Annotated in this window: 93 protein-coding genes and 2 pseudogenes (2 of these 95 cut by a window edge); 44 read left to right on the top strand and 51 right to left on the bottom strand. The window is 63.2% G+C overall.

Annotated elements, in window-relative coordinates; all coding sequences use genetic code 11:
• The 3 genes in view from ACZ1II_RS06830 to ACZ1II_RS06820 are tightly spaced (at most 37 nt apart) and all read right to left on the bottom strand, a layout consistent with a single transcriptional unit that may run on beyond the window.
• Positions 1-1,258, bottom strand: partial view of an alpha-L-rhamnosidase gene (locus ACZ1II_RS06830; protein ID WP_465143664.1) — the 5' portion only. Its footprint begins 1,823 nt before the window's first position; only the first 1,258 of its 3,081 coding nucleotides appear in the window; the start codon lies at positions 1,256-1,258; its stop codon lies off the left edge, out of view.
• Positions 1,259-1,295: 37 nt separating this feature from the next.
• Positions 1,296-2,606: a glycoside hydrolase family 1 protein gene (locus ACZ1II_RS06825; RefSeq protein ID WP_465143663.1), complete on the bottom strand. Its 1,311-nt coding sequence runs from the start codon at positions 2,604-2,606 to the stop codon at positions 1,296-1,298.
• 10 nt (positions 2,607-2,616) lie between these two features.
• Positions 2,617-4,935 (bottom strand): TonB-dependent receptor, encoded by a 2,319-nt coding sequence (locus tag ACZ1II_RS06820; RefSeq protein ID WP_465143662.1) that lies wholly within the window; start codon positions 4,933-4,935, stop codon positions 2,617-2,619.
• Positions 4,936-5,104: 169 nt separating this feature from the next.
• Between ACZ1II_RS06820 and ACZ1II_RS06815 the strand changes: the two genes are divergently transcribed.
• Positions 5,105-5,743 carry a TetR/AcrR family transcriptional regulator gene (locus ACZ1II_RS06815; RefSeq protein WP_465143661.1) on the top strand — a complete coding sequence of 213 codons (639 nt, stop codon included), beginning with the start codon at positions 5,105-5,107 and terminating at the stop codon, positions 5,741-5,743.
• An 11-nt stretch (positions 5,744-5,754) separates the two neighbouring features.
• Here the strand turns inward: ACZ1II_RS06815 and ACZ1II_RS06810 are convergent, their stop codons facing one another.
• Entirely contained in the window at positions 5,755-6,645 is an 891-nt protein-coding gene (locus ACZ1II_RS06810; RefSeq protein WP_465143660.1) for a LysR family transcriptional regulator, read from the bottom strand.
• A 127-nt stretch (positions 6,646-6,772) separates the two neighbouring features.
• On the opposite strand from ACZ1II_RS06810, the gene ACZ1II_RS06805 reads away from it, so the two are divergent.
• From ACZ1II_RS06805 to ACZ1II_RS06765, 9 genes are all read left to right on the top strand, one after another.
• On the top strand, positions 6,773-9,145 hold the full coding sequence (locus ACZ1II_RS06805) for a TonB-dependent receptor (RefSeq protein WP_465143659.1): 2,373 nt from the start codon (positions 6,773-6,775) through the stop codon (positions 9,143-9,145).
• Complete coding sequence (locus tag ACZ1II_RS06800) at positions 9,145-9,588, top strand: DoxX family protein (protein ID WP_465143658.1); 444 nt, start codon at positions 9,145-9,147, stop codon at positions 9,586-9,588. Before ACZ1II_RS06805 ends, ACZ1II_RS06800 begins: the two co-directional genes overlap by 1 nt.
• 196 nt (positions 9,589-9,784) lie before the next feature.
• Complete coding sequence (locus ACZ1II_RS06795; protein WP_465143657.1) at positions 9,785-10,648, top strand: MBL fold metallo-hydrolase; 864 nt, start codon at positions 9,785-9,787, stop codon at positions 10,646-10,648.
• A gap of 16 nt (positions 10,649-10,664) precedes the next feature.
• The gene (locus ACZ1II_RS06790; RefSeq protein ID WP_465143656.1) at positions 10,665-11,780 is read left to right on the top strand and encodes an FAD-dependent oxidoreductase; all 1,116 of its coding nucleotides are present in this window, start codon (positions 10,665-10,667) and stop codon (positions 11,778-11,780) included.
• A 25-nt stretch (positions 11,781-11,805) separates the two neighbouring features.
• Positions 11,806-12,708, top strand: coding sequence for a VOC family protein (locus tag ACZ1II_RS06785; protein ID WP_465143655.1), 903 nt, complete (start codon positions 11,806-11,808; stop codon positions 12,706-12,708).
• A gap of 3 nt (positions 12,709-12,711) precedes the next feature.
• Entirely contained in the window at positions 12,712-13,869 is a 1,158-nt protein-coding gene (locus tag ACZ1II_RS06780; RefSeq protein WP_465143654.1) for an alpha/beta hydrolase family protein, read from the top strand.
• Complete coding sequence (locus ACZ1II_RS06775) at positions 13,866-14,294, top strand: hypothetical protein (protein WP_465143653.1); 429 nt, start codon at positions 13,866-13,868, stop codon at positions 14,292-14,294. Before ACZ1II_RS06780 ends, ACZ1II_RS06775 begins: the two co-directional genes overlap by 4 nt.
• The gene (locus ACZ1II_RS06770) at positions 14,291-15,082 is read left to right on the top strand and encodes a cyclase family protein (RefSeq protein WP_465143652.1); all 792 of its coding nucleotides are present in this window, start codon (positions 14,291-14,293) and stop codon (positions 15,080-15,082) included. Before ACZ1II_RS06775 ends, ACZ1II_RS06770 begins: the two co-directional genes overlap by 4 nt.
• Positions 15,083-15,089: 7 nt before the next feature.
• Positions 15,090-16,064, top strand: a complete 975-nt coding sequence (locus ACZ1II_RS06765) for a fumarylacetoacetate hydrolase family protein (RefSeq protein ID WP_465143651.1) — start codon at positions 15,090-15,092, stop codon at positions 16,062-16,064.
• Between the two features lie 329 nt (positions 16,065-16,393).
• Here ACZ1II_RS06765 and ACZ1II_RS06760 read toward each other — a convergent pair whose 3' ends face one another.
• The 6 genes from ACZ1II_RS06760 to rhmD form a co-directional block, all read right to left on the bottom strand.
• The gene (locus ACZ1II_RS06760) at positions 16,394-17,497 is read right to left on the bottom strand and encodes a glycosyl hydrolase (RefSeq protein WP_465143650.1); all 1,104 of its coding nucleotides are present in this window, start codon (positions 17,495-17,497) and stop codon (positions 16,394-16,396) included.
• Between the two features lie 45 nt (positions 17,498-17,542).
• Positions 17,543-18,607 (bottom strand): L-rhamnose/proton symporter RhaT, encoded by a 1,065-nt coding sequence (gene rhaT, locus ACZ1II_RS06755; protein ID WP_465143649.1) that lies wholly within the window; start codon positions 18,605-18,607, stop codon positions 17,543-17,545.
• Positions 18,604-19,506, bottom strand: a complete 903-nt coding sequence (locus tag ACZ1II_RS06750) for an amidohydrolase family protein (RefSeq protein WP_465144541.1) — start codon at positions 19,504-19,506, stop codon at positions 18,604-18,606. The genes rhaT and ACZ1II_RS06750 overlap by 4 nt, the downstream gene beginning before the upstream one ends.
• Before the next feature lie 199 nt (positions 19,507-19,705).
• Positions 19,706-20,455, bottom strand: a complete 750-nt coding sequence (locus ACZ1II_RS06745; RefSeq protein ID WP_465143648.1) for an SDR family NAD(P)-dependent oxidoreductase — start codon at positions 20,453-20,455, stop codon at positions 19,706-19,708.
• Positions 20,452-21,309 (bottom strand): 2,4-didehydro-3-deoxy-L-rhamnonate hydrolase, encoded by an 858-nt coding sequence (locus ACZ1II_RS06740; protein WP_465143647.1) that lies wholly within the window; start codon positions 21,307-21,309, stop codon positions 20,452-20,454. Before ACZ1II_RS06740 ends, ACZ1II_RS06745 begins: the two co-directional genes overlap by 4 nt.
• Before the next feature lie 25 nt (positions 21,310-21,334).
• Positions 21,335-22,519 (bottom strand): L-rhamnonate dehydratase, encoded by a 1,185-nt coding sequence (gene rhmD / locus ACZ1II_RS06735; RefSeq protein WP_465144540.1) that lies wholly within the window; start codon positions 22,517-22,519, stop codon positions 21,335-21,337.
• 190 nt (positions 22,520-22,709) lie between these two features.
• Between rhmD and ACZ1II_RS06730 the strand changes: the two genes are divergently transcribed.
• Genes ACZ1II_RS06730 through ACZ1II_RS06710 form a run of 5 tightly spaced genes read left to right on the top strand, consistent with a single transcriptional unit; the run spans position 22,710 to position 27,097 of the window.
• On the top strand, positions 22,710-23,537 hold the full coding sequence (locus ACZ1II_RS06730) for an IclR family transcriptional regulator (protein WP_465143646.1): 828 nt from the start codon (positions 22,710-22,712) through the stop codon (positions 23,535-23,537).
• A gap of 20 nt (positions 23,538-23,557) precedes the next feature.
• On the top strand, positions 23,558-24,322 hold the full coding sequence (locus ACZ1II_RS06725; RefSeq protein ID WP_465143645.1) for an SDR family NAD(P)-dependent oxidoreductase: 765 nt from the start codon (positions 23,558-23,560) through the stop codon (positions 24,320-24,322).
• The gene (locus ACZ1II_RS06720; protein ID WP_465143644.1) at positions 24,322-25,077 is read left to right on the top strand and encodes a (Fe-S)-binding protein; all 756 of its coding nucleotides are present in this window, start codon (positions 24,322-24,324) and stop codon (positions 25,075-25,077) included. Before ACZ1II_RS06725 ends, ACZ1II_RS06720 begins: the two co-directional genes overlap by 1 nt.
• A complete protein-coding gene (locus tag ACZ1II_RS06715; protein ID WP_465143643.1) occupies positions 25,074-26,489 on the top strand; it encodes a lactate utilization protein B in 1,416 nt (471 codons plus the stop codon). Before ACZ1II_RS06720 ends, ACZ1II_RS06715 begins: the two co-directional genes overlap by 4 nt.
• Positions 26,486-27,097 carry a LutC/YkgG family protein gene (locus ACZ1II_RS06710; protein WP_465143642.1) on the top strand — a complete coding sequence of 204 codons (612 nt, stop codon included), beginning with the start codon at positions 26,486-26,488 and terminating at the stop codon, positions 27,095-27,097. The genes ACZ1II_RS06715 and ACZ1II_RS06710 overlap by 4 nt, the downstream gene beginning before the upstream one ends.
• A 60-nt stretch (positions 27,098-27,157) precedes the next feature.
• Here ACZ1II_RS06710 and ACZ1II_RS06705 read toward each other — a convergent pair whose 3' ends face one another.
• The 6 genes from ACZ1II_RS06705 to ACZ1II_RS06680 form a co-directional block, all read right to left on the bottom strand.
• Positions 27,158-28,354 carry an IS256 family transposase gene (locus tag ACZ1II_RS06705; RefSeq protein WP_465143641.1) on the bottom strand — a complete coding sequence of 399 codons (1,197 nt, stop codon included), beginning with the start codon at positions 28,352-28,354 and terminating at the stop codon, positions 27,158-27,160.
• Positions 28,355-28,606: 252 nt separating this feature from the next.
• Positions 28,607-28,768, bottom strand: a complete 162-nt coding sequence (locus ACZ1II_RS06700; RefSeq protein ID WP_465143640.1) for a hypothetical protein — start codon at positions 28,766-28,768, stop codon at positions 28,607-28,609.
• Complete coding sequence (locus tag ACZ1II_RS06695; protein WP_465143639.1) at positions 28,761-29,138, bottom strand: IS3 family transposase; 378 nt, start codon at positions 29,136-29,138, stop codon at positions 28,761-28,763. Before ACZ1II_RS06695 ends, ACZ1II_RS06700 begins: the two co-directional genes overlap by 8 nt.
• Positions 29,122-29,358: a transposase gene (locus tag ACZ1II_RS06690; RefSeq protein WP_465143638.1), complete on the bottom strand. Its 237-nt coding sequence runs from the start codon at positions 29,356-29,358 to the stop codon at positions 29,122-29,124. The genes ACZ1II_RS06695 and ACZ1II_RS06690 overlap by 17 nt, the downstream gene beginning before the upstream one ends.
• Positions 29,359-29,377: 19 nt before the next feature.
• Positions 29,378-29,593 carry a M14 family zinc carboxypeptidase gene (locus tag ACZ1II_RS06685; RefSeq protein WP_465143637.1) on the bottom strand — a complete coding sequence of 72 codons (216 nt, stop codon included), beginning with the start codon at positions 29,591-29,593 and terminating at the stop codon, positions 29,378-29,380.
• Between the two features lie 151 nt (positions 29,594-29,744).
• The gene (locus ACZ1II_RS06680) at positions 29,745-29,954 is read right to left on the bottom strand and encodes a hypothetical protein (protein ID WP_465143636.1); all 210 of its coding nucleotides are present in this window, start codon (positions 29,952-29,954) and stop codon (positions 29,745-29,747) included.
• Positions 29,955-30,095: 141 nt separating this feature from the next.
• Between ACZ1II_RS06680 and ACZ1II_RS06675 the strand changes: the two genes are divergently transcribed.
• From ACZ1II_RS06675 to ACZ1II_RS06660, 4 genes are all read left to right on the top strand, one after another.
• A complete protein-coding gene (locus ACZ1II_RS06675; protein WP_465143635.1) occupies positions 30,096-30,830 on the top strand; it encodes an acid phosphatase in 735 nt (244 codons plus the stop codon).
• Positions 30,831-30,914: 84 nt separating this feature from the next.
• Positions 30,915-33,677, top strand: a complete 2,763-nt coding sequence (locus ACZ1II_RS06670; RefSeq protein WP_465143634.1) for a TonB-dependent receptor — start codon at positions 30,915-30,917, stop codon at positions 33,675-33,677.
• A 271-nt stretch (positions 33,678-33,948) separates the two neighbouring features.
• Positions 33,949-35,058: an IS110 family RNA-guided transposase gene (locus ACZ1II_RS06665; RefSeq protein ID WP_465127108.1), complete on the top strand. Its 1,110-nt coding sequence runs from the start codon at positions 33,949-33,951 to the stop codon at positions 35,056-35,058.
• Positions 35,059-35,407: 349 nt separating this feature from the next.
• Positions 35,408-36,535, top strand: a complete 1,128-nt coding sequence (locus ACZ1II_RS06660) for an IS5 family transposase (protein WP_465143633.1) — start codon at positions 35,408-35,410, stop codon at positions 36,533-36,535.
• 328 nt (positions 36,536-36,863) lie between these two features.
• Here the strand turns inward: ACZ1II_RS06660 and ACZ1II_RS06655 are convergent, their stop codons facing one another.
• Positions 36,864-38,447, bottom strand: a complete 1,584-nt coding sequence (locus tag ACZ1II_RS06655; RefSeq protein WP_465143632.1) for an alkaline phosphatase D family protein — start codon at positions 38,445-38,447, stop codon at positions 36,864-36,866.
• 188 nt (positions 38,448-38,635) lie between these two features.
• Here ACZ1II_RS06655 and ACZ1II_RS06650 point away from each other — a divergent pair, with 188 nt between their 5' ends.
• Complete coding sequence (locus ACZ1II_RS06650; RefSeq protein ID WP_465143631.1) at positions 38,636-39,613, top strand: GGDEF domain-containing protein; 978 nt, start codon at positions 38,636-38,638, stop codon at positions 39,611-39,613.
• Positions 39,614-39,784: 171 nt separating this feature from the next.
• Here ACZ1II_RS06650 and ACZ1II_RS06645 read toward each other — a convergent pair whose 3' ends face one another.
• Positions 39,785-41,839, bottom strand: coding sequence for a TonB-dependent receptor plug domain-containing protein (locus tag ACZ1II_RS06645; RefSeq protein ID WP_465143630.1), 2,055 nt, complete (start codon positions 41,837-41,839; stop codon positions 39,785-39,787).
• 117 nt (positions 41,840-41,956) lie between these two features.
• On the opposite strand from ACZ1II_RS06645, the gene ACZ1II_RS06640 reads away from it, so the two are divergent.
• Both ACZ1II_RS06640 and ACZ1II_RS06635 read left to right on the top strand, forming a co-directional pair.
• Entirely contained in the window at positions 41,957-42,529 is a 573-nt protein-coding gene (locus ACZ1II_RS06640) for a homogentisate 1,2-dioxygenase (protein ID WP_465143629.1), read from the top strand.
• A gap of 20 nt (positions 42,530-42,549) precedes the next feature.
• On the top strand, positions 42,550-43,449 hold the full coding sequence (locus ACZ1II_RS06635) for a cytochrome-c peroxidase (RefSeq protein WP_465143628.1): 900 nt from the start codon (positions 42,550-42,552) through the stop codon (positions 43,447-43,449).
• A gap of 291 nt (positions 43,450-43,740) precedes the next feature.
• Here ACZ1II_RS06635 and ACZ1II_RS06630 read toward each other — a convergent pair whose 3' ends face one another.
• The 8 genes from ACZ1II_RS06630 to ACZ1II_RS06595 all read right to left on the bottom strand — a co-directional run bounded on the left by ACZ1II_RS06630 (position 43,741) and on the right by ACZ1II_RS06595 (position 52,955).
• Entirely contained in the window at positions 43,741-44,481 is a 741-nt protein-coding gene (locus ACZ1II_RS06630; RefSeq protein ID WP_465143627.1) for an energy transducer TonB family protein, read from the bottom strand.
• An 88-nt stretch (positions 44,482-44,569) separates the two neighbouring features.
• Complete coding sequence (locus ACZ1II_RS06625; protein WP_465143626.1) at positions 44,570-45,481, bottom strand: TonB-dependent siderophore receptor; 912 nt, start codon at positions 45,479-45,481, stop codon at positions 44,570-44,572.
• 3 nt (positions 45,482-45,484) lie between these two features.
• Positions 45,485-47,035 carry a TonB-dependent siderophore receptor gene (locus tag ACZ1II_RS06620; RefSeq protein WP_465143625.1) on the bottom strand — a complete coding sequence of 517 codons (1,551 nt, stop codon included), beginning with the start codon at positions 47,033-47,035 and terminating at the stop codon, positions 45,485-45,487.
• A 150-nt stretch (positions 47,036-47,185) separates the two neighbouring features.
• Complete coding sequence (locus ACZ1II_RS06615; protein ID WP_465143624.1) at positions 47,186-48,142, bottom strand: FecR family protein; 957 nt, start codon at positions 48,140-48,142, stop codon at positions 47,186-47,188.
• A 93-nt stretch (positions 48,143-48,235) separates the two neighbouring features.
• Complete coding sequence (locus ACZ1II_RS06610; protein WP_465143623.1) at positions 48,236-48,766, bottom strand: sigma-70 family RNA polymerase sigma factor; 531 nt, start codon at positions 48,764-48,766, stop codon at positions 48,236-48,238.
• 132 nt (positions 48,767-48,898) lie between these two features.
• Positions 48,899-51,151 carry a xanthine dehydrogenase family protein molybdopterin-binding subunit gene (locus ACZ1II_RS06605; RefSeq protein ID WP_465143622.1) on the bottom strand — a complete coding sequence of 751 codons (2,253 nt, stop codon included), beginning with the start codon at positions 51,149-51,151 and terminating at the stop codon, positions 48,899-48,901.
• Positions 51,148-51,624 carry a (2Fe-2S)-binding protein gene (locus tag ACZ1II_RS06600; RefSeq protein WP_465143621.1) on the bottom strand — a complete coding sequence of 159 codons (477 nt, stop codon included), beginning with the start codon at positions 51,622-51,624 and terminating at the stop codon, positions 51,148-51,150. Before ACZ1II_RS06600 ends, ACZ1II_RS06605 begins: the two co-directional genes overlap by 4 nt.
• A complete protein-coding gene (locus ACZ1II_RS06595; RefSeq protein WP_465143620.1) occupies positions 51,621-52,955 on the bottom strand; it encodes a c-type cytochrome in 1,335 nt (444 codons plus the stop codon). The genes ACZ1II_RS06600 and ACZ1II_RS06595 overlap by 4 nt, the downstream gene beginning before the upstream one ends.
• A gap of 374 nt (positions 52,956-53,329) precedes the next feature.
• Between ACZ1II_RS06595 and ACZ1II_RS06590 the strand changes: the two genes are divergently transcribed.
• From ACZ1II_RS06590 to ACZ1II_RS06570, 5 genes are all read left to right on the top strand, one after another.
• Complete coding sequence (locus ACZ1II_RS06590) at positions 53,330-53,845, top strand: RNA polymerase sigma factor (RefSeq protein WP_465143619.1); 516 nt, start codon at positions 53,330-53,332, stop codon at positions 53,843-53,845.
• A gap of 100 nt (positions 53,846-53,945) precedes the next feature.
• Positions 53,946-54,938 carry a FecR family protein gene (locus ACZ1II_RS06585; RefSeq protein ID WP_465143618.1) on the top strand — a complete coding sequence of 331 codons (993 nt, stop codon included), beginning with the start codon at positions 53,946-53,948 and terminating at the stop codon, positions 54,936-54,938.
• A 137-nt stretch (positions 54,939-55,075) separates the two neighbouring features.
• Complete coding sequence (locus ACZ1II_RS06580) at positions 55,076-57,547, top strand: TonB-dependent siderophore receptor (protein ID WP_465143617.1); 2,472 nt, start codon at positions 55,076-55,078, stop codon at positions 57,545-57,547.
• Positions 57,548-58,366: an energy transducer TonB family protein gene (locus tag ACZ1II_RS06575; RefSeq protein ID WP_465143616.1), complete on the top strand. Its 819-nt coding sequence runs from the start codon at positions 57,548-57,550 to the stop codon at positions 58,364-58,366.
• A gap of 13 nt (positions 58,367-58,379) precedes the next feature.
• Positions 58,380-58,751: a hypothetical protein gene (locus tag ACZ1II_RS06570; RefSeq protein ID WP_465143615.1), complete on the top strand. Its 372-nt coding sequence runs from the start codon at positions 58,380-58,382 to the stop codon at positions 58,749-58,751.
• Between the two features lie 369 nt (positions 58,752-59,120).
• Here the strand turns inward: ACZ1II_RS06570 and ACZ1II_RS06565 are convergent, their stop codons facing one another.
• From ACZ1II_RS06565 to ACZ1II_RS06555, 3 genes are all read right to left on the bottom strand, one after another.
• A complete protein-coding gene (locus ACZ1II_RS06565; protein ID WP_465143614.1) occupies positions 59,121-61,871 on the bottom strand; it encodes a TonB-dependent receptor in 2,751 nt (916 codons plus the stop codon).
• Positions 61,872-62,445: 574 nt separating this feature from the next.
• Positions 62,446-64,149 (bottom strand): M61 family metallopeptidase, encoded by a 1,704-nt coding sequence (locus ACZ1II_RS06560; RefSeq protein WP_465143613.1) that lies wholly within the window; start codon positions 64,147-64,149, stop codon positions 62,446-62,448.
• Between the two features lie 89 nt (positions 64,150-64,238).
• A complete protein-coding gene (locus ACZ1II_RS06555; protein WP_465143612.1) occupies positions 64,239-64,733 on the bottom strand; it encodes an Lrp/AsnC family transcriptional regulator in 495 nt (164 codons plus the stop codon).
• Between the two features lie 143 nt (positions 64,734-64,876).
• Here ACZ1II_RS06555 and ACZ1II_RS06550 point away from each other — a divergent pair, with 143 nt between their 5' ends.
• The gene (locus tag ACZ1II_RS06550) at positions 64,877-65,794 is read left to right on the top strand and encodes a DMT family transporter (RefSeq protein ID WP_465143611.1); all 918 of its coding nucleotides are present in this window, start codon (positions 64,877-64,879) and stop codon (positions 65,792-65,794) included.
• Here ACZ1II_RS06550 and ACZ1II_RS06545 read toward each other — a convergent pair.
• Positions 65,777-66,253 (bottom strand): Lrp/AsnC family transcriptional regulator, encoded by a 477-nt coding sequence (locus ACZ1II_RS06545; protein ID WP_465143610.1) that lies wholly within the window; start codon positions 66,251-66,253, stop codon positions 65,777-65,779. The two genes, ACZ1II_RS06550 and ACZ1II_RS06545, sit on opposite strands and share 18 nt — an antisense overlap.
• 128 nt (positions 66,254-66,381) lie before the next feature.
• On the opposite strand from ACZ1II_RS06545, the gene ACZ1II_RS06540 reads away from it, so the two are divergent.
• Positions 66,382-67,335, top strand: coding sequence for an ornithine cyclodeaminase family protein (locus tag ACZ1II_RS06540; protein WP_465143609.1), 954 nt, complete (start codon positions 66,382-66,384; stop codon positions 67,333-67,335).
• Positions 67,332-69,410 (top strand): amidohydrolase family protein, encoded by a 2,079-nt coding sequence (locus ACZ1II_RS06535; protein WP_465143608.1) that lies wholly within the window; start codon positions 67,332-67,334, stop codon positions 69,408-69,410. Before ACZ1II_RS06540 ends, ACZ1II_RS06535 begins: the two co-directional genes overlap by 4 nt.
• Before the next feature lie 294 nt (positions 69,411-69,704).
• Here ACZ1II_RS06535 and ACZ1II_RS06530 read toward each other — a convergent pair whose 3' ends face one another.
• From ACZ1II_RS06530 to ACZ1II_RS06510, 5 genes are all read right to left on the bottom strand, one after another.
• Complete coding sequence (locus ACZ1II_RS06530) at positions 69,705-71,003, bottom strand: APC family permease (RefSeq protein ID WP_465143607.1); 1,299 nt, start codon at positions 71,001-71,003, stop codon at positions 69,705-69,707.
• Positions 71,000-72,481, bottom strand: coding sequence for a S10 family peptidase (locus ACZ1II_RS06525; RefSeq protein ID WP_465143606.1), 1,482 nt, complete (start codon positions 72,479-72,481; stop codon positions 71,000-71,002). Before ACZ1II_RS06525 ends, ACZ1II_RS06530 begins: the two co-directional genes overlap by 4 nt.
• Positions 72,482-72,483: 2 nt before the next feature.
• Complete coding sequence (locus tag ACZ1II_RS06520; RefSeq protein ID WP_465143605.1) at positions 72,484-73,662, bottom strand: pyridoxal phosphate-dependent aminotransferase; 1,179 nt, start codon at positions 73,660-73,662, stop codon at positions 72,484-72,486.
• A gap of 91 nt (positions 73,663-73,753) precedes the next feature.
• Positions 73,754-76,801 (bottom strand): TonB-dependent receptor domain-containing protein, encoded by a 3,048-nt coding sequence (locus ACZ1II_RS06515; protein WP_465143604.1) that lies wholly within the window; start codon positions 76,799-76,801, stop codon positions 73,754-73,756.
• A gap of 161 nt (positions 76,802-76,962) precedes the next feature.
• On the bottom strand, positions 76,963-78,375 hold the full coding sequence (locus tag ACZ1II_RS06510) for a S10 family serine carboxypeptidase-like protein (protein WP_465143603.1): 1,413 nt from the start codon (positions 78,373-78,375) through the stop codon (positions 76,963-76,965).
• Positions 78,376-78,553: 178 nt separating this feature from the next.
• Here ACZ1II_RS06510 and ACZ1II_RS06505 point away from each other — a divergent pair, with 178 nt between their 5' ends.
• The 4 genes from ACZ1II_RS06505 to ACZ1II_RS06490 all read left to right on the top strand — a co-directional run bounded on the left by ACZ1II_RS06505 (position 78,554) and on the right by ACZ1II_RS06490 (position 82,072).
• Positions 78,554-79,786: an aminotransferase class V-fold PLP-dependent enzyme gene (locus ACZ1II_RS06505; protein ID WP_465143602.1), complete on the top strand. Its 1,233-nt coding sequence runs from the start codon at positions 78,554-78,556 to the stop codon at positions 79,784-79,786.
• Positions 79,787-79,822: 36 nt separating this feature from the next.
• Positions 79,823-81,319 (top strand): S10 family serine carboxypeptidase-like protein, encoded by a 1,497-nt coding sequence (locus ACZ1II_RS06500; RefSeq protein WP_465143601.1) that lies wholly within the window; start codon positions 79,823-79,825, stop codon positions 81,317-81,319.
• A gap of 72 nt (positions 81,320-81,391) precedes the next feature.
• Entirely contained in the window at positions 81,392-81,811 is a 420-nt protein-coding gene (locus ACZ1II_RS06495) for a hypothetical protein (protein ID WP_465143600.1), read from the top strand.
• 9 nt (positions 81,812-81,820) lie between these two features.
• Positions 81,821-82,072 (top strand): hypothetical protein, encoded by a 252-nt coding sequence (locus ACZ1II_RS06490; RefSeq protein ID WP_465143599.1) that lies wholly within the window; start codon positions 81,821-81,823, stop codon positions 82,070-82,072.
• A gap of 10 nt (positions 82,073-82,082) precedes the next feature.
• Here ACZ1II_RS06490 and ACZ1II_RS06485 read toward each other — a convergent pair whose 3' ends face one another.
• The gene (locus tag ACZ1II_RS06485) at positions 82,083-82,994 is read right to left on the bottom strand and encodes a histone deacetylase family protein (protein WP_465143598.1); all 912 of its coding nucleotides are present in this window, start codon (positions 82,992-82,994) and stop codon (positions 82,083-82,085) included.
• A gap of 101 nt (positions 82,995-83,095) precedes the next feature.
• On the opposite strand from ACZ1II_RS06485, the gene ACZ1II_RS06480 reads away from it, so the two are divergent.
• Entirely contained in the window at positions 83,096-83,398 is a 303-nt protein-coding gene (locus ACZ1II_RS06480) for a helix-turn-helix domain-containing protein (RefSeq protein ID WP_465144539.1), read from the top strand.
• Between the two features lie 190 nt (positions 83,399-83,588).
• On the opposite strand, the pseudogene ACZ1II_RS06475 reads toward ACZ1II_RS06480, so the two are convergent.
• Together ACZ1II_RS06475 and ACZ1II_RS06470 are read right to left on the bottom strand one after the other, a co-directional pair.
• Positions 83,589-85,829 (bottom strand): annotated as a pseudogene (locus tag ACZ1II_RS06475) (TonB-dependent siderophore receptor).
• 304 nt (positions 85,830-86,133) lie between these two features.
• Entirely contained in the window at positions 86,134-86,421 is a 288-nt protein-coding gene (locus ACZ1II_RS06470; protein WP_465143597.1) for a hypothetical protein, read from the bottom strand.
• On the opposite strand from ACZ1II_RS06470, the pseudogene ACZ1II_RS06465 reads away from it, so the two are divergent.
• Positions 86,408-86,845: pseudogene (locus ACZ1II_RS06465) on the top strand (oxidoreductase C-terminal domain-containing protein); the annotation flags it as partial. The gene ACZ1II_RS06470 and the pseudogene ACZ1II_RS06465 sit on opposite strands and share 14 nt — an antisense overlap.
• A 290-nt stretch (positions 86,846-87,135) precedes the next feature.
• Here the strand turns inward: ACZ1II_RS06465 and ACZ1II_RS06460 are convergent.
• The 5 genes from ACZ1II_RS06460 to ACZ1II_RS06440 are packed head-to-tail and all read right to left on the bottom strand — an operon-like array spanning position 87,136 to position 94,843.
• On the bottom strand, positions 87,136-88,008 hold the full coding sequence (locus ACZ1II_RS06460; RefSeq protein ID WP_465143596.1) for an NAD(P)-dependent oxidoreductase: 873 nt from the start codon (positions 88,006-88,008) through the stop codon (positions 87,136-87,138).
• The gene (locus tag ACZ1II_RS06455) at positions 88,005-89,183 is read right to left on the bottom strand and encodes an L-rhamnonate dehydratase (RefSeq protein ID WP_465143595.1); all 1,179 of its coding nucleotides are present in this window, start codon (positions 89,181-89,183) and stop codon (positions 88,005-88,007) included. The genes ACZ1II_RS06460 and ACZ1II_RS06455 overlap by 4 nt, the downstream gene beginning before the upstream one ends.
• On the bottom strand, positions 89,180-90,457 hold the full coding sequence (locus ACZ1II_RS06450; protein WP_465143594.1) for an MFS transporter: 1,278 nt from the start codon (positions 90,455-90,457) through the stop codon (positions 89,180-89,182). The genes ACZ1II_RS06455 and ACZ1II_RS06450 overlap by 4 nt, the downstream gene beginning before the upstream one ends.
• 11 nt (positions 90,458-90,468) lie before the next feature.
• Positions 90,469-92,154 carry a GH39 family glycosyl hydrolase gene (locus ACZ1II_RS06445; protein WP_465143593.1) on the bottom strand — a complete coding sequence of 562 codons (1,686 nt, stop codon included), beginning with the start codon at positions 92,152-92,154 and terminating at the stop codon, positions 90,469-90,471.
• Between the two features lie 37 nt (positions 92,155-92,191).
• A complete protein-coding gene (locus tag ACZ1II_RS06440; protein WP_465143592.1) occupies positions 92,192-94,843 on the bottom strand; it encodes a TonB-dependent receptor in 2,652 nt (883 codons plus the stop codon).
• A gap of 284 nt (positions 94,844-95,127) precedes the next feature.
• Here ACZ1II_RS06440 and ACZ1II_RS06435 point away from each other — a divergent pair, with 284 nt between their 5' ends.
• Both ACZ1II_RS06435 and ACZ1II_RS06430 read left to right on the top strand, forming a co-directional pair.
• Positions 95,128-95,871 carry a FadR/GntR family transcriptional regulator gene (locus tag ACZ1II_RS06435; protein ID WP_465143591.1) on the top strand — a complete coding sequence of 248 codons (744 nt, stop codon included), beginning with the start codon at positions 95,128-95,130 and terminating at the stop codon, positions 95,869-95,871.
• A gap of 322 nt (positions 95,872-96,193) precedes the next feature.
• Positions 96,194-97,651, top strand: coding sequence for a PQQ-dependent sugar dehydrogenase (locus ACZ1II_RS06430; RefSeq protein WP_465143590.1), 1,458 nt, complete (start codon positions 96,194-96,196; stop codon positions 97,649-97,651).
• Positions 97,652-97,754: 103 nt separating this feature from the next.
• Here ACZ1II_RS06430 and ACZ1II_RS06425 read toward each other — a convergent pair whose 3' ends face one another.
• Both ACZ1II_RS06425 and ACZ1II_RS06420 read right to left on the bottom strand, forming a co-directional pair.
• Complete coding sequence (locus tag ACZ1II_RS06425) at positions 97,755-98,750, bottom strand: threonine ammonia-lyase (protein WP_465143589.1); 996 nt, start codon at positions 98,748-98,750, stop codon at positions 97,755-97,757.
• Between the two features lie 16 nt (positions 98,751-98,766).
• Positions 98,767-99,687, bottom strand: coding sequence for an ornithine cyclodeaminase family protein (locus ACZ1II_RS06420; protein WP_465143588.1), 921 nt, complete (start codon positions 99,685-99,687; stop codon positions 98,767-98,769).
• 145 nt (positions 99,688-99,832) lie between these two features.
• On the opposite strand from ACZ1II_RS06420, the gene ACZ1II_RS06415 reads away from it, so the two are divergent.
• The 3 genes from ACZ1II_RS06415 (at position 99,833) to ACZ1II_RS06405 (ending at position 102,429) form a co-directional block, all read left to right on the top strand.
• On the top strand, positions 99,833-100,558 hold the full coding sequence (locus tag ACZ1II_RS06415; RefSeq protein ID WP_465143587.1) for a UTRA domain-containing protein: 726 nt from the start codon (positions 99,833-99,835) through the stop codon (positions 100,556-100,558).
• Between the two features lie 69 nt (positions 100,559-100,627).
• On the top strand, positions 100,628-101,335 hold the full coding sequence (locus ACZ1II_RS06410) for a hypothetical protein (RefSeq protein WP_465143586.1): 708 nt from the start codon (positions 100,628-100,630) through the stop codon (positions 101,333-101,335).
• The gene (locus ACZ1II_RS06405; protein ID WP_465143585.1) at positions 101,332-102,429 is read left to right on the top strand and encodes a GGDEF domain-containing protein; all 1,098 of its coding nucleotides are present in this window, start codon (positions 101,332-101,334) and stop codon (positions 102,427-102,429) included. Before ACZ1II_RS06410 ends, ACZ1II_RS06405 begins: the two co-directional genes overlap by 4 nt.
• A 36-nt stretch (positions 102,430-102,465) precedes the next feature.
• Here the strand turns inward: ACZ1II_RS06405 and ACZ1II_RS06400 are convergent, their stop codons facing one another.
• The 3 genes from ACZ1II_RS06400 to ACZ1II_RS06390 all read right to left on the bottom strand — a co-directional run bounded on the left by ACZ1II_RS06400 (position 102,466) and on the right by ACZ1II_RS06390 (position 105,154).
• Positions 102,466-103,095 carry a pyridoxamine 5'-phosphate oxidase family protein gene (locus tag ACZ1II_RS06400; protein ID WP_465143584.1) on the bottom strand — a complete coding sequence of 210 codons (630 nt, stop codon included), beginning with the start codon at positions 103,093-103,095 and terminating at the stop codon, positions 102,466-102,468.
• A gap of 74 nt (positions 103,096-103,169) precedes the next feature.
• A complete protein-coding gene (locus tag ACZ1II_RS06395) occupies positions 103,170-104,147 on the bottom strand; it encodes an alpha/beta fold hydrolase (RefSeq protein WP_465143583.1) in 978 nt (325 codons plus the stop codon).
• A gap of 128 nt (positions 104,148-104,275) precedes the next feature.
• Positions 104,276-105,154: a LysR family transcriptional regulator gene (locus ACZ1II_RS06390; protein WP_465143582.1), complete on the bottom strand. Its 879-nt coding sequence runs from the start codon at positions 105,152-105,154 to the stop codon at positions 104,276-104,278.
• A 267-nt stretch (positions 105,155-105,421) separates the two neighbouring features.
• Here ACZ1II_RS06390 and ACZ1II_RS06385 point away from each other — a divergent pair, with 267 nt between their 5' ends.
• Entirely contained in the window at positions 105,422-108,103 is a 2,682-nt protein-coding gene (locus ACZ1II_RS06385; RefSeq protein WP_465143581.1) for a TonB-dependent receptor domain-containing protein, read from the top strand.
• Between the two features lie 543 nt (positions 108,104-108,646).
• On the opposite strand, the gene ACZ1II_RS06380 is transcribed toward ACZ1II_RS06385, so the two are convergent.
• Positions 108,647-109,048, bottom strand: coding sequence for a hypothetical protein (locus ACZ1II_RS06380; RefSeq protein ID WP_465143580.1), 402 nt, complete (start codon positions 109,046-109,048; stop codon positions 108,647-108,649).
• A gap of 118 nt (positions 109,049-109,166) precedes the next feature.
• Between ACZ1II_RS06380 and ACZ1II_RS06375 the strand changes: the two genes are divergently transcribed.
• Positions 109,167-110,540, top strand: a complete 1,374-nt coding sequence (locus ACZ1II_RS06375; RefSeq protein WP_465143579.1) for a transposase — start codon at positions 109,167-109,169, stop codon at positions 110,538-110,540.
• 280 nt (positions 110,541-110,820) lie between these two features.
• Here ACZ1II_RS06375 and ACZ1II_RS06370 read toward each other — a convergent pair whose 3' ends face one another.
• Entirely contained in the window at positions 110,821-114,102 is a 3,282-nt protein-coding gene (locus ACZ1II_RS06370; protein ID WP_465143578.1) for an amidohydrolase family protein, read from the bottom strand.
• A gap of 112 nt (positions 114,103-114,214) precedes the next feature.
• On the bottom strand, positions 114,215-114,655 hold the full coding sequence (locus ACZ1II_RS06365) for an Lrp/AsnC family transcriptional regulator (RefSeq protein WP_465143577.1): 441 nt from the start codon (positions 114,653-114,655) through the stop codon (positions 114,215-114,217).
• Positions 114,656-114,800: 145 nt separating this feature from the next.
• Here ACZ1II_RS06365 and ACZ1II_RS06360 point away from each other — a divergent pair, with 145 nt between their 5' ends.
• Positions 114,801-115,343 carry the 5' portion of an ornithine cyclodeaminase gene (locus ACZ1II_RS06360; RefSeq protein WP_465143576.1) on the top strand. Its footprint extends 504 nt past the window's final position, so 543 of the gene's 1,047 nt are visible here — the first part of the coding sequence; its start codon is at positions 114,801-114,803; its stop codon lies beyond the right edge, outside the window.

Below are 115,343 nucleotides of genomic sequence, written 5' to 3'. Positions count from 1 at the left end.
GGATTTCACCACCGACACTCTCGATATCGAGGACCATGTGGATGCGGCGCGGCGCGGAGCCATAGGCAAAACGTCCTTCGGGAGCTTGGTAGCTTGCGAAAAAGCCGTCTCCCACAAGTGCGCCCAGGACGTTGTCTCCTTCACGCAGTAGATGGGTGACATCGTAGCAGCGGCTGGGTATCCGCCGGCTGTAATCGGCTGGCTCGGACTGGAGTTCGTCGTCGCCGATGCGCTTGCCGTTCAGCCATAGCCGATATCCTCCCAGCGAAGCGACGTGAAGGCGCGCGCGACGGACCGCCCCATGGCGGACGAAGCCGCGCCGCAGCAGCCGACCGGGGGTGGCCGGCCAAGGGAATACCGGCTGTCGCTCAGCTGCCATTGCCTTCACCCACTGCGCATCTGCGCCGAGCCTCGTCTCCCATCCGTCCGAGATGCGCCGCACCGCCGCCGTTTCCGACAGACGGAGTTGCGCGGCGAGCGCGACCGTCGGCTTGGTGAAGAAACCGGCGATGGGCGCGACGTCAAGTGCCAGCACATGCTCGCCCGGCTTCAGCTGCAACTCAAAGCGGGCTGCCGGTGCCCCCCCGAAGGCGTTGGGATCGCGCGCCGGAAGCTTCAAAGGCTCGCCGTCCAACCTGAGGGCGACAATCGCGCCATCCGCGACAAGAGTCAGCAGCCCTTGTCCCGCATCGCTCTGGAAAGACAACCGGAATGAGCGCGGCTGGCTGGGGGACGGTGACGACCCTTCGACCCATTGAGGTTCCGCCAGCCTGTCGCCGCGCTCTGCCTCGTTTTCGACGGCAAGCCACAGTCCGCTCCAGTCTGACGGCTGGAGGAGACCCATCTCCCACTGCGAAGGTTCGCTCCAGACGGAATGCCCATCGGCATCGATGACCTGGACTTTCCAGTAAAGCTGCTCGCCAGAGCGCAACTTACGGCCGGCAAAGGGCATGGAGGAGGATGGGCCGTCGATCCTGCCGCTGTCCCAGACGTCTCCTTGGTTCCGCTCTAGCATCCGCGGGTTCGACGAAACGAGGATGCGGCATGCGGACTGGTGTATCCGGGCTGCGCCTTCGATGCGCCAGGAGAGGGTCGGAGCGGCATCCCCCAGACCGATTGGTTCGTGGCGCCCGGCCGCCTTGAGGCTCACCACGGTAGCCTTGTTCGTTGCCGCTGCCGCGGCGGGCAAGATGTGCCCCACGCTCGCGCCCAAAACACCCGCGCCCGCGACAAATCCGCGCCGATCGACCTCTGGCAAATTCTTCCTCCCCTGGTTTTCCGCTGTTCAAAGACGGCTACAGGCTGTTTCGGCTTGCGTAGCGTCCAAGGTGAAGCCCGCTGGGCTTTATGGTGCGCGAGAACGTCTTGCGGTCGACCGCGACAAGCCCGAAAGGCGCTGTGTAGGCACGGTTCCACTCGAAATTGTCCAGCAGCGCCCAATGAATATATCCGCGCACATCAACGTCATCGATGATAGCGCGTCCCAGTCCGGCGAGCGCTCGGTCCATGTAGGCGATCCTGCGCCGGTCATCGGCCACTGCAACGCCGTTCTCGGTGACGATCACCGGCCGGCCAGTCGCCTTTGCAGCCCAGCGGACCGTCGCCTCAAGCGCTTCGGGATAGAACTCCATCTGCGTCAGGGTCTGTTCGGCGCCGATGGGTGGGGGCAAATCCGCGTCAGGCCCGACTATGGCACGGCCGTAGGTCTGGACCCCGACAAAGTCATCCTTGCGGACAGCCTCGAACCAGGGCGCGTAGACTTGCGCGATCTTGCGGTCCAGCGCGCTTTCGCCAGGCGCGGCCTGCTCGTCGGCCATGGACAGGCTAAGACCCAATTGAAGGTCTGGACGCACCGCTTTGATCGCCGCGACGGCGCGGTGATGGGCCGCGATCTGGTTGGGCACGGTTTTCGTGGTGTCCGAAGTCAGCGTGGCTGCAAAACGATCGGCCCCGATCAGGCGAGCGGCCGCCTTGTTGCCCAGAGCGAACATCGGCATCGCCTTACGGAAGTCCGGTTGCCAGGAAAGCTGCGGCGCAAGGTTGGGTTCGTTGAAGGTCAGGCCGTGAGTATAGTCCGGGCCCAGCCCACGGGCCGCCACTTCGCAGAAGCGCACGAAATGGTCGATGTTCGCCGCCTCCTCCCAGCCTCCGATTCCCGCGAACCACCGAGGGACGGTGAAATGGGAATAAGTGATGAAAGGCTGCAGACCGCAGGCATGGCAATAGTCGATCATCGCCCGATAGTGATCTAGCGCCGCCCGGGAATACTCGCCGGGCTCGGGTTCAATCCGGGACCACTCGATGCCGAAGCGATAGGTGTTGAGCCCGAGCCGGTGGACGATGTCGATGTCTTCACGCCAGCGGTTCCAGCTGTCGCATGCGTCTCCGGAAGGTTCAGCGAAGGCGCTCGGTCGCAGATGCTCGCTCACCCAGCTGTCGGAATTGACGTTTCCGCCCTCGACTTGGTGCCCGGCTGTTGCTGCGCCCCATAGAAAGTCGGAACGCAGCTTGCGGGGGGCAGTCGCGAGGAGCGGTGCGGCACTCGCCATCACCAGGCTCGCGGCGGTGCCGCGAAGAATCCCACGGCGTGAAACAGGATGTATCATAATGCTGCCCTTAGAACCGGAACTGGACGTTAGCGCCGATCGTGCGTGCTGAACCGAAGCCGAACTGCTGCTGGTAGCTCGCAATCCCGTTAGAGGCGTCGCCGGCGTCGAGGCCGATGAAGTTGGGGTTGTACTCGTTCGTGCAGTTCTTGCAGTAGATCGCGATCCGTATTCCGTTGTCGAACCGGACGCCTGCGCTTGCGCCTATGAGATCCGTCGTCGGCACGCGGGCGCCGGGCGCCCGGTTGATCAGGTAATTGATCGGGCTGCGGTGATACCAGTTCGCCTCGATGAAGGGGTGCGCGTTCTCCCCCACGTCGAGTTCGTACATCGCCTGCAACGACGAGGCGAATTTAGGCGCCGTCGGAGTGCGCAGCCCGCGGGCGTTAAACGATCCGTTTGTACAGCCCACTTGGCCTGGATAGCACTCGGCACCCTCGAAATTGCCGAATTTGGAATCGAGGAACGTCGCTGAGCCATTGATGGAGAAACCATGGAGCGGCGTGGCGCCGATGGTGATCTCGATACCCTTGCTCTTCACTGACGCTGCATTCTGCACGACGAAGGCCTGGAGCGCGGTGTCGAGCGACTGAGTCTGATAATTTGCGAACTTCGTGTGGAAGGCGGAGACGTTGAATATCAGCTTTCGATTGAACCAGCTTGTTTTCAGCCCGATCTCGGCTGTGTCGGACTTTTCGGCACGAACGAGCAGGTCCGCGTCGGCACTCGCTGCGGTGTCATTGAAGCCCGGTCCTTTGTAGCCTCGGCCATAGGAACCGTAGAACATCGCGTCCGGAGTGATCTGGTACTGGCCGCCGACCCGCCAGCTGAAATCCGTGTGACCGTAAGACTGCGCGAAGGTTCCCGGCACGCCGAGGGGAAGGAAATAGGCGTCCTCGATCTGCGTGAGGTCGATCGTTATCTCGTCCCGCGTGACGCGCCCGCCGCCGAAGATCTTGAGCGCGTCGGTCACCGCATAAGTCAGCTGACCGAAAGCGGCATAGCTGTCGGTCTTCATGCGATAGTCATTGTCCCGGCCCAGGAAGTAGCTGTTGCTGGTTGAGCATGCAGGCGGCGGAGCGCCGGGCGTCGCCACCGCGCCTACGCAGAAGGGGAAGTTCGGCAGCAGGAAACCGGGCAGATAATTGTTCCCCGCGATCTGGCCGGACTGGTCGATCGTCGAGTGGAAGTAATAGAGGCCGGCTTGTCCGGACAGACGGTTCTCCGAAGGCAGGGAAACCCTGAATTCGTTGGAGAACTGGTCATAATTGGCATGCGAGCGATTGATGTTCGCGCCGTTGCTGTTCGTGAAATCGACGTCCAGCTGGGAGTCGAAATTGTAGAACTTCCAGGCGGCGATGTTGCTGATCACCACGCCGCCAGGGCTCGTCCAGGCGAGCGAGGCCTGCGCGCCGCCCAGCTTCAGATCACGCCAGAAGCCGCCGTCGCCAGCATAAGTGAAATTGTCGTCGCCGGCTTCGATATTGGAAGATGCCAAGGGTGCAGCGTTAACGCTGCCCGCGCCGAGCTGGCGATAGGTGCGATCATAGATCCCTGCGACGCCGTGCGATTCGGCATATTCGCCGATCACGTAGAGCTCTAGAGAAGGCGTGAGGCGTTGCAGATACTTGGCGCGGACGCCGTATTGCTCGCGATCGAGATCGTTACGGACATCCCGGCGGCCGACGAAACTCGTCGAAGGCTCTTCATAGGAATAGGCGCCGTTCACGCGCAGCGCCCCATCCTCGCCAATAGGGATGTTGACTGTCGCACGGCCTATCATCGACCAGCTCTGGGCATCGCTTCCAGGCGTATCCCGGTTGCTGAGTTCCAGATTGCCTTCGATGCCGAAAACCCCAAGCTTGGGCCGCGTGGAGATGACGTTCAGCAGGCCGGCCGATGCGTTCTTGCCGAACAGGAGGCCTTGCGGACCATTGAGAACCTCCACCCGCTCGACGTCATTGAAAAGGCCCTGCGCAAGAAATGGCCGGCCCAGATTCACCTCGTCGAGCGAGGTGGCAACGCTGGAATCGATCGTCGTTGCGAAGGCCTGGGTGCCTACGCCGCGTACGGCAAATGTATTGTCGTTACCGACCTGAAGGCTCGGCGCCGCCAACGCCACCTGCGACAGATCGCTCACATTGCGCGATCGCAGCGTGTCTCCGCCCAGTGCAGTGACGCTCACCGGAACGTCCTGGAGGCGTTCCGTGCGGCGCTGGGCCGTGACCACGATTTCCGAAACCGCGTCCTCACGAGCGCTTTCCTGCGCATTCGCTGGATCGGCCATGGCAAGCAGGCTCACGCCTAGGAACAGTGCAACCCTCGTCATCTTTCAAGATCCTCCCCGCACCGATCAGTCGGTGTCACCAGGATCGAATAAGGTTGCTGAAAACATTCGGTCAAGCATGAATGTTAGTTGTTGATGGCTATCGATTCGGTCGCTACCTGAGTTTGGGCGGGGCGAGGTCCCTCATAGTAATGAGCTACGACGACAGGCCATGACCCAGAAACGACAGCGTCCAACCCAAGAAGAACGAACCGCCCGCACCCGACTTGCCCTCATCGAAGGCGCGATCTCTGCGATCAACGAGCGGGGTTATGCCGGTTCCAATACAGCTTTGATCTCCGAGCGCGCCGGCGTCTCACGCGGTGCCCTGCTTCATCAGTTCGGCACTCGCGCGGCGCTCATGGCCGAGGTGGTAAGGCACGTTTTCGAAGGGGAGATGGCGGAGTACGAGAAGGTTCGCCTGGCAACCGGCTTGGGCGATCAACTGTATGACTGGCCCCATCAGCTCTGGGCAGTACTGTCGCGGCCGGCAGGACTTGCCGTGCTGGAAATCCTTCAGGCGACGCGTAGCGACCCCGAGCTGGCCGAATTCGTGGTTCCGATGCAGGAGGAGGTCGAACGATCGGCGTTGGTCGTAATGCAACGTGCTTTCGGCGGTGACGAAGTGCTTGCGCGAACCGTCATGCGGCTGATGGTATGGTCCGTCCGCGGGCTATCGATTGCCGAACGCTACCTTCCCCATAGCGAGGAGAACACGGCGGCAGTCCGATTGCTCTCGCAGCTCCTCAAGGCAGCCGTTCCGGATGGAAAGATCACAGGATTTGCCAAGTTTGCGACAGGCGAAGTCTAAAGAGGCTCGCCTTACGCGGCGGACAGCAAGCGCTGCTTGAACCAGATTAGGCCGGCATCGGACGTCCGAGCCGTGTGATACTGTATCATCTCGCGCATCGCAGGCATCGGAAAAGGCACGTCGCGGATTTCCAGACCCAGCAAAGGCGAATAAGTGCGGGCCAGGCGTTCGTGCATCAAGGCAAGCAATCCTGTACCTGGCAAGAGCCATGGCACGAGGGAAAACGAGATCGTCGTGACCTCTATCCGCCGCTCGTCGCCTTGCTGGGCCATATGACGTTCCGCGAAAGAGGGAACGCCGCCGATCCGCACCGCGACATGGCCGCATCCGTGGAATGCCCTGCTGGTCATCTCGTTCCTGAAGACCGGGTTGGATCGGCAGCCGACAACAACGTGTCGTTCCTCGAAAAGGAGTTCGCTGGGATGGCCGGGACTTAGAAATTCTTCGGGCGTCACCTGGAAATCGAGCTTGCCGTCATCGAGAAGCAGAGCCGTATCGTGCGTGGGCAGTACCATGTTGATTTTGATATGCGGCGCTTCCTGCTTCAGCTTGGGCAGCAAGGGGCTAAGCAGGACCGTCGAGACGTAATCGGACGCGGCGATGTCGAAACGGCGATCGGACGTTGCCGGGTCGAAAGCGGTGGCGCCCGAAATCAGCGCGCGCAGATTGCCGATCGCCTCGGTTACCAGGGGGGCAAGCGCCAAGGCATGTGGGGTCGCCACCATCTTGCGGCCATGCGGCACCAGTAGTTCATCGTTGAGCGCAATCCGCAACCGTCCCAGCGCTGCACTCATTGCCGATTGCGTCAGATAGGCGCGCTGGGCAGCCCGGGTGACGTTCTTCTCCTCCAGCAGCAGCTCTAGCGCGATGAGCAGATTGAGGTCGAATTTGTCGAGCCGCATGATCTATCGATTCCGTTTGTGCTTAATCACAAAAACAAAAAGTTTGATCGTTGGCAAGCCGTCGCGCACTCCTCTTCCCAGAAGCTCATAGAAGCATCGGGGAGAGAAGAACGTGCGTACATCGTGGATGATCGGCAGCGCGGGGGCGCTGGCATTGGCAACGGGAACTGCTCACGCACAGGATGAAACGGGACAGGCAGGGGCCGGCGAACCGCCGGCGGGCCTCACCGAAATCGTGGTGACAGCGCAGCGCAAGGTGGAGAGCGCACAGCGGGCTGGTCTTGCAATCGACGTCGTCGGCGCAGACGAACTTGCGAGAGCCGGCGTCACCAGTTCCGCAGACATCGGTAAGCTGGTGCCGGCTCTGACTGTTCAGCAGAATGGCGGCGCGAACGCCGTGTTCTTCTTGCGCGGCGTCGGCAACTTCACGGTGAATGGATACAGCGATCCTGCGATCGCCTTCAACTATGACGGCGTCTATCTCGGACGACCGACCTCGACTTCAGGCATGTTCTACGACCTCGACCGCATCGAGGTTCTCAAAGGGCCGCAGGGAACTCTTTATGGCCGCAACGCCACTGGTGGCGCCATCAACGTCTTGCCCGCAAAGCCAAAGATCGGTGAATTTTCGGGCTTTGTCGATGCGAGCTATGGCAATTACGACGCGATAAGCCTCCAAGGCGCCGTCAACGTCCCGATTGGCGAAACCGGCGCCTTACGCGTCTCGGGCAACCTGACGCAGCACGACGGGTATCTCTCCGATGGGACTTCGGACGACCGCAGCCGCGCCTTCCGCGTTCAATACCTGGCGGAACTCACGCCCGATCTGACGATCCGGGTAAGCGGAGACTATTCGCAGACCGGCGGCAAGGGCGCCGGATCGACTTATCAGGGCCGTTATGTACCGAACGGTGCAGGCGGGCTTTCTTTCATACCGTCGGGCCTAGATGCCTCTGTCGGTCTGCTCGACCCTGCCTCGCAAGCATACCGTCAGACCCTGTTTCTTGGTCTTTCGGGACGCACAGCCGCGCCCCTCGATCCAGATGTTTATCTCAACAACAAATTCTACGGAACGAGCGCCGAGATCACCTGGAAAACCGGCGCGGGAACTCTGACAATTTTGCCAGCCTGGCGTTACTCGGACCTGGGCAATAAATTTGCAGCGCCCGGGTTCATTGGCTACATTCAGGAAAAAGATGAACAGTTCAGCCTCGAAGCGCGGTTTGCCGGCGAGCGTATCGGAATATTCGAATATATTCTTGGCGCCTACATGTTCGACGAGAACGTTGACGGCAACTACACCTTCGCGCAGCAGGCACTCAACGCTTACCAGGAATTCCAGTCCGACACTCGCTCTTATGCTGTATTCGGGCGCCTGACCGCTAATCTGAGCGACAGGTTGCGTCTGATCGGCGGCCTGCGCTGGACCCGCGATGAAAAGCAGTTCGACGGTCGGGCCGACGTCTTCCTCGTGCGCTGCACCAGGACGGTCAATTTCGTGCCGAGCTGTCCGACCACTCCGCTCCTTCCCGTGGGCGACAACTACACGCAGTTGCAGCCCCCCTTCATCGTCCCGCCCGTCGGCGGCGTCACGCCCATCGGCTCCAGCGGCGCGATCCTGATCCGGGCGGTGACGCCGGCTCAATCCGAACTTACTCGTTCCAAACTCACCTGGAGGGCGGGTTTAGAATTCGACGTCGCACCGCGCTCGCTCTTCTATGCCAGCGTCGAGACCGGCTATCGGTCGGGCGGCTTCTCGCTTTCCGCCGGTTACGAGACTTTCGATCCGGAATACATTACGGCCTATACCGTTGGGCTGAAGAACCGCTTCTTGGACAATCGCTTGCAGCTCAATTTGGAAGCGTTCCTGTGGAAGTACCGCGACCAGCAGATCAATCACACCGGGGTTGATGCGGCCGGCAACCAGGGCCAGTTCACCGAGAATGCAGGGCGCTCGACCAACAAGGGGTTCGAGGTCGAGGCGCAATTCCTGCTTACGCCTACGACGCTACTCAGCGCCCAGGTCCAGTATCTTGATGCCAAGTTCAAGGACTTCATCTACCGTGAGCCGATCGGCGCAACGCCGCCGCTCACGGGCTGCCCTTACGCACCGAGCGCAACCGCCGCTGGGCAGTACGATATCAACTGCTCGGGGAACCAAGCTTACCAGTCACCAAAGTGGACCGTCAATCTCGGCGCCCAGCAGACGCTTGAACTGGGCGACTACAAACTGATCTTTGCAGCCGACACGCAATATCGCACGAGCCGCTATGTTGCCTTCCAATATCTCTCTCAGCAACGGGTCGGAGACACCTGGGTCACCAATGCGAATCTCACCTTCACACCAGAAGGCGAAAGATGGTCGATCGGCGCGTTCGTGCGCAACATCGAGAACAATCGCGTGCCGGTTGCGGGTCTTACCTACAACGCCGCAAATGCTGCGACCATGGTGACTTCTCCGCCCCGGACCTATGGCCTGCGTGCCGGGGTAAAGTTCTGATGCAAGGCGATATCGTTGAACCGCTTACATGGCACGAACGCTGGGCGCCGACGATGCTGTCTTTGCTGCGTGTGGTCGCGGGCTTGCTTTTCCTCACACACGGTACTCAGAAGCTGTTCGGTTATCCCGTCCCTTCAGAATTTGGGATCGTGACGCACTTTGGCCTGATGGGATTCGCTGGGATCCTTGAACTCGTTGGCGGCATTTTGCTGACCGTGGGACTGTTCACCCGATCGGTGGCCTTCGTCCTCTCGGGGATGATGGCGGTCGCCTACTTCATGGTTCACGCGCCGATGAGTTTCTATCCGATCCTCAATCACGGCGAACTCGCGGTCCTCTTCTGCTTCGTTTTTCTGCTGCTCAGCGTCGTTGGTGCAGGAAAATGGAGCGTTGATCACTTCGTACTCGGCAGGCTCAAGCAGCAGGCGACCCGTCATGCATGATGCGGATCTAATCATTCACCGTGATGAAGCGGGAGCCAGTTCCACCTCGGCAAAGGTGAAGCGTTGGATGTGTCCGGGTCGGCTATCCCTGTCGGCCATCATGCTTGTCTGTGCAGCCGAGACTTTCGCAGCGCCAGTCCAGCAGCCTCTTGCTGGAACTCAGTCAAGCACAATGCGATGGTCGACGCTGGGTACGATGGGCGGGCCGATCGCTTCGGCTGATCGGAGCCAGCCCGCCAATGTTCTGGTCTTCGGATCGGATGCCTATCTCGTGGACTGCGGCGACGGTGCGGTGGAGCAACTGGCGAAAGCCGACATTCGCCTGCCCCAAGTGCGGGGTGTCGTGCTTAGCCATCTTCACTTCGACCATACTGCCGGGCTAGCTGCCGTGCTGGGTCTGCGGTTCCAGACCAGCGTCACCGACAAGCTGCTCGTCTATGGTCCTCCGGGAACGAAGCAACTCGTAGCGGGCTTGCTGGCGTCTATGAAACCGGCGGTCGAGGCTGGCTATGGTTTACCGGCAGAACAGTCTGGCGATCCAGTGAACAGTGTAGAGATTGTGGAACTCGACGATGGCGCAACATTCCAATTGGGTGCGGTTAAGGTTTCTTCGGTTCGGAACACCCATTACTCGTTCATTCCGGGTAGTGAGGCGGAAAGACGGTTCCAATCTTTTGCCTTTCGTTTCGAAGGTGCGGGTCGGACGATTGTCTATACGGGGGATACCGGCCCAAGCCCGGCAGTGGAGCGACTGGCACGGAACGCCGATCTGCTCGTCTCGGAAATGATTGATGTGCCGCGCACAGTCGCGAATGTGGAGCGCAATACCCCGCGAATGCCTAAGGCCGCTCTGGCTGGTCTCACGGATCATCTGACCCGTCATCACTTGGCGCCCGAGCAGGTTGGCGAGCTCGCCGCACATGCCAATGTGAAGGCGGTGGCGATCACCCACATAGTCGCGCCGGCCGCGAGTGCAGAAGAGCTTCAGGGCTATGTCGCGCGGATCAGAGCGGTCTTTCAGGGGACGGCGACAATCGCAGCCGATCTCGATACTTTTTAGAGGAACGTGAAGAGCGATGAAGGACCGCAATATTCTTATCATCGGCGGCGGTATCGGCGGTTTGTCCGCCGCGATAGCGCTGTGTCGCCAAGGCCACCGCGTCGCTGTGATCGAGCGTGATCCGACATGGTCGGTCTATGGCGTCGGCATCATCCAGCAGTCGAACGTGATCCGCGCGATGGACCAGTTGGGCGTGCTCGATACCTTCCTCGATGCCGCCTGCGGGTTCGACGCGGTGGAGATCTATATCCCCGACGGCACTCGCGTCGCGCGGATTCCCACGTCCGCGCTGGTGGAAGGCAAGCCCTCCAACGTCGGCATCGGCCGCCGCGCGCTTCAGAAGGTGCTGGGAGACAGCGCCAAGGCGCTCGGGGCCGAAATCCGTCTGGGTGTCACTGCAGAGACGCTCGACCAGGACGATACCGGCGTCTCCGCGCGCTTCTCCGACGGATCCGAGGGGCGGTACGACATCGTCATCGGCGCGGACGGCGTCTATTCGCAGACCCGCCGCGCGATCCTTCCGGACGCGGAAACGCCCGAGTTCACCGGGCAGGCGGTCTGGCGGTACAACTTCCCCCGGCCGGAAGAGCTGGATGCCCTCCACGTCTACAACGGCCCGACCGGCGTGGGGCTGGTGCCGATTTCCGCGGACACGATGTACATGTACGCGACGACGCCGGAACCGGACAATCCGCGCTATCCGTTGCAGGGGCTTGCCGCGACGATGCGCGCGAAGCTCTCCGCCACGGCGCCCGCGATCCGCGAACTGGCCGAGCAGATCACCGAGGATGCGGAGGTGGTCTATCGCCCGCTGGAAGGCATGATGGTCCACGGGCCGTGGCACAAGGGCCGGGTCGTGCTGCTGGGCGATGCCGTCCACGCCACCACGCCGCATCTGGGGCAGGGCGCGGGCATGGCGATCGAAGACGCCCTGGTGCTGGCCGAGGAGCTTTGCGCCCAAGCTGAGCCCGAAGCCGCTTTCGAGGCCTATCGCGCTCGCCGCTACGAGCGCTGCCGTTACATCGTCGAGGCCTCGCTGGCGATTTGCCACGGCCAGATCGGCAGGGGCCCGCCGGTCGACAACCACAAGGCCACCGCGGAGATGTTCGCGGTCGTCAGCCAGCCCATTTGATCTTTTCTTTCAAGGAATTGCCGTGATGACCCGAGTGACCGAGATCCGCTATGTCGGATATGGCGTCGAAGATTTCGACGCCGAGTGCAAGTTCTACGCCGAGGACTGGGGCCTTGTCGAAGTGGCGTCGCAGGACGGACTGGCGTGGTTCAAGACCCATGGCCATGACGAGCATCACGTCGTGCGTCTTCACAAGTCGGACGCCAACCATGTCGAGGTGATCGCTTTCGCCGCCGATACGCGCGAGGATGTGGACGGCCTGCATGACAAGGTCGTTGCGGCCGGTTGCAAGGTGATCTTCGGTCCCCGCGATCTCGATGCGCCGGGCGGCGGCTACGGCTTCCGCTTCTTCTCGCCCGATGGCCTGCCCTTCGAAATCTCCGCGGATGTGGAGAAGCTCGACAAGCGGGAGATGGCGCGCTGGGAAGGCGTGCCGGTGAAGATCAGCCATATCGTCATGCATTCGCCGAACCATCAGGCGCTGGTGACGTTCTTTACCGATGTGCTGGGCTTCAAGGTCAGCGACTGGCTGGGCGATTTCATGTGCTTCCTGCGCTGCAACGAGGCGCATCACCGCGTCGCCATCCTGCCCGGGCCGCCGTGCCTCAACCACGTCGCCTACGACATGCTGACGGTGGATGACATGATGCGCGGCGTGTATCGCCTCAAGCAGCGCGGCACCGACATCCGCTGGGGGCCGGGGCGCCACACGGCGGGCAACAACACCTTCAGCTACTTCACGACGCCGGGCGGCTTCGCGGTGGAATATACCTCGGAGCTGGAAGAGGTCGATTTCGAGACGCACCAGCACCAGATCCACATTCCCGGCCCGCAGGTAATGGACCAGTGGGGCACCGGCGTCGGCGGCCCGCAGACGATGCCGCATCCCGCTCCCGACGCGCGCCTGTTCCAGGCATCGGAGATCTGATCGATGGCCCTTTTCGAATACTTCCCGAACTACATCTGGAACCTCTCCGTTTCGATCGCGATGGAATCGGGCGCGCAGCTCGGTGAGATCATCGATATGTGCCAGCCGATCCGCGACGCGGCGGCGAACGGCGCCGATGCCGGCACGCCGCAGTTCATGATGGCCTGGGCCGCGATGGGCGACAAGCTGCTGGACCTCGCCGCCGAGGACGAGGCGAAGGGCCGCAAGTTCTCCGCCTCGAACAAGCTGGAGCGCGCCGCGCTCTACCTGATCACGGCAGAGCGAATGCAGGGCCACGGTCATCCCGGCCGTACCGAGACCTATGCCCGGGCGCGCGAGGCCTTCGACCGCTCGACCGAACTGGGCAAGCTCAACCGCGAACGGGTGGAAATCCCGCTGGAAGTGGGCACCATGCCCGTGCTGTTCACCCGCGCACCCGGTGAAGGGCGCAAGCCGGTGGTGGTGTTCTGCAACGGTCTCGATAGCTGCAAGGAACTGCTCTACTGGACGCGGCTGCCGCAGGAACTTGCGCGCCGGGGTATTTCCACGCTCTGCGTCGATCAGCCCGGATCGGGTGAGGCGCTGCGCTTGCAGGGCCTGCCGGTCGATCCACGCTCGGAAAACTGGGCGAGCAAGGCGGTGGACTGGCTGGAGCAGCAGCCGGGGGTCGACCCCAAGCGCATCGGCATGACCGGCATCTCGCTCGGCGGCCACTTCGCGCCGCGCGCGGTGGCCTATGAGCCGCGCTTTGCAAGCGGCGCGGTCTGGGGCGCCAACCACAACTGGCGCGAAGTGCAGGACAAGCGCATGGCCCGCGAGGGCGAGAACCCGGTGCCGCACTACTGGGCGCATGTCCACTGGGCCTTCGGTGCCAAGGACCAGAACGATTTCCTGGCGAAGTCCGAGGCGATGAACCTCAACGGCCACATGGACCGCATCCAGGTGCCGTTCCTCGTCACCCACGGCGCCGAGGATCGCCAGATCGGCGTCGGATACGCCGACGATCTCTACGACCAGCTTATCAACTCGCCGCGCCGCGAAAAGGTGATCTTTACTCCCCGCGAAGGCGGCGTCGAGCATGTCGGCGCGGACAACATGGCTTATGGCCGCGACCTCATCAGCGACTGGTTCGCGGAGACACTCGGAGGACGGGCTTCGTGAGCTCCGAAGCCATCATCCTGAGGGAGACAGCCCTCAGCGCTGTCATCAACGGCGTGCTGTCGGTCGTTTTCTTCCTTGCCGTCTTCGGCGTAAAGGAACCCGTAACGCTAGCCGCCTTGGCGCCGGACTTCTTTCCGCAGTCCTTCATGGTGGTGCTGATGGGGAGCTTGGTTCCATCGCTTCTCCTGCGACGCAGAGTCGGCGGCCCAGCAGCACCGATCGTTGGCCGCTGTATGACATTGGCTCTCGCGGCGTCAGTTCTCGGAGGAGGAAGTGCGTTTGCGCTCTGCGAAGTCGATCCGCTAGTAGCGCTACCCGCTTTCTTAGCGCTCGCGATCAAGGCCGCATACGGCGTATTCTTATCCGCCATCTTCACGCCGATCGCGATCGGCGCTCTCCTCAAGGGAAGGAGCACCCCGCAATGACTCGCCGCTTCGTCGATCTTTCCATCACGCTTTGCAACGACGTGGTGAGCGATCCACCCTTCCTGCGGCCAGAGATCACGTACCAGACGCATGCCGAGACGGTTAGCGAACTCGACATGTTCTTCCCGGGGGTTACCGCCGAGGACACCCCGGACGGCGCCGGTTTCGCGGCTGCGGAATGGGTGCGGCTGACCACGCACAACGGCACGCACCTCGATGCTCCCTATCACTATCATCCGACGATGGACGCGAAGGACGGCGAACCGAAGCGCGCGATCACCATCGACGAAGTGCCGCTGGAATGGTGCTTCCAGCCCGGCGTGAAGCTGGACTTCCGTCACTTTCCCGATGGCTATGTGGTAACCGCGAGGGACGTTGAGGACGAATTGGCACGCATCGGCCACGACTTGCAGCCGCTCGACATCGTCCTCGTCAACACGGCGGCGGGCAAGGCGCTGGGGCGGCCGGATTTCGTGAACGTGGGCTGCGGCATGGGCTATGAGGCGACCATGTACCTTACCGAGCGCGGCGTGCGCGTGACCGGCACCGATGCCTGGTCGTGGGATGCGCCGTTCAGCTATACCGCCGAGAAGGTCAAGGAAACCGGCGATACCTCGCTGATCTGGGAAGGTCACAAGGCAGGCCGGGACATCGGCTATTGCCACCTCGAAAAGCTGCATAATCTCGAAGTGCTGCCCGGCCACGGCTTCACGGTCTCGTGCTTCCCGCACAAGATCAAGGGCGCTTCCGCGGGCTGGACCCGCGCTGTCGCGATCATCGAGGCCTAAGCGCGAGATGCGGCTGGCTACGCTTGCGAACGGGAGCCCCGATGGTCGGCTCGTGGTCGTCTCGGCGGATGGAACGCGCGCGCTCGATGCAGACATCCCGAACCTGCTGACGGCGGTGACGGACTGGCGCGCGGCCGAGCCGCTGCTGAGGGCCGGGGCCGAGCGCGTGGCGGCAGGGCAGGGGCAGGTGCTCGATCCGGCCCTTCTGCTGGCGCCGCTGCCGCGCTCCTGGCAATGGCTCGATGGTTCCGCGTTCGGCAGCCACGGCGAACTGATGCAGATTGCCTTCAACCTGCCCCCGGTCGAAAGCGATCGCCCGCTCATGTACCAGGGAATGTCGGACCGTTTCCTGGCCCCGCGCGAGCTTGCGCTCTTTCCAAGCGAAGCGGACGGTATCGATTTTGAAGGCGAATTCGGCGTGATAGTCGATGCCGTGCCCATGGGCGTCACCCCCGAGCAGGCACTGAACCACATCAAACTGGTCGTGCAGATCAATGACTGGTCACTGCGTGCCATCGCCCCCGTCGAGATGAAGACAGGGTTCGGGTGGGTACAGGCCAAGCCCGCCTGTGCGATGGCGCCATTCGCCGTGTCCCCCGATGTTCTCGGCGATGCATGGCGCGACGGCCGGGTTTTCATGGATCTGCTGGTCGAATGGAACGGGCGATCGTTCGGCCGTGCTAGTGCCGCAGAGATGGACTTCGGCTTCCACGATCTGGTGGCCCACGCCGCGCGCACCCGCGATCTGGTCGCTGGCACGATCATCGGTTCGGGGACGGTTTCGAACTGGAACCATGCTGAGGTGGGCTCCAGCTGCATTTCCGAGGTACGTGCGGTGGAGATAATCCGCGATGGCAAGCCGAAGACGTCTTTCATGGCATTCGGCGATATGGTTCGGATGGAAGGGCGTATGACGTCCGGTTACGCTCCCTTCGGCGCGATCGAGCAGAGTGTCGCGCAGGCCACGGCTTCTTGGGCCTGAGACGAAAACTGCGCGCATCGTTGTGGTGACGATCAGCCAAGAAAATGCCTCAAGGTGTTCCATGGGGATGTGTGCTTGCGGGTTCGGGAGATCATCAGGCAGGTCTGGGCCAAGATGTGCGTGACGATAGTCAACAGGGTGCTGTCCAGCGATCATGTCTACATATTCATCGAAATCCCTCTGCATGGGCCATTCAGTAATTCAGCTGGCCGAGCTATGAATTTGGCAATTCCATTTTCGATTTGACGCCCGGGGAGAACGGCTGGGCGCAATTAATGGCAGGTGGGGGTATTTTTGGAGGTGTTCAAAATAAATAAATTCAAAATAAATCACGAAATCAGATGGATGCTTTGAAAGAAATATCCTACCCCCGCAACCATAGCAAATTGCAGAATATCGGCTGATTTTGAAGCCTTTGCAGAACCCGCCTTCCTGGCGGGCTTTGTGCGTTGGGCTGCGATCGTGAGAATCCCGGCCAAGTCGCCCTGCACATCGACCACGAGATCGCTACCCTCAGGCGTCAGAACGATCCGCTCGATCAAAGAACGGATGATCTCTGTCGCTTTGAGACGATTGCACTCGTCGCCGGCAGACAGTGCGAGGGTGAGGTTGTCCAACTGTTCTCGATAATGGTGGGCCATGCTCGGATGAAGCGTCGGTGGCGGCTCCTTTGCGACTGCAAGCTCCGCTTCCAGATCGCGCTTTCTCGCGCGCACCACGATTGATCGAAGAGTGAAGGGTGCTTCAAAACTGTAGAGAATCCAGCCAGCTTCGTCGATTTCAATGACATTGGCTGATTGCTCTCGATCAAGCAGCTTTTCTGGGTCCGTTATCGCCCAGCTAGTCGATATTTGAGCGGCTAATGAAGTCGCGCTCCAATGTTCCGGCGCTGGAAAAGCAAAGGTGGCGATGTCGCGATAATCGTCGAGATTTGTGGAGGGGCGTTCGAGACGCCCTACCAGCTGCAATGGACCGACTATCCGTTCCGAAGCCGTGAGGATTTGCGCGGATCGTTCCGGCGTCACCCAGGCGCCTCCTGCCGTTCCCCATCCGTCGCACATATTCATGGCGAGTTTCATGGCGAAGCCATCAGCCACGGCCGCCGCGAGCCTGATCATGTTCCACCATTCAGGACTTTGCGATTCGACCGGCGGATCGACGATCGTTGCCTCGTTTACACCTTTGATATTGAATATTATCGCACCGGCTATCCCTGCACTGTGCATGGCCGCAAGATCGGCCCTGATCCCTACGGCGGTGATGTTGGCGTCCATCCAATACCAATAGACCCATGGAGCATCTCCCTGATCACCACCACCAGACGATACTGGTGCAGGAATGGACCATGCCGTGCCCATGATGGTCAGGCTGGCCGCCAACAATGCCCCACCTGACATCACGGAGCGTCGGTCGAGCGGGAGGACGCTCTTCATAATGTCTCTACGCTTTCTTGCAGGGCATGACGGTAATGGTCCGCCTCATCCCGCGAGCCGATTGCCGTAGCCGATGATAATAGTGGCAAAGATGAGCAGACCGACACCGATCCAGACCAGACGGCGGACGGCGGGCGCTGCATCCTTCCATTCGCGAAAAGCGAAACCCCAGAGCGTGCCGAAGATGATGATGGAGGCCATGTGAAGGGTCCAGCTTGAGAAGCCGAACTGCCCCATCTGGCTTTCTCCCATGGTGTAGAAGAAGAACTGGAAATACCAAGCGGTGCCTGCGAGTGCACAAAGCAGAAAATTGGGGAGCAGTTTCGGGGCCTGCCCCGATGCATCGGGCGCGCCGATCCACTGTCCCGCCGATCTGTTCTTCACGATCAGCCAGGTGCACCACAGCGCGTTGGTGATCAGGCCGCCGAACATGACAAGGCACAAGGTTGGGAGGCCAACCCATAGCGGTCCGGTTCCTGCGGCGCGGCTGAGTTCATTCACTGGCTGGCCTGCAGCCAGGCCGAAGGCGAAGCACGATGACATTACGCCGGAAAAAATGGCGACCGCGATACCTTTTTTGAAATTGAACTCCGAAACAGCAGCAGCCTTCTGCTCTGCCGATAACGCCTGATCCTTGAGCGAGCCGGCACGAGCGACGACGACAATTCCCAGCACGGTCACTGCTAGCCCGAGCAGCACGATTTGCCCGTGAACCGTACCGGCGATGTCGGTCATGAACGTGCCATCGAAGATAGGAGGGATCAAAGTGCCGAACACCGTACACAGCCCCAGCACTATCGCCATGCCGAGAGATAGGCCCAGATAGCGCATGGTGAGGCCATAGGTCAGTCCGCCAAAGCCCCACAGGACTCCGAAGAAAACGCACCAGCCTACAATAGTGGATGGTACCTGCTGCATCACACCCATCAGATCGTTGGTTCGCAGCGATGCGAAAAACCAAGGAGCGATCACCCAGGAAAAGATGCCACCGGTCAGCCAGAAGATTTCCCAGTTCCACCGTTTAACGCCGCGGAAGGGCACATAGAAGCTGGCCGAGGCGAAACCGCCCAGCCAATGGAAGAGGACGCCAAGCAGTGGATTGGGGGTCATAGCTTCAGTCCCAGGCGATAGAGGCGGTTGGCGTTTCCGCCAAACAGGGCGCGACGGTCAGCTTCGGGAAAGTCAGCAACAATCCCGTGATAGGCTTCCATATATCGATCGATCGTGCCGAACAGCTTGTCTGTCGGCGTATCGCTGGCAAAGGCGCAGCGCTCGATGCCAAACCAGTCGATCGTGTCACGGATCAGAGGTTCGACATCCGCGCGCGTCCAGTCACGCCGGATGAAGCCCATGCCGGATAGCTTGACCGCGACATGAGGAATGGCTGCCAATGCCTTCATGCCGGCCCGCCAATCCTCCAAGCCATGCGGATCGGTAAGCACCGGCATGCCCATGTGGTTGATGATAACTGGAATGTCGGGATGCCGCTCGATCAAGGTGACAAGGCCCGGTACTTGTCCCGGATAGCACTGCAGGTCGAAGGAAAGGCCGTACTTGGCCAACAAGGCGTAGCCTTCCTGCCACTTCGGATCGAGGGTCAGGTCGACCGGACCATACGTGCGTTTGGGGCTGGGATGCCAGTTGACGATATGGCGAATGCCTTTGACGCGGGGGTGGGCCGCCTGTGCAGCAAGCACGACTTCAACATCGGGATCGTTGAGCGCAGCGAAGCCTACAAAGCCCGTTGGGAGACCATCGGCTTCAGCCAGATCGTCCAGCCATTGGGTTTCTCGCAGGGCGCTATCCGCCGCAGCACCGGCGTCGATATGGACGGCCCCTACGACATTCCATCGTGCCAGGTCCGCACGATATTGGGCGAGCCCGTAATCATGGGCAATTGCCTCGACGCTTCCGTTCGGCCCTTCGTTCGAAAAGGGAGGGCTGAGCCAGTCGTAGCGAATATGTTTGAGATCCCATAAATGGATATGGGCATCGACAAAAGGTATCATCGGCCTCTCCGGCAGAGCGCCCGTGGCGCTTATATTCTGGCTATTGGCCTTTGGAACGCCACCCATGAACCACGCGCAAGCCAGCCCGGAAAATCCGGTCAACAAAGTGCGGCGATCATGATTGCGCATCACCGGTATCGCTCTCCAGAAACAAACGGCGCTCCAGCTCTTGAATGGCCAGTCGCGCCGCGACAGGTTGTTAGAAGGTTGTGCGCCCTCCCGAGGTGTCGAAGGTCGACGCCGTAGTAAAGCTGCATTCGTCGCTGGCCATGAAGCACACCATCGCCACCGATTCCTCGACTAAGCCAAGGCGTCCCATCGGTATTTTGGATCGCATGTAGTCAACTTGGCTTTGAGGCAACTGCTCCAGGATCGGGCTTTCGAAAGTCGCCGGGGTTAGCGCATTGACGATGATCCCCTTGCCCGCCAGTTCCTTACCAAGAGACTTGGTGAAACCGATGACGCCGGCCTTACTAGCCGAATAGGCGCTAGCGTTCGGGTTGCCCTCTTTCCCAGCAACGGAGGCAAGATTGACGATCCGGCCATACCCATTTTCCAGCATGAATGGCACGACTTCACGGTTGCAGTAGAAGAGGCCATTGAGGTTGATGTCGATCACCTTTTCAAAGCTGTCGACCGGATAGTCCCAAGCCGGCGCCGTCGCGCCGGTGATTCCGGCAGAGCAGACAAGCACATCGACTTTCCCCAGTGCCTCTGCGCTTTCCTTTGCGGCAGCAGCGACTGCGTTATAGTCAGACACGTCGAGCGCAACCACATGGGTAGCGCCGACGTCCTGCTTGGCTGTCTCCAGCGTTTTGGCGTTCAGGTCCCAAAGCACCGCTTTGCCACCTTCGGCGACAATACGAGCGGCGACCTGTTTGCCCAGGCCAGATGCGCCACCAGTGATGATGGCGCAACGCCCTTCATAGCGTCCGGCAAAGACGCTCATCTGAGCACCTCATCGCCGAGATGGCGCCATTCCACGACATTCTGCTTCTGGGTGCCGAGCTTGGCGATGCCCAGTTCCATAATGTCGCCAGCCTTGAGGTAGATCGCTTCGGGCTTTTTGCCCTCACCCACGCCCGGGGGAGTGCCAGTGATCATCAGGTCGCCTGGATAGAGCGTGATGTATTCGCTGACATAGGAGATGAGCTGAGCGACGTTGAAGATCATCGTCTTCGTGTTGCCGGTCTGCATTCGCGCGCCATTGACGTCGAGATACATGTCGAGATCTTGCGGATTTCCGACCTCGTCGGAGGTCACCAGCCAAGGGCCGACCGGGCAGAAAGTGTCATGGCCCTTACCCTTCGACCACTGCGTGCCGCGCTGCTTCTGATTGAAGCGTTCCGACACATCGTTGACGAGGACATATCCGGCAACCTTCGACAGCGCATCGTCTTCGCTGACGAAGCGGCAAGTCTCGCCGATGACGACACCCAGTTCGACTTCCCAGTCACCATGGGTAGCACCCTTGGGGAGCATCACCTCATCGTTCGGACCGTTGAGCGACGACAGCGCCTTCATGAACATCATGGGTTCTGCGGGGATCGGAAGGTTGGACTCGATCGCATGGTCTTCATAGTTGAGGCCGATGGCGACGATCTTGCCGATGCCCTTTACGGGCACGCCATAGCGCGGGGTACCATCGACTACGGGGAGCGAGTCCACGTCGGTGTCCTTGGCGGCGGCGAGGCTCTCGATCGTCAGGTCGGCGACGACGCCGGAGAGATCGCGAATCCGGCCCTCGGCATCGATCACGCCGGGCTTTTCCTGGCCACGTTGGCCGAAACGACAGAATTTCATAGTATCAGTCTCTCTTCTGGGCAAATCAGTGGGTGTAAGGGCGGTGCATCGCGATGTCGGGATTGAGGTCGACGCCAAAGCCAGGTTTATCGAGCGCACTGACCTTCATGCGGCCATTCTCTGGCACCGGCTCGCCCAGTAATTGAGGGTGGAACATCGGTACGACTTCCGTCGGTCCAGGATGCATCATCAAGAACTCGGCGAAGGGTGAGTTGTGGCGGGTGATGACGAAATGATAGCTGTAGACAGATGAACCGTGCGGCACGACCATTTTGCCATGAGCGTCGGCTAGCGCGCTGATCTTGAGCAGTTCGGTTACGCCGCCGCACCAGCCAACATCGGGTTGGATGATGTCGCAACAGTCCATTTCCATCAGCATGCGGAAGCCCCAGCGGGTTGCCTCATGCTCGCCGGTCGTTACCAGCATGCCCTTCGGCACGTTGCGCTTGAGTTGTTGGTAACCCCAATAATCGTCCGGGCTGATTGCCTCCTCGATCCACTTGAGGCCAAGCTCATGAGCAGCGATGGCGAGCCTTGTGGCATAGTCCACGTCGAGCGCCATCCAGCAGTCCCACATCAGCCAGAAGTCGTCGCCCACCTTGGAGCGCATGTCGGCCAACTCGGCGATATTCTTCTTGAGCCCCTCGACGCCTTCGGCCGGGCCGTGGTGCAAAGCCATCTTGCCGCCGATGAAGCCGAATTCCTGCGCCTTGTCGGGGCGCGCACCGGTGGCGTAGAATTGTAGCTCATCACGGACCGCGCCGCCCAACAGGTGATAGACCGGTTCCTGGCGCAGCTTGCCGAGAAGGTCCCAGAGTGCGAGGTCGACGCCGGAGATGGCGTTAATGACCAGCCCCTTGCGGCCGTAATACTGGGTCGAGAAGTACATCTGGTCCCAGATTTTTTCATAGTCGATCGGCGAGCGGCCTTCGAGGAAGCGGGCGAGATGCTTTTCGACGATATAGGCCGCCGGTTCGCCGCCGGTGGTAACCGCGAAGCCGACGGTACCGTCTTCCGCCTCGATCTCCACGACCAGCGTGCCCAGCACGTTGATCCCGAAGCTCTGCCGTGACTGGCGATATTCGGGATATTTCGACATGGGCGTCGCGATGTGGTCGTCGATCCAGTGCCCTTCGCCCTGGTCATGATAATCGGCACCGCCGCCTCGCACGGTGAAGGCGCGGACATGCTTGATCTTTGGCAACGTCACGATCGGCACGCAAAAACTCCCCGACTGGTGCCCGGCGCCCAAAATATGGGACGATGTGGCAAATTCTTCCAACATATGGCCAAAATGGGCATAACGTCGGGTGTCAAAGAGGTTGGGTTGATCCGTACAATCACGTCCGGCCTCTCCTTGACCCTTGTTTTTCTCATTTTGTGGGATAGAGTGTTATTAGATGAGACGGAATGCGTCAAACCCAGAATCGACTGAACGAGATGAAAAGTCGAAGCCGCAGGGATCGCAGACTTTGCAACGAGGTCTCGACCTGATGGATCAAGTCATCGACGGCCCCATAAAGCTCGCCGATCTATCGGTACGTATGGGCCTGACACGCTCCACGACGCACCGCCTTGCGAATGCGTTGGTTGAGCGAGGCTTTCTGATATTCCTGCCGCGTGAAGGCTATCAGCTTGGCCCAAAGCTCTTGCAGTTGGGATTTCTGGCACAAAGTCAGGCGGATTTGGTTCAAATTGCCCGACCGCATCTGGAACAGCTCGCGGCGGCAACTGAAGATACGATTCACCTGGGTAGACTTGACGGCGAACAAGCCCTTTATCTCGATAAGATTTCCGGACGCAGGCGGGTCGATATATCCAGTCGTATCGGTGATCGTCACCCACTAAGCTCGACGGGACTTGGAAAGGCCCTGCTGATCGATGAGCCAGAAGCAGTGTGGCAGCGCGTGTTCGATACCGAACGTGAAGCTGGCCTCCACTCAGCCGTACTCGACGTTTGGATGTCACGCATGCGGGACTATGCAGCGCAGGGACGCTCCTTCGATCTGGAAGAGAATGAAGACCAGATCCGCTGCGTTGCCGCGCCGATCCGTGATGCATCCGGCGCTATTGTCGCAGCCATCAGTTTGTCGAGTGCGGCCCAGTACATGGACGATGACCGTATGGACGCACTGACCAGCGACGTACGCGGTACGGCTCAGAAGATTAGCGCCGACTTGGGCTGGACTCCGGCCATAAAACCATCCCGCCGGCCCGCACGGCGATAAGAAGAAGGAAGAGGGATTTCATGAAGTTGCTTAAAGGCAAGACCGTCCTGGTCACTGGCGCATCGACCGGCATTGGCCGTGCCGCTGCCATCGGCGCAGCGCAACATGGTGCCAATGTTGCTATCAATTATGCGCATAGCGATGGTCCGGCTCATAGCTGTGTCGCGGAAATCGAGGCGCTCGGTCAGCGTGCCATTTCCGTGAAAGGCGATGTGGCGGACCCGCAGACTGCGCAAGACTTCGTGGCGCAGGCGGTCGAGGCATTTGGCCAAGTCGACGTGATGGTGAGCAATGCCGGAATCTGCCCTTTCCACGCGTTCCTCGACATGCCAGTCGACGTGGTCGAGCGAACCTTCAAGGTCAATCTGCACGGTGCCTATTTCATGGTGCAGGCGGCAGCCCAGCAGATGGTGAAGCAGGGCCATGGTGGATCGATCGTCGCTGTTTCCTCCATCTCCGCATTGGTTGGCGGCGAATATCAGACCCACTATACTCCGACCAAGGCAGGGGTGCATTCGCTGATGCAGTCCACGGCGATCGCACTTGGCAAACATGGCATCCGTTGCAACAGCGTATTGCCCGGTACGATCTTGACCGAAATCAACAAAGACGACCTCGCCGACATCGAGAAGCGCCAGTATATGGAAGCTCGTACGCCGCTCGGCCGCCTAGGCCAGCCGGACGATTTGGCCGGGCCTATCGTCTTCCTTGCCTCGGATATGGCAGCTTATGTTACTGGCGCTGCATTGTTGGTTGACGGCGGCATGTACGTGAACCTTCAGTAATGCCTGCACAAGTCGCCCTGTTCGTCACTTGCTTGGTCGATATGATGCGCCCGCGCATCGGTTTCGCCGCGATCCGCGCGCTGGAAGCGGCGGGCTGCGACGTGGTGGTGCCGGAAGGCCAGACGTGCTGTGGCCAGCCGGCGCTCAACAGTGGCGACACCGATCACGCGATTGCGCTGGCTAGGCAAACGATTGTCGCGCTGGAACCTTATGAGGCGGTAGTTGTGCCTTCGGGATCTTGCGGCGGTACCATCCGTTGCCATTATCCTGAACTGTTCGAGCACGACCCCGAATGGCTTCCGCGCGCTCAGGCAGTCGCGGCCCGAACGTGGGAAATCATGGCTTATCTCGATGAACAGTGCGGCTGGAAGCCGGAGGGCGTGGTGCTGGACGCCAAGGCGACCTATCATGACAGCTGCTCGGGGCTGCGCGAGTTGGGTGTCAAGGCGCAGCCACGCCGACTCCTCAAGCCAATTGCCGGGCTGGAATTGACGCCGCTTCCCGGCGAGGAAACCTGCTGCGGCTTTGGTGGCACTTTTTGTGTCAAATATCCCGCCATTTCCAACGCGATCGTTGGTGAGAAGGCGGATGCGATCGACGCGACCGGAGCCGACCTGCTGCTGGCGGGCGATTTAGGGTGCCTAATGAACATAGCTGGCAAGCTCAATCGTCAAGGCAGCAAGGTCCGCGCCTTTCATGCGATCGAATTGGTCGCCGGCATGGGTGATGGCCCGGCCATCGGGGAAGAGGCGTGAGCGGCCCCCAAGCTCAAGCGGCCGGTTTCAAGGAACGTGCGAACGCCGCGCTGGCTGACCGCATTCTAAAGGTCGCAGTTGAACGAACGGCGGGCACGGCCGAGGCCAAACGCGCGGTTGCTGTGGAAGCGTTTCCCGATTTTCAGGCGGCGCGTAATCGTGCAGCGGCGATAAAGGACCATGTCGTCACCCATCTGGGCCACTACCTTGAGCGGTTCGAGGCAAAGGCAACTGCCGCAGGCGCGAAGGTCCATTGGGCGCGCACAGCAGATGAGGCTTGCGACATCGTTGTCGCCCTGTGCAAGACGGCCAAGGCGAAGAGCGTTGCCCGTTCCAAGTCGATGTTGGGGGAGGAGATCGGCTTGCCTCACGCGCTGGCCGAAGCCGGAATCCGCCGGGTCGAAACCGACCTAGCCGAACATATCATCCAACTGGCCGACGAGCGGCCGTCGCACATCATCTGGCCGGCTATGCATAAGACCCGCGAACAGGTGTCTGCCTTGTTCAAGGAAAGGCATCGCGCGCCGCATGAAGAAGAGACGATCGCGGCCATGGCGGAAAGTGCACGGCGTGAACTGCGCACCCAGATGCTGAGTGCCGATGTTGGTATTTCGGGCGCAAATTTTCTGATCGCAGACACTGGCGCGATCTGCACTGTCACCAATGAGGGTAATGCTGAGCTTTCGTTGGTTCCCCCACGCGTCCATATCGTGACTGCAGGGATCGAGAAGATCGTGCCGTCCATGCCTCATGCTGTCCATATGCTGCGGATGCTGGCACGTTCGGCGACCGGCGCGGCGCTAACCCAATACACGACCTTCTACACCGGGCCCAGGCGCTCCGTTGACCGGGATGGGCCGGAGGAGATGCACATCGTGCTGGTCGACAACGGTCGCACGCAGATGCGCGAGGAAGGGCTAGCCGAGATGCTGCGCTGCATCCGCTGCGGTGCCTGCATGAATCATTGCGTTGTGTTCCGTCAAATTGGCGGCCATGCCTATGGCGGCACCTATCCAGGGCCTATGGGGGCAGTGTTGACCCCGGTGTTCAATGGGCTGAAGGAAAGCCGTGATCTTCCCAATGCCTGCACTATGAACGGCAAGTGCCAGGAAGTGTGCCCGGTGCGCATCCCGCTGCCAACACTGCTGCGCGGCTGGCGCGAGAAGAGCTGGCGTGAGGGACTAGAACCGCAATCACTCCGTGCGGGGTTGGGCGTGTGGGCGTGGGTCGCTACTCGGCCATGGCTGTACCGGATGGGGACGCGCACGGCAGTGCGGATAATGCGTCTTCTGGGAGGCAGGGGCTGGATCAGCGCGCTGCCGCTAGCGAGCGGTTGGACCAAATATCGCGACATGCCCAAGCCGCCGGCGCGGACCTTCATGGAGCAATACCGCAAGGAGCACGGCCAATGAATGCGCGCGAGGCCATCCTCGGTCGCCTCAAGGGCGATACCAAATCCGATATAGAGACGGAAGCAGCCGGGCTGCTGAGCACACCGGAAAGACCGGCAGTCGACGTCGATCGTGTCGAGGCCGAATTCCTGGCTCGGCTGGCGCTGCCCAGCGTTAACGCCAGCCATGACTTTATTGAGAAGATCGAAGATCTACCTGTAGCAGTCGCACGGTATCTGGTTGGCCAAGGCGAGGCGCTTGCTCTTTATCTGCCGCCCGATCCGCGCCTGACTGGCTGTGATTGGAGCGGCTTCGTCCTGCACCATGATGCCGCACCTGACGAGGTGGCGGCGCTGGCGATCGCACGTAAGGGCATTGCCGAGACCGGGTCGCTGGTGTTCGAGACCGGCATGCAGGCGCCAATGCTGCCCAACTTCTTGACGCTGCATCACATCGTATTGCTGGCGGTCAAGGATATCGCTCCCTACCTAGAGGATGCGCCGCTCCATGGCGCGCAACCGCGCGCTCATTACTGGATCACCGGCGTATCGGGGACAACTGATATCGAAGGGACCTATGTTAGGGGAGCGCATGGACCGCGTTTCCTGCATGTCGTGCTTTTGAGGTAGACGGTCGTGTCCCACGGGGTGGTGTAGGAACCGTCGATCTACGGCAGGATCGGGTTCATGTCAGGCGGCCAGTGCTGGCAAGCTGACAATAGGATTATGGCTCACCGAGCCCAGCGTTTCCAGCGTCATGTATCGGCGCGATACGGCCCACTCATCATTCTGCTCCAGCATAAGCGCTCCGACGAGACGAACCACAGCGGCATCATTGGGGAAGATACCGATCACGTCGGACCTTCGCTTGATCTCCTTGTTGACCCTTTCCAGCGGGTTGGTGGACGCGATCTGCGCCCAATGATCTTTGGGGAAAGCCATGTAGGCGAGCACGTCCTCGCGTGATGCGTCCATCATGTCGGCCAGCTTTGGAAACTTCTCGCGCAGGGCATCGGCAACCTGCTCCCACTGCTGGTGCGCCGCCTCGGCCGTTTCCTGCGCGAAGATGGTTTTGATCATGGCAATGACAGCGGGTCGTTGTTTGGGCGCGGCATGGGCAAACGCGCCTCGCATCCAGTGTACTCGGCAGCGCTGCTGGGTCGCGGAAAATACCTTGCTAGCGGCGGCGCGCAGCCCTTTGTGATCGTCGGCGATGACCAACTTCACACCGCGCAAGCCTCGGTCGGCCAGAGAGCGCAGGAAGGCTTTCCAGAAAGGTTCCGCTTCCGACGGGCCGGTGGCTACGCCCAGAACCTCGCGCCTGCCATCGGTATTGACGCCCACTGCGATTATCGCCGCCGTTGAGACGATCCGTCCGCCCTCTCGCACTTTGAGATAGGTGGCGTCGATCCATAGGTAGGGCCACTCCCCCTCGATGGGCCGCGTGAGGAAGGCGTTCACCCGCTCGTCGATCTCGGCAACCAGGCGGCTAACCTGGCTCTTTGACACACCGCTGGCGCCCATCGCCTTGACCAGATCGTCGACCGAACGAGTCGAGACACCGTGGACGTAGGCTTCTTGGATCACTGCCGCCAAGGCCTTCTCCGCGGTGCGGCGCGGCTCGAGAAAGCTCGGAAAGTAGCTGCCCTTGCGCAGTTTCGGGATCGCCAGTTCGATCCGGCCAGCTCGGGTATCCCAACCCCGCGCGCGGTAGCCGTTGCGGTGGTTCAGCCGCTCCGGGCTGCGTGATCCGCAAGGCACTCCCGTCTTCGCCTCGATCTCCATATCCATCATGCGCTCCGCAGCATAAGCCAGCATCTCGCGCACCAAATCGCTATCAGCCCCTTGCTCAATCAGCTCAACAAGGGCCATTCTGTCCTCGGTCATCGTCTTCTTCTCCAGGTTCGAGTTCGCATCCGAACCCTACCAGAAGATCGACGGTGGCCACCCTCTCAGGGAAACCTTCCTACACCACCCCGCGGGACACGACCGAGGTAGACCACCAGTCCGCTCTAGGCATAGCCGTAAGGCCAGCGCTCACGCAGGCCTCACTTGGCGTATCCTTTTGACGATAAACGGTATGTTGGGATTCCGTGTGAGAATTCGCCTGATCGCGTATTCCCAACACGGACCACTATGTTACACTCGCTCTTCGTCGATCGCGAGCGGTGGGTCATCCAATTCAGCGGCAATTGCCCGGTCAATCATCATCCGAGAGCGGGCTCCGCCTGCATCGATGTTGAGCTTGAGCAGCTTTCGATCCGGTTGACGCCTGATATTGTCTTGCTGTCGCTCAAGCATGGCGAGATCTCAAGGCGCGGAAGCGCTTACCTTTGAACAGGGCATCGGACAGGAAGTCCATCGCCCAGACTTCGTTCCTGTGCGCTGGTAGCTGTCGCTCCACCCACCATGCGGCCATGGCGTGCCGGCAAGGCCTTTTTGCCCGTAAAATAAGGCCTTCCAGTCGGTAAAGGCGACGTACCTGCTTCACGTTGACCGGCCAGCCTTCGTGCTTGAGCAGTACATGGATACGGCGATAGCCATAACGCAAACGGGTCGCCGCGATCTCCGTGATCTTGTTTCTGAGCTGCGCCTGGTCGCTTCGGATCGACCTGTAGCGGTGCGTCTTGCGATCGAACCGGAGAACCGCGCAGCTACGCCGATCGCTCACCCGATAACGCCCTGCACCCAATGGACGATCTCACGAAGACGAACAGCGCTAAACTTCTTTTGCCAGAACCTTCTGGAGCATGGCTTTTATAGCTGCTTCCAGCGGTAGTACGTCGCTCCGAAACCCCCATATTCCGGCACACCTCGGCGACCGGCGTGCCGGCCGCCGTCTGGCGCAGCGCAAATACGATCTGCTCGCCCGTGAATTTCCACTTCTTCATGCAAAATCTCCAGCTCCACTCAGCTTCGATTTTGCCAGATTCCTCCCATTCTCGCTGAAGGCATTTTCCGGGACAGGGGTAACTCGTGCCCATCGATGTTGAGGATCGGCATGAAGACGAGATCGACTTTGTCGAGCAAGCCGCTCTTGCCGCGCATCGCGATGTCGCACAGCAGCATGAGGCCGGCATTCTTGCCGCCGATCTCGCCCGCATGGATACCCGCCTGCACCAGCACTACCGGCTTGCCTGCACCAGCACTACCGGCTTGCCTGCTCCGCCCTTGCTGGCGCGCACCATCAGCAGATCGCGGCCTTCGCCGGTCTTGCCGAAGCTCTCGACATGGATCAGCGGCGAGGATGAATTCAGTATCGATCGCTCCTTTTTCGTCAGAACCGCGCCCGCAGACCGATGGTGCCGGTACGCGGCGCACCGGGCTGCACCCAGAGCGGCGAGTAGCTGTTGGCGTACCAGTGCTCGTGTGCGCCGGGAAAAGCAGCGCCGCAACTATGCGGGGAAAAGGCCTCTCCTTCGCGTTGCCAGGCCGGGAAACGGCGCAGGTTTTCCGCGCCAAAGCCGGCTTTCCATGAATTACGCACCTTGCGTCCTGGGAAACCCAAAAATCAAACTGCTGTCGAAGTGGTGCCAAGAAAGCATCAAAAATCAGTAAGTTTGTAACAGCGGCGTCATAACTTTACCCCACCCGGCCCGTGCGACACAGAATAGGAACGGGGTCATCAATGCGTTCGATATCAGCGATTGCGCTGGTGATTGCGGCTGCCTGCCTGTTGGGCGGAGCAGCGCCGGCACCTGAGGGGTACCTTACGCCCGAGCAGCGCCCGGACCTTACGAAGATTCTGCCCGAACCTCCCGCGCCGGGTTCGGCTCGGGCTGAAGCGGATGCACGTATCTTCCGCGAGAGCCGCAGCCTGAAAGGCACACCGCGCTGGGAACTGGCGACGCGCGACGTTTCGGGCACGGCTTTCGAGCAGTTCGCCTGCGCCCTTGGCGCCAGCCTTGAAGAAAGCGAGGCCCCGGCGATCATGCATCTGCTGACACGCGCGGGCGAGGATCGCAGCGTGGTTTCCGACGCCAAGCGGCATTTCCACACGGTGCGTCCGTGGGTGGGCAACGACCTGCCGATCTGCGAGCCGCGTAGCGCGCATCTGGCCGGTAATGGCGACCATCCTTCCGGTCACACCGCCTATGGCCAGCATGTCGCGATGATCCTGGCGGCGATCACGCCCGACCGCGGGGCGCAGCTCCTGGCGCGCGGGCGCGAATATGGCGACAGTCGCTGGATCTGCGGTTCGCACAGCCAAAGCGCAGTGGATGCGGGGCGCCTCGCTGGCGCTTCGATCTTCGCTGCCGAGATGAATTCCCCCGAATTCCGGGCCGATCTCGAGGCCGCGCGCGCCGAAATGGCAGCCCTGCGCGCGAAAAGCCGACCAGAACCCACCGGCTGCGCCGGCTGAGCAAGACCTCTTTCCTACCGACCGCCATCGGCCCGACCGGCAATCCGCAGGTGGGCACCATCAATCTTGGGGGCAATTTGCGACATGAAGACTGAATTGAAAAGCCTGCGCCGCGCGGCGCCCTTCCTGATCGGCGGCGCCATCGCCGCTCTTGCCGCAGTGCCGGCTTCCGCCCAGACCGCGCCGAAACCCGCCGAAGAAGCAGCGGACGAAATCGTCGTCTCCGGGTACAGCGGCAGCCTTCAGAAGGCGATCGACATGAAGCGCGAGACGATCGGCTTCTCGGATTCGATCATCGCCACCGACATCGCCGACTTTCCCGACCAGAACCTGTCCGAAGCGCTCCAGCGTCTGCCGGGCGTCACCATCGAGCGCGACAAGGGCCTGGGCACCCGCGTCAACGTGCGCGGTCTGCCGAGCGAGTTCACCTTCGTGTCGATCAACAAGCTGGCGACGGCCTCTGGCTCTGGCGGCCGCGACGTGGAGTTCGACACCTTCGCGTCTGAGCTGATCCAGTCGGTCACCGTGCAGAAGTCCCCCACGGCTGCAGACGAGGAAGGCGGCATCGCAGGGTCGGTCGCCATCCGCACCGCACGTCCGTTCGATCAGGTGGGGCCGCGCCTCGTCGGTTCGGCGGAAGGGGCGTACAACTCGATCTCGCAGAAGGTCGATCCCAACTTCTCGTTCCTCGCCAGCGATACCTTCGGAGATTTCGGCGTGCTGCTCTCGGTTGCCAAGCAGCAGCGCACCAACCGGACCGATTCCAACTCGGGCATCAACTTCCGTCCGATCTCGCGCTGGACTGACAAGGGCAATGCGCAGACCACCCAGACGCTGAACGTGCTGGAGCGTGACGCGGGCATTACCTTCGACGACCTGAAGAACAAGGACGAGGTCAACCGCGTCGTCTTCATCGACAAGGTCGGCGATCGCCTATATCTCAACGATCAGGACCGCCTCGGCGTTTCCGGCTCGCTCCAGTACAAGCCGAGCGAACGGTTCAGCCTCAGCTTCGATGCCTTCCTGGGCTCGTACAAGACGCATGAGGACGAATACGACGCGGCGGGCTATTCGGCCTCCAGCACTTCCGCGCTGGACCGCATCTACGACTACGACGACACCACGCTGGCGGACGACGGCATCGTGGTGATCCGCGATGCCGCCTATACCCGCACCCAGCATGAGTTCCTGAGCAAGGAATACATCAACAAGACCGACTATCGCCAGTTCGGCGGCGAGATGAACTGGGATGCCGGTAGCTGGCACATCGATCTGCTCGGAGGTTATTCGGGCGCCAAGAAGACGCTCGACTATGCCAACCTCAAGCACGTGGCCTATGCGCCTTCGCGCACCCGCTTCACCGAAAACGGCGGGGAGACGATTCCAAGCGATGCCGCCGGTACGATCGACATGTACAATTCGCCGAATTCGTACCTGTTCGAAGCGTATGAAACCACGCGTGAGAAGATCAAGGACGACAAGTACGCAGCCCAGCTCGACGTCAGCCGCAAGTTCGAGATTGCCGGGTACGAGGCGCTGAAACGCATCAGCTTCGGCGGTCGCTACACCAACAAGACCAATGAGCGCTGGTACGGCGAGGAAAAGCTGCAAGGGCCGACCCGCGGCAGCGTCGAATGGGTCAATACCCGCAAGCTGTCCGACAGCCCGCTGGAGAACGTCACCGATATCGTCGGCGGCCAGTCCTATCAGGTCCGCGATCTCGACTGGCAGATGATCTCGAACGACTATGCCCGCAGCTTCTTCTGTCCGGACGGCTTCGTCACACCGTTCCAGGACAGCAACTACTACAAGGTGCGCGAGGAGACCTTTGCCGGTTACGGGATGATCGACTTCCGCTTCGATCTGGGCCCCGTGCCGCTGTTCGTGAATGCAGGCGCACGCTACATCAACACCAAGGTGAAGTCGGAGGGCTTCCACCAGATCCAGAACGCGGACGGTTCGACCGGCTACACGCCCGCGCCGATTTCCAGCACGGGCACGTACAGCAAGCTCCTGCCGGCCATCAACCTGCGGGCCGAGATCACCGACAACCTGCTGATCCGCGCGGCTGCCTCGCAAACGCTGATCCGCCCGGCGCTGACCGATCTTGCCTACAAGCGCACGGCCAGCTTCAACAACTTCCGTTTCACCGACGGCAACCCCGGCCTCAAGCCGACCTATGCCGACCAGTGGGAAGTGGGCGCCGAGCAGTACCTGGGCAACGGCGGGATCGTCTCGGCCTCGTACTTCTGGAAGAAGATCAAGGGCGTCATCCAGAACCAGATGACCGGCATCGTCGCCGACGTGACCAAGTACAACGCCAACGGCACGATCGATGGCGTCTACGATTTCGAGGTCTATCAGCCGGTCAATGCCGAAGGGTCCTACACCGTCAGCGGCGTCGAACTGGCGGCGGTGATCCCGTTCGGCATGATCGCTCCGGCGCTTGACGGGTTCGGCATCAATGCCAACTACACCTTCCTCGACAGTTCGCTGACGGGACAGTCCGACCTCGGCATCCCGACCTCACCCATCGGCCTTGCGGACAACGTCTACAATGTCACCGTCTACTACGACAAGGGTCCGATCGGTGCCCGCCTGTCGTTCAACCGCAAGGGAGCATATGTCGAGGCCGTCCAGAACAACATGTATCCGGTCTACCGCGACGCTTATGGTCAGCTCGACTTCGCAGCCAGCTACCAGTTGACCGACAACGTGCGCCTGGAAGTGCAGGGCATCAACATCACGAAGGAAGCAACGAAGGGATATACCATGGACCCCTCGTTCCCGACCATGCACGAAAAGTCGGGCAGCCGCTGGACGTTGGGTGTCCGCGCCCAGTTCTGACCGGGTGTCGGTTCCGGCATCACGGTAAATGGAAGGGGCGGTTCCGCGCGAGGCCGCCCTTTTCGTTATGACCGGCATTGTCGGCCGACTGCCATGAACCTGCCGCGAACCGCGATCCGAAGGCCTGAATTTCCGAGAAAAAGCTTTACCGACGTTTAGACCCCATGTTCGCCTGAGCTGACTGGGTAAGTGGCCTCTCCTGCTGCATTCTGCGTTCGAGGGTTGCACCAGGCTGGCTGGTGCCGAGCCTCAAGAATGGAGGAGAGACCGCATGCAGGATAGCATGTTTATCGGGCTTGATGTCCATAAAGCAACGATCTCCGTGGCGGTAGCCGACGGGAAGCGAGGAGGAGAAGTGCGCAGCTGGGGCGTGATACCCAACCGCGCCGACGAGGTTAAGAAGGTGGTCGAGAAGCTGGCAGGTAGGGCGAGGGAGCTTCATTTCTGTTATGAAGCAGGGCCTTGCGGCTACGGTCTACACCGACAGCTAGTAGAGCATGGCCACGATTGCATCGTCGTTGCTCCGTCTCTCATACCGGTGAAAACAGGGGATCGGGTAAAAACGGACCGTCGCGATGCGCTGATGCTGGCGAGGCTGCACCGTGCGGGCGAACTGACGGCGGTCTGGGTACCTGACGAAGCGCACGAAGCCATGCGGGATCTCATTCGTGCAAGAGCAACCGCTGTGCGGGTCGTAGGCAAAGCGCGGCAGCACCTTCAGGGATTTTTGCTCCGCCACGGTCGTATCTATTCCGGCAAAAGGGGCTGGACACAAGCCTATCGGCGCTGGCTGACAACGCTGCGTTTCCAACATCCCGCGCAGCAAATTGTCTTCCAGGATTATGTGCACGCCATAGCCGACGCGGAGGCGCGCATCGAGCGGCTGACCAAACAGATCAAGGACCTTGCTCCAAGCTGGAGTCTGTGGCCGGTAGTTGAAGCCGTGCAGGCGATGAGGGGTGTGGCATTCATTGTGGCAGTCACGGTGGTGGCCGAGGTTGGGGACTTCCAGCGGTTTGATAACCCGCGCAAATTGATGGCCTATCTCGGGCTGACTCCGTCGGAGCATTCCAGCGGCTCCTCCGTGCGCAAGGGCGGCATTACCAAGGCTGGCAGTGGGCTGGCCCGGCGGGCACTGATTGAAGGAGCATGGACCTATCGGATGCAGGCACGCGTCAGTCGCAAGTTGCACGACCGCATTGAAAATGTCCCCCAAGCGGTGCGCGACATTGCTTGGAAAGGGCAGCTTCGAATGTGCCAGCGGTATAGGCAACTTACAGCTGCCGGTAAGGCCAAGGTCGTTGTGACGACAGCGATTGCCCGTGAGATGGCCGGTTTCATCTGGGCCATCGCGCGAGCGACTGCGGGTACTCCGGCTTAGAAGGGCTAATTATCATTCCGATGCGCAAAGTTGGAGGCGGAACGCGGTGGGGAATCCTCGTGCGCTGTTATGAGCAGAAATAATCGACGCTCGTTATTTAGAGAGGCAGCCCCAGAACGAAACCACGGTCATGCGGTAACCAACCCGCGCATGAGAGCTTGCTCAACCGTCGTCTCAGTTCCGTCTCCATCCTTGCGCATCTATACAATTCAATCTCCGGCGTCGCCGGTGCCTTTACTGTGCAACAAAGGCTTGACGGCGAACATGAGAACAGGTTGCGGAAAAAGGCACTTTCCTTGAGCCGCTTGAGGTGATTCAGACGCCTTCAACTGAGGTTGAAGGATTTAAGATGCGCGGCGGCGATTACCGGAGCGAAGGGCTGTTTTCTTACGTGAGCTGCGAAGCTCGGGTACCGGCGGATCATCCGCTGCGGGCAATCCGTGCAATTGTCGACGAGGCGTTTGAGGTGATGTCGGGGGATTTCGACGCGATGTACTCGCGTATTGGCCGGCCGTCGATCCCGCCCGAGAAGCTGCTGCGTGCGCTGCTGCTGCAGGCCTTCTATACGATCCGCTCGGAACGCCAGCTGATGGAGCAGATGGATTACAATCTGCTTTTCCGCTGGTTCGTAGGGCTGGCGATGGATGCGCCGATCTGGGATGTGACGGTCTTCACCAAGAACCGCGAGAGGCTGCTTGGCGGCGATATCGCCGCCAAGTTTCTGTCCGCGATCGTAGGGCAATCGCGCGTGCAGGCGCTGCTGTCAGACGACCACTTCTCGGTGGACGGTACGCTGATCGAAGCCTGGGCGAGCATAAAGAGCTTCAGGCCCAAGGATGACACCGCCTCGGACGGTGACGACGACGACAGCGCTTCGGGTACCGGACAAAACGGTCACGCCAAGGCCAAGGGGCGCAATGCTGAGCGCGATTTCCATGGCGAGAAGTGGAGCAACCTCACCCACGCCTCAACCACCGATCCTGATGCCCGGCTATTCAAGAAGGCACGCGGTCAGGCCGCGAAGCTGTGCCACATGGCCCATGTCCTCATGGAAAACCGGCACGGTCTGGTTGTGGATGCAACGCTCACCCATGCCACGGGCACGGCCGAACGGGAGGCCGCGCTGACCATGCTTAGCCGTATGAAGGGGCGTCATCGCATCACGCTGGCGGCAGACAAAGCCTACGATACCGTCCACTTCGTCGCCGCGTTGCGCGAGATCGGAGTTACCCCGCACTTGGCACAGAACGTCAATGGCAGGCGCTCCGCCATTGATGGGCGCACCACCCGCCACCCTGGTTACGCCGTTTCTCAGCGGATCAGGAAACGGATCGAAGAGGTCTTTGGCTGGGCCAAGACCAGCGGAAACCTGCGCAAGACCCGACATCGAGGGCAAGCCCGCGTGGGGTGGAACTTCACATTGACCGCTGCGGCTTACAATCTCATCAGGCTACCAAAGCTGCTGGTGGCAGCATAACTGTGCCCGAAATCCGCAGAAAGAAAGGTCCTGGCAAGCGCGGCAGTCAACAGATACCGATGACACCACCCCGTTGGCGCTAAACCTAATCAAAATCAGGCGCTCAAACGGTCCGAAACTGACTTTTTCCGCGGCGTGTTAGGCCGGGTCTGGAGTGGGCCGTTCACCATTGTTAGCAGGCTGGTAACGCAAGGCGTCTTTCAGGGCGCGAATGCGGCACAGCACAATCTGCTCTGTCAGCGGAAATATCAGGCCCTCCCGGCTCAGCTCTCAGCGACAATCGACAGCTGGGCGTATTTGCGCGGGGCAGCAGGTATCTTTTGTCCGATCAGGCGCTTTCGCGGTGCAGGCCGGGCTTTCCGGCTTCCAGCGAAAAGCGGGCGATGTCGGAAATCGCCGAATCCTCGCGGCGGGCGTCGGCCAGTCCGCGATAGGTCACGCTGCCGCCTCTGGCGTCGATATCCAGCCGTCCGTAGCCGCGTATCTCGTGCTCGGCGAAGGCCAGCCCGTTGGTGGCGGCAAGCGTCTTGAAGTCGGGATCGGGGCGCAGCGAGGTGATCGAGCCGCCGACGAATTCGGAGGCGATCGGGGCATCGTCCGGACGGTCCGGATTCCGGATGTCGGCGGCGGCGAAGGCGTGGATGTCTCCGCCGAGTGCCAGCGGGTTGCTGGTTCCGGCCTCGGCCCAGCGGCGGAAGATCCTGTCGCGCGGGGCCGGATAGCCCGACCAGTTGTCGGCGGAATATTCCGCCTTGCCGTCGTCATAGTGCTGGACCGTCTGGCGCATCAGCGTCTGCTGGGTAAGCAGGTTCCACTGGGCGGTCGTCTTGCCGAGGCTTTCATCCAGCCACTTTTCCTGCGCCGCGCCCAGCATCGTGCGATAGGGGGCATAAAGGTCCGCGCAGTCGGAAATCTTGCTGAGGTAGGGCTTGTGCGCTTCGATCAGACCCGGCGGCTGGCAGGCATGCGGCCCGCGATACTGGCGGTCGTCGACGATCTGCAATTGCGCGAGACTGCCCCAGTCGAGAGTGCGATAGAGCCGCATGTCCGGGCCGCGCGGCGGGCGGGTGCGGATCGGCTGGTGCTCGTAATAGGTCTGGTAGGCGGCTGCCCGGCGGCGCAGGAAGGCGACAGGGTCGCCGTTCCCCTGGTCCAGCGCCCCCGCATAGTCGTTGGCGACCTCGTGGTCGTCCCAGGTCAAGGCCCAGGGCGCGGCATGGTGGGCGGACTGCAGCAATGGATCCAGCTTGTAGGTCGCATAGCGCACGCGGTAGCCCGCAAGGTCCATGGGTTCGGGATTGCGATGCAGGCGCACCGCGTCCTTCCGGTTCGGGCCGCCTTCGTAGATGTAGTCGCCGAGGAAGAGGATCAGGTCGGGATCTTCCTCCACGACATGGCGCCAGGCCACATAGAAGCCTGCTTCGTACTTTTGACAGGACGCGAAGCAGAGACGCAGGCGGTCGACCGCCGCGCCGCGCGCCGGGGCAGTCCGTGTGCGCCCGACCGCGCTGGCCTCGCCACCGGCGATGAAGCGGTAGAAATACGTGCGGCCCGGGCGCAGTCCGCGCGCATCGACGTGAACCGAATGGCCCCAATGGGGCCTGGCCTGCGCCAGGCCGGATCTGGCGATGCGGGAGAAGGCTTCATCCTCCGCGACTTCCCAGCGCACCGGAACCGGCACGGCCGGCATGCCGCCATCGGGCGCCATCGGTTGCGGCGCGAGCCGGGTCCAGAGAATGACGCCGTCGGCCACCGGATCTCCCGAAGCGACGCCCAGCGTAAACAGCCTTTGAGGTAGGCCAGCGGCGGCGTGGACGCCGATCGAGAACAGCGTTCCAGCTGCAAGCGCGCCTCCGATCGCGCCGCGCCTTGAATATGTGAGGAGGGGCTCGCGCTGGGATATCTCGGTCATGCCGGGCCTATCGGCACTCAATGTTACTGTCTCGTGACAGCGCTTCCCAGTCGGGCGTTACAGGTTTGGATCGGCTCCATATCCCGAAGGCGCTTAACCTTATGGAAATCTGCCCGCAGGAAGATAACTCGGTGTGACGCGATCCCGCGGCAATGCCTCTGAAGCGATTTTATAGGACCGGAAACTCGATGAACCCGACCATGGCTGCCAAAGACCCGGTAACCGTTGCCGTACCAGGCATGGACGTCGACCCTGCCGTATACAAGACCCTGCTGGAATCGACTTTGGCCATTCCATGGAAGATCGACTGGGCAACGATGAGGTTCGCATACATCGGGCCACAGATCGAACCGCTTCTTGGCTGGTCCCAGGATAGCTGGATGTCGGTGGACGACTGGGCCTCCCGTATCCATCCCGATGATCGCGAGCATGTCGTCAACTTCTGCGTCTCGCAGTCGGTTGCGGGCAAGGATCACGAAGCCGATTACCGGGCGTTGACCAAGGATGACGGCTATGTGTGGATTCGCGACGTCGTGCATGTGGTGCGAGGCGAGGATGGCGAGGTCGATAGCCTGGTCGGCTTCATGTTCGACATCAGCGAGCGGAAACGCATCGAGCATGAACTGATGAAGATGCAGAAGAAGCTCGAGGCTCTTTCGTTCGAGGATGGCCTGACGGGCACATCCAACCGGCGCCATTACGACGAACGGCTTCAGGCGGAGTGGAAAGGGGCGCAGACCGGTCAGCATCCCCTGTCGTTGATCCTGCTCGATATCGACCACTTCAAGGACTACAATGATTTCTATGGCCACATTCAGGGTGACGAATGTCTGGTCAGGATCGCCAGTGCGCTGAAGGAGATCGGAATCCGTCCTCGCGACATCGTCGCCCGTTATGGCGGCGAGGAGTTCGTCCTGCTGCTCCCGGAAACGAACGAAGCCGCGGCGGCTGTAGTGGCAGAGCGGTGCCGCGCGGTGATCGAAGGCCTGCATATCCGGCACGAACGGTCCAGTTGCAGCGCTTTCGTGACCGCGAGTGTTGGTGTCGGGACGGTCATTCCACCCTTTGAGGGTGACGCTCTGCATTTCTGTGCAGCGGTCGACAAGTTGCTCTACGCCGCCAAGCAGGAAGGGCGTAATCGGGTGAAATCCACATTCCCGGTGTAATGCCGCCCTGAAGCGGTGGCGATGGCCGGTTTGCCGAATTCCAGGCGATTGCGTTCCATCTGGCCGATGCATTCCGCGAAACCGGCTTTGCCCCGGCGGCGGATGACAGTCGCTGCGGCGGGTATCTGACCGACGCGATACGGGGCGACCATCCGGTCGCCCCGCTTTGGTTCAGTACGTGAAACCGAAGCTCAGGAAGAAGCTGCGGCCCGGCTCCGGGAAGCCATCGGCGAGCACGTAATAATCGTCGAACAGGTTGCGCACACCCGCGCCCACCTCGACGCCCTCGCCCAGCGTGTAGTTCATCGTGAGATTGGCCTGCACATAGCTGCCGGTGCGGTAATAGCGCGTGCCCGCCGTGTTCACAGTCCAGCGGTTCGAGGCAATGTCGGCATTAGGCAGCACGTGCAGCCCTTCGAGCGGCGACCAGTCGGCCCAGAGGAAGGCCTTGTGCCTTGGCACTCCGGTCGGCTGGAACGCGGTGTTGGTCGGATCGTCGAGATCGCGGTGGGTGTAGGTGTAGTTGCCGCCAAGGCTCAGCGTGCGGCCCAGCCGCGCGGTCAGCGCGATTTCGCCGCCGTAGTAGTTGCCGCTGCCAAGGTTGCGGCTCTGGGTCACCGACTGACCCTGATAGATCATCGGGAACGCCACGATCACGTTATCGAGGTGGGAGTAGAACGCCGCCGCCTCGGCATGGAGCGGGCCGAAGTCACGCGCGCCGCCGATCTCGTAATTGGTCGCCCGCTCGGCCTTGAGGTCCGGATTCGAAGTGGCACCGCCGAAGCGCGAACTGAACCGCTCGAAAATGGTGGGGAAGCGCGCGCGTGAGGAAATGCTGGCGTGCAGGCTGGTCTGCGCATCGGCGGTCCAGACCAGCTGCGCCTGTCCGTTCAGCGCCTGCCCGTTATGCAGCGCATATTCGATCAGCGCCCCGCTGGCATAATCCTCGGCCCGCGAGAGATCGCGCCAGTCGAAGCTGACACCGGCAGTAAAGGCCAGTGCCGAGGTCAGGTCGAGCTTGTTCTCGGCGGCGATGCTGTAGGTTTCCTCGACGCTGGTCTGCCTCGGCTCGGTCGCGCCGGAGGGGAAAGCCTGCTGCCATTCGACATGCTTGTCGCGCCGGTAATGCGCGGCGACGCTCAGCCGGTCGATATCGCTGACCGCAAGGTCGAGCTGCGCCGATCCGCCCCAGGCGGTGTCGGCATAATAGCTGTTGAACGCACGTCCCCTGGTCTGGGTGGTCTGGCTGGCATCGTCGAAGGCGCGCAGCAGGTTGTCGAAGCCGTTGCGGTAGACCCGGGTCTTGAGCGTCGCCCGGTCCCCCAACGCGGTCGTCGAGAGGAAATAGATGCTGTCGATGTTCCAGTAGGGCCACGACCAGTTGCGCTGCGAAGATGCCGTATCGGTCACATGCAGCGGCGCGTTCTTGGAGCCTTCCTGCCGGGTATAGCTGATCGAATATTCGTCGGTCGCATGGGGCGTGAAGCCCAGCTTTGCATTCACGCGCCAGTCGGCCGTGCGCGAGAAGCCGCGATGGCCGCCGTCCTCGGCCGATCCGGCAACCGGATCGTAACCGCCGGGAAGGTCCCAGTGATCGGTGAAATTGCGGGTGTAGCTGGCCTGCGCGTACCACATGTCCTGCTTCGTCCCGAGAAGGGCGAAGACGTTGTAGCCGGTGTATTCGCCTTTCCGGCCAAGGTTCAGGGTACCGCGCGCTTCGGCCTCGATCGGCCCGCTGGGCTTGCGGGTGACGAGGTTGATCGCGCCGCCCATCGCCCCCGGCCCGTCGAGCACCGAGGCATAGCCCTTGGCCACCTGCACTTGCGCGATATCGGACGTGAGGAAGCGGCCATAGTCGAGCCGCCCGTCGGCAGGCAGGTAGACGCGGATGCCGTCGATCGAGAGCGGAACCTGATAACGGTCGAAACCGCGCACGTTGATCAGCCGCTCATTGCGTGAACCGCCACTGTTCGACGAGGAAACACCCGGCATCAGGTTCACCGCATCGTCCAGGCTGTTGCGCTGGAACAGGGCAATCGCCTCGGCATCGAGCGTGGAGGAGGTGATCGAAGGGCCGCCCGGTGCCGGTGCCGTGACGATGATCTGGCCGAGCGTGAAAGCATTGCCACGCGCCGCGTCCTGATCGGCGGGTGCCTCGGACTGGGCAAAGGCGGGCGTTGCAAGAACGCAGGAAAGAGTAACCGCACAAGCGGATGCGAAACGCATGAAAAAAGCCCTCATGTTTGTGCTGTCGCCGTTCCGACGATTCACTATATCCATCCGTATATAGTTTTTGTGCACTGCAAAAGTGCCGCTAAATGAGGGCAAATGGTCGGACGCGAAATGACGGGTTCCAAAGGTAGGCTGGTTCTGGCCGCATTACTGATGCTGACGCCGACCGGCGGGGCGCTGGCGCAGGAGATGACGGGCATGGGCACAGCCTCGCCCGCCATCGTCCCCTCGCCCATTGCCTGCCCGGCCACGCCCGCCGCGCTGTCCGGCGAATTGTCCGGCTGGAACCGGCGCGTAGCTCTGACTGCCACGCAAGACGCAGGGGCACCTGCGCGGCTGACGCCCGGTACGGCAGTGGACGGCACGCTCAGCCCGACGCCCGAGGTCCGCTATGCGCTGCGGCCCGAAAAACCCGGTGGATCGGTAAGTTTCGGCGGTATCTACGCTTTCACCGTGCCCGCGGCGGGTCATTACCGCGTGGCGCTCGGCTCGGCGGCGTGGATCGATGTGATCAAAACCAGTGACACGGCAAAGGGCCTGACCTCGACCGCCCATGGCCATGGGCCTGATTGCTCGGGCATCCGCAAGATGGTCGATTTCGCGCTCGAACCGGGAGATTATCTCCTGCAGATATCGGGCAATGCCGCCGCGAAGCTGCCATTGCTCGTCACCCGCCTGCCCTGAGTGAGGCGTTTTCCGGGCTGATGGCAGTCTCGCGCGCGGCGACGCAACCCTCCGCAGAGGTGAAAGCGGCCCGGATCGAGTTAGGCAGGCGGCTGTTCTACGACGCCGATATCTCGATCAATGGCACCATGTCCTGCGCGACCTGCCACGAGCAGCACCACGGTTTTGCCGACGGCAACCGCACCCATCCCGGCGCGCTCGACGATCCGGGGCGGCGCAATGTGCCCACGCTTGCCAATCTCGGGGACTTTCCGCGCCTGACATGGGCCGATCCCCGCCTCACCAGCCTGGAAGCGCAAGTGGCCGTGCCGGTGTTCGGCGACCATCCGGTGGAAATGGCGATGAAGGGGCACGAGGCCGAAATCGCCCGGCGCCTCGGCCGCGATCCCTGCTACCGCACACAGTTCGCAGCCGCCTTTCCGGAGAGCAATGGCGCGATCGACTCTCCAAAGGTCGCCAGCGCCCTTGCGGCGTTCGAACGCGCGCTCGTCTCGCGCGGCAGCGATTGGGACAAGTCCGCGCTGAACGATCTGGCCCGGCAGGGGGAGAAAATTTTCCGGCGCGCGTGCGCAGGCTGCCACAGCGGCATGAACTTTACCGATGCGCGCTATCACCGCATCGGCGGGGTGCCGCCGCCGGACGCGGCCGACCCCGGCCTTGCCGAAGTCACCCGCCGCGACCATGACCGCGGCCGCTTTCGCACGCCCAGCCTGCGCAATGTCACCGTCAGCGCGCCGTACCTGCACGACGGCTCTGCCCCCACGCTGGACGCCGCGATCTCGGCCCACACCCAGATCGCGCCGCTCCCCGCCGAGCAGCGCGGCGCCGTGGCCGCCTTCCTCGCCAGCCTGACCGATCGGGCCTTCCTGACGAATCCGGCGTTCTCGCTGCCGCAGACCGCTTGCGGAAAACCGCTGTAGATTTCGCGGTCTCGTCGTAATCGACCGAGGCTGTCATGAACCAGCGGAGATGGCGGCAGCGTGATGACTTCGAGCGCCATGGCGCCTGGCCATCACGCTGGCGGGCCAGGCGGATCGGGTGACTTCCGCTCGCAGAGCAGGCGTGGTTCGGGCCTGGGTATGTATCTGCACCATCGCGAAACTTCGCCAGCAAGAACGGTAAAGCGCCAAACGTGGTCCACGATGGCGCCATGTATCATGTACCAGTGATGGGGCGCGACCAGACAGTCAGGACCGCGCAAATGCTGCGCGTCACCTTTGCATGAAGAACTCGACCGGGACGACCAGTTCGATGGTATCCCCTTTCACTTCCTCGGGCGGCCTGGGCAGGGGGGCGGCGCGTTTTGGAAGGTTGACGGCCTCGTCGTCCAGCGATCGGATGCCGGAGGAACGCTCCAGCCGCACCGACAGCACCTTGCCCTCACGGCTCATTACGAAGCGGATGTAGGGCACGCCCTGCTGATGGCGGAACGCAGCCTCGCGCGGATAGCGCTTCACCTTGTTGAGCGCGGCCAGCACCTGGCCCTCCCATGTGGGTCTGGTGTCGCTCACTTTCTGGGCGGGCGGCGCCGGTTTGCTTTCCGGTGCGGTGGTCTTTTCGAGCGGCGGGCGGGGATCGACGACAGGAGCGGGAGACTCCAGCGTCACCGGCAGGACGTCGGGCGCCCGAATCTGTGCGATTTCGATCTTCGGGCGATCGGGATGGGCCTTGTTCGTTTCCTTCTGAACCTGGCGGGGACCGGGCGGCATGTCGTTGACGGGTTCGGGCGGGGCCGCGGGCATGTCGACATCGAAAACGGCGAGGTGCGTCTGCGGCTGCAGGGCCGAATAGACCTGCCACGACAGCAGCGAACATGCCGCGATCATCGAGGCGATGAACGCCGTGCCGAACAGGCCGAAAAGCCGCGCTTTTGGGTCGGGCGGCAAGTCCCCGTAGCGCAGCGTCGCCGCTGCCGGAACGCGGTCGGCCGCATGGCTCGCTTTTATGGTCATGTGGCCTGCGCCCCGCCGTTCACTCTGGTCATGGATATGTCGATGCATCTGCTCGTGCCCGGACGATACGCGCCCGGGCACGGACCCATCACAGCCTGCCGCGCAAGGTCAGACGGAAATTCCGCGGTTCTCCGTAGATATTGTAGAAGATCGCGTAGCCGGGGATGCGCAGGTAGGTCTTGTCGAGCAGGTTGCTCACCACCAGCGAGGCATCCCAATTCTTGGAGATTTCATAGCCGAGCTTGGCATTCACGATCGCATAGGCGCCTTGCCGGATGAGGTCGGTGTACATGTTGCTCTGCCACTGGACGCCGCCGCCCACCTGCAACCCCGAAGCCCAGCCCTGCACGCCGGCCTTGGCGAGGTCGAACTGGGTCCATGCCTTGAGCATGTGCTCCGGGCTCTGGGCAGGGAGGAAGCGCTGGCCGACATTGGCGGGGTCGGAATCGCTCAGATACTTCTGCTGGTTGTAGGTATAGCCGGCGGTGATTTCCCAGCCCGGCAGCGGGCTGCCGTTGACTTCCAGTTCCACGCCCTGGCTGCGCACTTTGCCCGAAGCGCGGTAGCAAGTGCCGTCGATGGCGCCGCCGCAGCCGATGTTCTCCTCGTCGATGATCGCGCGGTTGGAATCGTGGATGCGGAACAGCGCGATCGAGGCATTGAGGGCGTCATCGAAGAAGCTGCCCTTGATACCCGATTCCAGCTGCCACCCGACGCGCGGCGCCAGCGTCCTGTTGTTCACGTCCTGCGAAGTCTGCGGCACGAACGTGGCGGTATAGCTGGCATAGAGGGTCAACTGGTCGGTCACGTCCAGCACGGCCCCGGCATAAGGCGTGAAGCGCCGCTTCGTCGTGGCGCTGCTGTCGATCCAGGGGGTGACTTCGGGAAAGACGTCGCTATCCTTGATCGTGAAGTTGGTCAGGCGGCCGCCGACGATCACCGTCAGCGGATCGGCCAGACGGATGCGCGCCGAGCCGTAGAAGCCGGTCTGCGCCGTCACCGTCTAATACCGATAGGTGATGTTCTCATCGATCACGGCGGACAGGTCGTGATCGTTCAGGGGATCCCACGGACCGGGGTTGATGAACTTGGTGCCGCCGATGAAATCGTAGCGCGAACGGTTGACGCCGAACGTCAGGTCATGCGTCCTGCCGAGCAGATGCACCGGCCCCGTCACGTGCGCGTCGAAGCTGTGCCACTTCGTTTCCTGCTCTACCCGGCCCGCCGACATGCCGCTGACCAGCCCGGTCTCGCGGTCGATGGCTTCCCAGGGAAAGACCGAATAGCCGCCGTAGTTCAGGCGGCGCAGGCTATAGGCACTCTTGAACGTCCAGCCGCCTCCGAAATCGTGGCTCAGGTCGACCACCATCTCGCGCGAACGGGTGCGCGAAGGCGCATCGGAGCCGGTGAACGACCCGCGCGCCGGAACCGTGCCATCGTCATAGAGCGGCAGGCCGAAGGAATTGATATAGGTGCGCTGCGAGTAGATACCGCTCACGCCCAGCGTGGTCCGGGGCGTGACGTCGTATTCCACCACGCCGTAGACCGAGCGGTCATGATTGTAGCCGACGTCGTAGAACTTGTCTTCGTCCTGATAGACGCCGACCGCGCGGGCGCGCAGGTTGCCCGATGCGGTGAGCGGGCCACTCACGTCGACTTCGCCGCGATAACGATCCCATGACCCCACCGAGGCAAGACCGGAAAGCGCGAACACGTCGGTCGGCCGCTTGCGCACGTAGTTGACGGTGCCGCCCGGCTCCCCGCTGCCGGTCAGCAGGCCCGAGGGACCGCGCAGCACCTCGATACGGTCGAAGAACGCGAGGTCGTCGGTGTTGGAACTCGCCTTGTCCGAGCCTTCCTGCTGCGGCACGCCGTTGTACTGCGCATTCGCCGCATAGCCGCGGATGATGTACTGCTCCTGCCGCTCGTAGCCGAAGCTGCGTACGCCGGTCACCTGATCCAGCGCCTCGCTGACGGTGGTGAGGTTCTGGTCGTCCATCCGCTGGCGCGTGATGACGCTGACGGACTGGGGAATCTCACGCAGCGACTGCGCGCTCTTTCCCACCGTTACCGTATGCGCGGCGTAGGAGCCGGTGCCTTCGGTCACGCCGGGGTCGGACGATGCGAGCGTGGCAGCTTCGCCCGCGCCCTCGACCTTGACCGGCCCGAGTTGCGCGGCATCGCCCGAGGCCTGCGGCGCGGGTTCGAGAACGGCGGTGGTCCGGCTCGTGAAGCGGAAAGTGAGGCCGGTGCCGCGCAGCAGGATGCTCAGAGCCTCTGCGGCGGAGTGCGTACCGGACAGGCCGGCACTGCTACGCCCTTCGACAAGCGTGGAATCGACCGTGACCTGCAGCCCGGATTGCCGTCCGAACTGCATGATTGCCTCGGTCAGCGGCTGGGCGGCGATATCGAAATTGCGCTGTCCCGCGGCCTGTGCCTGGGCAGGCGCCGCGTTCAGCACCAGCGGTGCGGACGTCATCAGCGAAATCGCCAGCGCCCTCAGGCCGATCGCCCTGACGCCGATCGTGCCGCGAAATGTCTTGCCCTCAGTCATGCATGCTCCTTCGAAAGCGATAATCCGGCGCGGATCATTTCGATAATGCGTCGCAACAGCCGTTATTAGCTCCACGCCGGGCTGGGCGGTTTTTTCAATCATGTGCCGAATTATTTTTTCAGCGGGGCGGGAAACAGCTGAACGACCGGGCTAATTTCCGGTGACGATCATCAGCCACGGGGTGATCTGCACGATCCCGCCGCCGTGCGGCTGGACCAGAGCGCGCAGCGCATCCTGAGGGTCCGAAAGGCGGAAGATTCCGGTCACGCGCTTGCGCCCGATTGCCTCGTCGGCCAGCACGATCCGGCCCTTGTACCAGGGGCGCAGTTCCTCGATCGCCTCGGCGACGGTGCGCCCCCGAATGACCACGGAGCCGGTCCGCCAGATTCCTGCCAGATCGCTCGCCTGATGACCGCTGACTGCCGCCCCGCCGGGCGCCGCGCTCACCCAGTCACCCGCCCCCAGCACGGACGACGCTGCGCCTTCCACGCGGACGCGCCCATGGCCCACCGCAACGCTGCGATCGCCGCCGATCATCCGCACGTCGAAGGCGGTGCCCAGCGCGGTGGCGGCGATGTCATCGGCCTCCACCCGGAACGGCCTCGAGGGATCGGGGTGAACCTCGAACCACGCCTGTCCGCGCAGCAGGCGGATATTGCGGTGGCCCGGCGTGTAGGCGACGGCAATCGCGCTGTCCGGGCCGAGCCTGACCCGGCTGCCGTCGTCCAGCGCGACATTCGCCATCGCGCCTGCCGGGGTCAGATGATCCGCCCGCAGCCGCAGAACGATCTCGGGGCCGCCAAGGACAGCGATACTGGCGATGGCCGCCGCCATCGCCGCCACGCGCCATTTCGGCCGCGCTCTGCGGACTTGCGACGGCGCGGACCGGCCATCGGCAGACGGCGCGAGGTATTCGGGGTGGCTCGGCTCCACACTGCCGATCATGTCGAACAGTGCCTGCAATTCGTCCCAGGCCCGGACGTGCGCGGCGTCGGCATCGCACCATGCCGCGAATGCGCCGGCCAGTTCCCGATCGCCGGGGCGTTCGCGCAGGCGCACGAGCCAGTCCGCAGCTTCCATGCTGATCCGTTCTGCGTCACCCGACATGGATATTCCCTCCGGCCGGATTGGAGCCGACATATCGGATACACGTTCGGCCCGTCCGATTTTTCAACGGCCAATTTTTCAACGACAGGAGCATCATCGTCCATCTCCCGCCGGATCGTCGGGGCGACAGAGGCGATGGCATTCGGCCAGCCCTTTCACGATCAGGAGATGCGCCAGCGATACCGAGATGTTCAATCGCTCAGCAATCTCGCGCAGCTTGAAGCCTCCGAGGCGATACATTTCAATGGCGATGCGCTGGCGCTCGGGCAGTGAGGCCAGCGCCTGTTCCACGCATCGCAGCTCGGCCTGCGCACTGACGACGGCGTCGGGGGAGGGCGCGTCGTCCGCGATTTCGGCGAGATCGGCTGCCGCTTCGTCCGACACGTGCCGCGCTTGCCTGCCGGCCTTGCGACGGCCGTCGATAGCCAGATTGCGGACGATCCGGTAAAGATAAGGCACCGGGTCACGGAGTTTGTCGCGATCGAGAGCCTGTCGCAGATGCAGCCATGCATCCTGCACGACATCCTCCGCCTCGGCACGACTGCCCGCGATGCGCTCCGCATAGGCGATCAGCGCGCTGCGGTGCGCGCCATAAATCTCGCCCCACAGGGTATCGGAAAGCAAAATCGATCCTTCGGTCCACCGGATGCCGCATCACCTGCCGTGCCGCGCGATGGCTTTGGCAAATGATAATCATTCGCAGCATCTATCGATAAGCAATTCTCGATGCAATGCTTCGCAGCAATCTCGGTATCGCTAGCCGGAAATGCCGATCGCAGCCTTCACCTTCTCAGGCGTCAAGGGCATGTCTCTAAGCCTCAGTCCCGTGGCATCCTTGATCGCGTTTGCAAGAGCGGCCGAGGCGGGGCCTTGCGAGGTTTCGCCCGCGCCCAGGAAAGGCTGGCCGGGCCGGTCCATGACATGGACGTCGATCATGCCGGGAATCTGATCGAAGCGCAGGATGGGGTATGTTCCCCAATCGAAGCTTGTGCGCTTGCCGGTATCATAAGTGACTTCCTCCAGGATCGCCCAGCTGAGGGACTGAATGATCCCGCCTTCGACCTGGTTCCTGATCCCGTCGGGGCTTGCCGGCTGGCCGGCATCGACGGCGGCAGTCACACGGTGTACCGTGATCGCCCCGGTCTCGCGTTCTACCTCGATTTCCATCGCCAGGGCGCAATAGGCTCCGATATTCTTGTAGCGGGCAAAAGCCATGCCGCAGCCCCTCCGGCCGTTGCCCTTGGGTCTCCTGCTCCAGCCGAAGCGGCGCGTGGCCTCGATCATGACCTCCCGCGCACGCTCGTCCTCCATATGGGCGAGACGAAAATCAAGCGGATCGACGCCCGCTTCGAAAGCAAGATCGTCGAGCATGCTTTCCAGGGTATAGATGTTGAGATGTGCCCCCAGCGAGCGCAGCGCGGATACGCGCAGCGGCATCTGCGGCACGAAGTGATAGCGCACGTCCATGTTGTTGAAGACATAGAGTGGATTGGCGTTTCGATCGCCGTCTCCCTCCGGCATCGGGATCGGCTTGGCCTCCTGCATCGGAAATGGCGGGACGACCTGCTGCGCGACAGCGTAACCACCCGCCTTTACCGGACGGTTGTTGTGGGAATTGCTCCAGACTTCGTAATTCCAGTGCGCGATCTTCTTGTCGGGACCGATCGAGGCCTCGACTTTCGTCACCATGCCGCATCCGCACGGCTCCCAGCCGAACTCCTGCTCTCGCATCCACTGCAGGCGGATTGGATGTCCGGGCAGGGCCATGGCGATGATACCGGCTTCGGCAGTCACGTCGTCTGCACCGTTCTGCCCGTAACAACCCGCCGAGGGCGAATGGATGCAACGCACCTTTTCCGGCGGCAGGCCGACGAGCTCCGCGACGGCCCTATGCATATCGAAAACGCCCTGGCTGTGCGACCATAGCGTCAGTTCGCCGTCCCTGGCCCAGGCGACCGAGCAGGATGGGCCGATCGATCCGTGACTGTACCAGGGACGGCTGAAAGAGCCGCTGACCGTCTTGACCGATGGCCTGGTGCCGTCATGCGTGTCGAGGACGGTGATTTCGCGGGTCGGCAGGGATTGCAACTTGTGCGGTCCCGCACCGACCGGAAGGGGGGCTATCTCCCGTATGAAATCGGATTGCTGGGCAACGCGCATGGCCTGGATCGCCTGCCATTCCTTGCGCGCAACGACGGCGATGAAGGTCCCCTTTTCGATGACGGCGACGACGCCGGGCATCGCGCGGGCCTTGTCGAGCTGCGGCGTTGCAAGACGAGTGCCATAGCTGGGGCCTCTGACCACGCGCGCATGGAGCATTCCCGGAAGCCGCAGATCCTGGACATAGGCTTCGCCTCCGGTAACTTTGGCGGGGATGTCGACCCGCGGATAATCCTTGCCCATCGTGCGATACTCGGCGGGCTTGCGCCGAGGTGCATCGGGAATGGCTTCGACGCTGAGCGAAAGCCTGCCGGCGAGCACGCCGTAAGGCAGGCTCTGCCCGCCGGGCCCCCGGACATGGCCGTCACCCGTCGTGCTCACCTGATCTTCCGCAACCTTCCAGATCCCGGCAGCTTGCCGCGAAAGCAACAGGCGAACATTGGCCGCTGCATTGGCGATCGCGGTACCGCCATCCATCATGGAGTGGCTGCCTGCCGTCAGGCCTTCGTCCGGCGTCCTTGCGGTGTCAGCGGTGATGAATTCGATTTGCTCGGGGCGCATGTCGAGCTCTTCGGCGGCGACCTGCAAAAGTGCGGTGCGAATTCCCTGGCCCAGTTCCGCTTTCCCCGAGAACACCGTCGTGTGGCCGTCGGGACGAATATGGATCCAGGAATCCAGATAGGGATTGGATTTGAGGCTGCCGGGCAGATCGGGACGCACGACCGTCGGGGCCGCACCGCCTTCGCCGCCGCCCGCAAGCTCGCTCAGGGCAGGAGACGCAAGCGAAAAGGCAACGAAAAGACCGCCCGCTCCGAGCATTTCGCGCCGGCTGAACAGGGGGGCGCTCATGCGTTATCCTCCTTCGCCATGATATCGGCGGCGCGGCGCACCGCGCGCAAGATCCGTTGGTGCGTGCCGCATCGGCAGAGGTTGGGTTTCAGGTGTGTACGAATGGCATCGTCGTCGGGGTTGGGATCGACATCGAGCAATGCCTGCGCGCGCATGATCATGCCGGCAATGCAATAGCCGCACTGAGCAGCCTGCTCTTCGGTGAACGCCCTCTGCAGCGGGTTCATGTTCTCGACCGTACCCAGCCCCTCCACGGTTCGCACTTCACGATCCTCGATGGCGGCAAGCGGCGTAATGCAGGAGAAGATGGCTTTCCCATCCAGCTGCACGGTACAGGCACCGCATTGGCCCAGTCCGCAGCCATATTTGGCGCCGTTGAGCTGGAGATCGTCGCGCAGCACGTAGAGCAGCGGCGTATCGGGCGTCGCATCGACCTGCCGCGGGATGCCATTGACGGTAAGGGTGATGCTCATTGCGATGCGCCTTCCTTGCGGGCGGTTGCGACCTTGCGAGGGAGGTGCGACCATGGCTTCTGATCGGTGAAGCGGGCTCGGGCATAGCCGACCACCTCGGCGATCTGATCGTCGGTCAGGTTCGAAGAGAAAGGCGGCATCTTGGGGCCTCGCCCCGCGACCGGCGGTTCAATGCCTTGAAGGATTGCTTGAACAGCACTTGTGGGATCGCTGTCGCGCAATGCAGTATCGAATGTCAGTGAGGGACGGCCCTGACCAAGCATCGGCGCGCCCGGTCCGTGACAGCCGGCGCAAGCACCGGCAAAGAGCGTAGCGCCCTCGGGAAAGCGCCTGGCGGCTCCTGCGGCATCGTCGCGTGCCTGTGTCTGCGATGGCGGCGGCGCGGCGCGGCCGGCCATCTTTGAAGCGATGTAGGTGGCAATGGCGCGCACATCTGCTTCCGGCGCATTCGCCAGTCCCTCGACGACCGGGCCCATCGGACCGGCAGCGGCGCCGTGATCGGGTGAGATTCCGGTCCGCAGGTAGGTGAAGAGCGCGTCGGACGTCCACTTGCGAGCGGCTGGATTGCTTGCATCGAGCGGCGGAGCCCGCCAGCCTTCGGCGACGCCGCCGGCGTATGCCTTGGAGCTGATTTCCCCACCGGCAAGATTACGCGGCGTATGACACCCACCGCAGTGGCCAAGGCCTTCCGCGATGTAAGCACCGCGGTTCCATTCCTCGGATCGAGAAGCGTCGCGAGGGGTGGGGCCTTTGTGCAGGAACATCATTTTCCAACCCGCCAGGATTGGACGGAAGCCGGTCGGAAAGATGAGATCGTTGGGCGGCGCTGACTGATGGACAGGCCGGCGCGTCATGAGGAAGGCATAGATCGCGTCGAGATCCCGATCGCTCACATGCGTGAAGTGCTCATAGGGAAGGGCAGGGTAGAGGTGGCTTCCGTCCCGCGCGACGCCGTCCTTCATGGCCCGCCGGAACGCTTCCTTGGACCAATTCCCGATCCCGGTTTCCACGTCCGGCGTCAGGTTGTCTGAATAGAGCGTACCAAAAGGCGTGGCGAGGGCACGGGCACCTGCAAGAGGGCGCTTGCCGGGGGCCGTATGGCAGACCGCACAGTCCCCAAGCGTGGCAAGGACCGCCCCGCGTGCGACCTCCTGCTGTGAAAAGGACGATGGGGCCGGGGGCGCAATCGGCGCAATGGGAGGGCGATAGGTCAGAGCCAGGGCGAAGACAGCGCCGATGCCGCAGAGTCCAATCGCGCGGAGAATGTTACGCTTGGTGATCGATCCCCGAATTCTGCCCATCATTCCCGCCATCCAGTGCAAGCTGTTCACCTTTGAGTTGCCGCGGTTCCGAGTGAACCAAGCGGCAACCGGGCTTGGAGGCCATCCGCTTGCCAGTCCCCTGCGGTGCTGCCTGTCTGCAACCTGGCGAGGGAGGATCATGGAAGCCCGCGTTCAGGTGCGGGCGTAAGCTTAGATCTGCGTGCTCGCTGCGGCTTGGATGATCCGAACCTGGTTTGCGCAATGATGATGCAAAATTCGCCTGAGTTAGGATCGTCCGGGTCCAATGGCCGGAACGGTTAAGGTTTTCTCGAGGGGCGGGTAATCGATATAGCCCTTGTCCGGGCCACCAAAGCGCTGTCATGGCGATAGCACCGCTTGAATAGTTGCGATCAATTCGCAACATCGATAGGGCGCGATACGCCATGTCGAGCAATTCCGCCTTGCTATCCCGTCTGCTGACCGCCGAGCGCGCTACATTGGTACGCTGGTTGGCGAAGATGGTGGGCAGCGTACCTGCGGCGGAAGATGTCGCGCAAAACCTCTATTTGCGCGTGCAGGGCGTGAAAGACGATCCGCCGATCGTCAACAAGCGCTCCTTCCTGTTCCGCCTCGCCTCGAACCTGGCGCTGGATCATCTGCGCACCGCGCGGCGACAGGAAGCCCTGTTTGCCGAGGAAGCCGATGGTCACGGCGTCGCTTCGCCCGATCCCGACGCTGAAACCCGTTTGCTGGATCAGGAGAAAGTTCGCCAGATCGCAGCCGTAGTCGATAGGATGCCGCTGCGCTGCCGGCAGGTCTTCGTGCTGGTCAAGATCGATGAATTGAGCGTCTCGGAGGCGGCGGAGCGCTTGTCGATCAGCCAGGACATGGTGCGCAAGCATATCCGTCATGCTTTGCTGCTGTGCCATCAGGCGTTGTCCGATGCGGCCGAAACATGAGCGGTCCCGTGACGACACCCTCTCGTTTTGCCGGCGCCGAACGTCATGGGATGAAAGCGACATGCAGATTGGCGGCATTCTCGCATGGGAAAATACTGTAATGCCGGGTGGTGTCGAGGATCCTTTGCCGAATTCGCTTGCCGATGAGGCGGCCTATTGGGTTTCCGCCGATTTCGACGGCGAATTACCGGCCGAAAAGCGCGCCGAGCGCGATGCCTGGCTTGCCCAGGCTCCGGAACATGCCCGCGCCTATGCCCGGATGCAGGACCTATGGATGCAGATGGGCGCCGTGCCGGAAACTCCGGCGCTGCGGGCTTCCCTGCCGCCAGCGCCCGTCCGCAAGACCCGAGGGCTGAATCGGGCAAAATCCCGCATGCGGCGACGTTGGGCGACTTCCGCTATCGCCGCGAGCCTCGCCTTTGTCCTGATTTGGTCGGCGCAGGACTGGATGACGATGCTGCAGGCCGACGCGATGACCGACACGGGCGAGCGGCGCACGATGCAGCTTGCCGATGGTTCCACGATGCAATTGGGAACCCACAGCGCGGTAGCTTTCGAATTCGCGGGCGACCACCGCGTTGTGCGCCTGCTGACGGGCGAGGCCGCTTTCACTGTCGCGCCCGATCCTTCGCGCCCGTTCCGCGTGGAAGCCGGGAGTGGATCGACGACGGCGCTCGGGACCCGCTTCCTCGTGCGCCGAAACGGCGCCGAAACGCGCGTGACCGTCACCGAGCACAAGGTCCGCATCCGCTATCCGGCCCAGAGCGGCGCCTCGGCCGTGCTCCCCGAAGGCAAGAGCCTTTCCTATGGACCGGCAGAGGGAATCGGTCCTGCTTCCATGGTCAACGCGGGGGATGCCATGGCGTGGACCGAAGGCGCGCTGGTGTTCAAGGATGCCCCGCTCAGCGAGGTCGTGTCCGAAATCGGGCGCTATCATCGAGGCTATCTGGGCGTGGTCGGCGCGGCGCGTGATTTGCGGGTCAGTGGAGTCTTTCATATCGACGATCCGGTGGCGACCATCGCGCAGCTCCAACGCTCTCTGGGGCTGCGGTCGGCCCAACTGACCGATCGCATGATCCTGATTTTCGGTTGATTCTGGCGAAATTCGGCTCCCGCCAAAAAAATCTTCCGCCCGGACCTCTCGTTTCGAATACCTCGATCGTCATAGGTGCAAGGCGTTCGCATTAGCAATAACGCCTCGGGTTCAACGACGTTCGGGGATGATCCAGAGTGACGATTTCGAAGAAGACGCGCGCCGGGCAGCGCGCGACCGGCCGCCTGATGGCTGCCGTAGTCCTTGCCGGTACGACCATGGGGCTGTCGGCCGGAATTGCCGCTCCCGCGCTGGCGCAGGAAGCCCGTAGCTATGATATTCCCGCCGGTGCACTCGCGGATGTTCTCAACACTTATGCCCGGCAGGCGGGGGTGCAACTGGCCTATCGCGCAGAATTGACAGCGGGCATTTCCAGCCCCGGCCTCAAAGGCAGCCTTGCCCCGGCGGAAGCTCTCGCGCATATCCTTGCCGGTAGCGGGATCACGTTCCGCCAGACCGGGCCGCGCGCCTTCACGCTGGAGGCCGCGCCCCGAACCGCTGAAGGCACCATCCAGCTCGGGCCGGTTCAGGTTCAGGGCAGTGAAGGCGGAAGCGGCGGCAGTCCGGCGGCATTGACCAGCGATCCTGCGGTCAGCGAGGGCACCCGTTCCTACACCGTGCGCAGCACCTCGACTGCCACCAAGCTGGCGCTCTCCCCGCGTGAGACGCCCCAGTCGGTCTCGGTCGTCACGCGCCAGAAGATGGACGACCAGAACGTCCAGTCGCTTGACGATATCGCCCGCACCACGACGGGCATCACGTATACCAAGCTCGGCACCGACCGCTCGACCTACTACGCGCGCGGATCGGAGATCACCGATATCCAGTTCGACGGAATTCCGAGTAATATTTCCGAGAACTACTCGATGGACGTGATGTCCACCGCGAACATGGCGATCTACGACCGGGTAGAGGTGGTTCGCGGCGCCAACGGGCTGCTGCAGGGCACCGGCAATCCTTCCGCGGCGATCAATCTCGTGCGCAAGCGGGCGACGCGCGACTTCCAGCTGGGTGTCGAGGCCGGCATTGGATCATGGTCCAACTATCGCGGGCAGGTGGACGTTTCCGGGCCGATCACCAAGGGGGGCGACGTAAGGGCGCGCGCCGTGGCTTTCTACAACTCGGCAGACAGTTACCGTGACGGCGCCAGCAGGGACAATCGCCTGCTTTACCTGACGGCGGAAGCCGATCTTGCACCCGGTACGCTGCTGCGCGTCGGCGGCACCGCGCAGCGGGACTACAACCACGGTTACGACTGGGGCGGGCTCAACACCGACGCTAGCGGCGCCTTCTACGATCTGCCGCGTTCGGCCTCGCTAGCGGGCAAGTGGGCCTATCTCAAGCGCCGCAATTATTCGGCTTTCGGCGAGCTGCAACAGCAGATCGGTAGCGACTGGAAGATCGTCGTCGCCCCCAGCGCGATCTGGTCGGACGCGGACTTTCGTTCGTCCTATCCCGCCCGCTCCTCTGGCGACATCTACCGCTTGGTTGTCTCCGACGTCGACTACCGCGACCGGCAGGTGGGGCTGGACGTCTATGCCACCGGCCATTACCGGCTGCTGGGCGGCGAGCATCAGCTTGTCCTCGGCGGCAGTCTGCGGCGCGACAAGTTCGATTTCACGATCCACACCGCATCCAATACGCCGACCGTCGACATCACCGACTATGACTATGCGTCGATCACGGCCCCGGTGCTCAACACCGCCAGCACTTATTACAAGTACAACCGCAAGGAGGGCGGCCTCTATGGTTCGACCCGTCTGGCTCTGGCCGATGGTCTTCATGCCATTCTCGGCGCACGCCTGAGCTGGTCGAGCTACACCGTCCTGAGCCCTTACGTGAACGACGAATACAGCGCGAAAGCCCGGTTCCTGCCCTACGCCGGGGTCGTCTACGATCTCGACAACCACCACTCGCTCTACGCCAGCTACACGGAAGTCTACAAGACGCAGAGCTACTACAGCGCGGGCAACACGCTGCTCGATCCGATCCAGGGGCAGAACTACGAGGCCGGGGTAAAGGGCGAATACTTCGGCGGACGCCTGAACGCATCGCTGGCGGTATTCCAGTCCAGCCTGCTCAACATGCCCGAGGCCACGACGGCGGACAGGACTTGCGGCGTAACCGGCACGTCGACGTGCTACGTCGAAGGCGGGCGCGTACGCAACCGCGGCTTCGAGGTCGAAGTTTCCGGCTCTCCGCTGCCGGACTGGAACGCGACGCTCGGCTTTACGTACAGCGATCCCGAATATGTGGCAGGCGTCAACAAGGGGACGGCCTACAACACCCGCATCCCGCGCAAGCTGTTCAAGTTTTCGACCGACTACCGCCTGCCGGGCAGCTTCAACCGCATGCGGCTGGGCGGCGACCTTTATGTCCAGAGCAAGATGTACACGCAGACTGCGAGCTATACGATCAAGCAGGGCGGTTACGCGCTGGTTGGACTGCACGCGCGCTATGATGTCAGCGAAGCGGTCGAACTGGGCCTCAACGTCAACAATCTGCTCGACAAGACTTACTACCAGTCGATCCCGACATCGAACAACTTCGGCGGGTTGTTCTACGGCGATCCACGCAGCGTGATGGCGACGGTGCGTGGACGTTTCTGAATGACGACCAATACGGTCCTGACGATCCTGCCGCCCTCCTCAGATGGCCCTGCGCCAGCCGAGGAGGGAGGGCGTGCGCGAAATGCGGCCGTCGACAGGCGATTTTCGAGCGATCGATCGCGGGCCGTTCGCTACGCGGATCAACCGGCTTCGCTGACCACGCGCCTGGTCGGATTGGGCGGGACAAGCGCGATCGGTCTGGCCATTCTCGCGGGGCTGTTCCTGACCTGGCAGACCTATAAGGCCGCGCCGCCGCCCGCGACGCTGGCGGCCTTCAATGTCGCGCCGCCGGCTGCTCCGCCCGAGCCCGTTCGCGAAGTGCCTCCAGGGCCGGAGCAGGTGAAGAAAGACAAGCCCGTCCCGAAACCTCGGGTCCCGGAGATCGAGGCGCCGAAGATCGCCATTTCGACCGCCAATGTCGTGGCGGCTGCACCGCCTGCCAAACTCGTGCCGCCCGATCCCGGCCCGCCGGTCAGGGAGACGACGGCCCCGGCCAGCAAGCCCGCGCCTCCGGCCCCGCAGGCTTCGAGTGGCAAACCGACCTGGCAAGGTCTTGTCCTTGGCGCTCTCGACAAAGTGAAGCGCTATCCCCGCGACGCCCATTTCGCACGGCAGCAGGGCGTTCCCTACATCCGCTTCGTCATGGACCGGCAGGGCAAGGTGCTGTCGGTCAGGTTGGAGCGCTCGTCAGGTGTCCGTTCGCTGGATAACGAGGCCTTGGCTCTTCCGAAGCGGGCGCAGCCGCTGCCGAAGCCGCCTGAAGATGTGAAAGGCGAGGCCATCGAGCTGGTCGTGCCGGTCGAGTTCTTCATGACCTGATGGGAACCATCCGATGATTGTCTCGATCCTTCCGATCCACCGCCGCACCCGCGCCGAACGGGCCGTGATCGCTTACCTTCGGGGAGACGCCTTTGCGGGCAAATCGAGGGACCTCGACGTACGTTTCCGCCGGCTTCGTCAGATTGCGGCGCGGGCCGGGATTGAAGTCATGCCTCCCGGCAGTTCTTATGTCAGTCAGAACGAATTGATGCTGCTTGGCTGGATCGCGGAAGCTCAGAGAGGGGCGGGGCCGGTTTCGATGCCAGGCAACCGCTGCCTGGCTGCAGTCGTTCGGCGCTGCGCGCTGGCGCTGAATGCGGACTCTTTGCGCCTGCCGCCGTTGACGCTCCATATCTCACGGTTCAGGAAGGAAGGCGGCGGGTAACCCGCCATCACAGGTTGCGGGAGCTGGGTTTGCTCCGAGGATGACCACTTTGGGCGTGCTGCAAAAACGCCGCGCCGTGCCTGGAATGTCCCGCAATCGTCATTCAGACCAACCTGCTGGCAAATGAATTTAGGGCAGCTCTGCAAGACCCGGATTGGGCCGCCAAGCATTCAGCCGGTCTAACATGATCTGGACACCCCAATTTACCGCCGGCGTTGACAGTGCGGAGATTGCCGTGAAGCCTTGTTCAGGCTGCTTGCGATCCTGCGCTATGCGACGGACCATCTGGAACAAGGAACCCGCCCGGAACAATAGCCGGACGGGTCAGTGGTTGCAGGCGCGGAAGGTTGATCTACGCCGGCAAGATCGTCAGAAGCGGAAGCGAGTACCCAGTCCGAAATAGCGGCCCTCGTAGCGGATATCCCGAGGGTAGGTCTGGGTCTGGTTGAAGTAACGATAGTTGTTGAACGGCTTGCCCAGGATATTGCTGACGTCGGCGGTGATCGTGATCGCCGGGATGACGGTGTAGGACAGCGAATAGTCCAGTCGCGCGATCGCCTTGGTCCCTTCGCCCACGTAAAGGTTGCCGTTGGCATCTGGCGAGTAGAAGTTGGTGAACTTCGATCGGTAGTTGTAGGAAAGTCGGGTCGAAAGCTTTCCGAGCTCGTAGAACAGTACCGCGTTGTAGCTCCAGTGCGAAACGCCGGGGATCGATACCATTTTCGTCGCCTGACCCAGGGCGTTGGGAAGCTGGTTCTTGCCGTCGAGGTAGGTGACGTTCCCCTGCACGCCGAAGCCGGAAAGCATGCCTGGCAGGAAATCGAAGAAGCTGTGGAAGCCTGCTTCCACGCCCTTGATACGGCCCGAGCCTGCATTTTCGGGGCGCACCACCTGGATCAGGCCGTAGATCGGGTCCTGCACGTCGCGGGTATAGTCGCTGATGAAACCGTCGAGATCGCGGTAGAACAGCGATACGCCTGCAGCCGCCCGCGGCGAGAAGTAGTATTCGAACGTGGCGTCGTAGTTGCGCGAGGTCAGCGGCGCGAGGTCGCGGTTGCCCGCCCGGCCGAAAGCGTCGTAGCGGCCCGGCGAACCGCCGGTGTTCTGCGCGCGGGTGATGTTCACGGCCGGGTTGAGCTGTCCGAACGTCGGCCGGGTACGCGTCTTGGTATAGGCCAGGCGCATCTGGAACTTGTCGGTGAAGCGAATGCGCGTGCTGAAGTTGGGGAGCACGTCGACGTAGTTCTGCCGTGTTTCCTCGGGGGTCTGCACGCCGTCCACCAGCGACGTCCCGGAATAGACACCGTCGGTGTTGACGATCCGCACGCCGATGAGGCCGCCGATCTCGACGCCGCCGATCTCGAAAGCGTACTTGCCCTGGGCGTAGGCGGCATAGGTCTTTTCGCTGGCGTCCCACGAGGCGAGGGGATCGAGCGGCACTTCGGCGCTGGACCAGCGCTCGATATTGTCGCGAATACCGGCGTCGTCCGGGTACATCTGCGCCAGTTGCTGCAACCCCGCGAGCGAGATCGCGCGCAGCCCGTCGATATTGCCGCGCACGCCCGAGCGGCTCGGTGCAAGCCACTGGGTGAAGCCCTGCACGCCGCCCCGGAAAGTATTGTCGATCAGCGACATCTCGCCGAGACCGAGGTCCGTCATCGGGATGCCGAGGTCCATCAGGTAGGCATAGCGCGATCCCGAACGGACCGAGGACTTGCGGGTGGTGATGCGGCTGCCGACCTGGAGCAGCGGCAGGAAGGGAATGTCGGTTTCCAGCGAGATATCGCCGCGCCACTGGATGCCATTGCCCTTGCCGATGTAAGTCCGGTCGAAGAAGCCGCGGAACTGGTAGTGGCTGGGATCGGTCGCGTCGAAACCGGGCAGCGAGAAGGCCGCCGAGCCCTTTTCATCGAAGGCGGCATCCACGGTCGGCGCCGAAGTCAGCGCGGAATCGAGGCTCCATTCGGTCTGCTTGAAGGTGCTGTCGGTATAGGCGAAATCGGTGGAGATGGTGGCCTTTCCGGTCGTCCAGATCGCGCCGATCGCGCCCTGATAGGTATTGGTGTCGCCGTTGACGGTCGAACGGTAGATATCGGGGCGCCAGCCACCGGTCTTTGTCAGGCTGAGAACCTTGTTCGGCTCGTCGGGATCGAGAACGACATTGCTGAGCTGGGCACCGGCAAACCGCAGCGACGTGGCGAAGAAGTCGTTCGCATCGCGCCCGCGATAGGCCTGCCACAGGCCGTCCACATAGATTTCGAGGTTGGGCGCGGGCTTCCACTGGAGCGAGGCGTTGATCGAAGGCCGCTTGCGGATGCCGCTGTTGTAGAACACGCCCACGGCTTCCGGGAACACGAAGTCGCGACCCACCGATTCCGGCTCCACGGTGTTGGCCGCGTCCGGTGCCAGCACGTCGGCGCTGTTCCAGCGCGCGGCATTGCGGAACTGCTGCTGGGTATAGGCGAAGTTGATAAGGGCGCCGATCTCGCCGATGCCGGTCTGCCAACGGTCGGTGATCTGGAGATTCGCGTTGGCCGGGTCGTATTTCTTCGACTGGTCGTTATAAGTACCGCGCACGGCACCGGCGATCTCGAAGCCCTTGAAGTCGAACGGACGCCAGGTGCGCACGTTGATGAGGCCGGCAAGTCCCGGTTCGATAAGGTCCGCCGTGCCGGACTTGTAGACCTCAAGCGCGCGCAGGGCGCCGGGAGGAAAGTCCCAGAGGGCGACACCGCGCGATTCCGCCGTGAAGATGTCGCGTCCGTTGAAAGTCGTGGTCAGGTCGGGCAGGCCGCGGACGAGAACCTGGTTGGCTTCGTCCCCGGAACGGCTGACCTGGATGCCCGACACGCGCGCCAGCGATTCCGCCGCGTTGTTATCCGGCAATTTGCCGATGTCCTCTGCCACCACGGCATCGACGATGGCGTCGGAATCGCGCTTGATCTGGGCGGCATTGAAAAGGCTGGCCCGGAAGCCCGTGACGATGATGTCTTCCGCCGAGACCTTATCGGCAGCCGTCGTTTCACTTGCCTCGCCTGTATTCTCGGTAATGTCCTGGGCCCATGCAGGCGTTGCTAGCGCGGCGCACGCGCACGACAGATACAGTCTGACTTTAAGCACCGATACCTCCCCCTTGAGATCACTGCGCAGACCAGGCCATCATTATAAGCCTCGAATCTGCGGTGATTATTCATTCGTATGCTTGCAATTTATCGCCACCATGTGCGCTCTGCAACCATAAATTAGTCTGAGTAAATCCAAAGGGGCATAATGTTGCGTAAGACGGGGTTTTCGGAGCCTTTCTTATGCGAAAGGCTCCGGAACGACCGGGATTTCACCAGCTGGATTTGGGAGCAGGGGATGCGCGATGGCGGTTCTGGGGTGCTCGGAAAGCGAAAGCCGCGCCGCAGAAAGCGGTCCGCATACGCCAATTCAGTGACCACCCGGCAATGCAATGGCCATAACCGGGCAGTCATGCTCTCTTTCATATTTGTGTATTGCTATGTTTCGTTGATTTCGGCGACCTGCGTTCGATGGCCAATTGACACCATGCCTCTCCCAAAACCAAAGCGCCTCCGTTTTTCGCGAGTGCACTTAACGCGATAGCATCGCGTGGCCTTAGACAGAGTTACCTTCCACGGCGTCCGGAAAGCGGAGCCAGACCGGGGTGATCCCAGCTGATTGACAGGATGGTCTAGCGCGCAGGTTCCCATTGATAGGCCGGGACCGTCTCGCCGCGCGGCTGGTAGCGCAATTTGAGCGTTTCACCGCCGCGCTTCACTTCCAGCGAGAGGAAGGCCTGCTGGTCGCCCTGGAGGCCGTCCTGCGAGAAGGTATTGAGAATCTCGTCGCCATTGCGCAGACCGGCGGTCTCGGCATTCGAGCCGGGGATGAGGCCCTGCACGATCTTCGTCCGCGCCAGCAGAGAGGCGGGATCGAAGCCGAGGTCGAAGCGTCTGAGCGGCTTTTCCACGCGGCGGAACTGCGGGCCGAAGGCATCCGAGGGCGGCAGCACGGTGCCGCCCTGCAGCATCGTCTCGAAGGCCGCGATGCCCTCGTCACCGAGGTCGGCTTTCAACAGGCGGCGGTAGAGCGCTTCGTCCATCCGTCGTCCGGCCCGGCGTTCGGTCAGCATCGTGCGCACGAGATCGTCGAGCGAGCGCTTGCCGCCCGATGCCTTGCGAATGGCTGCATCGGTGGCCGCGAAGTAGAGCGAGCCGCGATCGTAAGGCAGAACGCGGATGCGGGTGTCGCGCCAGAACCCGGCCGGGATATCCGCATTGGGCACGCCGATCTTGATGTTGGTGTAGTAGCGGCCTGCGGTCTCGTTCAGGTCGGCCAGGAAATCCTCGGCGGAGATCAGCCCGGCGCGATAGGGCAGCAGGCGCTGGTAGTGGACCGCCAGCCCTTCTCCGAACCACGAACGGTCCAGCCCGCCCGCCGCGTCCATCGAGGAATCGAGCGAGTTGACCCATGCATGGAGCATTTCGTGCGCGAGCAGCGAGCGCAGTTCGGCAGGCTTGGAGGTATGGTTGAACGTGAAGGCGAAGCTGTCGGTCAGGCCGATGCCGCTGCCGGGATTGCGCTGGTTGGTCCGTCCGAACACGCCGAAGCTGGGCGGTGCATAGCCGAAGAAGGTGCCGTAATAGCGGTGGAGATCGGAAGCCCAGTTCATCAGCGGGGCCATCGGGAAGGGCGGCTCGCCCTGCCATGCGGCGAAGAAGCCGTCCTTGTCCGGTGGATAGATGCCCGGCCGCCCGCCCATGTAGTACATCTGGGCAAGGTCGCCCGCTGCAATGGGCTTGCGGCTGGCTGCGTCGCCCGTGCCGAGGCTGGAGATGCCCTTGCCGCCTTGGCCATAGGCGGAAAAGTCCCATGTGACGCTGGCCCGGCGCGGGGTTTCGTCGTCGGGCAGGATCAGGAAGGCATTGCCCGCTGCCGAGAAGCCGCCGCCTTCGGTGCGCATCTCGTATTGCGGCAGCGCGAGAGGGGGCGCTGCCGCGTCGATGGGAACGCGGTAGTGCAGTGTCAGGGTGCCGTTCACGGCGCGCGGCGCTCGCCAGAAGCGGGTGCGGTTGGAGCCGTCTTCCTCCACGTCCTCGATGCGCGGGGTGAGGGCGCCTTGCCGGTCGCGGACGGTCAGGCCGGTGATCTGCGCGCCGCTGGTGACCACGGTATTGGCGACGAGGGGCAGGCGGAGCAGGGAGGCGCCCTCGCTGCGGGACATGGCATCCGCGGTCACCGTCACGTCGACATACGGGACGTTCTGCTCGGCATCGGGCTTGGCGGGTGCGAGCGTGATGCGCAGCGAGGGGGCCGGCGCTGCGCTCGCCACAGGAGCGAAAGTCAGCGCAGGCAGGACTGCGAACAGGGACAGGACTATACGGCGATCCGGCATGGCGAGGCTCCTCTTGTCCGTCATTCTATCGGCGCGGCGAAGCGAAGGTGTCGCGTTGGTAGGGGCGAGATCGCAATGCGGAGCATCATTTATGCACGTGACTGCTTTTCTCGGGCGAAGCGTGTCGGCAGCGCGGTGGTGCTCTTGAGGTTTTCGAGGACGATGCTCGACCGTGCCGTCGCCACTTCCGGCGCGGCGAGGAGTTCGCGCACCAGCAGCGTGTTGAAGCTCGCCAGATCGCGGGTGGCGACTTTCAGGATGATGTCCGCCTCGCCGGTCAGCGACTGGCATTCGAGCACTTCGTCGAGCGCGTCGATGCGGCGGTTGAAGGCCTCAAGCCAGCCCGGTTCGTGCGATCGCAGCGTGACCAGGACATAGGCGCTGACGCCGACGCCCAGCTTCTCCGGTTCCAGCACGGCGGAAATTCGGGAAACGTGCCCCGCCGCGCGCAGGCTCTGCATGCGGCGCGAGCACTGGGACGGGGACAGGTGGACGAGTTCGCTCATCTCCACCGGCCCCAGGTCGCCGCGCTGCTGCCAGCATTCGAGGATACGGAGGTCGAAACTGTCGAGTTCGCGTGGCATCGCAGCATTATGCAAGGATTGTGCGGATTGATCCATAAAAATGAACGATATGTGCGATTAATCTGCAAGATGGCGACGATCTGCACGGACTTTGTGTGCGATGCAGCATAGAATGACGGCATCCCTCGAATAGAGAGCCATCCATGCCGGTCGACACGCTCCGGTTGCAAGCCCATGCGCAGGCGAACGCCGCGCCGGGGCTCTGGAACCGTCCCTATCTGCTGCTCACGCTCGCCGCATCGCTCTGGGCGAGCAACTTCGTTCTGGGCCGTGCGCTGCCCCCCGGAATGGCGCCGGTAAGCCTGTCGTTCTGGCGCTGGACGCTGGCCCTGCCGATCGCGCTGCCTTTCGCCTGGCCGCATCTGAAGGCGGACCTTCCGGCGCTGCGCCGGGGTTGGCCGGTGCTGGTGCTGCTCGCCGCGCTGGGCCTCGCGGGGAGCAATACGCTGGCCTATATGGCGCTGCGGCTGACCGATGCGACATCGGCGCTGCTCGTCCAGTCGGCAATGCCCACCGCGATCGTCGCCTGTGGTGTCCTGCTGTTCCGCGACCGCGTGGGCCGGCAGCAACTCGGCGCGATGGCCTTTGCGCTTGTCGGCGTGCTCTTCGTGGTGCTGGCAAGGCCGGGGGCGGGCGGGGCGCTCAATGCGGGGACCTTGCTGGCCGGAGCCGCGATGCTGTCGCAGTCCTGCTACGCGACCCTGCTGCGCCGCCGCCCGCCGATCCATCCGGCGAGTTTCCTGTTCTTGACGTTCGCAGCGGCGGCGGTGCTGATGCTGCCGTTCCAGATCGAGGCGGGAACGCCGCTGCCGCTCGGCAATGCGCAGGGCATGGCGGCGCTCGCCTACCTTGCGCTCGGGCCGTCGGTACTGGCGTTCTTCCTGTTCAACCGGGGCGTCGCGCTGGTCGGTTCGGGACGGGCGGGGCTGTTCTTCTACCTCATGCCGGTGTTCGGCACCGTCTTCGCCGCCGTGCTGCTGGGCGAGCGGATAAGCCTGGCCGGACTGGGCGGGTTCATGCTCGTCGGCGTGGGCTTCGCGCTGTCAGGGCGCGGAAGGTAGCGGCAGCCGGTGCGTGCACTTCATTTCCGAAAGCGTCGCGGTGGAGCGGATGTCCTCCACCCCGGGCAGGCGTAGCAGGCGGCGGAACGTGAAGTTCTGATACCAGCCCATGCTGGGGGCCAGCACTTTCAGCATCACGTCCATTTCGCCGAACAGGGTATAGGCCTCGGTGATCTCCGGAATGTCCTCGATCGCGCGGATGAAGCTCTCGCGCGCCTCGTCGCTGAGGCGGCCCATCTTGAGCTGGGCGAAGATATACATGCTTTCGCCGAACTTCTCGCGGTCGAGCACGGCGACCTGGCCCTTGATGTAGCCTTCCTCCTTCAGCCGCTGGATGCGCCGCCAGCAGGGGGACTGCGAGAGGCCGACGCGCTCGGCGATCTCGCTCGACGATTCAGAGGCGTCGATCTGCAGCCGGTCGAGAATCTTGAGGTCGAGCCGGTCGAGTGCTTCCGCCATGATTATGCGCCATCCCTGTTATCGCTGCATTGAATTGCCATCGAGCCTAGGCAAATGCGCGAAGTCGGGCAAGCATTACGCGGCATGCCCGGCTAGCTTGTGCGCACAGGGCAGGAAAGGACATACCGATGAAGCGCGACGAGCTGACGATCTTCGACAGCGAGGACGTGCGGGAGCGACTGTCCTATCCTGACTGCATCCGTGTCGTGCGCGAGGCGATGATGGCGCTTTCCTCCGGGGAGACGCGGCAGCTTCTGCGCACGATGCTTTCGCTGGGCCCGGGTCGCACCTTCGCTCAGATGCCCGGAGCGCTCGGGGAGCGCGAGATGTTCGGCACGAAGACGATCAGCGTCTTTGCCGATCCGCGTTCTCCGGGCCTCCGGCGTCACCGCGGCCTCGTCGTGCTGTTCGAGCCGGAGGAAGGCCGCCCGGTCTGCGTGGTCGACGCCGAGGAGATCACCCATATCCGCACCGCCGCCGCGACTGCGGTGGCGACGGATGCGCTGGCGCGCGAGGACGCGCGAACCTTGCTGATCGTCGGCACCGGCGGGCAGGCGCATACGCATCTGAAGGCACTGCCGCTGGTGCGCGATTTCGACCGCGTGCTGATCTGGGGCCGCTCGCTGGAGAAGGCCGAGGCGCTGGCCGCGCAATATCCGCACCTGAATGCCGAGGCGGCGGCGGATCTGCGCGTGGCGACGGGTGAGGCCGATGTGATCTGCACCCTCACCACGGCATCGCAGCCGGTGCTGCTCGGCGAATGGGTAAAGCCCGGCACCCACGTCAATCTCGTCGGTTCCAGCGGGCCGGGGCCGGTGGAAGTGGACAGCGCGCTTGTCGCGGCCAGTCGCTACATCGCCGACAGCCGCGCCTCGGCGCTCGATGCCGCTGCGGAGTTCCTCGTCGCGAAGGAGCAGGGCCTGATCGACGATATCCACATCGTCGCCGAGATCGGTGAAGTGCTGCTCGGCCGGGTGCCGGGGCGCCGGTCCGCTGCGGAAATCACCGTTTACAAGTCGCTTGGCCATGCGGTGCAGGATCTTGCCGCCGCCGCCCATCTCTACCGGAGTTCGCTCGCTTGATCCTGCGTCATCCTATCCGCGCCGCGCTGTTCGCCTCGACCCTGCTCGCGGCCATGCCTGCCCACGCGGAGCATCTGCGCTACAGCGTCGTCTCCAACGGCGAGAAGGTCGGCTTCGTCGATGCCGATGTGCAGGGCACGCGCGTCACCATCGCTTACGACGTCAAGAACAACGGCCGCGGTCCGACCATGCGCGAGAGCATCGAGCTTGGCCGCGACGGCTTGCCGCTGCGCTGGGAACTCGACGGCAAGGCGAGTTTCGGCGGCGAAGTCCACGAACGCTTCCTGCGCGAGGGCGCGACCGTGCGCTGGACCGATTCCATGGGCGAGAAGCAGGCCTCGGCCAGCGGTTCGGCGCTCTATGTCGGCCAGAACGCCAGCCCCTGGGCGCTGGGCCTCTATGCCCGCGCGCTGCTGAAGGATGCGGACGGACGGATGGCCGCGTTCCCCGGCGGCGAACTCGCCATCGAGAAGCTCGGCCCGGCGACGATCGGCAAGGCCAAATATCAGGCCTATTCGATCAGCGGCATCGACCTCTCGCCCGAGATGTTCCTGCTCGACGCCCGGGGCGAACTCTTCGCCACGCTGGACAGCGGCGGAGCGACCGTGCGCGAGGGGCACGAGGGCGACGTGCCCGCGCTGAGCGAACTCGGCACCCGCCTCACCGCCGCGCGCTATGCCGCCTTGCAGAAGCGCTTCGCCCACACTCTCGATGCGCCGGTGCGCATCCGCAACGTGCGGGTGTTCGATCCGGTCGCCGGAAAGCTCGGCGATCCGGTCTCGGTGGTCTTCGCGCAGGGGCGCATCACCGGCATCCAGCCGCTCGATGAACCCGCCACGCCCGGAGAGGCAGAGATCGACGGCAAGGGCGGCACGCTGCTGGCGGGCCTGCACGACATGCATGCGCATATCGGGCTGGAATCGGCGATGCTCTACATCGCGGCGGGCGTGACCTCGGTGCGCGACATGGGCAACCACAACGATTTCCTGCCCGGTCTGATCGAGCGCATCGGCAAGGGCGAGGTGGCCGGGCCGCGCATCACCCCCAACGGCTTCCTCGAAGGCCGCAGTCCCTATTCGGCGCGCCACGGCATCGTGGTGGACAGCGAGGCGGCGGCGCTGGAGGCGGTGCGTTGGTACGCCGCGCGCGGCTATTGGCAGATCAAGATCTACAACAGCATGAACCCCGTCTGGGTGCCCGCCATCGCGAAAGAGGCGAAGCGGCTGGGCATGGGGCTGACGGGGCACATTCCCGCCTTCACCAATGCCGATGCGATGATCGCGGCGGGCTATGACGAGATCACCCACGTCAACCAGCTGATGCTGGGCTGGGTGCTCGATATCAAGGAAGACACCCGCACGCCGCTGCGCCTGACGGCCATGCGGCGCACGGCGGGGCTGGACCTCGATACGCCGCGCGTGAAGGCGACGCTGGACACGATGGCGGAAAGGCACATCGCGCTCGATCCCACGGCGGTGACACTCGAACTGCTGATGCTGAGCCGCGACGGCAAGCCTTCACCGGCGGTGGCGAGCTATATCGACCATCTGCCGATCGGCCTCCAGCGCCGCCGCCGCCAGGCCATCGCGCCGCTGAGCGAGCCGGGCGACGATGCCGCCTATCTGGGGGCGTTCGATGCGGTGAAGCGCGTGGTCAAGCGGCTGCACGATCGCGGCGTCACGCTGCTGCCGGGCACCGATGACGGCACTGGCCTGTCGGTCCACCGCGAACTGGAAATATACGGCGAGGCGGGCATTCCCGCCGCCGACGTCCTGCGCATCGGCACGATCGGGCCGGAGCGCTACATGGGCAACGATCAGGAACTCGGATCGATCGCGCGGGGCAAGCGCGCGGATTTCCTGCTGCTGCCGGGCAATCCTCTGAACGACCTCACCGAACTGCACCGGATCGCCATGGTGGTGAAGGAAGGGACGATCTACTTCCCTTCCGAGATATATCCGGCGTTCGGGGTCACGCCCTTTGCCGAAGCGCCGGAGATCGCCCTCCCGGCCCGGCCGTCCGCACCCGCCACGAGCGGCGGCGGCAGCCACGACGCGGCCGACGAATTTCTGTGAGGTGTCCCGCCGCCCTGTCCGCCTGAGCGGGGAGGGCGGTTCGCGTGTCGGTGCGGGTTCTCAGAGGCCCGCACCGGCATTGGCGGTTTTCCTACAGGGATGCAGTTGCGGTACAGTCCCCGCATGACGCGATGCGGCTCTCACAAGGTTACACATTTCCAGCGCAAGGTGACACGCGCGCTATCCAATGTGTCACCTTGGCGCTGCAAGGTGACACCTCGAGGGCGCAAGGTGACGCATTTCACCCCCAAGGTGACACTTTTTCCCTCTGGACCGTGTAAACCGTGTCAACCTTCAGGCGCTGGTGCGGCCATGCAGCCAGCGAAACGCCGCGCCCGCCATGATCCAGCCGCCGAGCAGGGCGTAAGGGCGCCAGTCGGCCTCCAGTCCCACCAGCGCGAGAGCCAGCGCGCAGGCGGCACCGGCATAGGCGAAGGCGCGCATCGTCGGGCGGGCGAACTTGAAGGCGGCGGCTTCGTAGAGATCGTCGTGCCGCTTCACCACCCGCGCAGCGGAGAGGCAGATGCTGGCGTATTTGAGCAGGTTGGGGATGTTGACGGCGAGGAACAGGAAGGTCAGCTCCATCGGCAGCAGCAGACCCGCGCAGCCGATGGCGAAGACGGCCAGCAGTGCGATATGCGGCGTCTGCCAGCGCGGATGGACCCGGCCCAGCGCCGCGGGCAGCATGCCCGCCGTGCCCATCGCATAGAGGCTGCGGCTGAACATCGCGAACATGGCATTCAGCGACTTGCCGATCGACAGCACTGCCGCCAGCACGATCAGCGGCGTCGCCACCGGCCCCATGAAGGCCTTGGCCGCATCGAGGATCGGCGCCTCGCTGGCCCCGAGCGCGGGCGCGCCCAGCACGCCGAGCGCAACGAAGCCGACCGCGAGATAGAGCAGGGTCGCCGAGCCGATCGACAGGGCGATGCCGAGCGGGATGGCGCGGCGGCTGTCGGCCACTTCCGCGCCTGCTTCGGTCGCCGCCTCGATGCCGAAGAACAGGCCCATCAGCAGCGGCATCGCCGCGACCATGCCGTGGACTCCGTTCGGGAACAGCGGCTGGAGGCGCGACAGGTCGACTGCCGTGCTTCCGCCCCAGGCGATGAACACCGCGAACAGTACCAGCATCGCGGAGAGCAGCCATTTCTGGACCGTCGCGGCAATGTGGACGCCGAACAGGTTGGCCAGCAGTGCCAGCACCAGCACCGCGAACATCGTCGGCTTGACCGGCAGCGGCAGGATCATCGAACCATAACGGACAAGGACGAGCGCCAGCACCACCATCGCCCCCATGTTGGCGATGATCCGCGCCCAGGCGATGAAGAAGCCGAGCGCAGGATGCAGGAACCGCGCGGGCCAGGCGAAGGAGGCGCCCGACACCGGCAGGGCGGAGCCGAGGAAGGCATAACTCACCGCGATCAGGTACATCGGCAGCGCCGCGACCAGAACCGAGAGCAGCATCGCCGGTCCCGCGATGGCGGTGGCGGGTGCGATGGCCGAGAAGATCGAGACGCCTACCGCCGTGCCGAGGCCCAGCGCGACGACGCCCCAGAGATCGATGCCCTTGGCCAGCTTCTGCTCGTCACTCACGGGCGGGCGCCCGCGATCACGAAGGCGCGGATGTCGGCGACGAACTTGCGCCAGCTTGCATCGTCGGAGTAGGCGACGTGACCGGCGGGATAGCGATGGTTCACATAGCGGTCCTCGGTCAGACCGGATTGCGCGAAGAGGTAGTCCGCCGCGCCGACCGTGGTGGTCAGGTCGTAAAGGCCGGTGCCGACGAACAGGCGCAGTTTCGGATCGGCGGCCATCGCCGCTTCGAGGCGGGCCATGAACGGCCAGTCGTTGAACGGGCTGTCGCCCGCGCCGTAGGACCATTCGCCGGGGAAGCGGGCGATCACCTTGTAGCGCTCGGGGTTCTGGACGCCGATGCTCGCAAGCTGGCCGATCACCGCCTTGCCGTAGAGGTCGGAGACGGCGGAAAAGGCGTCGGGGCCGACCATCTCGCCCGCATTTTCGGGGAGCGGCGCGGTGTATCGCGCGTCGTAGCGGCCCAGCACCTTGCCCTCGGCGCGCAGCAGTTCGACGCGGAAGCGTTCCTTGGAAATGCGCAGGTCATGCGCGAGGTAGAAGGCGGCCGGGATGCCGGTGAGGTCCGCCAGCTTCGTGGCGACATCACGCCGGGCGGCATCGTCCAGCGCGCGGCCCTTGTAGAGGGCGTCGAGATAGGCCGGGCTGAAGGCAGCGGCCTCGGCGGCGCTGGTGGCGGGATCGCAGGGCGCCGGGCGCTTGTGGTGATAGCAGGCGAGCGCGGCCAGCGTGGGCAGCGAGACCGGGTAGGTCACGACGTTGTCCGGCCGCTGCGAGGTCTCGATCATGTTGAGCGCCTGCCCGAACAACAGCACGCCGCGCACCTTGAGGGCGGCGTCCTGCGCCCGCAGCGCATCGACCATCGCGGCGGCGCGGATCGTGCCGTAACTCTCGCCGAGGATGAACAGCGGCGAGGCGGTGCGGTGGTTCTCGGCCAGCCAGGCGCGGGTGAGTTGCGCCACCGCATCGGCATCGCCCTTCACCGACTGGTAGAAGGCGGTATCGGCGTCCTTGCCGATCTCGGAAAAGCCGGTGCCGGGCGGGTCGAGGAACACCAGATCGGCTACGTCCAGCAGCGAGGCGGGATTGGCGGCGACCTCGGCCTCGGTCGGCAAGGGCGCGGCGGGGTCCTGCGGCACATGCGCGCGCATCGGGCCGAGCGCGCCCATCTGGAGATAGGCCGAAGCCGCGCCGGGGCCGCCGTTGAACACGAACAGCACAGGGCGATCCGCCGCCGCGCCCTTGCGGACATAGCCGACATAGCCCGCGCTGGCGTCGCTGCGGCCAGGGCCGCTCGATACCGGGAAAGTGCCCGCCTCCGCCGTATAGGCGAGGCGTCTGCCGCCGACCTTGAAGCTCTGCTCGGCGCGGCCTTCGATCCGGGCCGCGACGGTCGGCGCTTCCTGCGCGCTGACCGCAGCGGTGATCGGCATAGTGGCCAGCATTGCCGCCAGCGACAGGCTCCCCCAGATGCGCATGTTCAGTTCGTCCCCCTGGCTGCGAGCAGGTCGCGATAGCGGACCAGCCCGTCGGTCAATGCCTGCAATCCATAGTCCACATCCGCCGGAGCGCGGGCGAAGCCGATGCGGATGTGTCCCGAGGCGCCGAAGTACTCCCCCGGCGCGACCACCACGCCGCAGCGGTCGGCCAGCCATTCGGAGAAGGCGATCGTGTCGTCAATCCCGGTCAGGCGCGGGAAGGCGATGCAGCCGAAGCGCGGCAACTCGCCCGAGACCAGCCCTTCGGCGCGCCAGTGGGCATGGTAGCTCTCGATGATGGGGCGGGCCTTGCGCATGATCTCGTCGCGGTAGCCGTCGAACGGCTCGGGCCGCTCCAGCACCAGCGCGGCGGCGGCGTGGGCGAGGTTGGAGACGCCGAACTCGGTTTCTTCCGCCAGCGCGCGGATGCGCCGCATCGGGGCCTCGTCGGCGACGATCCAGCCGCAGCGCAGGGTGCTGAGGCCGTAGGACTTGGTCAGGCTGTCGATCCCGATGATCGCGGGCGAGAGTGAGACTGCGGAGGGGGGGCGCTCGGCGGCATCGACATAGGCGGCGTAGACTTCGTCGACGACGACATGGATGCCGTGCGCCTCGGCGATACGGGCCACGGCGAGCAGGGTGTCCGGCGCGACCGCCATTCCCGAGGGGTTGTGCAGGTTCGACAGCACGATCAGCCGCGTCTTCGCGGTGATGCGCGCGGCGATCTCGTCCGGGTCGATCGTGAACCCGTCACCCCGGCGGGTGAACTGGCCCACTTCGAGGCCGTTGGTCTGCGCGATGGTATGAAACAGGTCGAAGCCGGGCGTCTCGACGAGCACGGATTCGCCGGGACCCACCAGTGCACGATAGATCAGCGAAAGCGCCCCGGTCGCCCCGGTGGCACAGAGCACTCTGTCCTGCCCCACCCCGTAGCGCCGGGCGAGTTGCTCGACGACATAGGGGTTGCCGTTGAACGCGCTGGTATAGCGTGAGGTGACAGGCTCGGAAAATCCTTCGAGCATGATCTGCCGCAGCAGGTCGACGGGTTCGGGCACGGAACTGTCGAACAGGCTGACGAGCAGGTTCCGCTCGGACCGGACCGACCGGATCACCTTGCGGACCCATTGCGAATAGGAACCGATCCCGGAATTTCCGAGCGTCGGGGCAGAAGAAGAGGGCATCGGCGGGTTCATCGGGGAGGTCGTTCGTTTTTCCGTTCGATGCGGGAAAGATGGTCCGCCGCCCGGCGCGGGTGCCGGGCGGCGGATCGCGTCACTTCAGCTTGATGCGGGCGCCGAGGAAGAAGCGGCGGCCGAGAATGTCGCCATAGGCGATCTGCGGATAGGAGGGGGCCTTGTCGGTCAGGTTGTCGATACCGGCCCGGAAGGTCATGCCGCCCGCCTCGACCTGGGCCGAGATGGAGTGGACGATGTTCGACTTGAGGACCGGGTTCGGCGTCGTCTCGATCGTCGCGTCATAGGCGGCGCGGGTGCGGCCGAGGTAGTCGAGCTGATAGCTCAGGCGCAGCGGCCCCTTGTCCCAGGTGGCGTTGAAGCGGCCGACCCATTCGGGGCTGCGATAGGTGTCGTCGGTGCGGATGAAAGTGGTGCCCGTCACCGAGGTGGTGAGCAGGGTATTGTGCGTGGCATTGGCGGTAAGGCGCAGATTGCCGAGATCGCCGCCGAGCACATCTCCGGGGGCAAAGGCGTAGTCGACGGTATAGGTCTCGCCGCGATACTTCATCACACCCGCGTTGAAGGTGGTTGTGGTGCCGGTGACGATCGTGCCGCCGATAGTGGTGGCGTCGGGACCGGCCAGGCGCGTGAAGGCGCTGCATACCGCGTCGGCAGGGTTGGGATCGTCGAAGCAGGCTGCCGCGAAGTCCTCGGTGGTGAAGGCCGAAAGCCCGTTCTTGAGGTCGATCTCGATCCGGTCCACGCTGATCGAGAGGCCCGGCACGAAGCGCGGCTGGAGCACGATGCCGTAAGTCAGCGTGTCCGAAATCTCGTTGCGCAGGTTCGGGTTGCCGCCGCTGGTAATCGTGGTGCGGTTGAAGTTTTCGGCCGGGCTCTGGAACCGGGCCAGGCGTTCGGCGGCGCTGAGGCCCGATCCGGTGCCGTCCGGATCGACGCCATAACCGGGATTGGCGGTGAACAGCGCGAGGCAGTTGGCGCGGCGCGCGGCGGGGTTGGCGCCGGCGTTGATGCGGTCGGCGTCGCAGGGATCGTAGCCGGCGGCTTCGATCGTGGTGCTGGTTGGGGCAAGCAGCTGGGTCAGCGTCGGCGCGCGGAAGTTGCGGCTGCGCGATCCGCGCAGGGTCACGCCGTCGGTCACTTCCCAGCGCAGCCCGGCGTCCCAGACGTTCTCGGTGCCCGCGAACGAGTTGTCGACGTAGCGGAACGCGCCCTTGAATTCGAGCAGCTTGACCAGCGGCAGGGTGAAGTCGCGGCCGATCAGCGGCACGATCAGCTCGGCGGAAAGCTCGTCGGTATTGTAACCGCCGGACTGGGCGACCTGCTGCGACCCGTCACCGAACACGCCGTCGCGGTTGGCCTGTAGCGGGTTGAACGATGCCTGCTCGTCGCGGTGTTCGTAGGCGGCGCTGAACTGGACGTCGCCCATCGGCAGCGTAAGCAGCGTGCCGCCGAGCGTGGCGAGCAGGTCGATCTGCTCGTTGGTCCAGTCGAGACCCGCACGGGTGCTGACGTAGTTGCGGGCGGCATCGCTGACGGTCCCGGTCCCGAACGGATTGATCGGTGCGCAGTTCGGATCGTCGTTGGTCGTGCTGGCGTCCGCATTGATGGCGCAGACTGCCTGCCCGTTCGACAGGATCGAGTTGATCGCATTGTTGTAGCGGCTGTTGATGACCTGCCAACTGCGCTGTCTGCCCTCGACGCGGGCGTAGCTGCCTGAGACCGACCAGTAGAAGTTGCGGCTGCCGACGTCGAAATCGCCGTCGAGCGTCAGAGCGCCGCGCCAGGTATCGGTGGTATAGGTCTGCACCGGGTCGGGAACGAGGTCGTAGAAATACTTCGACAGGAACAGCGGTGCGCCGTTCGCGAAGCTCGGGCGGGCGGCGATCAGTGCGGCCTTGGCCTCGTCGGTCAGGAAGGCGTTGTTGATCGTGAACGAGATCGGCCCGGCGTAAGTGCCGCCGTTCAGCACGGTGCGGCTGTTGCCCTGCGGAATCTCGCGGCCCCTGGTATTGGCGTAGAGAAACTCTGCCGAGAGGGTGACGCGGTCGGTCAGGTCGTAATGGCCTATGGCGTTGGCGGTAAGGCGCTCGACGCCCGTGCGCAGGCCTGCCAGTTCCTGATAGGGGAAGCCTTCGCCGTTCGAGGCGAAGGGAATGCCCTGGATGGTGCCAGGGTTGTACGGGATGACGCTGCCGTCGCTGCCGAACTGGAGCGCGCTGCCAGCGCCGTTGCGCAGCAGGAAGCTGGGCGGCGGCGCCGGAGCGGTGAAGATCACGCCGTTGCCGTTGAAAGGCCAGAAGCCTGCGTTGAAGATTTCGCCGACGGAAGGAATGCCGTCGTTCGGGCCGGTGTCGGCGGGGTTGGTGACGGTCAGGCGGCCGAGGTTCGACAGCGGCCGGTCGGCGAAGCGCAGCGAGGGCGTCTTCGACCAGCCCACATCCACCGCGAAGTTGCCGCGGCCTTCGGCGAAGTTGAACCCGGCCGTGCCGCGCAGCGAATACGTGCCGTAGTCGCCGCGGCTGGAAATACCGGTCTGCCCGTCCAGCTCGATGCCGGTGAAGTCCTTCTTGAGGATGTAGTTCACCGTGCCCGCGATTGCGTCCGAACCGTAGACCGCCGCGCCGCCGCCTTGGTAGACTTCGACGCGTTCGAGCAGGCCGAGCGGCAGGATGTTGGAATCGACTTGCGCGTCGCCCACGCCGTCGGTGCCGCCGATGCCCGAACTGCTGGTGACCATGCGGCGGCCGTTCAGCAGCGACAGGGTACGCCCGGCGCCGAGGCCGAAGAGGTTGGGAGACTGGATGCCCGAGCCGCTGGCCGCGCCCGAACCGTCCGCCTGGTTGAGCGTGGGCACGTTGGAGGGCAGGTCGTTCAGGGCCTCGGCAACGCTGACGTAACCGCGGTCGAGAATCTGCTGCTGGCCGACTTCGAGAACGGGCGCGGCATCGGAATTGGCGGCGCGGCGGATGCGCGATCCGGTGACGATGATGGAATCGCCGCTCTCGGCTTCCGCGGAGGGGACAATATCCTGCGCGAGGACGGGCGAGCCGGTCACGGCGCCGACCATGCCGACGGAAAGCGCGGTGGTTGCCAGAAGCCTGCGTGTCTGCGTGCGAAGTGTCATGCCCGAAATTCCCCGTTTTGTCCCTGAAGGCCGCCGCATTGGCGCGGCGTTTCCCTGTCCGTCAGGATAGCGGTGCGGGCGGGAATAGTTTTGCGTTCGCGGCGGTCAGCGGTATGTTGGCAGGTGGATTTTCGTTGCATCGGCTGCCGATGGCGCAAGATTTATGCGCCCTGTTGGAGAAACGCGGAAAGCTCACGCGCGAAGCGCCGGGTTTCGCGATCATCCTCATACATCATGTGGCCGCCTTCGTAGCAGCGCAGCACGAAGCGCGCGGCGACGGTTTGCGGCAAGGCGGCGACAGTGGCCTCGTTGCCTGCGCAGCTGTTGAGGGAGTCGAACCGGCCCGCTGCCACCCAGGTCCGCAGCACAGGCGCCTTTTCCATCGCGCGCAGCGTCCAGGGCTGCGAGGGGCTGGGCGGGCCTTCCCCGGCCATGGCGCGGGCAAGCGATTCCGGGGTGATCGGCGACTGGTCGTACTTCCACCGGCTGCCGACATCCGGGGCAGGCGTGTCGATCCCGGCATAGCTGCCGTCCCGACAGCCCAGCGTCTGCCGGTAGTAACCAAGCACCAGGGCGTTGTCCGCCGTTTCGTCCGGATCGGGATCGGTGCGGCGCATGTCGAAAATGCCGAGGGTCTTCTTCTCGCTCGCCAGCAATGTGGTGCGGAACTGGCGCGGTGAAACCCAGAGGGTCTTGCCGTCGACGACAGCGGGATCGAGGCTCTGATAGCGGGCCAGCGCGGCGATGACCTCTGCGCGTCGCTGCGGCGAAAGCGCGTCCGGGGCGGCGAGGGCGGGCGCATAGACTTGCCTTGCCCATGTGCGCGCCTCGGCCAGCAGGCGTGCCCGGTCGGTGCCTGGCGCAAGGCGTCCGAGCGCATGGGCGGCGGCGATCCGGCTGTCGAGCGAGAGCGCCCGCATCAGGTTGCGATCAGGCATGTCGCCCAGGGGAATGCCGCCTGAGATCAGGGCGATGCCGGAGACCGTGGTGCCTCCATCCACCAGCGCCTCGGCGACGCCGGCTGCGCGCCATGTGCCGAAGCTCTCCCCGGCGAGGTAGAGCGGTGCGGCGATGCGGCCATAGGCCGTGCGCCAATCGGAAACGAACCCTGCGACCGAGGCGATGTCGGCGCGCGTGCCGTAGAAATCGGCGGCGTCGTCCGGCTTATCGGCACGGCTGAATGCGGTGCCGACGGGATCGACGAAGACGAGGTCGCTGACCGCGAGCGGGCTTGACGGATTGTCGGCAAGGCGCCCCTTGGCGATCGTGCGCGGGCCGAGGGCATGGAAGTGCAGCAGCCGCGAATCCGCGCCGGGGCCGCCGTTCCAGACGAACGTCAGCGGACGAGGCTTGCTGTCCCGGACGATATAGGCGGTGTAGAACATGTGCCCGCGCAGTTCGCCCTTGAGGTTCCGCACCGGCAGGGTTCCCGCGCAGGCCGTGTAGTCCACCCGCTTTCCGGCGATCACGGCATGGTGCCGCGTCTCGACCGCATCGCCCTGACACAGGGCAGCGGCATGGCCGGGTGTGGGCAGGGCCATCATCAGGGCAGGAATTGTAGCCAGTCGCAGCATCGTCGGGTCTCCGGATCTTGCGCGAACGATAGCTTTGGCCTTGAGGCATTTTTATGCGCAGTTCGGGTAGGATGGAGGGGGTGGCGTCCACTCTGGGGGCCTCTACAGCGCCGAACATCGGCGAAATCTATTCGCCGCTGCCGGGCTAGTGTGCATGACTATGAAGACAGGGGCGGGCATGGCAGGGATTGGAGTGACACGACGCGGCGTTCTGGCGGGAGCAGGCGCTATGCCGATCATGCCGATCGCCGCACGTTCGGCGGGCAAGCCGGCTCAGTTGCCCGACCGCGCCGCCTTTTCTCCCTCGGTGACGGGCTACCTCGACAGCGGAACGATGCACCCGATCCCGCTCGGCGCGCGCGCCGCCGTGCAGGGCTATCTCGACCAGCGCACCGGCATGGAGGGGCACTACCCCACCGACGAAGTCGAGAAGCGCGTGAAGGCCAATTTCGCCCGGCTTATCAATGCCGCACCGGAAGAACTCGCCTTCGTGCAGAGCACCACGGCGGGCGAGCAACTGGTGATCGAGGCGCTGGACTTTCCGCGCGCGGGCGGGCGCATCGTCACCGACACGCTGCACTTCTTCGGCTCGTTCTATCTCTACGAGGAACTGGCGAAGCAGGGTGTCGATGTCGCCTGGCTGCGCCCCGAGGGCGGGCGCATCTCTGTCGAGGCCTATGAGCGGGCGATCACGCCGGGCACGCGGCTGGTCGCGCTCTCGCTCGTATCGACCTACAACGGTTTCGAACACGACCTCAAGGCGATCTGCGAGATCGCCCATGCGCGCGGCGCGCTCGTCTATGCCGACATCATCCATGCCGCCGGGACGATCCCGATCGACGTGCGCGCCAGCGGCGTCGATTTCGCGGCGAGCGCCAGCTACAAGTGGCTGATGGGCGATTTCGGGCTGGGCTTCCTCTATGCCCGCGCCGATCTGCGCGAGAGACTGAAACGCACCCGTTTCGGATACTACCAGCTCTCCGGGTTCGCCCCCCATGTCTATCCCTTCGACCCGCCGGGAGCGACCATCGCGGACACCACGCCGCGCGATGACATGGAGGGGCTGTTCGCTGGCGGCACCCGCTCGCATACGGTCCTGGCGCAGCTCGACTGGTCGCTGGACTACATCCTCGGCCTCGGCATCGAGCGGATGGTGGCGCACCGCCTGCCGCTCCTTGGGCGCCTGCGCAAGGGGCTGGTGGACAAGGGCTATGCCGTCGTCACACGGGAAGGGTCGCGCACGCCGCTGCTCACTTGCGCGCTGGAAGGGGCTTACGCGAAGCTGTCCGATCCGCTCAAGGCGGCGAACTTGCGCATTACCCTGTCGCGCAACCGTTTCCGGGTCTGTCCCTCGGTGTTCACCGATGAACAGGACATCGACCGTCTCCTGGCCGCCTTGCCGCCCGCCTGACCCTTCATTCTCGATCTTACTTAGCAGGACATACCCATGCGCACTTTCTCCGCCATCGCTGCCATGCTTCTTGCGACCACCGCTGCCGCCGCTCAAGCGCAGGACGGCGATGCGCCGATGTCGCCTGCGTTCCTGCGGGCGATGGACCCGATGGTGCCGCGCGACAGTGCGAGCAGCCGGGTCGTCGTGACCCGACATTTGGCTAAAGTCGCCGGGCGCAAGCTGGCCTACAAGGCGATCGTCACCGAACTGCCTATGCCGGGAGCGGACGGCGCGCCGGTCGCGGTGGGGGTGAGCTACGCCTATGTCGCCGAGACCGGCGGCGATCCGGCTCGTCGCCCGATCCTCTTCGTGTTCAACGGTGGGCCGGGGGCCTCGTCCTCGCCGCTCCATATGCAGGCGCTGGGGCCGCGCCGGATCGTCGGCAAGGGCGATGCCGCGCATCTGGAAGACAATCCGCACAGCCTGCTCGACATCGCGGACCTTGTGTTCATCGATCCGGTCGGCACCGGCGCCAGCATGCCGGTGAAGGACCGCGACGCCAGTGGATATTGGGGTGTCGGCGGCGACGCGCGCGGCGTCTCGACGATGATCGAGGCGTGGGTCAAGGCCAATGGCCGCACCACTTCTCCGCGCGTGCTGGTGGGCGAGAGCTACGGAACCTCGCGGGCGCTGGCGATCCTGAACGAGGACATGAAGGCGAAGAAGCCGCTGCCCTCGGGCGTCGTGCTGCTTTCGCTGGCGATCGGCGATGCTGATGGCCCGGTCCTGTCCGAAGCGATGCACCTGCCGACTTTTGCCGCCGTCGCCTGGTATCACGATGCGATCGACCGGGGTGGGCGCACGGTGGAGCAGCACTATGCCGAGGCGCTGCACTTCGCCCAGACCGACTATGCCTCGGCGCTGATGCGCGGTCCCGCCTTGCCCGCAGCCGAGCGCAGGCAGGTCGCCGCGCGGATGTCCGCGCTGATCGGCATTCCCGCCGCGACGATAGAGGCGAAGAACCTGCGGCTGGGCAACTACGATTTCATGCTGACGCTGCTGGCAGACAAGGGGTTGCGTACCGGCCAGCTCGACGGCCGGGCGACGCGCGCCATCGCGGAATCGAAGCTGCGTCCGCCGTTCGACGATCCGTCGATGTCGCTGGGTTCGGGCACCAGTGCCGGGATCGAGCGCTATCTCGGGGAGGAACTCGGCTACAGGGTGGCCAGCCCTTATCGCAGTCTCAATCTCGGCATCAATTTCAAGTGGAACTGGGACAAGGACTATGGCGGGAGCTATCGTGCCATGTCGTTTGCCCCCTATCTCAAGGCGGCAATGGACGCGCAGCCGGGTCTGAAGGTCTTTGCAGGAGGCGGGCTCTATGACATCACCACGCCCGTCTATGCCGGACAGTTCGCGCTGGAGCAGGCTGGCGTGCCGGCGGATCGGATAACCTATGCCCGCTATGCTGCGGGTCACTCCGTGTTCGAGGACGAGGCCGGGCTGATCAGATTGAGTGCCGACCTGCATCGATATTTGAGGAATCTATGATTTATTGATTGCCATTGATTGGTAGTTTTAAAAACACCGTGCAAGTATTTGGTTGGGCAAGTCTGAGGTGAAGTGCGTGCGCCTATCCTGAAGAATACGGCGTTCTTCGGCATGCTTTTCGGTCAACGGCGTTTTACGCCTGTCAGACTACAGCGTCGCGGTATCGATTACGACCTGAAAGCTGGGTGGCAAATTGGCATCGATTTCCGACGCCTGCTTCCACTCCATTGCGATCGAACAAGGGGCGATGTGTCGCTGGATTGGAAGAAACGGGATGTCAACGATCCGCGCCTGATTGCCCGTGAACGCTGGGCTGCGGCAAGATTGTCGCGATGGCTGACGCCGGATATGGGAACAGCCGGGAACGAGGAATGGGCTGAAGGTCATCTATCCGCGATAGGGATAGGCCTCATGCAGGATCGTGGCGCTGGACGTTCCCGACGATGGCAACGCGCCATTTGCGGCATTGAGTTCGCTTCCGACCCGCGATAGGCGCGCGCCATGATGAACATTCCCTGGGACCAGCCCGCAACGCTGATCGATCTGGATGGCAAGACGCCGGTGATCGGCGTGATGCTTGAATGCGTAATGCACTTCTCGATCTTCAAGCCTTTCGCAAAAGAGCAGGCGCGCATCCTGCTGACGCGGCCCGTGTTCCGCGAAGGCCGCAAGACCCGCACCTGGATTTTGAACCCCGACGAGATCGAAAGACTTGTCGAGCGACTCAATACCGAGAGGAAGGCGGCCCAGTAAGCCGTCGCAATCAGGCGGTATCTCTTGCGTTAATTGTGGCGGAAAGGGTGAGGATCGTGCGCGCGTGCCGCAAGGCCACGGCTTCGCGGTCGGCGCCATAACCGCCGCCCAGTGTGCTCGCCAAGGGAATGCCGCGCCGTTTCGCCTCTGTCGCCACAAATCGATCGCGGTCCGCGAGGCCTTCGTCGGTCAAGGACAGCCGGCCAAGCTTGTCGTCTGTATGGGCATCGACGCCTGCCTGCAGCAGGATCAGGTCCGGCGCGAAATGGTCGAGGGCCATGGGCAGCGATCCGGCTAGAGCTTCCAGATAACTCGCATCGCCCATACCATCGGGCAGTCCGATATCCATTGAAGAGCGCGCCTTGCGAGTAGGGAAGTTCTTCTCGGCATGAATGGAAAGCGTGAAGGTGTCGCTGCGCCCTGCGGTCAGGGCCGCAGTGCCATCGCCCTGGTGCACATCGAGATCGAGGATCAGGATGCGTGAGACGTCACCTTCCTCGATCAGCCTGTTGGCGGCAAGCGCCAGATCGTTGAATACGCAATAGCCCGCGCCGGTATCGGCCAGGGCATGATGGCTGCCGCCGGCGGAATTTGCGGCATAGCCGTACTCCAGCGCCAGTTTTGCCGCCAGCCATGTTCCACCGGGGGAGAGCTGCGATCGCCGGGATATCCGCTCGTCGATCGCAAAACCGATCCGGCGCTGCTTGGTCGCCGGAACCGAGCACCCGATGACTTCCTCCACATAGGCGGGATCGTGGACAGCCTCGAGCCATTCCCGCGGCATGACTTCGGGCGAATGGACCATCATTGCTACGCCACTTTCGCCTAGTGCGCGCATTACCAGCGCGTACTTGTCATGAGGAAACGTGCCCGTGCGCTCGGTTTCGACAACGTAACCTGGATGATGGACAACATGCAGCATGGCCTTGCAGGTAGAGCGCCTTGGTCCATAGGTCGAGCAAGCATTGCCGGGCACATGACCTGCCGGCGAGTCCGCTCGACCTCGATGCCTGGGCGGCGGATGTGGGCATGAGGCGCAGAAACTTTACCCGTGCTTTTCGCGAGGAAACCGGGCTGTCGTCGGGGAAATGGCACCAGCAGCTGCGCATGCATCATGTCGGCGGGCTGCTGTCTCAAGGGCTGACTCTGCAACAAGCCTCTTTCCGACTGGGGTACAGCGGCGTTGCGAGTCTTGGGCGGGTTTACAAGCGCGTCTTCGAGGCATTCCGGATGGTCCAGCCTCCCTTGCAATCAGATACGATTGAGCGCCTCATCTACCACCGCCGCGATCGCGCGAAGCAGATGGTTCGCTGGTCCCGAGCCTGAAAGTCGTGCGACATGTTCCTCCAGATCGGGCGACAGGCCTGGGTGATCTGGAGGAGCGCATGCAGGTGGTACCACCAAAAAAGCGAAGTCCGTACAGGCCTGCTTTCCGTTCGAGATCATGCAGCCTGGGTGGTATCGAACTGAACGGCTGACGGCTCGCAAGGCGAGCCGTCGTATCGAATTTCTTACGTCACCAGTTTGCGGCGAGCTTGAGCGTGAAGGCACGCGGACTTCCGAAGTAATTCTGCCGCTCGGAATAACCGACTGATGCAAAGTACGTCCGGTCGAAGATATTGGTGACATTGCCGGTCAGCTTGATGCCCTGCCCAAAATCATAGCCGATCTGCGCATCGGCGACGGCATAGGCGCCTTGCGAAAACCGGGCGCCGTCGTCGATCCGGTAGTAGGCGCCATATAGTTTCAGTCCGCCGCCCAACGAGAGGCCTTCAAGCGGTCCATCCTCCACGTCATAATGTGTCCAGAGACGGAACGAGTGCCGCGGCGTGCGCGGATCGAAAGGCAATCCGGCATTGGCTGGATCGTCGCGATAGCGTGACTTGGCATAGGTGTATCCCGTTATCAGCTGCCAGCCTGAGGCGATTTCCCCGGCCAGTTCGGCTTAGAAACCCTCGCTGCGCATCTTGCCCGCCGCGATCGAGAATTCCTGATCGTCTGGATCAGTGATCGCGCGGTTGCGCTCGTCGATGCGGAACAGCGCGGCATGCCCGTTCAGCATGCCGTCGAGAAACTCGCCCTTGATGCCGATTTCATACTGGCTGCCGGTGCGCGGCCGCAGCGCTTGGTTCTCGGCTGTCACCTCTTCCTGCGGAACGAAGATCGAGGCATAGGACAGATAGACCGAGAGGTGGCTGTCGATATCCGCGATGGCTGCGGCATAGGGCGTCGCCTTGCCGGTCACCCGATAGGCGGAATCTTCCTCGCCGGTTCGTCGATCCCATGAACGGGTTTGCCACCAGCTCAGGCGGCCACCCACGACAAGGGTACCCCAGTCATTCGGCTTCAACCGTGCCTGCCCGTAGACGCCGTACTGCTCCGTGTTCGTGCCATCGAAACGGTTGAACACCAGATCCTGTCGCGGCACGTCATGGTCGGGAGCGAAGACATTCTGCACGATCGTCCGCCCCTGCGCCCTGTCGAAGGCCTCCTCGCTTCGGCGATAGTCTGCGCCGACCAGAAGCTTCTGTTCCTGGCCGCCGAAATCAAACGGCGCGAGCAGGTGGACGTCGAGGTTGTAGGTGCGCTCCGATTCGATGCGATGTTCGGGGATAAGCTGGGTATCGCCCGTCACCGGATCGATCGGAGCATCGGCGAAGGCGATCCAGCCGTCGCGCTTGCGATCCACGAAGCTGCTGGTCGCGTTCAGGACTGCTCCGCCGTCGAACCGATGCTCAAGATTGGCGAAGAGATCGGCCGACCGCGTTTCGCTATGGTCCCATTCGGTCCCGATATAGGTCGATCGCGGAACGTCTGGCATGGTCCCGTCGGCATAGGCGGGGAGCCCGCGCGCATTGCGGCCGTGCCCCTGCTGCCAGGTCCCGCCTACGGTCAGGGTGGTGGTGTCGGCAATGTCGAAATCCAGGGTGCCGAACAGCAGCCAGCGCTGCGTATTGATGAGGTCGACGAAGGAATTCGCATCGTTGATCATGGCGACCGCGCGGCCCCGGACCGATTCCGAAGCGTTCAGCGGCGCCCCGATATCGACTTGCGCCCGCTTCTGCTGCCAGGAACCGAGCAGGGCCTCGGCGCCTATGGTCAGGACCGGCGGCGCCCGCTTGCGCACCAGATTGACCGTACCGCCGGGTTCACCGACGCCCTGGAATAGGCCGGAAGGGCCGCGCATGATTTCGACCCGGTCGTAAATGGCCGTGTCAAACGCCATGACGTTGTAATTGCCCGATACGGCAGCCCCATCCACGCGAACCGAGTCCGCCGGCAAGCCCCGGAAATAGATTTGCGAGCGCTCCCCGACATCGTCGTTCTGCACCACAACTGCTCCGGTCGAAACGGCAATTGCCTCGTTGAAGGTGTTGAGATTGCGATCGTTCATCTGGCTGCGGGTGATGACGGACACCGCTTGAGGAATCTCGCGCAGGCTTTCGCCCATGCGGCCGATATTGACCTGCCGCGTGGTGTAGGATCCGGTCCCTTCGGTCGTCCCATCGTCGTCGATTGCCGTCGCACTGACCTGCACTGAACCCAGCACGATAGCGCCGGCCGGTGCGGCTGCAGCGTTGAAGGGGGCAGGATATAGCGTTACCGTGGTTGGCGTGATGAAGCGGAACGACAGACCGGTTCCGGAAAGGAGTCTGCTCAAGGCTTCGGCCGAGGCCAGATCGCCTTCGACAGCTGATGAGATGCGCCCCTCGATGAGGCTGCTCTTGTAGCTGATCTGGGTGCCGGACTGTTGCATGTAGCGGCGCAAGGCTATCGCCAGCGGCTGCGCCGGGATCGAGAAGCGGCGCTTCTCGGGAGTGCTGTCCTGGGCAAGAGCGATCGCCGGCATGGACAGTGCCATGCCGGTCGTGGCCAGCATGGCGACATGGAACGTCAGGCGCATGGGCGATTGTATGCGCAGCAGCAAATTCATCAAATTGTCCCCCGAACGATATGGCCGTCCAAGGACGACAAAGATCACTATCGCGACGCAATAGCGCCAACGACTTGACCTTAGACCGATCGAGCGCCTGCTTTGGTAAACCCCGCCCGCGAATTTTTTAGAGAGAACGTCGCGCCGTGAGAATTGCAATGCCGCCCGGCAGCCATTTGATCGATAGTCCGGCCTCGCTGGCAAGCGCCTTCAAGGCATCGTCCGCCCGGTCCGTCCTGAATGCGCCGCTGACCGGGACGGTGCCGGAAAGGTCGGCCCATATCCATGTCGGTCCGTTCCGATAGCGGGATACCGCCGCGATGGCATCACCGATGGATGCGCTATCTATAAGCAGTTCGCCCTCGCGCCAGGCGGCGATGTCGGTGGGAATGATCGCTCGGTCGCTGCCCGACATCTATGCCATCGGCGACTGCGCCGCTTTCGCCTGCGACTTTGCGGGCGGCACGGTGATGCGGGTGGAATCGGTGCAGAACGCCAACGACATGGGCACGTGCGTCGCCAAGGCGATCTGCGGCGACGAGAAGCCCTACAAGGCCTTCCCGTGGTTCTGGTCCAACCAGTACGACCTCAAGCTCCAGACCGCAGGCATCAACCTCGGCTTCGACCAGACGGTGATCCGCGGCAATCCCGAAGACCGCAGCTTCTCGGTGATTTATCTCAAGGAAGGCAAAGTCCTCGCGCTCGACTGCGTGAACATGGTCAAGGACTACGTTCAGGGCCGCAAGCTGGTCGAGGCAGGTGCCAGGCCCGATCTTGCCGCGCTGGCGGACAAGGACAAGCCGCTCAAGGAACTGCTGGTAGCGCAATCGCCTACCTGACAAGCTTCCGTTTCAGGAAACATTGCGGTCACCCGGTTGGACGGCCGCTTCTTTTATCAGAACCGGAAATTCGAATAGGATTCTGCGTAGAAATAATTGCGGCCTAGCTTGAATTTTTCCGAAAGCCTCCCTTGAGTGATGTATAAAATGAAACATTAGTCCCTAAGGAGGCCTATTTTAAGGCCTAATGGCTTTCCTCGATTGTGGCGGTGACGGGATGGAGGCGGCATTATCTCACATCCGGACAATAAATCGCCAAGCAAGCATTCCAGGGTTACTCAGCTTAACACTCAAGAGCTGCGAAGCGGCTCCACGATCGAGGCAATGTCCTCACGGCCATGGCCAGCCTTTTCCGCCTCACAAAAACGCTGCCGCGCTGCATCTGCGATCGAGGAGATTATGCCCGCTTCGGCCAGTGCGCGCTCAGCGTAGCCAAGGTCCTTGGCCATCAGCGGCACCAGGAAATGCGGTTCGTAGACGCGGTCGAGCATGCGGCGGGACACGGCTTTGAGCAGCGGGCTGGCTGGTGCTCCGTCTGTCAGGATCGACATCGCCTGCTCGACGTCCAGTCCCTGCTTCTCGAACAGCGTCACCGCCTCGGCGAGGCTGGCGGCCTGGACTCCGCACAGGAAATTGTTGGCGAGCTTCACCGTCGCGCCGCTGCCGACAGGACCAAGATGCACTACGGCACTGCCCATCGCGTCGAACACGGGACGGGCCGCCGCCAGGACTTCCGCTTCGCCGCCCACCAGGAAACGCAGAGCGCCTTGCGCTGCCTGGTCGCGGCTGCCGGTGACCGGGGCTTCAAGGAAAGAGATCCCGCGCGCTTCGGCCAGGCCCGCGAGTTCGGCGACCCAAGTGCCCGTCAAGGTGCTGGAATCGATGGCTATGGCACCTTGCTCCATCGCCGCGAGGGCACCGTCGTTGCCTGTCCAAACCGCGCGGGAGACGGTGTCGTCTGCCAACATGGCGACGACCACCGACGCGCCTCGCGCGGCATCACCCGGCGTTACTCCGATGCGCGCACCGGCATCGCCGAGCGCAGCCGCCTTGTCGGCACTGCGGTTCCACACACTGACCTCGAAGCCGGCCGCCAACAGCTGCCGCGCCATTCCGGAACCCATGATCCCGAGTCCGAGCACAGCCACTTTCATATTCGTCATCCGATCACCTTGAAGCGCGAGAGGGCGTCCTCGTCGATTTCGAGGCCAAGCCCCGGAAGGTTGTCGTCAAGGTCGATATACCCGTCCACAGCCTGCGGTTCTCCCTTGAAAATATACCAGAAAAGCTCGTTGCCGACTTCTACGTCCACCATCGGGAAGTATTCCGCAATAGGCGAATTCAGGCTGGCCATGACTACGTGGTAGTTGTGCATCTGCCCGGCGTGAGGGACGACCGGGATGGAGTAGGCCTCGGCCAATGCCTGGATCTTGCGCGCGGCGGTGATGCCGCCGACGCGGTTGGTGTCGAACTGGAAGTAGTCGAGCGACTTCGCCTCGATCATCTGGCGGAAGCCGTAACTAGTGAATTCATGCTCGCCAGCTGCGATCGGAGTGGTGCCGAAGCGGCGCAACTCGTGATAGCCGTTGATGTCGTCGGGGATGATCGCCTCTTCCAGCCAGCGCAAGTTGAACGGCTCGATCAGCCGCATCATGCGCTTGGCGTAGTCGAGGCTCCAGCCCATGTACGCATCGGCCATGATGTCGATCTCGTCGCCCACGGTTTCGCGCACGGTGCGAATCAGTTCGACGTTGCGGGCCATGCCTTCGGCGCCGTCGATCGGTCCCCAGCCGAAACGCAGCTTCATCGCCTTGTAGCCCTGCTCCTTGTAGCGGGCGGCCTCCTCGGCCAGTTCGTCCAGCGGGATAGAATAGAGGCGGCTGGCATAGACCGGGATTTTCGCCTTGGTACGTCCGCCCAGCAGGCGGAATACCGGCTGCTTCGCCGACTTGCCCATCAGGTCCCAGATCGCGATGTCGAGCGCGGAGATGGCCACCAGCGCTACGCCCTTGCGCCCGAACGCCATGGTTTTTCGGTACATGTGCTGCCACAGGAATTCGCTGTCCCACGGGTCTTGGCCGATCAGCAGGGGCGCGAGGTACTGGTCGATGAGCTGCTTGGTGACGAGCGGCGCCAGTGCGGCGTTGCCGATACCGACGAGACCCTGATCGGTGAAAATCTCGACGATCAGCCAGCCATGGAAGGTGAACGTGCCCATCGTCTCGGGCGAGAGCATGGGAGACACGAGGTCCATCGGGTTGGTGCAGAAATGCGGCGGCAGCGGCACGGTATCGCCTTGCCACTGGACGACGCGGGTGCGGACTTCGGTGATCTTCAAGGCAGGACCTTTCCGGAAAAATCGAGTTGTGAAATGCGGGGAATGCAAAGGCAGAGCAGAGCGAAAGCGATCAGGTGGAGCAGGGCCGCAACGGTCAGGACCGGCGTGTAGCCAAGCCCCAGGTCGAGTACCCAGCCCGCCGCCTGCCCCATGACGATGCCGCCGAATGCTCCGCCGAGGCCGACGAGACCCGCCAGTCTTCCCAGCGCGCTGCGGGGTACGAGGTCGGTTGGCAGGGTCATGATCAGCGTCGACCAGCTTTGCTGGCCGAAGAAGGCGAGGCTGAAGATCGCGATAACGGCGGCAACCGAGGCAGCCTGCGGGGCCAGCATCACCCAAGGCATGCAGGCAGCGCTCAGCCCCAGCGCTGTCTTGCGCGCGGCGTTGATCGAACGGCCCGAGGAGAGCAGTCTGCTCGACAGCCATCCGCCCCACAGGCTCCCCACGCCAGAGGCGGCATAGGGAATCCAGCCGATCGTGGCGGCCTGTTTGAGGTCGAAGCCGTGCGCCTCGAACAGGTATTTGGGCAGCCAGAACAGATAGAAATACCAGGCGCCGTCGCTGAGGAACTTGGCGCCCACCACGCCGCGCACTTCGCGGCGGGAAAGCAGCATGGCGATCGTCGGTGCAGGGCCGGGCGCCACTTCCTCATCCAGGTTTCCCGGCGGCGTGCGATAAGTCAGGAACCACCAGAGCGCCCAGGCAAGACCCAGGCCTCCGGTCAGGAAGAACACCCAGCGCCAGCTCGCAAGTCCAAACCAGTTGCCATAGGCGAGCACGCCGGCGATCAGCGGCGGGGCGATCACCGCGCCTACCGCCGTGCCCGCATTGACGAGGCCCATGGCAGCGGCGCGGCGCTCGGGCGGGAACCACTCTGCGACGGCGCGGGTGGCGGCGGGGAATCCTCCGCCTTCGCCCATGCCCAGCAGCAGGCGGCTCACCACCAGCGCGGCGATCCCTCCTGCGACGCCGTGGCTGGCACAGGCGAGCGACCAGAACACCATGATCGCAAGGAATCCGGCCCGCGTACCGATCCGGTCGAGCAGCCATCCGCCGCCCAGGTACATCAGCCCATAAGTGGCGAGGAAAGCGCTGTCGAGAAACGCCTTGGTCTGGTTTCCGATCGGGATATCGGCTTCGATATGCTTGATCGCCCAGGGCAGGGTCTGACGGTCGAGATAGCTGATGGCGATCGCGACGGCGATCATCGCCGCGATTGCCCAGCGCCCCGCCACCGGCCTCGCCTTCACCGCCGCCTCATCCAGAACTGGCATGCTCGCCATCGTTACTTCGCGTCGATCACGAGCAAGGCCACGCCCTGGCGGGGAAGGCGCAATGAGGCGCTGATGCCCTTTCCGCTGCGGGCCACCGCGACATCTTCCGCCTGCATCTTCGAAGCCGCTTCCAGCTTCACGTACTGGTCCTGATCGGGCGACTGGGGCGAGCCCATCTTCTGCCACGCGGCAAAAGCATTGGCATGATCGCGGTCGACCCGCCACAGGCTGGCCTTGGCCGGCACGCCCTTCAGGCCCTTGAGGTCGATCGTGACTTGCGCATCCGGCCCCGCCACGTCGTCGTCGTGGTAATGCCAGAGCAGCAGCGCCACCTTGCCGTCCGCAGTGCGGGTGGCGATCGAGCCGACATCCGCGGCCCCTTGCACACCTTCCGCCATCACCCGCTCAAGCGGAATCTGCGCGGCGTTGGTGGCGGCGAGCTTCGTCTCGCCAAGCTGGGCGAACATGCGGAACACGTTGAGCACGGGCAGGTCCACGCCGTTCGTCGAAAGCTGGCGATAGCCTGCGAACCACGGCTGGTCCTCGAATTCGAACGACCAGGACAGCACGCCCTCAAGGTTCACCTTGCGCTTGCTCGCCAGCTCCCAGATGCGGGCGAAACTGGCAGCGGTGTAGCTGGAGTACATCGTGCCGTTTCGGTAGTTGTTCTGCGGGCCGGGGCAGGCGGCGCAGCCTTCCGGATCGCTCTCGCCGATCACGACCGGCTTGCCGGCCAGCGCGGGGATCGAGAGCACTTTGGTGAAGCCGCCGTTCGTCTCGCGCAGATGCGTTGCCAGACCCATGCGCACATGGCCGTCGACGAAGGTGGGTCTGCCCTTGGCGTGGAACGAGAGGAAGTCGGTCGGCGTGCCCGTCTGCCCGGTCGCATAGTTCTTGCCCGAGGACACGTGCTTCAGGAACCCATCCATGAAGGTTCCGCCCGGCCCCGCCACATCCGGCCCGCCGACCCGCGCGGTCGGCAGCGCCTTGCGGATGGCGGCGATGGCGTAGTCGTGGACCTTGTAGAACTCCTCGGGGCTTGCGGACCAGTAGAAGTCGGAATTGGGCTCGTTCCAGACCTCGAAGTACCAGCGCTCCACTTCGGCCCGGCCATAGCGCTCGATGTTGTGGAGCGTCCACTGGTGGACGAGTTCCGCCCACTTTTCGTAGTCCTTGGGCGGATAGGTCCAGCCGGTGGCGATCAGCTTGTAATCGAAGCCCGGACGCCAGAGATGCTGGTAGGGTGTGCCTTTGGGCGCGCTCGACAGGGCCTCGGGCATGAAGCCGATCTGGAGATAGGGCCGCACGCCTCGGGCGAGGTAGGTGTCGATGATCCCGTCGACGACCTTCCAGTCGTAGACCGGCTTGCCGTCCTTGTCCTCGGTATAGGCATTGGTGCTGCCCCACTTGAAGGCGGGCGTGCCGTCGCCGCTGCTCAGCAGGTTGTGCGCGCGGAAGTAGACCTGGCCCGATTTCAGCTCGCCCAGTTCGACCAGCAGCTTGCGGCCGTCCTTCATGGTTGCATAGTTTGGCTCGTCGGCACCGAAGAAGCGCCAGACCGGCGGCAACTTGCCATCGGTCCGGGTTGCATCGACGCTCACCGTCACCGAACGCGGCGCCTGCGCATCTTGCGCGAAGGCGAACTGGGGCAGCGCCGTGAACATGGCCATGGTCGCGATAGCCCTGGAAATCGTCATCGGGTCATCCTCTTGAATGGAAGCGGTACGGCCACGGTCACATCTTGGCCCGGAAGCCGAGCGCGATCGTACGGGTGTAGAGAACCGTGTCGCGGGAAAAGAGCGTCGGATCGTTGAACGAGGTCTGGTAGAGATTCTTCAGCACATTGGTCGCATCCAGCACGACCGTGAAGTCTGGATTGATCTCATAGGAGAACGACAGGTCAAGGTTGCTGATCGGGCCGTTCGTGATGAAATTGGGGTTGACCCCGGTGAAGTGCAGCCCGGCATTGTAGTCGTCACGCCAGACGTAGGACGCGCGGCCGGAGAAACCGCTTTTCTCGTAGATCAGCGTCGCGGTGGCCGAATACTTCGAGACGTTCTGGAATGGGATATCGAGATACCCCGTGACACCCGGCAGGGGGGAGAGCGCCTTGTTCTTGCCGTCGATATAGGTGCCGTTGGCGCTGAGGCCGATACCGTCTAGCCAGGCGGGCAATCCCTTGGGGAACAGCGTGATGCCGCCTTCGATGCCCTGGATCTTGCCGGAACCCGAGTTCTCCGGCCGGGTGATCTGGTAGACGCCGTTGTCGGGGCCGAGGTAGTCGATGTCGAAATTGCTGGTGACCGACTGGATGAAGCCTGTCACGTCGCGGCGGAACAGCGTGGCGGTGATCGAGCTGGAGCGGTCGATGTACCATTCGAACGAGAGGTCGTAGTTGTCCGAACGGATCGGCTTGAGATCGGCGTTGCCGCTGGTGCCGCGCCCGAACGGCTGCTGTCCGGGGATCGGCGGGGTCAGCGTGACCGCCGGGTTGAGCTGAGCGAAGCTGGGCCGGGTGATCGTCTTGCTTGCAGCAAAGCGCAGGAACAGGTTGTCCTTCAGCTTGTAACGCAGCGCCAGACTGGGCAGCACGTCGGTGCTCTTGTTGCGGATCGTCACGGGCGAAGTTGCACCGCGCAGCACCAGGAAGGCGTTCGAGGTGATATCCGTTTCGATTACCCTCACGCCGATCTGGCCGTCGAGGCGACCGACCTCGACGTTGGCCTGCAGATAGCCCGCGTAGTTCTTCTCGGTTATGTCGAAGTGCTGCGTATCCTGGAAGGCAGGGTCGCCCGCCGGGAGACCGAAGGTCTGTCGCAGCACATCGATGTTGTTGAGCAGATAGCTGGTCGAAGGCGTTGCCCATTGCCGCACGTAAGGCCGTGTGCCTTCCATGAAGTCCCCCGGCGTCTGCGTCATCAGGCCCGGGAGGCTGTTTGCCTTGATCGCGTAGCAGCGGACCGCGCCGGTCGGCGAGCAATTGACCGTCTGGGTGAAACTGTCCGACTTCGCGTCGCGCTTGCTGACGCGCGCGCCCGCGTCGATGCCGGAGAAGATCAGGAACGGCGAGCGGTACGAGACGTCGCCGCGCCATGCCAGTTCCTTGCCGTCGCCCACCGTGCGCGTGGTCGAAAGGCGGGAGAGGTAGTAGCGTGAAGGGTCGGCGATATCGTCGTTCGGCAGCACGAAGGTCGGCGTGCCCGATCCATTGTTGAACACCGCATCCGTGCGCGAGGCTATGAAATCAACGTCGAGGTTGTTGGCGATGTCTGTCGCCTTCGAGCGGGTGTAGGAAAATTCGCTCGAAGCCTCCCAGTCGCCGCTTTTCCAGTCCGCGCTGAGCGCGCCCTGATAGCGGTCGGCAGTGCTGTCGTAAGCTTGGCCGAACTGGGCGACGCGCCCGCCCGTGATGCTGAGCGATCGGACCAGCTTGGTATCGCCTACGAACTGCAGCGGCGAAAGCAGCGTGCCGTTCATCGAGGTGAAGTTCTGGTTGCCGTTGCCTTCGTCACGGAAGCCGTAGAACAGGCCGTCGGCGCGAATGGTCAGCCGGTCGTCGGGCGCCCATTGCAGTGTCGCATTTGCAGCCGGGCGTTTGCGCGTGCCGATGCGGTCGAAGGCGCCGATCACGTCGGTGCGGAAGACGCGCGGTTCGACCGGATTGGTGCCGCGCGGATCGAGTGGAACGCCGGGCGTATAGGGCGCGCGGCTATTGTCGAGGTTGTAGCCGAAATAGCCGCCCCCGAAGATCGTCTCGTCACGGTAGCGCGTTTGGTGGAACGACACGCTGACCAGCGCCCCGATCTCACCGATGCCGGTGGACCAGCGATCGGTGAGCAGCGCGCTGACGTAGGGATCGATCTTGTCGGGCTGCTCGCTGTAGACTTCACGCCCGGCCAGTGCGAGCTGGAAGCCCTTGAAGTCGAACGGACGGCGCGTGCGCACATCGATGAGGCCGGCGATGCCGCCTTCCAGTTGCTGCGCCGAGCGAGATTTGTAGACATCTACTCCGGCGACGAGATCGGCGGGTACGTCGGCCAGCGAAAGCGAGCGGCCGGTCGTGGTGAAGATGTTCCGCCCGTTGACTAGGGTGACCACATCGGGAAGCCCGCGGATCAGCACGGTGGCGGATTCGCCGCGCGCGCGGGGGGCAACCTGGATGCCGGGCACTCGTTGGAGGGCTTCGACGACGTTGTTGTCGGGCAGTTTGCCGATATCCTCGGCCACGACCGAATCGACGAGCTGCTGCGCATTGCGCTTGATGTTCTGCGCCGAGGAAAGGCTCGCCCGCATCCCGGTGACGATGATGTCTGCGGTCGATGCTGTCGCGGAATCTGTTGCCTCTTCGGTGCCCGGAGCGCTCTGATTTTTATCTGGTTCGCTCAAGGACGGGCTGGGTGCGTCTTGGGCCGCGTGGGCGGCACCGGCCTGGGCAAATAGCATTGCGACGGCGGATAATCCGCTCAGCTTCGATCCGCTTCTCATGATCGTTCCTCTCCGGCTATATTTTTATTTCTCGTACTAGATTGCGCAAAATTATGCGACTCACAAGCGTATAATTGTGATATCTGCATAATTGACGATGGTGATGCGATTTTTCCTCATACAAGATGCGGCAATTGCCGGGTCGAAGGGCTTGACGTGAGCATGCGGACAGCAGACGAGGAGGCATGACTCTGGAAGACGATCACCCCCTGTCACGCCGCGCGGCCTCACCCTCGCGGGCGGTTCACGACCGGATCGCGCACGATCTGGCGATCGCGATCGTCGGAGGTCGTTATCAGCCGGGAGATATCCTGCCTGGGGAGGAGCGTTACAGCGCCGAGCAAGGTGTCTCGCGCACCGCCTATCGCGAGGCGGTGCGCGTCCTTTCCGCCAAGGGTCTCGTCTACAGTCGCACCAAAAGCGGCACGCGCATCAACGAGCGGCTACGCTGGAACATCCTCGATCTCGACGTCTTGGCCTGGATGTTCGAGGCTGGCCCGACGGCGGAATTCCTGAATGATATCTTCGAACTGCGCACCGTGGTGGAGCCGGCCGCTGCGCAGTTCGCTGCCATGCGTCGTGACGGTCAGGACATTTCGCGCATGGGCCACGCGCTGGAGGAAATGCGCCGGTTCGGGTTGCAGGCGCCCGAAGGCCGTGCGGCCGACCAGAACTTTCACAGCCTGATACTCATGGCCACCCGCAATGAGGCCCTGATTACCCTTGCCACCTCGGTTACGGCAGTCGTCGCCTGGACCACGCGCTTTGCGCGCGACGAGCGCAAGGAATCGCGCGACCCCATGCCGGATCATGACGCCGTGTTCGACGCCATCATGCGCGGCGACCCGGAAGAAGCGCGGATAAAGATGCTGGCACTGATTGGCAACGCCTCCCGTGACGCGGGAATGTCTGGATCTTCCATCGGTTGATATATTTCTCGTACTAGATTAGAGCGGCGCTGATACACCCGTTCGGCAAGAACGGATCGCAAGGGCTGATACCTCCATGATGCGTCGCTCAATTCCCTGCCTCCTGGCTTTTGGTGCTGTTTCCGCCTTGTCCGCATGCGGTCAAGGCTCGCAAAGCCGCGATTCCCTTGCAACCGAACAATGCGATACTGCGGGGCTGGCGCTCCCTCCCGGATTTTGTGCTACCGTTTTCGCAGACAAGATTGGGCACGTTCGTCATATCGTCGCAGCGGCTGATGGTATCGTTTATGCCAACAGTGCTCCCGATCCCGAGGACAAGACGGTGCCTTCGGGGCTGGTGGTTCTCCAGGATGCCGACGCTGACGGAAAAGCCGAACGCATTGACAGGCCTTTCGTCGGGCAAATTGGCGGCACCGGTCTCGCGCTGTTCCGTAACCGGGTCTATCTGGAGAGCGGAAACCGCATCGTGAGCTATGCGCTGGCTGGCGACAGCCACGCTCCGACCGGCATCGAACAGACCGTCGTTGGCGACTTGCCGACCCAGGGCGACCATTTCTCGCATAGCATCGCCATTCGGGCGGATGGCGCGCTGTTTGTCACCAGCGGCAGCGCGACCAATGCCTGCCAAACGGAAAACCGCAAGGCGGGCGTCTCCGGCCAGACCCCTTGCGCGGAAAAGGCGCTGCGGGCTGGTATCTGGCGCTTCGACGCTGCGAAGACCGACCAGCACTTCTCTCCCTCCAGCCGGTTTGCATCCGGCATCCGCAATGCTGTCGGCATCGCACTCGACAGCACGGGGCGAATCTTCGCCACCCAGCATGGCCGCGATCAGCTGCATGAGAATTGGGGCGCTCTCTATTCGGCCAAGCAGGGGCAGGAACTGCCTGCCGAGGAATTGCTGGACGTTACGCAGGGTAAGGATTTCGGTTGGCCCGAATGCTATTACGATCCTGTCCAGCGCAAGCTGGTCCTCGCCCCAGAATATGGCGGTGACGGCGGAAAGGCGGTTGGTCTTTGCGCAAACCGGGCCGGGCCGGTTGCGGCGTTCCCGGCGCATTGGGCGCCGAACGCCATAGCCGTTTACGAGGGCGCGCAGTTCCCATCGGCCTATCGTGGCGGCATCTTCATCGCCTTCCACGGATCGTGGAACCGCGCGCCGGGTCCGCAGCAAGGCTTCAATGTGGTCTTCCAGCCTATGAACGGCGGTAAGCCCAGCGGCGCCTACATCGTTTTCGCGGATGGCTTTGCCGGGCCGGAGAAGGCATCCGGCAAGGCGAATTATCGTCCTTCCGGCCTGACCGTAGGACCTGATGGCGCGCTCTATGTCGGTGATGACAAGCAAGGGCGCATCTGGCGCATCACTTATAGCGGCAGCCGAACGGTAGCCCTGACCGCCGCTACAACCGCCGCCGCACCCGCCACCGGCGTGCGCCCGGCACCTACTGCCACGTCCGCGACAAAGCCGGCCGCAGGCGGCGATGCCACGAAGATCGCGCTTGGCCGGCGTCTCTACAGCGGCGAGATCGCCGGAGCCAGTTGCGCTGGATGCCACGGCGCCGACGGTGAAGGCACGCCGGTCGGCCCGAGCCTGGTCGATGCCGAATGGCTGTGGAGCAAGGGCGATCTTCCAGGCATCCGGCGCGCTATCAAGGATGGTATTCCTAAGCCGAAGCGCTTCCCCGCGCCGATGCCCCCGATGGGAGGCGTCGAACTCTCTCAGCCGCAAATCGACGCCATTGCGGCTTATATCGAATCCGCCGCCAAACCATCAAAGCAATGACAGGATCGTTCCTATCTAAGGATGTTCTCCCTGATCGGGCGAATGCCGACTGGCGCCGGGCCGCTGTGAGACCCAGGATGGAGTGCATCCGGAAATCTGGTGGCTATTCACCCGAAAGAATGGCTGCGTAGAGATCCGGGTCAACGTTTCCGCCCGATATGACCACGACCGTCGCCCCGTTTCCTCGCGGTGCCAGGCCTGCCAGCGCGGCCGCCAGAGCGGCCGCCAGAGCCACCGCGCCGCCGGGTTCGACGACGAGCTTCATCGACTGGAAGGCAAAGCGCATCGCGGCGCGGACTTGCTCGTCGATCACGGATAGGCCGCCCGAAAGCAGGGCCTGGTTGATCGGGAAAGTCAGTTCGCCGGGGCGCGGCGCCAGCAGGGCGTCGCAGATCGAATGGGCATCGGCGCGCACCGTCTCGCGCCGACCGCTGGTCAGCGACCGCGCGGTGTCATCGAAAGCCGCAGGTTCGACGCTGTAGATATCGGTCCGAGGGGATGCATCCTTGATGGCGGTTGCGATACCGGCAACCAGGCCGCCTCCGCCGCAGCAAACGAGAACGCGGCCGATTTCGGCGCCTGCCTCTACAGCCTGTTCGAGGATTTCGAGACCGGCGGTGCCCTGTCCGGCAATGACGTGGGGGTCGTCGAAAGAGGGGACCAGTACGGCACTGCGTTCGTCGGCAAGGCGGGTGGCGATGTCCTCGCGTGATTGCGTGGCGCGGTCGTAGAGTACCACTTCGGCGCCCAGCGCGCGGGTATTGGCGAGTTTGACGGCGGGGGCATCGGCAGGCATCACGATCGTTGCAGGCATGCCGAGTATTTGCGCGGCGGCGGCGACGCCCTGTGCGTGATTGCCGGAAGACCAAGCGACCACACCGGACGCCTTCCGGCTGTCGGGTATGCGGCAAAGCCGGTTGTAGGCGCCGCGAAACTTGAATGCGCCGGTATGTTGGGCACCCTCGAGCTTGACGAGCACCCGGTGTCCGGCCCGGTCGTTGAGCGCAGCATATTCCAGTAGGGGCGTGCGGACCGCAGCGCCCTCGATATGATGCGCGGCGTCACGTACGTCGGCGGCGGAAATGGCGAGACGGGTCATGGCTTGCTCCTGAATGTCAGCCTTCGAAGGCGGCGACGAGATGGCGGGCGACGTAGAGGTCCTGAAGTGCGATGCCCGAGCTGTCGAAGACGGTGATCTCGCCGTCCGAAGAGCGTCCCGGACTGCGCCCGGCGAGCACGTCTCCAAGGGCGATGATCCGGGCCCGGTTACCTTCGAAATGCTGAAAATCGCCGATTGCGCTCGACTGGGAGGGCAAGTCGCAGAACAGGCTTGCCTTGTCGAACAGGGCGGGCGGGAGTTCCTGTTTTCCGGCAGCATCTGAACCCATGCTGGCGACATGGGTGCCGGGGGTGATCCAGTCGGCGTCGAACAGGGGCGTGCGTGCGGACGTCGCCGTGACGACGATATCCGCCCGTTCGCAGGCGCTGCGGGCATCGCTGGGGCGGGCTTCCAATCCGGCTTCGCGCAAGGCTGCCGCAAGTGCTTCGCCCCGCGCCGCGTCGCGCGCCACCACGAGAATCTCGCGGATGGGGCGAATGCGCGCGACGGCACGGCATTCGTAGAAGGCCTGATGGCCTGCACCGAAGATCGTCAGCACCGAAGCGTCGGGGCGGGCGAGGGCATCGGCGGCCACGGCGTCTGCCGCTGCCGTGCGGAAGGCGTTCACCTTGCCGGCTTCGATGACCCAGTCGATCCGCCCGACCTGCTGATCGAACAGCAGGATCGCCGAATTGTGCCGGGGGAGGCCCAGGGCATCATTGCCGGGCCAAAAGGAGCCGACCTTGAGGCCGGCGAGATCGGCGGTCGCCCCCGACTTGACGGAGAAGCGATTGGCCGGGTGCGAGCCATGGGCAAGGACCGCGGGAAACACCGTAGCATCCTTGGTTACGGCGGCGGTCAGGGCTTCATGTGCCGCGGCAAAGGCGAGTTCGGGGGTGATGAGCGCGGCCGATTGCGCTTCGGACATGAACTTCATGACAGGCTCCGATCTTTGGTTTCGCCAATCGCAGAATGGCTTGCAATCCGTAAATCGAGAGAAGCTGAGCAACTCCGGTTGCAAATCTGTATATACAGCTTTGATGCATATGTCTATCCGCTGTGGAAGCTGCTAAGGCGATCGCATGACCGACGAGCCTGCCATCAGCCTGCGCGCGCGCATTGCGGCCCATGTCGCCGGCCGGATTTCGACCGGCGAGTGGAAGCCGGGAGAGCGGATTCCCTCGGAACATGCGCTTACCCAGTTATTCGGAGTTAGCCGGATGACTGTGCACCATGCGCTGCGCGATCTCACGACGCGCGGTTTTCTGGTGCGGCGAAGCGGATCGGGGACATTCGTGGCCGAGCCGAGTTCCTACGTGGCAGAGTACGACCACCTGGATATCATCAAGGAAATAACGGCGCGGGGCGGGCGGCATCGGGCTTTGGTCCTGCAGCGCGAACTGAGGCCGATGATCGCCTCGGAGGCGGCTGCATTCGGCGCTGCGGACAATGCGCAGGTGTTCCATGCGCTCATTCTGCATCATGAGGATGACCGGCCCCTGGAAATCGAGGATCGTCTGATCGCGCCGCAATTCCTGCCCGATGCCATGGCGATTGACCTCTCGGGCCAGACCCTGTTTTCGCATCTGATGCTGGTGCGGCCTTATAGGGAGGGAAGCGAAACCATTCGGGCGGTGATCCCGGTTTCCGAAGAGCGTGACCTGCTGGGCATCGATGCGGCTACGCCTTGCCTGGAAGTGACGCGGCGGACCTGGTCCTCGGACGGTATGGTTACCGTCGCCCGGATGCTTCGCACCGGCATTCACGCCCAGATGCAGGGACGGATCAGGCGATCGGAGCCCGGCTGACCGATTTCTCCGAGATCGATCGTTCCGCTCTATAATTGGTATGGAAACCAATTACGCATAACGGGGCTTATGATTTTCCTCGGTTTACGTAAAATATTTCCTGCGGTTTTCCTGGTCATCGTGACACTGGCCTATTGCAGCATCGGTGTCGCCGATGCGCCGGATCGCGAGGATATTCGCAGTTCCTGTTGGGCGGCCAGAGGGCTTTCCGAAGCGATTGCAGCTGTCGCGGGAAGTCCAGAACGATGGTCTTGCGGGGGCGGACGGCCCTCTATCGAGGCGAGTCGGGTCATGCTGCGATTCGAGATCGCCGCTGCCCATCCCATTCCGCGATATTTTCTTTCGAGAAGAAGTGCGCTCAAGGCGCTGCATGTCTTGGCGATTGATCGGGACAATACAATCAGGAGGATTTCCGTTCCGGGGAGCGCCCTGGCGAGCTCGATCGCGGGCGGGTACTTCAAGGCGCCGTTGCCGGAGGTAACCCGGGCAACCCGATGGGTTGTCGTCGCCATCGACATGCCCAGCCATCGCATGACCCTGGAGCGGGCCTATCTTGCGCCGACGGATGCGGTCGGCGGCACCGGCGGGATGCGCTTCCTGCTTCTCCTGGCCAGCCTTGGCGGCATGCTCCTGATGCCGCTCCTGTTCAACGCGGCGTTCTACCGCGTTTTGCGCCAGCCGTTCGTCCTTTGGCATTCGGCGCTTGCCTTCTCGTTGCTCATGACGATCCTCGTCTCGTCCGGGCTATCGGTCGTGCTTTTCGATCCTCGGCGATGACGCTGAACTGGCTGACGGCGGTGATCTTCGGGATGACGATCGCATCGGGTATCATGTTCACACATAGCTTTATCGAGCCGGGGGGGATGCATCCGGGCCTGCGACGTCTGCTGCCTTATTGTGCGGCATGGGCGATGCTTCTGAGCCTGTGTCATGCCGCGTTTCCCTTCGTCGCCCGCGCGGTGCAGTCGAGCATCTACACGGCGGCATTCGCGCCCGTCCTCGCGGTCTTCATGATAGCCATGATCGATTCCCTGCGGCGGGGAAGCCGGGCGGCAAGGTTTCAGGCCATCGGTTACCTGCCCATGATTCTGGTGGCCTCGATCCGGCTGGTGACGGGGATCATTCCCTGGGCGCACAGCGCCGATGCAATGATCCTGTTCTACCTGGGCTGCGTCAGCGAAGTGCTTTTCACCACACTCGGCATGGCGGACCGCTTCGTGACGATTAGGCGCGAGCGGGACCGCGCTCGCGATGAGGCCAATCTGCTCGAACGGTTGTCGGAGACCGACCCCTTGACGGGCCTGCTCAACCGGCGGGCGTTCGAGCGCCAGTTCGAACGGCTCAGGGCCAAGGGTTTCGCGACATTGGCCGTGCTCGATCTCGATAATTTCAAGGCGATCAACGATGTGAACGGGCACGCAGCCGGCGACGCCGTGCTGAAGGCGGTCGCAGAGGCGCTTCAGGCGGGCCCGGACCTCTACGCCTATCGTTTTGGCGGCGAAGAGTTCGTGCTTTTCCTTCGCGGCAAGGAGGCCGCTATCGAGGCCGAACGACGGCGCGAGGCGATCTCTGCAGTCGTCTCCAAGGCGTTTCCCGCGCTTGGTCGTCCGGTCACTGCCAGCATGGGGGTGACCGGACTTTCCCGTAGCGAAGGCTTCGCCGCGGCTTACGAGCGCGCCGACAAGCTGCTTTATGCGGCGAAGAGCGCAGGAAAAAACCGTAGCCGAAGCGCGAATATGCCGGCTTCCAGCCAAGCCTCTATCTCGCGTCTGCGAGAAGGCCCCATCGAAGCCGCTGCACGTCCGGCTCTTCCTTGCGCCGGTGGAGAAGGCCGCTACCCACGAAGCGTGTCGGCGGATCGTTGTCGCTAAGGAGGCCTGAGGCACAGGACGGGCCGAAGTTCCGCATTACGCTTCGCCCTGCTCCTCGATCCGGCGGCGCAGGGCTGCATTCGCCGCTTCCAGTTCGGCCATGCGCTCATGCAGCGGGCGGACTGCATACTCGATCTCGCGCTCGGTGAAGCGCGGCGTGATGTGCTGCGGGCAATTCCAGTCGAACGCTTCCAGTCGCAGCCGGAATATCCGCTCGGGCCGCGCCTTGTATCCGGGATCGAGAACAAGTTCGGTCAGGGCCTTGTCCGCATCCAGTGACAGCTTTTCGACGCGGGCATAGATCTTGAGCCGCATACGGCGGGGATAGTCCATCAGGATCAGACAGGCCCGGTCGTTGGCGGCCAGGTTACCGGTGCTGATGTACTGGCGGTTGCCGCGATAGTCGGCGAAGGCGAGGGTGCGCTCGTCCACCATCTTGAGGAACCCCGCCGGGCCGCCGCGATGCTGGACATAGGGCCAGCCGTCTTCCGACACCGACCCCATGTAGAAGCTGTCGCGAGCGGCGATGAAGGCGGCCTCGTTCCTGGTGAAGCGGTCGAATTCACGATCACCCTCGAAGTGGGCCCATTGCCGGTCAGCGCCCATTTCCGCCTGGGCCGCGCGGACGCTGGGCGTCATGGCGATATCCAGAAATCCGTAAGGCATGATGTATCTCCGATATGGCGTTCGCCGTCAGGCCGGGGGCGTTTCGCGCGCCACCCGGCCAGTCGGTCAGCCGGTCAGCGGGGCGCGACCTTGCGATCGAGGAAATCGCGGATCAGCGGGCCCATCTCGTCCAGCTTGTCTTCGAGGGCGAAATGCCCGGTGTCGAAAAGGTGGAGTTCCGCCTCTGGCAGGTCGCGCAAGTAGGGATGGGCACCCGGCTCGGGGAAGATCTTGTCGTTCTTGCCCCAGACGATCAGCGTCGGCGGCTTGCGCTCGCGGAAGAACTGCTGGAACTGCGGGTAGAGCGGCAAGTTGGTGCGATAGTCGTAGAACAGGTCGAGCTGGATATCCTTGTTGCCCGGCCGGTCGAGCAGGGCCTGGTCCTGGACCCAGTTGTCCGGGCTGATGCGCGACAGATCGCTGACCCCGTCGGTGTACTGGAATATCGTCGCCTTCTGCGTCACCAGCCAGGCCTGCGCCTCGCGGTCCCTGGCCGATCCGCTCTTCCAGTAGGTCTTGATCGGGTCCCAGAAGGCGCCGAGCCCTTCGTCATAGGCATTGCCGTTCTGGACGATCAGGCCGCTCACCCGTTCGGGATGCTTGATCGCCAGCCGGTAGCCGACCGGGGCGCCGTAATCCATCACGTACATGGCATAGCGCTGCGCACCGAGTTGGCCCATCAGCGTGTCCACCATATCGGCATAATGGCCGAAGCTGTAGGTGAACTGCTTGTGGTCCGGCGCATCGCTCTGGCCGAAGCCGGGATAGTCCGGGGCGATCACATGGTAGCGATCGGCCAGCAGCGGGATCAGGTTGCGGAACATGTGCGAGCTGGTGGGGAAACCGTGGAGCAGCAGCACGACCGGGCCATCGGCAGGGCCGGCTTCGCGGTAGGCCATCTTCACGCCGTCGATGGTCGCCGTGCGATAGTGGACGGTTACCGGCGCATTGCGCGTCGCCGTGATGTCCTGCGAGGGGGCTGCCATCGCGTTTGCCGGTGCAGCGATCGCCGCGGTCGCCAGCATCAGGGAGAGGATCAGTTGCTTGGTCATGTCTTCCACCTTGTTCAGTACCGCTGCGCGCTCTGCGTCAGCCTCTGATGGAAGATGTAATTCCTGTTCGGTCCTGCGTTAATTCGCTCAATCTGGAAGTCATTATTCCTTATTTTGGAATAAATGACTTATTGCAGCGAGGCGTTGTTCCGCAGCCGCTCGACGGCAAGGTCTACGAATGCCCGCACTTTGGCTGTCGCGTGTCGTCCCTCGACATGAACGACGTGAACAGGGATCGGGCTGTCCGCATAGTCTTCAAGTACCGATTGCAGACGGCGCTCCGCCAGCGCCGGAGCGACCTGATAGGACAGCACGCGGGCAATGCCCCAGCCTTGTTCTGCGGCTGAAATCGCGGCTTCGTTGGTATTGCAGAGCAGGCGCGGATGAACGGTGACGCTGGTGCGACCGTCCGAGCCGAAGTGCCATTCGGGCGATACCCAGGCGCCGGTGGGCATGATGACCCGGTGCTGCGCAAGCTCGGCAGGGCTGCGGGGAACGCCGTGTTTCTCGAAATAGGACGGCGCGCCGCAGATCGTCCGGTGGACCCAGCCGACCCTTGTGGCACTGAGACCCGATGCCGCAAGGTTGCCGATCCGGATGGCGACATCGATGCCTTCCTCGACGATGTTCACCGGGCGATCGACGAACAGGGTCTGTCCGGTCACGCTGGGAAAACGATCGAGATATTCGAGCAGGATCGGCAGGACATGCATCCGCCCGAACATGACCGGCCCGGTGACGGTGAGGGTGCCGGTGGGGTTGCCGTGCGACCCGGCTGCGGAGGCTTCGGCTTCGGCAATGTCGGCCAGGATGCGGCGGCAATCCTCGAAGTAGCGTTGACCGGCTTCGGTCATCTTCACCGAGCGCGTCGTCCGGGTGAGGAGCCTGACGCCGATCTGTTCCTCCAGCGCGGATATGGCCCTGGTGACGGCAGGAGGGCTGAGGTGCATCTGCCGGGCTGCTGCGGCAAAGCTGGCAGTTTCGGCCACCCGGACAAAGATCCTCATGGATTGCCAGCGGTCCAACCTTATCCCTTTCAAACCATGCAGATATGGGCGCGACATTGTGCGGAAAGGTGCCCTGTGGTCAATGCCGCGGCGGGTTCCGGATATGTCGTTCTCGCTGTGCGCTGGCACCAGGACCCAAGGTCTTGGTCCCCTCGACTTCCCGAAAGTGGATGTTCCCCTGGGCCGGGCTTGCGCCTCTTACTTCCCGCGCCGCGAGGCAAGGCCAGATCGCTCCCGAGGGCGACAGCAAGATCAGGGATAAAAATGATGGAACAGCTTTTCCGGGCGCGCCGCCGGTCGATTCTGGCGAGCACCGCTCTTTTCGCACTGAGCGTGCCGGCATCGCCGGTGTATGCGCAATCCGGCGCGGAGGATTCCGCCGCCCCCGCACAGGGCGACATCGTCGTCACCGGATCGCGCATCGACCGCCCCGGCTATGAATCGCCCACGCCGCTGCTGCACATGACGCAGGATGACCTGCAGGTCGTCAGCCGCCCCAATATCGGTGCGGCGCTCGCCGACCTGCCGATGTTCAAGGCCTCGCAGTCGCCGCAGACCTCCGGCACCAACGCGCAGGCGGGCCGTTTCCCGATCAACATCCGCGGCCTGGGCGAGACGCGCTCGCTGGTCCTCGTCGACGGACGCCGTCTCGTCAGCGACAACGACCTCAACACCGTGCCTTCGATCATGATCAAGAGCGTGGACATCGTCACCGGCGGCGCCTCGGCGGCCTGGGGCTCGGATGCGGTCGCGGGCGTGGTCAACATGATCGTCGACGGTGAATACGAAGGCCTGCGCCTGGGCGCCGAAGGCGGCATCTCCTCGCGCGGCGATGCCGGGCAGGTCCGCTTCGAGGGCAAGTACGGCACCAGCTTCGCCGGCGGTCGCGGCCACTTCGTGATCGGCGGCGAATTCATCGACAACAAGGGCATCCTCAAGAAGACCGACCGCAAGAACACCGGCCGCTTCGCCACCGTCAACAATGCGCTGACCCCCGATGTCGGCCATGCCACTCGCCTGATCGGCGGCTATATCACTTCGGGCGTGCTGCGCGGCTATGGCTTCAATCCCGACGGCACCCTGCGCGTGCCCGACATCGGCACCGTGGTCGGCACCAACATGATCGGCGGCGAAGGCCCCTCGGATGATGAGCGCAGCCCGCTCATCACGCCGCAGAAGCGCTATGCCGCGATGGCCAAGGCCTCCTACGAACTGACCGACACGCTGAAGATCAGCGCCGACTTGCGCTATTCGCGGTACTGGAACAACTACACCTGGTTCGGCGACCACACGAACAGCGTCACCATCCGTTCGGACAACGCCTTCCTGAACGATGGCATCCGGCAGGCGATGGCTGCGGCCGGGCAGACCAGCTTCACGATGGCTCGCTACAATGCCGACCTGTCGTACAGCACCATCGATCTCGACCGCCGCAGCGTGCAGGGCACGCTGGCGCTGGACGGCAGCTTCGGTGACGGACGCTGGCGCTATTCGGCCTATTACAGCCACGGCCAGTACCGCAACAAGATCGATACGCCCGGCTTCCTGATCTCCGCGAACTTCGCCAATGCGGTCGATGCGGTGATCGATCCGGCGACTGGCCAGGCGGTATGCCGCTCGCGCGCGGCGGGCTGCGTGCCGCTCGACCTGTTCGGCGAAGGCGCGCCCTCGCAGGCGGCGATCGACTACGTCACCGGCACCCCGCACTTCAACAGCCTGAACAAGATCGACACTTACGGCGTTTCGCTGCGCGGCGAGCCGGTCGAACTGCCCGCAGGCGCGGTCTCGATCGCTGTCGGTGCGGAAGGACGCAACCTGTCGACCAACGCGAAGATTGGCGAACTGGACGCGGCCAAGGCCTTCTCCACATTCTACTTCAGCTCGCTGAAGGGCAAGTACGACGTGAAGGAAGCCTTCGCCGAAGTCGTCATCCCCGTCGTCAAGGACGTGCCGGTGCTGCGCAAGCTGGAACTGAACGGCGCCGTGCGTGCATCGGACTACAGCACCAGCGGCACCGTCTGGTCGTGGAAGCTGGGCGCCACCAACGAGTTCCTGCCCGGCGTGATCGGCCGCGTCACCCGCTCGCGCGATATTCGCGCGCCCAACATCAGCGAACTCTACTCGAACCAGACGGTCAGCTATGTCGGTGTCGTCGATCCGCAGTTCAGCAGCGAAGGCAGCCGCAGCGTGCTGATCTACGGCGGCGGCAATGCCGCGCTCAAGCCCGAGAAGTCGGACACCTGGACGGCGGGCATCACCACCGCCCCGCTGCGCGGCCTGATCGCCTCGATCGATTACTTCAACATCAAGATCAAGGACGTCATCACCAGCATCGGCGCGCAGGTTCTGGTGGATCGTTGCAACGGCGGCAATGCCAGCCTGTGCAACTACATCACCCGCGATTCCACCGGCCGCATCGCCAGTATCGCCTCGTCGCAGGTCAACCTGTCGGAATTCAAGACCGACGGCGTGGACGCCGAACTGGCCTATACCCTGCCGGTCCAGAACGACGCCAACGGCCGCGTGATCTTCCGTCTCGTCGGCACCTGGGTGAACCACTTCACGACCGACGACGGCACGGCAGAGATCGAGTACGTAAAGTCGCAAGGCTATGCCTTCGTCAACGGCGTGCCGCGCATCCGCGCCAATGCCTCTGTCGGCTATGCCAGCGACGGCTTCAGCGGCCTGATCCGCGCGCGCTACACCTCGTCCGGCTACTGGAACCGCACCAGCGCCGCGCCGATCACCAACAACCGCATTCCGGCCTATACCTACATCGATCTCCAACTGAGCCAGAAGGTGCCCTTCGGCAAAGACGGCAAGTATTTCGAGATTTACGGCAATGTCTCGAACCTGTTCGACAAGGACCCGCCGCTCTACTCGAACTTCTCGCCCTACTACGACGTGATCGGTCGCTACATGACGGCGGGCGTGCGCCTGGAGTTCTGACGCTCCGGCCTTTGCATATAAACGAAAGGCGGCGGGTGCGAACCTGCCGCCTTTTTTCGTGAAGCGTGACGTCAGATGGGAAGGGGGACTTGCCTCCTTGCCGAGTTCCAGCGCCACCCGCTCAGGCTGAGCTTGTCGAAGCCTTTGGCGGAACCGAAAATTGATGCTTGTCGAATATTTCAACAATCGGCCAGCTATCTCCCTCGTTCCATATCGACACCCAATTGTCTGGGTGCACATCAAGGGAATGAGGGTGTCCATCGTCAAGGGTGACAACGGCTTCCCCACCGGGCGGGACTTCATATTGGTCGCAGATTGGTTCGATAAAAATCGTGAGTGACGTCTCAAGATAGTTTCGGATCGGCAAGCGCATCGGGTGGCATCTTCTTCAGTGTGAAACCCACCTTATCGTTCCGAGCTACCGTCTGCCATGGGGCGTGTCCCGTCAGGCCGCTTTTCTTCGCTACCCGTGGGCACCGGACAGGCAGCGATGGAATGCGGCTCACAGCGTCGTGAGGGGCCGAAATGCGTGGGAAGCAGGCACTACTCGCTGCCAAGATCTGCCTTTATTAGCTGAGTGGTTTCGCCGCGATAGCAGTAAGCAGGACTCGGCCCAATGCTGCCTGAGCTCAGCTTTAGCTGAACACAGACCTGATCGGAAAAGGCCATCACTACTGGAGACCGGTCGAGATCAACTGTGTTTGCAGCGCGGTTGTTTGTCTTGTTCCAGCGAAGCTTGGCGTCCCGGATTTGCGCGGAAAACGCTGGATTACCGTCGCTTTTGCTCCACTCCTTGTCAAAGCGGTTTTCGCCTGCCTGCCACCCCTCAGCTTGCCCCAAAAGGAAGCCGGACTTGTAGCCCGCCTTATGTCCTGCGAAGCTTGCGAGCAGGGTGATAGCCAGACTTGTTGCACAAAGGATCACAGCGAAGCGAGTTACTCTCATAGTGAGATACTGACCATCCCAGCGAACGTCGGCAATGGGGCGATGTCGTTGAAAAAGTCGGTCTTGCAGTCGCGGTGAGCGTCTGATTCAGCATCTTGATGCTGAAGGATATCAAGCAATGATGGGCGAGCGCCGAATGGCGCAGGAGGCGTTGTTCTACGAGTTCAGCCTGGATCGGCACGTTCCTGCCGATCATCTGCTTCGGGCGATCGACCGGTTCGTGGACTTGTTAGGCATGCGCGAGCACCTGCGAGGGTTCTACAGCGCGATAGGTCGCCCCTCGATCGACCCTGAACTGATGCTCCGGATGCTGATCGTGGGCTACTGTTTCGGCATCAGGTCGGAGCGCCGCCTGTGCGAGGAGGTACACCTCAATCTGGCTTATCGCTGGTTTTGCCGCCTGGGTCTCGAGGGCGACGTACCGGATCACTCCACCTTCTCAAAGAACCGCCATGGCCGCTTTCGTGAGAGTGATCTGTTCCGCCAGCTGTTCGAGGCCACCGTGCGGCGCTGCATCGATGAAGGACTGGTCGGAGGCGACGGTTTCGCTGTCGATGCCAGCCTGATCCGGGCCGAAGCCAATCGGCAGACCTATGTCGAAGGAACGCAGGGCCTTCCCGCCGATCTGCGGAGGCGTGCCGTCGAGGAGTACCTCGCCGTTCTCGATGATGCAGTCTTTGGTGGCGCAACTCCGGTCGAGCCCAAGCGCGTCTCGCCTGTCGATCCAGCGGCGCGCTATACCTCGGCGCACGGCGGGCGCGCCGATTTCTGCTACTCCACCAATTACCTGATCGACGTCGACAATGCGGTGATCGTGGATGTTGAGGCGAGCACGGCAGTGCGCCAGGCGGAGGTTACTGCAGCCAAGAGGATGATCGAGCGAACGGCCGACCGCCATGGCTTATGGCCACGCAAGCTGATCGGCGACACCGGCTACGGCTCTGCGGGTATGCTCGCCTGGCTCGTGCACGAGCGTGGCATCGAGCCGCACGTGCCCGTCTTCGACAAGTCCGCCAGGAGCGATGGCGCTTTCGAGCGCAGCGACTTCACCTTCGATCACGAGGATGACAGCTATATCTGCCCGGCCGGCAAGCGCCTGCGTCCACGCAACCGCAACTTTGCCTCGCCACGACCAGATGCCGACAAGGATGGCTTCATCCGCTACCGAGCCCGGCAGCAGGACTGCAGCAGTTGCGCTCTCAAGCTGCAATGCACACCCATCCTGCCGGCTCGCAAGGTGACCCGTTCGATCCACGAAGGCGCACGCGATCTGGCTCGGGTACTATCGCAGGAAGATGAATGGATCGCCTCGCGCCGCGAGCGCAAGAAGGTCGAAATGCTTTTCGCTCACCTGAAGCGGATCATGCGGCTCGACCGGCTGCGATTACGCGGCCCCAACGGTGCCCGAGACGAATTCCACCTCGCTGCCGCTGCCCAGAACCTGCGCAAGCTGGCCAAGATCAGCCTTGCCAGGCAGTCGGCGATGACATGAGGTCAGGCAACTCCGTTCGCTCGCTTCAATCTAACCCCTCCACCTCACCCAAGAAGCGACTTTTTCAACGACATCGGGCGTAAGCTGCCATTGTCCCGGCTACCACAATATAATCCAACCCCGCTCAGGCTGAGCCTGTCGAAGCGAGCCCGCAACGCTGGAGCACCTGCGTGATCTCCCTCATGCAGCGCCCTGCCGCTGGGGGCTTCGACAAGCTCAGCCTGAGCGGGTTGGGAGGTCGGTTACGGGGCGACCGAACAGCCCAACCGAACGCCCGGCCTCAGTACTCGAACGAGGCGGCGTTGCCCTGTTTTTCCTCGAAGTCGGCGGCGGTGCGGATGGCCACGGCGACTTCCCGCTTCGACATCCCCTCGAACCACTGCGCATCGTGCTTGCGCTGGCGCGGCCATTGTTCGTCGAGGGTGGCGGCGTCGTAGAGGCGGCCGTTCTGCATCACCAGCGACAGCGAGCGGGTGTTGCGGATATCTGCCGCCGGGTCGCGGTCCAGCACCAGCAGGTCGGCCAGTTTGCCCGGTTCGATCGAGCCGAGGTCGAGTGCCCGCCCGATGACTTGCGCCGAGCCGATGGTCGCCGCCTGCAGTATCTGCATGGCGCTGGCTCCGCCGGATGCCATGGCTTCCAGTTCCCAATGATAGGACAGTCCCTGCACGATGCTGTGCGAGCCGACGCCGAGCAGGCCGCCTGCGTTGCCTATATCGCTGGCCTGCTTTGCGAACAGCGAGAATCCCTGTCCGTCGGCCCGGTTCCAGGTAACGGAATCGCGCTTGGCGGCGAAAGCGAATTCGGGAACGAAGCGGCCCAGCTTGGCGTCGAAATCCTGCTGGTGTCCGGCGGCCATGGCGCCCATCGCGCTCGGTGCGCCGTAGAGCACCAGCATCGTCGGCACCGTGGATATGCGCGAGCGAACCAGCATCTGCACCATGTCGTCATGCAAAGGCGCGATCGGCAGGCTATGCTCGTTGCCCGCATAGCCGTCCAGCATTTGCGTCACGTCCAGCCGGTAGTCGCTGGCGCCTTCGGTCGTGGGCATCAGGCCCAGCGCCTGCGCGCCTTCGATCAGGTGACGCCGTTCGGCGCGGTCGCCGACCATGTACTGCTTGATGTTGGGCGTGCGGTAGTAGTCGGAATAGCGCCGCAGGGTGGCGATGGCTTCCTCGCGGCTGGCCATCGGGCTGTTGCGGAACACGCCCTCGCCGGTGGAGAAGGCGCGCAGGCCCGTCATCAGTCCGGCGTCGATCATGTCGGCATAGGCGAATACGTCGGGATCGAACGTCTGCACGTCCAGCCCCGCGGTCACCCCGTAGGCGAGGTTTGCGGAGAAATCCCAGTGGCCGATATCGAGGATGCGGCGGCGCGTCTCGAACCAGTGGGCATGGGCGTCGATGAAGCCGGGCACGATGAACTTGCCGGTCACGTCGCGCACTTGCGTACAGCCGGGAATCTTCACGGTCCCGCGCGGCCCGACCCCGGCGATGCGGTTGTCGACGATCAGCACGTCGGCATCGTCGATCACCTCGTCCGCTTTCATCGTGATGACCCGCGCGCCGCGCAGCAGCAGCCTGCCGCTCGGCACGTCGCGCGGCAGGACCACGTCCATGACGATGCCGCCTGCCCGCTTCTCGATGGCGGCAGGGGGGCCGTCCTGCGCGGCAGCCAGAGGCAGCTGCCGCACCGTCGCGCCGACCGACCACAGGAGCGAGCGCATGTCCGGTGCCCAGTCCATGGCGTCGGCGCCGATGGCGGTGATCCGCCGCGCCTTCGACGCCGGTTCGCTGACGTTGACGGTGGGCGCCACGCCGTCCCCAGCTTCCGGCACGGGAACGAGGTAGAGCTGCGAGGCGAGGCGCACCAGCGCGGTGCGGCCGTCGGCGCTCAACTGCGCGTTCCGCAGCGGCGCGGGCGTGTCGAAATACTGGCTGTCGGGCCGGGCAACGAGTTTCACCAGACGCTTCGCTGGACCATCGCCGGAAACCGCGTGGGAGGAAATCCAGCCGTCCGCGTAGTAACGCACTCGCGCCGGATCGGCATCGCGCCGCAAGTCCATGGCCGCGCCGACCTCGCCCAGTGCCGTCACCGCGCCGCCGTCCACCGGCACCCGCACCAGTGTCGTGGGCATCGGGCCGAGGCTCTCCGCCGTGCGGTAGAGCCGGTCGTGCTGGCTGGCGGAAAAGGCCACCATGTCCTTGCCGCCTGCCAGGAACAGCGGTTCGGAATAGAACGCCGCCTGCGTCGTGATCTGCCGTGCCGGGGTCTTGCCGTCCGCCGCCGCGACCCAGATCTGGCCGCCTTCCTTGGCGGTCCAGGTCACGTATGTGATGAAGCGCCCGTCGTCCGACCAGCTCGGCTGCCAGGCGGCTCCGGGCACGTTGAGGCGCCGCGGCTTCGCACCCTTGCGGTTGGCGGCCAGATAGATCCGGCCCACGGCACCGAACACCACCTGTCTGCCATCGGGCGAGAGACGCGGCGTCTGGATCACGCGGACGTGGACGGGGCCGGTCTCCACCCGGTGCTGGCGGCGGAGCGGCAGCGGCATCTCGCGGCGCACATGCGCCTCGAACGGAATGTTGGCGAGCGTGCCGGTTGTCACGTCGAGCCGCTTCAACCCGCCGCCGAGGCCCAGATAGATGCTGCGGTCATCGGCGGAAAAGACCATCCGCGGCATCAGGTCGACATAGTACCCGCCGGACTGGGCATCCGGGTCTAGCGGGGCATGCAGAAGCCGGTCGGTACCGGAGGAGAGATCGTGCAGGCGCAGCACGGTCCGCTCGTTCTCGCGCGTGGTGTAAGCCAGCAGGCGGCCATCGTGCGAGAGTACCGGGCGCATTCCGCCGCCTGGCGTCGTCACCACGGTGTGTTGCGTTCGGGTGGCAAGGTCGAAGCGCGCGATCGTCCAGTGGGGCAGGGCGCCGCTGGTCCAGGTCGTTCCCGCCTTGGTGGCATAGTACAGGCTCTTGCCATCGGGCGAAGCGACCACGCCCATGGCGTTGCGCCGCTGCGGATGGGGATCGTCGCCGTTAGGCTGGGCCTTTACCAGCACCTCATGGCTGCCGCTCGCGACGTCGAAGGACCACAACTCGAATGCAAGCACACCCCAGATCATGCGCGAGACGTAAAGCGTCCTGCCGTCCGGCGACCATGCGGGTGAGCTGTAGTGCGGCACGCCGCCGGTTTCCTCTGAGACGCGGCGGGCATGGCTGCCGTCGGCATCGGCGATCCACAGGTTCTCGCGCCCGTCGCGGTCGCTGACGAAGGCGATGTGACGACCGTCGGGCGAGAAGACCGGCTGCGTATCGAATGCATCGCTGATCATAACCGGGCGGGCCTTTCCGCCTTGCGGGGAAAGCGCATAGATATCGCCCAGCAGGTCGAACAGGATGGTGCCGCCGTCGGGCGATATGTCGAGTGCGGGCCAGGTGACCTGCCGGGTGTCATATTCGATCACGCGCCCGGACAGTGGCGGGAGAGTGTCCGCATGCGCCGTCTCTCCGCCGAACAATGCCATGCTCGCCAGAAGCGCCGTACCTGCCAGCCATGAGTTCACTGCGTCACCTTTTTGCCTGATCTAGGGACTTTCCATCGCTGCGCAGCAGCGAGTGGGAAACATCCAGTTCGGAAGCGGAGAGGGGGCCAGTCGCGGAGGGGCACGGTTTCCCTCAGACGGTACTCAGCAGCAGGCTGGTCTCGCTGTTCAGTACCCCGTCGATCATGCGAACCTGCCGCAGTACCCGGTCGAATTCCGACAGGCTGGATGTGCGGATATCCGCCACCAGATCCCATTTTCCGTTGGTGGTATGCAGCGTCTGGATTTCGACCATGCCCCGCAGTTTCTGGATGACCTGGGTGGTGGACTTGCCGGTGATCTCGATCATCATAACGGCGCGCACCGACAGATCCTCGTAATCGTCGCGCACGCGGATGGTGAAACCGAGCAGCGTTCCGGTGTCGATCAGCCGGTCGAGCCGGTTCTGCACGGTACCGCGCGCGACGCCCAGCGCATCGGCCAGCTTCGACAGCGAGGCGCGGCCATCCGCCCGCAGATGCCCGATGATGCGGCGATCGAGATCGTCGGGAATGAACTTTGCCAAGGATGACACGCGAAAACCGCTCTCTATGCAAATTGTACAATAACGCTGCAATGTTCGTACAAAGATGAGCACCTTGCAAGGCGGTCTTGCGATTTTTACCAGCAGAGCGCCGACCTAGGATCGTCCCCAGCCCATTCCAGTAAAGGACATCTCCATGGCTCCGCCGCCTTCCTCGCTTGCCTTCGTCCCGTTCGTCAGCGTCGAGAACATGATGCGTCTCGTCCATCATTTCGGGATCGAGGACGTGCTGCGTGAACTGACCGATGCGATCGAGGCCGACTACTTGCGCTGGTCGCTGTTCGAAAAGGCGCCCCGGCTCGCCTCGCATTCGCAGGAGGGCGTCATCGAACTGATGCCGACTTCTGATGGCGATGCCTATGCGTTCAAATACGTCAATGGCCACCCCAGCAACACCGCAAAGGGGTTGCAGACGGTCGCGGCCTTCGGGCTGCTGGCGCGCGTCGATACCGGCTATCCGCTGCTGCTGACCGAGATGACCCTGCTGACGGCGCTGCGCACCGCCGCGACGTCCGCCATGGTGGCACGCCGCCTTGCCCCGGAGAACGCCCGCGTGATGGCGATGATCGGCAACGGCGCGCAGGCGGAATTCCAGGCCATCGCCATGAAAGCGATCGTCGGCATCGAGGAAGTACGCCTTTACGATATCGATCCCGCAGGCACCCGCAAGGCCACCCGC

This window comes from Novosphingobium sp. BL-S-20, from assembly GCF_055521635.1.
The sequence above is the reverse complement of the archived record's forward strand: the minus strand, read 5'-3'. Positions and strand labels throughout refer to the sequence as shown.

Bases quoted from the DNA above. Each gene is read 5' to 3' on its own strand.
- ACZ1II_RS06825 (WP_465143663.1), bottom strand. From the start codon at position 2,606: ATGATACATCCTGTTTCACGCCGTGGGATTCTTCGCGGCACCGCCGCG.
- ACZ1II_RS06820 (WP_465143662.1), bottom strand. From the start codon at position 4,935: ATGACGAGGGTTGCACTGTTCCTAGGCGTGAGCCTGCTTGCCATGGCC.
- ACZ1II_RS06815 (WP_465143661.1), top strand. From the start codon at position 5,105: ATGACCCAGAAACGACAGCGTCCAACCCAAGAAGAACGAACCGCCCGC.
- ACZ1II_RS06810 (WP_465143660.1), bottom strand. From the start codon at position 6,645: ATGCGGCTCGACAAATTCGACCTCAATCTGCTCATCGCGCTAGAGCTG.
- ACZ1II_RS06805 (WP_465143659.1), top strand. From the start codon at position 6,773: ATGATCGGCAGCGCGGGGGCGCTGGCATTGGCAACGGGAACTGCTCAC.
- ACZ1II_RS06800 (WP_465143658.1), top strand. From the start codon at position 9,145: ATGCAAGGCGATATCGTTGAACCGCTTACATGGCACGAACGCTGGGCG.
- ACZ1II_RS06795 (WP_465143657.1), top strand. From the start codon at position 9,785: ATGGGCGGGCCGATCGCTTCGGCTGATCGGAGCCAGCCCGCCAATGTT.
- ACZ1II_RS06790 (WP_465143656.1), top strand. From the start codon at position 10,665: ATGAAGGACCGCAATATTCTTATCATCGGCGGCGGTATCGGCGGTTTG.
- ACZ1II_RS06785 (WP_465143655.1), top strand. From the start codon at position 11,806: ATGACCCGAGTGACCGAGATCCGCTATGTCGGATATGGCGTCGAAGAT.
- ACZ1II_RS06780 (WP_465143654.1), top strand. From the start codon at position 12,712: ATGGCCCTTTTCGAATACTTCCCGAACTACATCTGGAACCTCTCCGTT.
- ACZ1II_RS06770 (WP_465143652.1), top strand. From the start codon at position 14,291: ATGACTCGCCGCTTCGTCGATCTTTCCATCACGCTTTGCAACGACGTG.
- ACZ1II_RS06765 (WP_465143651.1), top strand. From the start codon at position 15,090: ATGCGGCTGGCTACGCTTGCGAACGGGAGCCCCGATGGTCGGCTCGTG.
- ACZ1II_RS06760 (WP_465143650.1), bottom strand. From the start codon at position 17,497: ATGAAGAGCGTCCTCCCGCTCGACCGACGCTCCGTGATGTCAGGTGGG.
- rhaT (WP_465143649.1), bottom strand. From the start codon at position 18,607: ATGACCCCCAATCCACTGCTTGGCGTCCTCTTCCATTGGCTGGGCGGT.
- ACZ1II_RS06750 (WP_465144541.1), bottom strand. From the start codon at position 19,506: ATGATACCTTTTGTCGATGCCCATATCCATTTATGGGATCTCAAACAT.
- ACZ1II_RS06745 (WP_465143648.1), bottom strand. From the start codon at position 20,455: ATGAGCGTCTTTGCCGGACGCTATGAAGGGCGTTGCGCCATCATCACT.
- ACZ1II_RS06740 (WP_465143647.1), bottom strand. From the start codon at position 21,309: ATGAAATTCTGTCGTTTCGGCCAACGTGGCCAGGAAAAGCCCGGCGTG.
- ACZ1II_RS06730 (WP_465143646.1), top strand. From the start codon at position 22,710: ATGAGACGGAATGCGTCAAACCCAGAATCGACTGAACGAGATGAAAAG.
- ACZ1II_RS06725 (WP_465143645.1), top strand. From the start codon at position 23,558: ATGAAGTTGCTTAAAGGCAAGACCGTCCTGGTCACTGGCGCATCGACC.
- ACZ1II_RS06720 (WP_465143644.1), top strand. From the start codon at position 24,322: ATGCCTGCACAAGTCGCCCTGTTCGTCACTTGCTTGGTCGATATGATG.
- ACZ1II_RS06710 (WP_465143642.1), top strand. From the start codon at position 26,486: ATGAATGCGCGCGAGGCCATCCTCGGTCGCCTCAAGGGCGATACCAAA.
- ACZ1II_RS06705 (WP_465143641.1), bottom strand. From the start codon at position 28,354: ATGACCGAGGACAGAATGGCCCTTGTTGAGCTGATTGAGCAAGGGGCT.
- ACZ1II_RS06700 (WP_465143640.1), bottom strand. From the start codon at position 28,768: ATGCTTGAGCGACAGCAAGACAATATCAGGCGTCAACCGGATCGAAAG.
- ACZ1II_RS06690 (WP_465143638.1), bottom strand. From the start codon at position 29,358: ATGAAGAAGTGGAAATTCACGGGCGAGCAGATCGTATTTGCGCTGCGC.
- ACZ1II_RS06675 (WP_465143635.1), top strand. From the start codon at position 30,096: ATGCGTTCGATATCAGCGATTGCGCTGGTGATTGCGGCTGCCTGCCTG.
- ACZ1II_RS06670 (WP_465143634.1), top strand. From the start codon at position 30,915: ATGAAGACTGAATTGAAAAGCCTGCGCCGCGCGGCGCCCTTCCTGATC.
- ACZ1II_RS06665 (WP_465127108.1), top strand. From the start codon at position 33,949: ATGCAGGATAGCATGTTTATCGGGCTTGATGTCCATAAAGCAACGATC.
- ACZ1II_RS06660 (WP_465143633.1), top strand. From the start codon at position 35,408: ATGCGCGGCGGCGATTACCGGAGCGAAGGGCTGTTTTCTTACGTGAGC.
- ACZ1II_RS06655 (WP_465143632.1), bottom strand. From the start codon at position 38,447: ATGACCGAGATATCCCAGCGCGAGCCCCTCCTCACATATTCAAGGCGC.
- ACZ1II_RS06650 (WP_465143631.1), top strand. From the start codon at position 38,636: ATGAACCCGACCATGGCTGCCAAAGACCCGGTAACCGTTGCCGTACCA.
- ACZ1II_RS06645 (WP_465143630.1), bottom strand. From the start codon at position 41,839: ATGCGTTTCGCATCCGCTTGTGCGGTTACTCTTTCCTGCGTTCTTGCA.
- ACZ1II_RS06640 (WP_465143629.1), top strand. From the start codon at position 41,957: ATGACGGGTTCCAAAGGTAGGCTGGTTCTGGCCGCATTACTGATGCTG.
- ACZ1II_RS06635 (WP_465143628.1), top strand. From the start codon at position 42,550: ATGGCAGTCTCGCGCGCGGCGACGCAACCCTCCGCAGAGGTGAAAGCG.
- ACZ1II_RS06630 (WP_465143627.1), bottom strand. From the start codon at position 44,481: ATGACCATAAAAGCGAGCCATGCGGCCGACCGCGTTCCGGCAGCGGCG.
- ACZ1II_RS06620 (WP_465143625.1), bottom strand. From the start codon at position 47,035: ATGACTGAGGGCAAGACATTTCGCGGCACGATCGGCGTCAGGGCGATC.
- ACZ1II_RS06615 (WP_465143624.1), bottom strand. From the start codon at position 48,142: ATGTCGGGTGACGCAGAACGGATCAGCATGGAAGCTGCGGACTGGCTC.
- ACZ1II_RS06605 (WP_465143622.1), bottom strand. From the start codon at position 51,151: ATGAGCGCCCCCCTGTTCAGCCGGCGCGAAATGCTCGGAGCGGGCGGT.
- ACZ1II_RS06600 (WP_465143621.1), bottom strand. From the start codon at position 51,624: ATGAGCATCACCCTTACCGTCAATGGCATCCCGCGGCAGGTCGATGCG.
- ACZ1II_RS06590 (WP_465143619.1), top strand. From the start codon at position 53,330: ATGTCGAGCAATTCCGCCTTGCTATCCCGTCTGCTGACCGCCGAGCGC.
- ACZ1II_RS06585 (WP_465143618.1), top strand. From the start codon at position 53,946: ATGCCGGGTGGTGTCGAGGATCCTTTGCCGAATTCGCTTGCCGATGAG.
- ACZ1II_RS06575 (WP_465143616.1), top strand. From the start codon at position 57,548: ATGACGACCAATACGGTCCTGACGATCCTGCCGCCCTCCTCAGATGGC.
- ACZ1II_RS06570 (WP_465143615.1), top strand. From the start codon at position 58,380: ATGATTGTCTCGATCCTTCCGATCCACCGCCGCACCCGCGCCGAACGG.
- ACZ1II_RS06560 (WP_465143613.1), bottom strand. From the start codon at position 64,149: ATGCCGGATCGCCGTATAGTCCTGTCCCTGTTCGCAGTCCTGCCTGCG.
- ACZ1II_RS06555 (WP_465143612.1), bottom strand. From the start codon at position 64,733: ATGCCACGCGAACTCGACAGTTTCGACCTCCGTATCCTCGAATGCTGG.
- ACZ1II_RS06550 (WP_465143611.1), top strand. From the start codon at position 64,877: ATGCCGGTCGACACGCTCCGGTTGCAAGCCCATGCGCAGGCGAACGCC.
- ACZ1II_RS06545 (WP_465143610.1), bottom strand. From the start codon at position 66,253: ATGGCGGAAGCACTCGACCGGCTCGACCTCAAGATTCTCGACCGGCTG.
- ACZ1II_RS06540 (WP_465143609.1), top strand. From the start codon at position 66,382: ATGAAGCGCGACGAGCTGACGATCTTCGACAGCGAGGACGTGCGGGAG.
- ACZ1II_RS06525 (WP_465143606.1), bottom strand. From the start codon at position 72,481: ATGCGCATCTGGGGGAGCCTGTCGCTGGCGGCAATGCTGGCCACTATG.
- ACZ1II_RS06520 (WP_465143605.1), bottom strand. From the start codon at position 73,662: ATGCCCTCTTCTTCTGCCCCGACGCTCGGAAATTCCGGGATCGGTTCC.
- ACZ1II_RS06515 (WP_465143604.1), bottom strand. From the start codon at position 76,801: ATGACACTTCGCACGCAGACACGCAGGCTTCTGGCAACCACCGCGCTT.
- ACZ1II_RS06510 (WP_465143603.1), bottom strand. From the start codon at position 78,375: ATGCTGCGACTGGCTACAATTCCTGCCCTGATGATGGCCCTGCCCACA.
- ACZ1II_RS06505 (WP_465143602.1), top strand. From the start codon at position 78,554: ATGGCAGGGATTGGAGTGACACGACGCGGCGTTCTGGCGGGAGCAGGC.
- ACZ1II_RS06500 (WP_465143601.1), top strand. From the start codon at position 79,823: ATGCGCACTTTCTCCGCCATCGCTGCCATGCTTCTTGCGACCACCGCT.
- ACZ1II_RS06490 (WP_465143599.1), top strand. From the start codon at position 81,821: ATGATGAACATTCCCTGGGACCAGCCCGCAACGCTGATCGATCTGGAT.
- ACZ1II_RS06485 (WP_465143598.1), bottom strand. From the start codon at position 82,994: ATGCTGCATGTTGTCCATCATCCAGGTTACGTTGTCGAAACCGAGCGC.
- ACZ1II_RS06470 (WP_465143597.1), bottom strand. From the start codon at position 86,421: ATGTCGGGCAGCGACCGAGCGATCATTCCCACCGACATCGCCGCCTGG.
- ACZ1II_RS06460 (WP_465143596.1), bottom strand. From the start codon at position 88,008: ATGACGAATATGAAAGTGGCTGTGCTCGGACTCGGGATCATGGGTTCC.
- ACZ1II_RS06450 (WP_465143594.1), bottom strand. From the start codon at position 90,457: ATGCCAGTTCTGGATGAGGCGGCGGTGAAGGCGAGGCCGGTGGCGGGG.
- ACZ1II_RS06445 (WP_465143593.1), bottom strand. From the start codon at position 92,154: ATGACGATTTCCAGGGCTATCGCGACCATGGCCATGTTCACGGCGCTG.
- ACZ1II_RS06435 (WP_465143591.1), top strand. From the start codon at position 95,128: ATGACTCTGGAAGACGATCACCCCCTGTCACGCCGCGCGGCCTCACCC.
- ACZ1II_RS06425 (WP_465143589.1), bottom strand. From the start codon at position 98,750: ATGACCCGTCTCGCCATTTCCGCCGCCGACGTACGTGACGCCGCGCAT.
- ACZ1II_RS06420 (WP_465143588.1), bottom strand. From the start codon at position 99,687: ATGAAGTTCATGTCCGAAGCGCAATCGGCCGCGCTCATCACCCCCGAA.
- ACZ1II_RS06415 (WP_465143587.1), top strand. From the start codon at position 99,833: ATGACCGACGAGCCTGCCATCAGCCTGCGCGCGCGCATTGCGGCCCAT.
- ACZ1II_RS06410 (WP_465143586.1), top strand. From the start codon at position 100,628: ATGATTTTCCTCGGTTTACGTAAAATATTTCCTGCGGTTTTCCTGGTC.
- ACZ1II_RS06405 (WP_465143585.1), top strand. From the start codon at position 101,332: ATGACGCTGAACTGGCTGACGGCGGTGATCTTCGGGATGACGATCGCA.
- ACZ1II_RS06400 (WP_465143584.1), bottom strand. From the start codon at position 103,095: ATGCCTTACGGATTTCTGGATATCGCCATGACGCCCAGCGTCCGCGCG.
- ACZ1II_RS06395 (WP_465143583.1), bottom strand. From the start codon at position 104,147: ATGACCAAGCAACTGATCCTCTCCCTGATGCTGGCGACCGCGGCGATC.
- ACZ1II_RS06390 (WP_465143582.1), bottom strand. From the start codon at position 105,154: ATGAGGATCTTTGTCCGGGTGGCCGAAACTGCCAGCTTTGCCGCAGCA.
- ACZ1II_RS06385 (WP_465143581.1), top strand. From the start codon at position 105,422: ATGGAACAGCTTTTCCGGGCGCGCCGCCGGTCGATTCTGGCGAGCACC.
- ACZ1II_RS06380 (WP_465143580.1), bottom strand. From the start codon at position 109,048: ATGAGAGTAACTCGCTTCGCTGTGATCCTTTGTGCAACAAGTCTGGCT.
- ACZ1II_RS06375 (WP_465143579.1), top strand. From the start codon at position 109,167: ATGATGGGCGAGCGCCGAATGGCGCAGGAGGCGTTGTTCTACGAGTTC.